We start from the raw sequence: 91949 nt of genomic DNA on the forward strand, positions 1-91949 counted from the left end.
TCCACTACCCCGACTACATCCACTACCCCGACTACATCCACTACCCCGACTACATCCACTACCCCGACTACATCCACTACCCCGACTACATCCACCACCTCGACTACATCCACTACCCCGACTACATCCACCACCTCGACTACATCCACCACCGCGCATCCAATGCCGGCCATTACCTCAAACTGTGGTCGCTCTCCATCCTCAAGCGTTTGAACTACTATATTGAAGACATCCAAATCGCCAAACGCGTGGAGGCGGGCAAATACGGCAAGTTTTTTATTGTTCCTCTGCAGGTATTCAACGACAGCCAAGTCCGTATCCATTGCGACTTTCCCAGCGTCCGCAGCTTCCTGCTCCATGTTTTGAGCTCATTCGCCGCGCACGCGCCTGCCGATACCAACATCATCATCAAGCATCATCCGATGGACCGCGGCTTTATCGACTACTGGCGCGACATTAAACGCTTTATCAAAGAACACCCCGAACTCAAAGGCCGCGTGACTTACGTCCATGATGTCCCCCTGCCCGCTTTCCTGCGCCATGGCCTCGGCATGGTCACCATCAACAGCACCAGCGGCCTGTCCGGCCTGATTCACAATATGCCTGTCAAAGTGCTCGGCCGTGCCTATTATGATATTCCCGGCATTACTGACCAAAATACCTTGGCAGAATTTTGGAATCATCCGACACCGCCTGATAAAGAGCTGTTCCATGCCTACCGAATGTACCACCTCAACGTGACCCAAATTAACGGTAACTTCTACAGTAAGGTCTTTTTTCCTCACAAAAACACATCCGACTCTTCCACACCGACAACCTGACTTAGTGAAGGAAAAGTTCAGGCCGTCTGAAAAACATTTCAGACGGCCTGAAGCAAACAATATCTTAGCTACTACCATGTAAATAAAACATAAAAACTGCATTTATCATTAACAATAAATTACAAAGACAGTATAATAACTGAGATGTCATAAAAGCATACCAACTCAAGCTGAGGCCTTAATAACACACAAAATATGGATGTACTCCCAGGCAAAACAATATAACAAGCCAAACATCCTAAAGATAAGCCAGCAAGGCAATACACTTTACAAAACTGTGGCGAGCAATATTTTTACAAAACCCTCAACCGGTATCGCCGCCCATATGCCGCAGCATCCGTCTTCCACTTTATATCCGCCCGCAAACCATGACCGCCGCTCCTGATATCCTCTACCGGCAAGCCGCCGCCCTTTTGGAACAATCCAATACCGCCCAAGCCCTGCCCCTGCTGCAACAGGCCGCAGAGCAGGGTTATACGGAAGCTGCTTTTGTATTGGGCAATCATCTGCTGCAAAATGGTCATCCGGAGCAGGCACTTCCATGGCTGGAAGCCGCCGCGGCCCAACGCCATCCTAAGGCACTCTTTACCCTGCTGCAACAACGCGAACACAACGGTACCCCAACAGGACAGCTTCTCAACGACTACGCCTGGCTGGGTGAGCAAGGTCATCTTGAAGCCCAATTAATCCTCATGCGTTACCACGCGCAGCGCAACAATCCACAATCCCTTTACTGGGCGGAGCTTGCTACCGCCCGATATGCCGCGCCTGCATATTACCATCTGGCACGCCATCACCAACGCCAAGGCGACATTGCGACAGCCATCGAACAATACGAAAAAGCGGCCGCGCTCGGCGTGACTGCCGCCTGCTGGCAACTCGGTCAAATCTACTTCTACGGCACAGGTGTCAGTCCAAACCACGGACAAGCCGAACATTATCTCGAACAAGCCGCGCAAGCCGGCCACATCGCCGCACAAACCCTGCTGGCCGACCTTCTTGCCACCCAACACAAACCTGAAGCCTTAGAATGGTATCGTCGTGCCGCCGATAAGGAACACGCGAAAGCACAGGCCAAGCTGGCCCAATACGCCCTGACCGGCGAACTTTCCGAACGCGACCCGTTCCAAGCGGCGCACTATGCCAAAGCCGCTGCCGAGAAAGACTATCCTGAAGCCCTAAAAATCATGGGCGACCTCTACCGCTACGGCCTCGGCATCAAAGCCGACAACCATATCGCGCATGATTACTACCACCGGGCCGCCGCGCTGGGTTCTGCCGCCGCCGCACAAAAACTCATCAGCGACGCCGCGCTGTACCATCCGCAACAATACGAACAAATCAAAACAGCCGCCCTGCAACAGCAACAAACCGAAACCATCTACCGTTTGGCGGAAGCACAAGCCCACGCCATCGGCCGTCCCGCCGACTACAATGCTGCGCGCAAGAATTACATGGAAGCTGCCGAGTTCCACCATAAAAACGCGGCGGCAGCCTTAGGCCGCATCTACCATTACGGCCTCGGTACAGCGCCAGACCCTCGGGCGGCTGCACACTGGTACGCCATCGCTGCCGAACAAAACCATCCTTCCGCCCAATACCACCTCGCCTGTTTTTACTATCACGGGCAAGGTGTCGGCTGTCATGTTCCGACCGCCTGCTACTGGCTGCAGGCCGCCATCAGCAACGGCCACACTTCGGCTGAATCTTTAACATCCCTATTAGAACAATGGCGCCGCGAAGCGCACCATACCATCGGGCAAAAGGCCGTCTGAAAAGATTTACACTCGCATTTTTTGACAATCTTTAACTATTCCCCTAATATTTGCCAGTTATTTTTCACGGACACGTCATTGTTTTCATTTCTTTCTGAAAACACCTTGTCCGCGCATCAATACCATGACACTCGGCGGATAACGCCAAGCGTTGAAACACACTACATCCGGAACAAAAACGGATGCTCGGAAAAACATTTCTAGGAGGTGAAACAACATGGAATGGGAATTCAACAGTTATTACACACTGATTGCCGCCACGCTCGTGTTGCTGGTTGGTAAATTTCTGGTTCAAAAAATCAAATTCTTAAGAGACTTCAATATTCCCGAGCCGGTCGCCGGCGGTTTGATTGCCGCTATCGTCCTGTTCGCCCTGCACGAAGCCTACGGTGTCAGCTTCAAATTTGAAAAACCGCTGCAAGATGCGTTCATGCTCATCTTCTTTACATCCATCGGTTTGAGCGCCGACTTCTCCCGTCTGAAAGCGGGCGGTTTGCCTTTGGTTATCTTTACCGCCGTGGTGGGTGCATTCATCATCGTCCAAAACTTCGTCGGTGTCGGCTTGGCGAGCGCATTGGGCTTGGATCCGCTGATTGGCCTGATTACCGGTTCGATTACCCTGACCGGCGGTCACGGTACTGCCGGTGCATGGGGTCCTGACTTTGAAAGCAAATTCGGCCTGACCGGCGCAACCGGCTTAGGTATGGCTTCTGCAACATTCGGCCTGGTATTCGGCGGTTTGATCGGTGGTCCTGTTGCACGCCGTCTGATCAACAAATTGGGCCGTAAACCTGTCGTCAAAACTGCCAAATCCGACGACAACGATGCTGCCGACGACATCTTCGAACAAGCACAGCGCACCCGCCTGATTACTGCCGAGTCTGCTGTCGAAACCTTGGCTATGTTTGCCGGCTGTTTGGCATTTGCCGAAATCGTGGATGGCTACGACAAAGCCTTCTTCGACTTGCCTAAATTCGTATGGTGTCTGTTTGCTGGTGTGGTCATCCGCAACGTCCTGACCGCAGCCTTCAAAGTCAATATGTTTGACCGCGCCATCGACGTCTTCGGCAATGCTTCCCTGTCACTCTTCCTTGCCATGGCTCTTCTGAATCTGAAACTGTGGGAGTTGACCGGTCTGGCAGGTCCTGTGACCATCATCTTGGCCGTACAAACCGTTGTGATGATTCTGTACGCCACTTTCGTTACCTACGTCTTCATGGGTCGCGATTACGACTCTGCCGTATTGGCAGCAGGCCACTGCGGCTTCGGTTTGGGTGCCACCCCGACCGCCGTTGCCAACATGCAGTCCCTGACCCAAACCTTCGGCCCGTCGCACAAAGCCTTCCTGATTGTACCTATGGTCGGCGCCTTCTTCGTTGACTTGCTCAACGCCGCCATCCTCTCCGGCTTTGTCAGCGTCATCAAAGGCTGATACGTCTAACATAGAAAAGCACTTGCCGCATTTACTTGCTGCAAGTGCTTTTGTTATGATAGGCACGTCAGGCCGTCTGAAAGGCCGTCATCTTCAGGAGTACCCATGTACAAAAAAACCGCTTCCGTATTGATTTTAAGCACGATTCTTCTTGCCGCATGCAGCAAAGAAGAGCCGAAAGCCGCGCTTGATTGCGCCCAACCGGCCACACTGCAAAACATCCGTACCACCATCGAAGACACCCTCAAACAACAAGCGCGCTCCTTTGCCCGCAATGACAACCGCCAATTCGTCGATGCCGACAAAATCATCGCCGCCGGCCTCGAATTAGAAACCCTGCTTGAAGACCCCAAAGAAACCGAAGACAACGGCAAAGCCATCTGCCGCGCCAACCTCAAAATCCGCATCCCCGACAACATCCTCAAAACGGCCATAGACAACAGCCCGCTGATTTACGGCAACACCCCGTTGTCCGACATGCTCGAACAAAAACTGATGGGCAGCAACCTGACTTTTGAAAATAACACGTTCAGCACCACCCTGCTCTACACCCCCGACAAAGACGGCAAACCGGTTCTCGAAGACAACACTCTGAGCACCACAGCCCAGACCCTTTCCGCCACCCTGTTGCCCTACGGCGTGAAAAGCATCGTCATGATAGACGGCAAACCAGTATCCAAAGAGCAGGCCATCAAGCTGCTGCAAAACCAAAATACGGAAGAGCCGCCGACTGTTGATCCACAAGACATCCTTGAAAACAACGCCGCCAGCCAAGCCGTCGGCTTGACCGATGATGACAACGATTCAGACTACGAAGTCCTGCGTCCTGACCGTGAAACTCCGCGCAACGAACCGCCCGGCCTCAGCCAAAGCGAACTCGACAACGCGCGCGCGCAAAACCGTCAGGCAGACGGCGAGATCAACGACCTCTGGGGCGGCATGGACAGCGATGTCAAACAACAAATCCTCGGCGAACAACGCGCCTGGATTCAAAGCAAAAAACTCAACTGCCAACAAGCCGCCGCCTCCGCAGACAGCGCCGCACAAGCAGAATACCTGCGCCTGCAGTGTGAAACCCGCATGACCCGCGAACGTACACAATACCTGCGCGGCTATTCCATCAACTAAAACCGATAAGGCCGTCTGAACATTCAGACGGCCCACAAGAAAGCACATCACATCATGCAATACCGAATCCACCGTGAAGGCGATGCCCAAAACACACCATCTTCAGCCTCCACACCCGTCGATAACTGGGAGCGCAACATCCTGCGCGAAGTCCTCCTCGCCGCCTACCAAGAACAGCGCCGCGCCCGCATTTGGCGCAATATCTGGCGCGGCATCGCCGTCCTCATCTTCCTCAGCCTGATCTTCGGCCTCGCGGAAGAAGAAGGAAAAACCACGAGCATCCACGCCCGCGGCGAACACACCGCCGTTATCGACCTGACCGGCGAAATCGGCAACGACATCGACGACCAAGTCCAAATCCTGCGCGACAGCATGGAAGCCGCCTACAACAACGGCAATGCCAAAGCCATCATCATCCGCGCCAACAGCCCCGGCGGTTCGCCTGTCGTGTCCAACACGGCCTTTAACGAAGTCCGCCGCCTCAAAGCCGAACACAAAGACATTCCTGTCTACCTCGTTGCCGAAGACATGTGCGCTTCCGGCTGCTACTACATTGCCGCCGCAGCCGACAAAATCTACGCCGACCCTTCCAGTATTGTCGGCAGCATCGGCGTGATCGGCGGCGGTTTCGACTTTACCGGCCTGATGGACAAAGCCGGTGTCAAACGCCGTCTGAAAACCGCCGGCAGCAACAAAGGTATGGGCGACCCTTTCACGCCTGAAACCCCGGCACAAACCCAAATTTGGGAAAGCATGTTGGGCGATATCCACCAAGAATTTATCAAAGCCGTCAAACTCGGCCGCGGTGCAAGGTTGAAAGACAAACAGTATCCCGATGTTTTCAGTGGACGCATCTACACCGGCAAAGAAGCCAAACAGGTCGGCCTGATTGACGACTTCGGCAGCATTTACAGCGTTGCCCGCGATGTTGTCAAAGCCCCCGAGCTGGTCAACTACACGCCGCAAGACGATTTCAGCAAAATGCTCAGCCGTCGCTTCGGTGCGGAAGTGAAGGCCAAAGTCAAAGAAACTTTGTCTGAAATTTGGTAAACCAAAAAACTAAAAGGCCGTCTGAAACCCAAAATATGGGGTTTCAGACGGCCTTTTTTATATGATTTTTAAAATAAAACGCTGATTATTGTCCAAACATCCATCGGCTTCATCAAATCGGCAGGCAGATGCTCCCTGATGATGCTGTTACAGGAACACATTACGCCTGCGAACGATTAAACCTTCACGCTTCAGACGGCCTGCTGCATATTGTGCGCCATATCAAGCGCGGCGCGGACGGCGGTAATCAGGCTGCCGGAATCGGCTTTGCCCGTGCCTGCCAAGTTCAAGGCCGTGCCATGATCGACGGAGGTGCGGATAAAGGGCAAGCCGAGGGTGATATTCACACCTTCGCCGAAACCGGCGTATTTGAGCACCGGCAGTCCTTGGTCGTGATACATGGCGAGGACGGCGTCGGCATCTTTGAGCAGGAAGGGTTGGAACACAGTATCGGCCGGATAAGGGCCGCGTGCGTCTATGCCTTCGGCCTGCAGGGCATGAAGCGCCGGAATAATGGTGTCGATTTCTTCGTGTCCCAAATGGCCGCCTTCGCCCGCGTGGGGATTGAGGCCGGTAACGAGGATGACCGGTTTGGCTATGCCGAACTTATGGCGCAGGTCGTGTTCAAGAATGCGGACAACCGACTTGATTAAAGGCTTTGTGATGGCGGCGGAAATATCTTTCAGCGGCAGATGAGTGGTGACCAATGCCACACGCAGGCCGCCGCCGGTCAACATCATGACGACCTGTTCGGTATGGCTTTTTTCGGCGAGGTATTCGGTATGGCCGCTGAAAAAGCCGTTGCCTGCGTGGGCATCGTTGATGATGCCTTTGTGCAGCGGCGCGGTAACCATACCGGTAAACAGGCCGTCTGAAATGCCTTGATACGCCGTATCCAGCAGCCGGAGGACATACGCGGCATTGGCAGGATTGAGCTCGCCCGCCCGACACGCGGCATCTAAAGGAATATGCAGGACTTCGAGTTCGCCCTTGGGCAACAGATCAGCCGCTTGGGCTTGGAAGTCGCGCAGGATGACGGATTTGCCGAGCTGTTCGGCCCTTTGCGCCAACAGGTTTTTGTCGCATAAAACAACGGGGCGGCAAGGAAAGTCGGCGAAAGCCAAATCGAGGCAGATGTCGGGGCCGATGCCGGCCGGTTCGCCGGATGTGATGGCGAGAATGGGAGCAGTCATGGTGTTTCTCGGTATGGTTTACAGTATTTAGACAACGTCAGGCAAAATGCCTGCCCTACTTTTTTCAGATTAACACAAATACAAAAAGGCCGTCTGAAAACAGTTTTTGCTTGGTCAAACTGTTTTCAGACGGCCTTGGCTGTTTATCATTTTACACTTAAGAACGGCGGCCAATCATGCGGTATAAAACGTCGTGGCCTTGAATGCGGTGGACGATAACCATGGCGATGTGGCCGGCGACAAGCGCGAAGAGCAGCCAACCGAGTTTGCCGTGCGCCATATTGCCGAGATTAGACATCCATTCGATTTTTTCAGGCGAACCCTGCATCACTTCGATACCGAATACTTTCAAAGGGCCGCGGCCGCCGCCATATTGGCGGATCATGCCGATAACGGGAACGGCAAGCATGAGGACGTAAAGGGCAAGGTGGCCTGCTTTGGCAGCAAAGCTGTCGGCGGCAGGACGTTTGGACGCATTGAGCAAAGCCCAAACAATGCGCACGGCAATCACCAACAGCGTGATGAAACCGATGGATTTATGCACGCCGAAGAGCGATTTGACCCATTCTTCGCCATCGTAGATGGTCCAAACGGTAATGGTGGAGAGGATGCCGATGAAACCGAGTACGGTCAGCCAGTGCAACGCGCGCGCGACAGCATCGTAGGTTTGTGGGCGTGTAGCGGTCATAATGTTTCCTTGTTTTTGATTTGTTTGGTTTTTTGAATCGGCGGCATTGTAACAAAAATGCTCAACCAATTATGTTGCCTTTTTGAAGAGATTTCGTAAATGTTTGGAAAATTTGAAGAAATGGCGGTTTTATCCGTAAGACTGCCCAGGCCGTCTGAAAACAAGGGCAGGAATACCACCTTCTATGCCGAACTCGGGCTAAAATAGGCGTTTTTATTCTCGGGTACGCATCGATGCAGGTTTGGATTCGGCGGTTTGCGCTGTTGCTTCTGCCTTTGGGTTTCTTGGCGGTCATGGTGGCCGCGCCTTTGCTGTCGCTGGCGTTTTACGACGGCGAAGGCGCTTGGGCGGAAGTGGTGGCTGATGACTATATGCGCCTGCGCTTGGGCTGGACGGTGGCGCAGGCGGTTTTGACCTGCGTCTTGGTCACGGCTTTGGGCGTGCCTGCGGCGTGGGTGCTGGCGCGGATGGACTTTGCCGGACGGCGCACGGTTTTACGCCTGCTGATGCTGCCTTTTGTGATGCCGACTTTGGTAGCAGGCATGGGCGTGCTGGCCTTGTTTGGCGCACACGGTATGCTGGCGGCAGGTTGGCAGGACACGCCGTGGCTGCTGATTTACGGCAACGTGTTTTTCAACCTGCCGGTTTTGGTGCGCTCGGCGTATCAGGGATTTGTGCGTGTGCCGCAGGCGCGGTTGCTGTCGGCACAATCTTTGGGCGCGGACGCGTGGCGGCGGTTTGTCTGGGTCGAATGGCCGGTGGTGCGCGCGTGGGTTGCCGGTGGTGCGTGTCTGGTATTTTTATATTGTTTTTCAGGCTTCGGGCTGGCCTTGCTGCTCGGCGGCGAACGTTTTGCAACAGTGGAAGTGGAAATCTACCGGCTGGTGGCGTATGAGTTGGACATGGCGCGTGCGTCGGTATTGGTGTGGCTGGTGCTGGCGGTTACGGCGGCGGCAGGCGGTTTGTATGCGTATTGGAGCAAACGCGTGGCTGTGGATAAGTCTGTCTCGCCTTTGCCTCCGCGTGCGCCGATATGGGCTTGGGAAAAATGGCTGACGGCAACGGTTTTGGCCATGTTGGCAGTGTGCTGTCTGCTGCCTTTGGCGGCGGTGTGGCTCAAGGCGGTATCGGCAGGCTCTTCGTGGGCAGTCTTGCTGGAAGCGCAAACGTGGGCGGCGGTGTGGAATACCGTCCGTTTCTCTGCGGCAGCCGTGGCGGCAGCAACGGTTTTGGGCGTGCTATATGCGGCAGCGGCACGGCAAATGGCGTGGTTGCGCGCGCTGATGTTTTTGCCGTTTATGGTGTCGCCCGTGTGCATCGCCTTCGGCGTTTTGCTGCTCTATCCGCAGTGGACGGCTTCGCTGTGGCTGCTGACGGCGACTTACGCGCTGTTGGCGTATCCGTTTGTGGCCAAAGACGTACTGGCCGCGTGGGATGGTTTGCCCAAAGATTACGTGGCGGCGGCGCGCACCATGGGCGCAAACGGTTTTCAGACGGCCTGTTATGTCACCGCACCTTTATTGAAACCGGCTTTGCGGCGCGGCCTGACTCTGGCTTCGGCAACGTGTATCGGCGAATTTGCAGCCACATTATTCCTGTCTCGCCCCGAATGGCAGACGCTGACCACTTTGATTTACGATTATCTCGGGCGCGCCGGTGCGGACAATTACGGACGGGCGATGGTGTTGACGGCGGTATTGACCGCTTTGGCTTTAACGGCATTTTTGCTGGTGGACGAAGCGGAAGGACAAAAGGCCGTCTGAACGTGATCGGCTCAAATTCCCCTCACATTCACTACACTATTGCCGCGCCTTGTATCGAAAATTGATTGAATCCGCTATATAATTTATTTTTAACCGCACTCAACACGACCTATCATGACCGACTTAGAAACCAAACGCCTTGAAACCCAGGCCATGCTGGACAATGCCGACTTGCTGTTTGACCAAAAACAATGCCGCGCGGCCTTGCAAAAAGTTGCCGACGACATCACCCGCGACTTGGGCGACAAATACCCCCTGCTCTTGCCTGTAATGGGCGGCGCGGTGGTGTTTACAGGGCAGCTGCTGCCGCTGTTGCGCTTTCCTTTGGACTTTGACTACGTCCACGTTTCCCGCTACGGTGACAAGCTCGCAGGCGGCGCGTTCAACTGGAAACGCATGCCCGACCCCGAGCAAATCAAAGGCCGTCATGTAGTCGTTTTGGACGACATTCTGGACGAAGGCCACACCATGGCCGCCATTCAGGAAAAACTGTTGGAAATGGGTGCGGCAAGCTGCCGTGCGGCCGTATTTGCCAACAAACTGATCGACAAAGAAAAACCGACCAAAGCCGATTATGTCGGTTTAGACGTGCCCAACCGCTACGTCTTCGGCTACGGTATGGATGCCGCCGGCTGTTGGCGCAACCTCGGCGAAATCTACGCCTTAAACAATAAATAAAACAAAGGCCGTCTGAAAAATCTTCAGACGGCCTCAACCCCATGCTAGGAACACATCATGATAGGTTTGTTAATCATTACACATGAAACCATAGGTGAAGCCTATCGCGGTTTGGCCGACCATTTCTTTCCCAACGGCTTCCCCGAAAATCTCCACATCCTCGGCGTACAGCCCGACGAGGATCAAAACGACATCATCAACAACGCCATCGCCGCGTTGCAGGAATTTCCCGACAACCGCGGCGTGCTGATCATGACCGACATCTTCGGCGCAACCCCGTGCAACGCCGCACGCCGGCTGGTGCGCGAAAACAAATCCGCCATCCTGACCGGCCTCAACGCCCCGATGATGATTAAAGCCATCCAATACTCATCACAAGCCGAAAACCTCTCCGACTTCACCGAAACCGTCAAAGAAGCCGCCATCCGGGGCATTTTCGCCATTACATCCGCACCTGAAGACCTGGTGTGCAAAGAACACGGCTAAGGCCGTCTGAAAACATTCACTTTACGAACATTACATTTAGGGGACATCCATGCTCAAACAAGAAATCGAAATCATCAACAAACTCGGCCTGCACGCGCGCGCTTCCAGCAAATTCACCCAAACCGCCTCCCAATTCCAAAGCGAAGTCTGGGTCACCAAAAACGGCAACCGCGTCAACGGTAAAAGCATCATGGGCCTGATGATGCTGGCCGCCGCCAAAGGTACCGTGATTGAACTGGAAACAGAAGGCGCAGACGAAGCCGCCGCCATGCAGGCATTGACCGACCTCATCAACGACTACTTCGGCGAGGGCGAATAATGAGCATCGTCCTACACGGTGTAGCCGCGGGCAAAGGCATTGCCATCGGCCACGCCCACCTCATCACGCGCGGCACAACGGAAGTCCCCCAATACGACATTGATCCTGACAAACTCGATGCCGAAGTTGCCCGTTTCGACAACGCCATCAAAGCCACGCGCAAAGAATTGGAACAGCTGCGCGGCGCGATTCCCGAAAACGCCCCGACCGAATTGGGCGCGTTCATCTCCCTACACCTGATGCTGCTGACCGACGTCACCCTCTCGCGCGAACCCATCGACATTTTGCGCGAGCAGAAAATCAACGCCGAATGGGCATTGAAACAACAAAGCGACAAACTCGCCGCCCAGTTCGACAGCATCGACGACGACTACCTGCGCGAACGCAAACAGGACATGCTCCAAGTCGTCCGCCGCATCCACAACAACCTTGTCGGCCAAAGCAACGAAATCAACCTCGCCGGCAACCTGTTTGACGACACCGTCCTCATCGCGCACGACCTCTCGCCTGCCGATACCGTATTGTTCAAAGAGCAGCACATTACCGCCTTCGTAACCGATGCCGGCGGTCCGACCAGCCACACCGCCATCTTGGGCCGCAGCCTCGACATCCCGTCCGTCATCGGCCTGCATAACGCCCGCAAACTCATTACCGAAAACGAAATCGTCATCGTCGACGGCATCAACGGCGTCCTCATCATCGATCCCGACGAAGTCGTCCTCAACGAATACCGCCGCCTCGCCCGCGAATACCGCAGCCACAAGCGCGAACTCAACAAAATCAAAAAAACCGCCGCCACCACGGCCGACGGCATCAACATTGAGTTGCTCGCCAACATCGAATCCGCCGAAGACATCAAAGCCCTGCACAACTTCGGCGCAGACGGCGTCGGCCTGTTCCGCAGCGAATTCCTCTACCTCAACCGCGACAACATGCCGACCGAAGACGAACAATACGAAGTCTATGCCGGCATCGTCAAAAAACTCAAAGGCAAAAACATCACCATCCGCACTGTCGATTTGGGCGTCGATAAAAATCCGCGCTGGTTCGGCCAAAACAGCACACCCAACGGCAGCCTCAACCCTGCACTCGGCCTGACCGGCATCCGCCTATGCCTCGCCGAGCCGGTCATGTTCCGCACCCAAATGCGCGCTATCCTCCGCGCCGCCGCACACGGCCCCGTGCGCATAATGTGGCCGATGATTACGTCCATTTCCGAAGTGCGCCAATGCCTTATCCATCTGGACACGGCCCAACGCCAGCTGACCGAACGCGGCGAAACCTTCGGCCCGGTCAGCATCGGCTGCATGATCGAAATCCCGTCCGCCGCCATGACCGTCGGCAGCATCCTCAAGCTCGTCGACTTCGTTTCCATCGGCACCAACGACCTGATTCAATACCTCCTGTCGGTCGACCGCGGCGACGACAGCGTCAGCCACCTCTACCAACCCGGCCACCCTGCCGTCCTCAAAACGCTGCAACACATCATCCGCACCGCCAACCGCATGGAAAAAGGCGTCTCCATCTGCGGCGAAATGGCCGGCGATACCGTCTTTACCCGCCTATTGCTCGGCATGGGCTTGCGCCGATTCTCCATGAACCCCAACAACCTGCTTTCGGTTAAAAACATCATCCTGCACAGCCACACCGGCCATCTTGAAAACGATGCTGCCAAAATCCTGCGCTGCGAAGACCCGGAAAAAGCCGAGAAACTGATTAAAATCCTCAACCAAAGCGAGCAGAACGAAGACAAGGCCGTCTGAAATTCGCAAAATATCCGAAACCGACACAAGGGCGTATTGAACACGCCCTTTTTATTTTTTCCCATTTTGGGTTGACACCCGATTCCCCTCAAGCCTTTCCTATTTCGCCATTTCAAAAACCAACCGAGACCTTTGCAATAACATAGGTTACTAAAATTTTATGCTCAATCTCATTTTCAAAATGCAAAACCTTTCTGATTTTTCCTATTTTTTGCTCAATATCAGGAAGGTTTTAGTCAATTGAATTTTTTTGGCGCATTTTTATGCGTCAAATTTCGTTAACAGACTATTTTTGCAAAGGTCTCCAACCTTTTTTACTTTTCCCAAACACCGCTTACAGGCCGTCTGAAAAATATAGGGCGCAAGTGAAATAAAACTTTTATGCCTACACTAAAGGCCGTCTGAACCCTGATTGCAAGGTTTCAGACGGCCTTGTTTTCAACCGAATACCTTTTATTTTGTTGCAATAAAAAACCCTTTACCTATCCATTTCAGCTACTGCCCACTATGGCTTTAGACACACCATATCATTCCTTTTCACTAAGTCTTCAGTACACCCAAGCCCTATATCAACACTATCCCTTCGTTTTAATGATGAAACTTTTTATTTCGAAATATGTCTACTCACTCGTTTCACTTGAAAAAAGATTCAATACCTTGTAAATTTATAAAAAGATAATGGTTATCATCATATTTTAAAGGAATAATCCATGAGATTTACGCAACTTTCTGCTTTGATTGCCGTCGCAGCTTTATCAGTCGGCTCCGTATCCGCTTTTGCCAAACCGGTTCAGCTGACCGATATCCTCGGCCGTAAGGTAACTGTCGACCTGCCTGCCAAGCGCGTGGTGTTGGGCTTCTACTACCAAGACTACATGGCCATCGGCGGCAAAACCGCGCTGGACAACGTCGTTGGTTTTTCCAAAGCAGTTTGGGCCGACTGGGCGCCGCCAAGCTGGGCGGCATTCAGCAAAGCCGTGCCTAAACTGAATCAGCTGACCGACGTGGGCGAAGTGGAAGTCGGCACGTTCTCGATTGAGAAAGTATTGGCGCTGAAACCCGATTTGCTGGTTTTGGCCGAATGGCAATACAAGGCTTTGGGTTCCGATCTCGACCGCATCAACAAAGCCGGCATCCCCATCGTCGTGTTGGATTACAACGCGCAAACAGTGGCCAAACACGTTCAATCGACCAAGCTCATCGGCACGCTGACCGGCCAGCAGCAAAAAGCCGACAAACTGGCGGCAGACTACAAACGCATCGCCGACACCATCCAGGCGCGCGTGAAAAAAGCCAACCGGCCCAAGCCTAAAGTCTATATCGAGTTCGGCAACAAAGGCCCTGCCGAACACAGCGTTACCTTCGGCAAGAGCATGTGGGGTTCGATGGCGACACTGGTCGGCGGCAACAATATCGCCGCTTCTTCGGTCGAATTCTACGGCCCGATCAATCCTGAAAAAGTCCTCGCCGCCAAACCCGACGTGATCGTGATTACCGGCCGCGAAACCGAATTGAAGAAAAACCCTGCCGCCATGGTGATGGGCTGGGGCATTCCAAAAGCCGAAGCGGAAAAACGCTTGGCAGGCTTTGCCAAACGCGCCGGCTGGGCCAACCTGCCTGCGATTAAAAACAACCGCCTCTATGCCGCCTACCACGCCAACTCGCGCACGCTGTCCGACAGCGCATCGATTCAGTTTATGGCCAAAGCGATTTATCCGCAGTTGTTTAAGGATTTCAACCCTGAAAAAACCTATTTGGACTTCTACCGCCAAAACCTGCCCGTCGTACCGAACGGCACATTCTACCTCTATCCGAAAGGACAATAAGGTAATTTAGATTTTCAGACGGCCTTTAAAATCGGAAGGCCGTCTGAAATTTTTGCGGAAGAAAAAGGCAAACCTGTTTCTCCCCTTTCACAACACTCTTTTTTAAAGGTTTGAAACATGAATGATTCGGTTGTCGCCGAGATTGTGAAAAACCAGCGCAAGTTGGAAGGCAAGCGTTGGTTGATTGTGTTGATGTTTTTAGTCATCGCGGCGGTCAGTTTCCTATTCGACATCGCCACCGGCCCTGCGATGACGGACACGCTGCCCGTCGGCGAAGTGGTCAATGTTTTGCTGGGCAAACCCGAAGTCGATGAAATGAACCGCCTGATTGTGATGGATTTGCGCCTGCCGATTGCGGTGATGGCGTTGGTGGTCGGCGCGGCTTTAGGTGTCGGCGGTGCGGAAATTCAAACGCTCTTGAACAACCCGATGGCCAGCCCTTATACGCTGGGCTTGGCTGCGGCGGCAGGTTTGGGCGCGTCGGCGGTGATTGCGTTCGGCGGTTTCGGGCTGCCTGAAACGGTCGCCGTCCCCATCGGTGCGTTTGTGATGACCATGCTGGCTTCGGGCATCTTGTTTCTGTTTGCCTCAGCGCGCCGCTTCAATTCGGCGATGTTGGTGTTGGTGGGGATTGCGCTGTTGTTCCTGTTTCAGTCGATTTTGTCGCTGATTCAATTTATCGCCGCGCCTGAGATTTCGCAGCAGATTCTGTTTTGGCTGTTCGGCAGCCTGACCAAGGCGACTTGGGAAACAGTCATCGTTACGGCGGCGGTTACGGCGGTATGCGTGTTTCTGCTTTCGCGCGATGTGTGGAAGCTGACTGCGCTGCGCTTGGGCGAAGAACGCGCCGTCGGGCTGGGCATCAATCTGCAATTTTTGCGTCTGAAAACGCTGGTGTTGGTGGCGGTAATGACGGCAACGGCCATCAGTTTTGTCGGCGTCATCGGCTTTATCGGACTGGTTGCGCCGCATGTGGCGCGGATTCTTTTGGGCGAAGACCAACGTTTCTTCCTGCCCGGCGCGATGCTGGCAGGGGCGGCGTTTCTGTCGGTGGCCAGCGTGTTGTCCAAGGTGATTATCCCCGGCGCGCTGTTTCCGGTGGGGATTGTTACGTCGTTTGTCGGCGTGCCGTTCTTCTTCTGGATTGTATTAACGAAACGATAGGCCGTCTGAAATGTTGAAACTTGAAAACGTACACATCCGGCGCGGCGATTATGTGGTCGCCGACAATATCGATTTGACGCTGGAACAAGGCAAAGTCTATTCCGTGCTCGGCCCGAACGGCACGGGCAAATCCTCGCTGATGAAAACGATTTTCGGCGAAGTCGCGCACAAAGGCACCATCCGCTACGGCGACGAAGTGTTGAGCAAAATCCACCTGCAAAGCTGGCGCAAACGCATAGGCTATATGCCGCAGGACACCGCCGCCGAAGCCTCGCTGACCGCGCTGGAAGTCGTGTTGCTCGGCCGCATGGACGCGCTGCACATGCACGTCGGCGACGAACTGCTGCACGAAGCCGCAAGTATCATGGCGGAGCTGGGTATCGGCCATCTGGCGCACCGCGACGTCATGCGGCTTTCCGGCGGACAGCGGCAGCTCGTGATGTTTGCCCAAGTCATGCTGCGCCGCCCCGAAATCCTGATGCTGGACGAACCGGTCAGCGCGCTGGATATGCACCATCAGCTCAATCTTTTGGAGCGCGTGGTGCAATACACGCACGAACACAATCTGGTTACGCTGATGGTGTTGCACGATTTGAGCCTCGCCGCGCAGTTTTCAGACGGCGTGATTCTGCTTGGTGAAGGCAAAGTACAGGCGCAGGGCGCGCCGCAGGACGTGTTGCAGGCGGACATGATAGGCAGGCTGTATAAAGTGGACATCGAGCTTTTGTACGACAGCAAAGGCCTGCCCGTTATCCGCCCGATGCGGCAATCCTAGCTGGGAATCTGCCACCAAGAAACCAGCCCCAGCAATCATTTTATACTCTTCACAAAAAGGACTTTCTCCATGAAAAAAACCCTCTTCCTCCTGATGCTGACCGCGTCCCTTAGCGCATACGCCGCCAACCACGAAGTCAAAATGCTCGACAACGGCAAAGACGGCAGCATGGTGTTCGAGCCCGGCTACGTCAACGCCAAAGTCGGCGACACTGTTACCTTCAAAGCCGCCAACAGCGGCCACTGGGTGCAAAGCAAAGCCCTGCCCGACGGCGTTGCCGACTTCCTCTCTGAAGACGGCAAAGACTTCACGCTCAAGCTCGACAAAGAAGGCGTGTATGTCTATACCTGCCCGCCGCACCGCATGATGAACATGAGCGGTGTGATTCAGGTCGGCAAACCGGTGAACAAAGCCAAAGCACAAGCCGTTGTCGATGAAATGGAAAACCGCGCCATGCAAAGCAAAGGCCGTCTGAAAAAATATATGGCGCAAGTGAAGTAAACGCGTTTATGCCTGCATTAAAGGCCGTCTGAAACCTTTCAGACGGCCTGTTTCCTTTGCGTAAAACACGCATCAAAGCTATATCTTCCGTTTCAGTTTCCGATAAAATAGGCCTATTCCGACATAAGACCCGTAAGCATGATACGCCGCCTTTACGCCACGCTGTGGCACCTCGCCCCCTTCCTGATCCGCCGCCACCTGCGCCGCCGCGCCCTCAAATCCCCAGCCTATCTCGAGCATTGGGACGAGCGTTTCGGGCAGGCGTATCCCAATCCCGTACAACGCCCGATTTGGATACACGCCGTATCCGTCGGCGAAACGCGTGCGGCCGAACCCTTAGTCCAGGCATTGCGCCGCCATTTTCCCGACTCGCCGTTTTTGATTACCCAAATGACACCGACCGGCCGCGCCACCGCGCAATCCCTGTTCCCCGATGCGCAATGCCGTTACCTGCCCTACGACAAATCCGAATGGGTCGCCCGATTTTTAGCCGAACACCGCCCCATCTGTGGCATTTTGATGGAAACCGAAATCTGGCCCAACCTGATGCAGGGTTGCAAAGAAGCAGGCATTCCCCTCTTTTTGGCCAACGCACGCCTCTCTGAAAAATCCCAACGCGGCTACCTCAAAATCCGCAAGCTGGTCGAGCCTGCCATGCAGACTCTCTCCGGCTGCTTTGCCCAAACCGCCGCCGATGCCGAACGCCTGCACCTCATCGGCGCGTCCAATGTCCACGTCTGCGGCAACACCAAATACGACATCGCGCCCCCCGACGACTCGCGCCCGCTTGCCGTCGCCTTTAAAGAACGCATCGGCGCACGCCCCGTCGTCGTCTGCGCCAGCACGCGCGTGTACAAAGGCACAGACGAAGCCGAGCTGCTCCTCAAAGCATGGCAGGGCTACCGCGGCAATGCCTTGCTGGTCATCGTACCGCGCCACCCTGAAAACTTTCAGACGGCCTACGATACTGCCAAATCGCTTGGCTATACCGTCCAAAAACGCAGCGACGGACAACCCGTTTCCCCCGATACACAAGTTTGGATAGGCGACAGCATGGGCGAACTTGCCGCCTACTACCTCAGCGCAGACATTGCCTTCGTCGGCGGCAGCCTCGTTGATGCCGGCTGCCAAAACATCATCGAACCCATCTCCTGCCACGTCCCCACCCTCTTCGGCTACTCCAACTACAACTTCGCCCAAGCCTGCAAAGGCGCAGTCGAAGCCAAAGCCGCCGTCCGCGTCGAAACCGCCGAAGCCTGGTACAGAACCACGCGCCAATACCTCGACGACGAAACGCTGCGCCAACAGCTGATCAGCCACACTGAGCAATTCATTTCGCAACACCAAGGCGCCAGTGCCAAAATTGCCAAAGCGATTGCAGATTGTTTGAATCAGCGTTAAGAGATAAAAAGGCCGTCTGAAACCAAAGTTTCAGACGGCCTTTTCTCAACCTACAAACTTAGCGTCCTGCTTTCAACACGCGACGTGCAAACACGAACATACCGAAAACAAAAAACGCCAAGCCCAGCCATTTGGCGGCCGTATCCCAGTTTTCCAAGTTCAGGGCCAAAGGCGCATCCGAACCGCCGTTGGTTACGGAGAAGGCAATGATAAACGCCATAATCACACCGATCAGGCTCTCGCCGACAATCAAACCGGCAGAGAACAGCGTACCGATACGTTCCGCATTTTTCAGACGGCCTTCACGGTTTTCTTGACGGCTGGCGATGACGGATTTCAACACCGCCGCCAATACCGCGCCGATCACAATCGGCATATTCACAGACGGCGGCAAGTAAATGCCCATGCCCACGGCCAATACCGGCAAAGCACGCTTGCCGCCGGAAGATTTGCGCAATGTGAAATCGACCGCAATCAACGCCACGCCGATGGCCACGCCGGTGAAAATATAATCCCATTGCAGATTGTGTGAGAAAATACCTTGGGCGATGGTGGCCATCAAAGTTGCCTGAGGCGCGGCAAGGGCTTGGGCCGCATCCATGCCTTCACGCGGCATCGCGCCGGTAAAGCCGTAGGCTTCATACAAAAGCTCCAACACAGGCGAAATCACCAATGCACCGACAACGCAGCCGATAATCAGCGCAACCTGCTGTTTCCAAGGCGTCGCTTTTACCAGATAACCCGTTTTCAAATCCTGCAGGTTGTCATTGGAAATTGAAGCCACACAGATCACAGATGCGCCGCAAAACAACGTCAACGCCAGCAGGAATTTGCGGTTTGCCTCATCCGCCATCAAGCCGCCGGATTCGCCGACCAGCAGCAACACCAGCGAAATGATAACGATAGAGACGATGCCCACACCCGAAATCGGGCTGGAAGACGAACCGACCAAACCGGCCATATAACCGCAAGCCGCGGCCACTAAAAAGCCGATAATCGAAGCCAGCAGCGTACATACGACCACCAACAGCCAAGCCAAACCGCCGGAAATATGCGAGTCGCCGATAAAGTGGAAGAAGGACACGCCCAACACCAGCATCATCGCCAACACCCAGGCAATCATCGCCTTAGGCGACAAATCCTGTTCCGTGCGCTCGGTCATCTGCGCGCCGCCGAAATTACGGAAAGACAGGCGCATACCCTCGACCATCGGTTTCATCAAAGTCAACAGCGTCCAAATCGCCGCAATACCGATCGTACCCGCGCCGATAAAACGGACTTTTTCCTTCCACAAAGACATCGCAAAAGGAATCATCTCCATATCGGCAGGTTGCGGAATATGCGCCGACAGATAAGGCACGGCCACGCCCCAGGCAATCGAAATACCCAGCAAAATCGCGATACCGCCGGTCAGGCCGACCAAATAACCCGCGCCCAGCAAGGCCAAAGAAAAGCCCATCGGCACTTGGAACACCGACGCGCCGCCTTTAAACCAAAAGCTCGCGCTGTCCGCCACCACGCGCAAACCGCTTGCGCAGAAGCTCATCAAACCCGCCAGAGCGCCGCCCGACACCAATTCCTTGATACCGCTGCCGCCTTCCTGTTGGTCCGCATCATGGTCGCCGACCTTTAAAATCTCGGCCGCTGCCACACCTTCCGGATAAGGCAAATCGCTCTTCACCACCATTGCATAACGCAAAGGCACAGTGAAAATCACGCCCAAAATACCGCCGGACATACACAGCAGCGTTGTCTGCCAAAACGGGAAGCCCGCCCAATAACCGGCCATCAGCAAACCCGGCAGAATAAAAATAATACTGGAGAGCGTACCCGCGGCCGAAGCCTGAGTCTGCACCATATTATTTTCCAGAATATTGCTGCCTTTAAAAAACTTCAAAACCGCCATCGAAATCACCGCAGCCGGAATCGAAGACGCAAAAGTCAGGCCCACCTTCAAGCCCAAATACACATTGGATGCCGTAAAAATCACCGTAATCAACGCGCCGAGTATCATCCCCCGCAGCGTCAGTTCACGGAAGCTCGCATAAGGATCAACCGCCTGTTTCATAAAAAATCTTCCTGTATCAGGTAAACAATCAAAACTTTTCAGACGGCCTTTTGATACATCCATCAGGCCGTCTGAAAAGCCTCTCTTTTACCATTTTAATGAACTATCCGACTACACGCAAAAGCCCTATTTATTTTCATTTGACGCCAAACAATAAAATCATATCGATACAGACGTTTGGGGCAGTTTGACGGTTTCAGGTAGAATAACGCCAAATTCATCAACCGTTCAGAAAGCCGCCGCCATGTATTCACTCGTCCGCCCTATCCTGTTCCGTTTCGATGCAGAAAAGGCCCATCATTTCACGCTCAACAGTTTGCGTTCTATCGAAAAACTCGGCCTGCTGCCCAAAGTAGACAGCCACACCCGGCCAACCGAGCTGATGGGTTTGCAGCTGCCCAATCCGGTCGGCTTGGCGGCGGGTTTGGACAAAAACGGCGAGTGCATCGATGCGTTTGCCGCTTTGGGTTTCGGCTTTGTCGAAATCGGCACGGTAACGCCCAAGCCGCAGCCGGGCAATCCGCAGCCGCGCCTTTTCCGCGTTCCCGAACACCAAGGCATCATTAACCGCATGGGTTTCAACAACCACGGCATCGACGCAATGATCCGCAACATTGAAAACAGCCGTTTTAAAGGCATTTTGGGCATCAACATCGGCAAAAATGCCGTTACGCCGATTGAAAATGCGGCCGACGATTATCTGATTTGCTTGGAAAAAGCCTACGCCCACGCAAGCTACATCACGGTCAATATTTCCTCCCCCAATACGAAAAACCTGCGCGCCTTGCAGGGCGGCGACGAATTGAGCGCATTGTTGGAGGCCTTGAAAAACAAACAGGCGCAACTGGCAGCCGCGCATGGCAAATATGTGCCTCTGGCGGTCAAAATCGCGCCGGATTTGGACGAAGCGCAAATCGACGACATCGCCCATGTGGTCAAATCTGTGGAAATGGACGGCATCATCGCCACCAACACAACCATCGACAAATCAAGCTTGGACAGCCATCCGCTCGCAGGCGAACAAGGCGGCTTGAGCGGCTTGCCCGTTCGCGAGAAAAGCAATCAGGTGTTGAAACTTTTGGCGGAACGCATTGACGGCAAGCTGCCGATTATCGGCGTCGGCGGCGTCATGAACGGCGCGGACGCGGCAGAAAAAATCCGCTTGGGTGCCAGTGCGGTTCAGGTGTACAGCGGTTTGATTTATCGCGGCCCTGAGTTGATTAAAGAGTGTTTGGCTGCGTTGAAATGATACTTTCCTAAAAAACAAGGCCGTCTGAAATCTTTCAGACGGCCTTTTGCTATGCTTTCATTCTTCAAACAGATTGCCTTGTGCCAATAAGGTTTTGACCGGTGCGAAATCGCGGCGGTGTTCCGGCAATACGCCGTATTGTTTCAATGCGGCCAAATGTTGCGCCGTGCCGTAGCCTTTGTGGCGGTCAAACCCGTATTGCGGATAGCGTTTCGCCAATTCATACATTTCTGCATCACGCGCGGTTTTGGCCAAAACCGAAGCGGCGGAGATTTCAATAATTTTGCTGTCGCCTTTGACCACGGCCTCTGCAGGGACATTCAAATCTTTCGGCACACGGTTGCCGTCTATCCATACTTTGTCAGGCACGACCGACAACCCCTCGACTGCGCGCTTCATCGCGGCCATGGTTGCGTGCAGGATGTTCAGTTGCAGGATTTCGTCGGGATCGGCAAAGGCAATGCTCCATGCAACCGCCTGTTCCTTAATCATCTGCGCCAACATATCGCGCTTTTTTTCGCTCAGTTTTTTTGAGTCGGTCAAACCCGGCAGGTCAAAATGTTCCGGCAAAATCACTGCCGCCGCAAATACGCTGCCGACCAAAGGGCCGCGCCCCGCTTCGTCCACGCCTGCGCTTAAAACCGTCGCCATTTCTTCACCGCCTGTCTGATTCAAAGCCGCCATTATATCCGCTTGCGGCAGATAAAATCCGCAATAGGACAAGCCGTTTGGGAGCAGTTCAAATTTCATCTGCTTTACCAATCAGTTATAATTTACATCCCCACATACCCATACGTCTTACAACATGCCTGCCCAATCCGAACGCCTCCATTTTTCCGAACGCTGGCTCAACGCCTACGAACGCTACCGCTATCGCCGCCATATCCACGCCTTCCGCCTCGGCTTGGCAATCGTGTTTTCCACCCTGTTGGCCAAAGTCTTCCACCTGCAACACGGCGAGTGGATCGGCATGACCGTCTTTGTCGTCCTCGGCATGCTGCAATTCCAAGGCGCGATTTACTCCAAAGCAGTCGAACGCATGCTCGGCACGGCCATCGGTTTGGGCGTCGGTTTGGCCGTTTTATGGTTGAACCAGCATTATTTGCAAGACGGCGTTTTCTTCTATCTGATTATCGGCGCCGCCAGCGCAGTGGCCGGTTGGTCTGCGGTCGGCAAAAACGGCTATGTCGCCATGCTTGCCGGTTTGACCATGTGCATGCTCATCGGCGACAGCAGCCACCACTGGCTCGACAGCGGTCTGATGCGCGCCATGAACGTTTTGATTGGTGCCGCCATCGCCATTGCCGCCGCCAAACTCCTGCCCCTGCGCTCCACACTCATGTGGCGCTTCATGCTTGCCGACAACCTCACCGACTGCGCCAAAATGATTGCCGAAATCAGCAACGGCAAACGCATGACGCGCGAGCGTTTGGAACAAAACATGATTAAAATGCGCCAAATCAACGCCCGCATGGTCAAAAGCCGCAGCCATCTGGCCGCCACATCCGGCGAAAGCCACATCAGCAACAATATGATGGAAGCCATGCAGCATGCCCATCGCAAAATCGTCAACACCACCGAGCTGCTCCTGACCACCGCTGCCAAACTGCGCGCGCCCACGCTCAACGAAAGCGAAATCCGCCTGCTCGACCGCCACTTCAACCAACTCCAACGCGAGCTGCGCCTGACCGTCCGTCTCATCAAAGGCCACTACGCCCGCCGCATCCGAATCGATACTTCGCTCAATGCCGAACTAAGCAAACCGGCCGCCCGCCTGCATTACGACTGGCAAGGCTTCCTCTGGCTCAGCACCAATATGCGTAACGAAATCGCCGCATTGGTGATTCTGTTGCAACGTTCGCGCAATAAATGGTTGGACAAAAAAGAATTGCAGCGCCTGAAAGAACACCTGCGCAACGACAACAAGCCCAAATCGGAAGAGGCCGTCTGAAAAAGGCCTGTCGTATTTTTACCCAAACCCCGCCGCAAGACAGCAAAAGGCCGTCTGAAACCCAATGGTTCAGACGGCCTTTCCATCAATTCATCCGCAATAAATGCCGCATAAAGCAAAATCCCCTGCGATTGCAGGGGATTTTTATATTTGGTTGCGGGAGCAGGATTCGAACCTACGACCTTCGGGTTATGAGCCCGACGAGCTACCATGCTGCTCCATCCCGCGTCAGAAGTTGTAACTATACAGAAAGGCGGAATTGCTGTCAAGCGTTTTTGACAGAAAATATCCAAACGTTGCTTTACAAAAAACCGGCCGCGTGGTTTAATTTTCGTTAATAAAGAAACAGGGGTGCTGCTTTCAAACCGAGCGGCTGAGAAATACCCTTTACACCCGAACAGGATAATACCTGCGTGGGGAGTTTCGGCAAATGTGATTTTAGACGGTCGATTGAAGATATCCGCAAGGCCGTCTGAAAAAAAGCAATGCTCCTGTTTCCATTTCATAACCGAGAAACAGGAGCAATTTTTATGACTACCGCTAAAAAAACCGGCGATGAGGCGCGCCGTCTTTCCGACTTGAGTGAAGACATCGGCATCCGCTTCCAATATCCCAACTCCGACCGCGTCTATATCCCAGGCAGCCGCGCCGACATCCGCGTGCCTTTGCGCGAAATCCGTCAGGACGACACCTACACGGCGCAAGGCACGGAAGCCAATCCGCCGATTCCGGTGTACGACACCAGCGGCGCATACGGCGATCCGGCGGCACACATCGACTTGAAACAAGGGTTGCCGCACGTCCGCACTGCATGGCTGGACGAACGCAGCGACACCGAAATCCTGCCCAAGCTCTCCAGCGAATACGGCACCGAACGCGCGCACGATCCGAAGACCGCCCATCTGCGCTTCAACCAAATCACCCGCCCGCGCCGCGCCAAAGCAGGCCGCAACGTAACCCAGCTCCACTACGCCCGCCAAGGCATCATCACGCCGGAAATGGAGTTTGCCGCCATACGCGAACGCATGAAGCTAGACGAGCTTTTCAGACGGCCCGAATACGCCAAACTCTTGAAACAACACGCAGGGCAAAGTTTCGGCGCGAACATCCCGACTCATCCCGACCAAATCACGCCCGAATTCGTGCGCCGAGAAATCGCCGCCGGACGCGCGATTATCCCCGCCAACATCAACCATCCCGAACTCGAACCGATGATTATCGGCCGCAACTTCCGCGTCAAAATCAACGGCAACTTGGGCAATTCCGCCGTTACCTCCAGCCTGACCGAAGAAGTCGAAAAAATGGTGTGGTCGCTGCGTTGGGGCGCAGACACGATTATGGATTTGTCCACCGGCGCGCACATCCACGAAACGCGCGAATGGATTATCCGCAACGCGCCCGTCCCCATCGGCACTGTACCCATCTATCAGGCTTTGGAAAAAACCGGCGGCATTGCCGAAGATTTGACTTGGGATTTGGTGCGCGATACCTTAATCGAGCAGGCGGAACAAGGCGTAGACTATTTCACCCTGCACGCAGGCGTATTGCTGCGCTATGTGCCGATGACCGCCAACCGCCTCACCGGCATCGTATCGCGCGGCGGCTCCATCATGGCGAAATGGTGTCTCGCCCACCATCGGGAAAACTTCCTCTACACGCATTTCGACGAAATTTGCGAAATCATGAAAGCCTACGACGTATCGTTCAGCCTCGGCGACGGCCTGCGCCCCGGCTGCATTGCCGATGCCAACGACGAATCCCAATTCGCCGAATTGCACACCTTGGGCGAATTGACCGCCAAAGCGTGGGAACACGACGTCCAAGTCATGATCGAAGGCCCCGGCCATGTGCCGTTGCAACGCGTCAAAGAAAACATGACCGAAGAGTTGCAACACTGCTTTGAAGCGCCTTTCTACACCCTCGGCCCGCTCGTTACCGACATCGCCCCCGGCTACGACCACATCACCTCGGGCATAGGCGCGACCAATATCGGCTGGTACGGCACAGCCATGCTCTGCTACGTGACCCCGAAAGAGCATCTCGGCCTGCCCGACAAAGAAGACGTACGTACCGGCATCATCACCTACAAACTCGCTGCCCACGCCGCCGACCTCGCCAAAGGCTGGCCGGGTGCACAATTACGCGACAACGCCCTGAGCAAGGCGCGTTTCGAGTTCCGCTGGCGCGACCAATTCCGCTTAAGCCTCGACCCCGAACGCGCCGAGAGCTTCCACGACGAAACCCTGCCTGCCGAAGGCGCGAAAATCGCCCACTTCTGCTCGATGTGCGGCCCAAAATTCTGCTCGATGAAAATCACGCAGGAAGTACGCGACTACGCCGACAAGCAAAAAGCCCAGCGGCAAGGCATGGAGGAAAAAGCGATTGAGTTCGTCAAAAAAGGAGCGAAGCTTTACAGCTAAAACATAAAACAAGAAAAGGCCGTCTGAAAATGTTTCAGACGGCCTTTTTAGCAAATAGTCTTGAAGCCAAGCACATACGCCCTGCGGCTGCTTATTTTTCTACCCTGCGGAAATGGTGCGGACGGAAGCCGAGCGCGGCGAGGGAAACGAAGTAGAGGCCGCCGCCCAAGGCAATCAGGACGCAGAGTTGGCCTGCTTTTTTAAAGCCGCCGACGTGTACCCATTCAAACGGCAGATAAGATTGCGCCAGCCACAAACCGCCGCCCATGACGACCAAAGAGATGGCCATTTTGACCAAAAACGCAGCCCAACCTTTGCCGGGGCGGTAAATGCTGTGTTTGCGCAAAAGGAAAAACAGCAAGCCTGCATTCAGACACGCGCCTAAACCGATAGCGAGGGACAGGCCGACGTGTTTGAGCGGCGAAATGAAGGCGAGGTTCATCAACTGCGTGCAAATCAGCGTGAAAATAGCGACTTTAACGGGGGTTTTGATGTTTTGACGCGCGTAGAAGCCGGGCGCCAACACTTTAATCATAATCAGACCGATCAAGCCGAAGGAATAGGCAATCAGCGCATATTGGGTCATTTGCGCATCATGCAACGTAAATTCACGGTACATGAACAAGGTCGTAACCAGAGGGAAAGACAACACGGCAAGGCCGACGGCGGCAGGCAGGGTCAGCAGCATGCACAGGCGCAAACCCCAGTCGAGCAGGCCGGAAAACTGCTCGGTATCCTGACTGGCGGCGTGTTTGGACAAGGTGGGCAATAAGATTGTACCGAGTGCTACGCCCAAAACACCGGTCGGCAATTCCATCAGTCGGTCGGCGTAATACATCCATGACACGCTGCCGGACTGCAAAAATGAGGCAAAAATGGTGTTGATAACCAAGGAAATCTGCGCCACGCTCACGCCCAAAATAGCCGGGGCCATCTGTTTCATTACGCGGTTGACCGCTGCGTCTTTAAAGCTGAGTTTGGGCATTTTCAAGAAGCCCAATTTTGCTAACCAAGGCAGTTGGAACACCAGCTGCAACACGCCGCCGACAAATACCGCCCACGCCAAAGCCATAACAGGCGGATCAAAATACGGTACGAAAAACAGGGAAAAGACGATAAAGGAGATGTTCAAAAAAGTCGGCGTAAAGGCGGGAATGCCGAATTTATGATAGGAGTTGAGTATTGAGCCGACAAAAGACGACAAGGAAATCAAAAAGATATAAGGAAATGTCACCCGCAGCAGATCGATGGAGAGCTGAAACTTATTGGCTTCTTTGGCAAAACCGGGCGCAGAAACATAAATCACCCACGGCGCGGCAAGTATACCCAGCGCGGTAACGATGACCAGCACAAACGACAACATACCGGCCACATGGCGCACAAACGCCTGCGTGGCTTCGGGTGAGCGGGTTTCTTTGTATTCCGCCAAAATCGGTACAAAGGCTTGGGCAAATGCGCCTTCTGCAAACACGCGCCGCAGCAGGTTGGGCAGTTTGAACGCGACAAAAAACGCATCCGTCGCCATGCCTGCACCAAACGCACGGGCAATAATCGTATCGCGCACAAAGCCCAAAATGCGCGACACCATCGTCAGGCTGCCAACCTTGGCCAAGGCTCCCAATAAATTCATGTATTTTCCTTAATTGTCTTTCAGGCCGTCTGAAAATCCGGCTTCTTCCAATACTGCCGCCGCCGCCAATGCCGCCGTATCTTTCTTCAACAGCAGATGCAAGGCGTGGAAATCCTGTTCCAATGCGGCCACTGCCTCAGGGCGGTCATACCAGTCTGCAACGGCCTGCGCCAGTTTTTCAGGGACGGCATCGTGTTGCAGCAGCTCGGGAACGGCGGCTTTACCCAACAGAATATTGGGCAAACCGACATGCGGCACTTTGATTTTGTTTTTCACATACGCATAAGTCAGCGGCGAAATTTTGTAGCTGATGACCATAGGCCGCTTGCACAAGGCCACTTCCAAAGTCGCCGTACCACTGGTGACCAATACCACGTCGGCAGCGGTGCAAACCGTATCCGACTGCTTGTCGGTCAACGTAATGGGAAGGGCGGCGAACTCAGGCTGCGCCAAAATTTCGGTAATGCGTTTGCGCGTTGCGGCCGTCGCCACAGGCAGCAAAAACTGTGCCTGCGGATAACGTTTCAGCAGCAATAAGGCCGTCTGAAAAAACACCGCCGCCATGTAATCGATTTCGCTCACGCGGCTGCCGGGCAATATCGCAAACACGGGCACGTCCGCAGGCACGCCCAGCTTCTGCCGTGCCGCCGCCCTATCCGCTTCCACGGGCATGGTTTGCGCCATTGGATGGCCGACAAATTCGGCCTTGCCGCCGGCATCGATATAAAGCTGAGGCTCCATCGGAAACAGGCACAACACGCGGTTGACCTGATGTACGATTTTATTGACCCGTTCGCGCCGCCACGCCCAAACCGACGGGCTGACGTAATGAATGGTATGAATGCCTGCCTGCTTGAGTTTTTCCGCCACGCCGAGATTAAAGTCCGGCGCATCGATGCCGATAAACACATCCGGCTTGAGGCGGATTAAATCGTTCACCAGCCCTTTGCGAATTCTCAAAATTTGCGGCAGGCGTTTGATGACCTCAACAAAACCGCGTACCGCCAGCTTTTCCTGATCGTACAAACTCTCGAAACCCTCCGCCTTCATGCGCTCGCCGCCGATGCCGGTAAACCGCGCATTCGGGCAACGCGCCTTAATGGCACGGATTAAGTGTGCGCCGAGCAAGTCGCCGGAAGCTTCGCCGACGCTGATGGCGATAAGGGGGGAAGGATTGGAATTCATGTGTTGAGGTTTAAAAGCTAAAAGATTTTGGGCAGACATTTGCCCGCCCGTTTTCAGACGGCATCGGCGGCAAACAGACAGGAAACCTGCCCTACTGCGCGGATTTTTGCAATCCAAAGGCCGTCTGAAAAAGTTTCAGACGGCCTTCAATCCATCCATCAACGGATAATGCCGCGTGTGGATTGTGCAAAAAAGTCTTTAAATACCGCCAATTCGCTTTGGGTTTCGGCACGTTTCAGAATGTCTGCCTTGGCCTCTTCAAACGGAATGCCGCGATGGTAAATGGTTTTATACGCATCTTTGACGGAGGCAATTTGTTCGGCAGTGAAACCGTTGCGGCGCATACCTTCGCTGTTGAGGCCGGCCGGTTCGGCGCGGTAGCCTGCAGCCATGAAGTACGGCGGTACGTCTTTGTGTACGCCGGCGGCAAACGCGGTCATGGCGTAGTCGCCGATTTGGCAGAACTGGAACACCAGCGTGTAGCCGCCCAAGACGACGTAGTCGCCGATGGTAACGTGGCCTGCGAGTGAGGCGTTGTTGGCGAAGATGGTATGGTTGCCGACCACGCAGTCATGGGCGAGGTGGCAGTAGGCCATAATCCAGTTGTCGTCGCCGATACGGGTTTCGCCGATACCGGTAACCGTGCCGAGGTTGAACGTCGTAAATTCGCGAATGGTGTTGCCGTTGCCGATAATCAGCTTGGTCGGCTCATCGCGGTATTTTTTGTCCTGCGGAATTTCGCCGAGGCTGGCAAATTGGAAAATGCGGTTGTTTTCACCGATGGTCGTATGGCCGTTGATGACGACGTGCGGGCCGATTTCGGTATTCGCACCGATTTGCACATTGGGGCCGATGATGCTGTATGGGCCGACTTTGACGCTGGAGTCGAGTTCGGCTTTAGGGTCGATGACGGCGGTCGGATGGATAAGGGTCATGCTGTCTCCTTGCTGTCTGATACAGGTATTGCCTGCAAGATGCCGTCTGAACGTTCAGACGGCCTGTCCCATTCTTACACCACGCGTTTGGCGCACATAATCACGGCTTCAACGGCAACTTGGCCGTCGACTTTGGCAACGGCGTTGAATTTGCCGATACCGCGTTTGTTGGTCAGCAGCTCGACTTCAAAAACCAGTTGGTCGCCGGGGATGACTTGGCGTTTGAAACGGGCATCGTCGATACCGGCGAAGAAGAAGAATTCGTTTTCTTTGCGGCCGCCTTCGCTGAGGATGGCCAGTGTGCCGCACGCTTGCGCCATGGCTTCGATAATCAACACGCCAGGCATCACGGGCAGGTCGGGAAAGTGGCCTTGGAACTGCGGCTCGTTCATGGTGACGTTTTTAATCGCAGTCAGGGTTTTCATCGGTTCGAACGCAGTAATGCGGTCGAGTTGCAAAAACGGATAACGGTGTGGGATAAGTTTTTGAATGTCTTTGGCTTCGATCGGGAGTTGTACGTCCATGATGTTCGTCTTTCCTTATTTGTATTGGGTTTAAACGTATTCGGATGCGGGGCGCGGACTGTTTGCGCCGCCTTTAGGCTTCGTCGCTGTCGGCAAGCTGTTTTTCCAGCGTTTTGAGGCGTTTGTTCATTTCGCTCAAACGGTGGATATAAACGGCATTGCGCGCCCAGTCTTTGTAGCCCGACATCGGGAAAATACCGGCCAGATGCTGGCCGCTTTCGGTAATGCTGTGGGTAACTGATGTACCGCCGCCGATGGTGGTTTTATCGGCGATTTCGATGTGTCCGACCGTGCCGACGCCGCCGCCGATAATGCAATAATTGCCGATGGTGACGCTGCCGGAAATACCGGTTTTGGCGGCGATAACGGTGTGCGAACCGATTTTGCAGTTGTGGCCGATTTGGACTTGGTTGTCGATTTTGGTGCCGTTGCCGACGGTCGTGTCGCTCATTGCGCCACGGTCGATATTGGTGTTCGAACCGATTTCCACATCATCGCCCAGCGTGACTGCGCCGGTTTGCGGGATTTTAAACCATGAATCGCCGGCGAAGGCCAAGCCGAAACCGTCTGCGCCGATGACTGCGCCGCTGTGGATTTCGACACGGTTGCCCAAAGTGCAGCCGTAATAGATGACGGAGTTGGGATGCAGCACGACTTCATCGCCCAACGTGCAATCGTGTTGAACAACGGCATTGGCCAAAATACGACAGCCTTCGCCCAATACGGCATTCGCGCCGATATAGGCATTCGCGCCGATTTCGCAGCTTGCCGGCACTTTGGCGCTGGCCTCAACAACGGCAGTCGGATGTACACCGCCCTGTGCTTTGACAATCGGCGAGAACAATCGTGCCACTTTGGCAAAATAAAGATAAGGGTCGGCAGCCACAATCAGGTTGCGGCCTGCAAATTCATCTGCGGCTTTCGGCGACACAATCACTGCGCCTGCCTGGCTGTCGTGTACTTCGGCTTTGTATTTCGGATTGGCCAAAAAGCTGATGTGTTCCGCCTGAGCCTGATCCAACGGACGGACGGCGGTAATGGCGATGTCTTCGCCTTTCCATTCGCCGCCGAGTTGGGAAACGATTTGGGACAGGGTGTATGCTTGTGAAGTCATGATAATCTGCCGTCAAGATGTCAGGCCGTCTGAAAGATGCCGGTTTGGGTTTCAGACGGCCTTAGGTTTGTCTGTATATCACATTCGCTGCCGAGCAGAGTCAGTGAGCATTTAGGGCTTTGATAACGCTGTCGGTAATGTCGTAACGGCCGTTGACGTAAATCACGTCCTGCAAGATGAAGTCGTAACCTTCGCGCTTGGCTAAATCGACGATGACGCGGTTGGCATTTTGCTGGAGCGCGGCGAATTCTTCATTGCGGCGCAGATTGTAGTCTTCTGCCAACTCGGCCTGCTGCTTGCGGAATTTCTGTACCAGATTGCGCCACTTTTGGGTTTCCGCTTCCCTTTGGCTGTCGCTGAGCTTGTCGCCGCTCAGTTTTCGCTCCAAAGCCTCGCCTTCCTGTTGCAACTTTTGCAAGGCGGTTTGACGGCTTTTGAACTCTTTTTCCAAAGTCATCTGAATGCTTTGCGCCTGCTTGGATTCCTGATAAACGCGCTCGGTATTGATAAAACCGATTTTCTGCACGCCATCCGCCGCCGCTTGCGGCAACAGCACGAAACCCGGCAGGGCTACGGTGAGGACACGGAGGGTGTCGGCTATTTTACTCATGATAAAAATCCTTGCTTGAAAACAAACGGGCGGTTTGCAATAAGCTTGCCGCCAATCTGCCATGAGGCCGTCTGAAACGGACAAACCCGGTTTCAGACGGCCTAAACATCATCAGAATGTCGTACCGAGTTGGAATTGGAAGCGTTGGATTTCGTCGCCTTCTTTTTTCTTAATCGGATAAGCATAACTGAACTTCATCGGACCCAGCGGAGAGAGCCAGGTCACGGCAGCACCGGCAGAGTAACGCAATTCGTTTTTGAATGTCGATTTGTGCGTTGTGCCTACGCCATACACGTTTTGGAGCGCGCCGTTGGTGTAATAAGAATTGCTGCTGCTGTCGTTGTAGGTTTTGCCGTCCCACACGCTGCCCGCATCGGCAAACAGGCTCAGACGGACGGTACGCGAATCTTTAATACCCGGCATCGGGAAGAGCAACTCTGCGGAAACGTTGGCTTTTTTGTTACCGCCGTAGCTGATTTTCTCGCCGTATTCGTCATAGACTTTCGGGCCCAGCGTACCGCTTTCAAAGCCGCGGACGGAGCCTAAACCGCCGCCGTAGAAGTTCTCAAAGAACGGCATTGTTTTGGTTTTGCCGTAGCCGTTGCCATAACCGACTTCGCCACCCAGCATCAGCGTGAAATCTTTGCTCAACGGGAAGAACCAAGTTTGGTTGTGGGTCAGGGTGTAGTATTGCAGGTCGCTGCCCGGCAAAGCGATTTCGCCGTTTACGCCGGTCAGGTAACCGCGGGTCGGCCACAAGGCATTGTCGGTTTTGTTGCGGCCCCAGCCGATGGTACCTTTGTACAACCAGCCTTTGAAGTTACCCACGCCACTGCCGTCGCCTTTACCGTATTGATTGATAAAGTCGGCATAGCGTTTAGGCGCGCCTTTGTAGGTGTTAACAGTCAGACGCTCTGCGGCCAAACCGAAGTTTACACGGTCATATTCGGTAACCGGAATACCGATACGCAAACCGCCGCCGAAAGTCGTGGTTTTATATTGTTTCGCGCTGGAAGAAGCTTTACGCGGGTCGTAAGACTTGCCGTAAAGGTCGTAGCCCAAGCTTACGCCGTCAGGTGTGAAATATGGGTCGGTAAACGACAATGAGCCGTTTACTGTGGTTTTACTGCGGGAAGCGCGCAGGGCAACGGATTTACCCGTACCGAACAGGTTGTCTTGAGCCACGCCGGCAGACATCACCAAACCGGTATCCTGAACCCAACCTGCGCTCAAGTCGAGCGAGCCGGTAGAACGTTCGGTCAGGCTCATGTTCAGGTCAACTTGGTCAGGCGTATTGGCCACAGGAGCCGCATCAAATTGAACGTTGTCGAAGTAGCCCAACAACTCAACGCGCTCTTTAGAACGTTGCAGTTTGGCAGAATCGTAAGGCGCCGATTCCATTTGGCGCAACTCGCGGCGGATGACTTCGTCACGGGTTTTGTTGTTGCCGGTAATGTTGATTTCGTTTACATAGATTTTGCGGCCCGGTTGAACGGTCAGTACAAAATCAACGGTATGCGTTTCGGCATTTGGAATAGGTTGGACATTGATTTCGCTGAATGCGTAACCTGCCTGACCCATGCGGTTTTGAATGGCTTCGAGCGAATTGGACATTTGCGCGCGCTCGTACCATTTGCCCGGCTTCATGGTCAGCAGTTTTTCCAAATCTTCTTTCGGCACTTCCAGCGTATCGCCTTCGATGCGTACATTGCCCCAGCGGAAGCGGTCGCCTTCGCTGACAGTTACTTTAATGGTTTGCTTGGTTTTGTCTTCGTTGGTTTGGATATCGGTATCCAAAATACGGAAGTTGAAGTAGCCGTTGTTTTGGTAGTAATTGGTGATTTTTTCCATGTCCTGAGCAAATTTTTGCTCATTGAACTGGTTGCTCTTAGTGATCCAAGTCCACATGCCGCCTTCGCTCAGGGACATTTGCTTCATCAGACGGCGGTCGGAATAAACTTCGTTGCCTTCAAATGAAATATCGGTAATCTTGGTAGATTTGCCCTCTTCGATGGCAATATCGATAGACACGCGGTTGCGGGCGAGTTTGGTTACAGTCGGCGTGATTTGGACAGACTGTTTGCCGCGGCTCAAATACTCTTCTTTCAAACCGGCAACGGCTTGGTTCAGCGTTGCTTGGTTGAAGTATTGGGATTGCGCCAAACCGAAGGCTTCAAGGTTTTTCTTGATGGCATCGTTTTGCAGCATTTTCGCGCCGGTAATATTGAGCGAGCTGATGGTCGGACGCTCAATCATGGTCAGCAGGACTTGATTGTCCATGGTTTCGACGCGTACGTCGTCAAAGAAACCGGTTGCGTAGAGTTTTTTAATGATTTCTTCACTGCGCGCATCATTGAAATTATCACCGACTTTAACGGGTAGGTAGTTGAAGACGGTACTTGGCTCGGTGCGTTGCAGGCCTTCGACGCGGATGTCCTGAATGGTAAAGTCAGCCAATGCCAGCGGGGACAGGCTCAATACCATTAAAGCGGAAGCAATCTGGTTCAGTTTCATAAATTATCCAAACAAACGGTTGATGTCATTAAAGAAAGCCACAGCCATCATCAAAAGCATGGCTGCCAGTCCGAAGCGCAGGCCGGCTGCCTGTATGCGCTCGCTCAAAGGCTTTCCGCGTATCCATTCGGCGGTATAGAAAACCAGATGTCCTCCGTCTAAAACGGGCACGGGCAAAAGGTTCAACACGCCTAAGCTGATGCTGACCAAGGCCAGAAATTCAAGGTAGCTCTGCAATCCGAGTTTGGCGGATTGTCCGGCGACATCGGCAATGGTCAGGGGGCCGGAAATATGGTTCAAAGAGGCATTGCCTGTAACCAGTTTTCCAAAAAATTTGAGGGTCGTCCACGAATAGTTGACGGTTTTGTTCCAACCCAATTCAAAGGCTTGGGCAACGGAAGGCGTATAACGGTAGCGGATGGTTTTATCCCACTCTTTATCCGCCTGGGCAGCAAGCCCTGCTCTACCCACCAGCACGCCTGCCGACTGCTCGACGCTGTCCGGCCGGATAGCGGTCACCAGTATTTTACCGTCGCGCTCGTAAGTCAGTTCGATTCGTTTGCCGGGGCTGGCGCGGAAGAGTTCCGTCCATGCCTGCCAGCTTTCGATGGGCTTCCCATCGGCGGTCAGCAGTTTGTCGTTTTCCTTCAAACCTGCTTTTTCGGCCGGACTATCAGCCAAGACTTTGCCGATGCGGTTAGTAATTCTAAAAGGCAAAAGGCCGATGTTGCCTTGGTTTTTCGCAACTTTACCTGCTTCAGGCGTACCGGCGGCATCAATTATGCGGACGGCTTGGGCATTTGAGGCCGTCTGAACGGCGACTTTTACAGGACCGGCTTCAAGGTTCAACACCATCTCGGTTTGCGCATCGCTCCAGTCTTTTACGGCGATTCCGTTGACCGATACAATCTTATCGCCTGCCTGAAAACCTGCTTTGGCGGCAATACTGGCAGGCTCGACCATGCCGACATAGGGGCGCAACTCGGTTACGCCGAAGGAAAAGCTCAAACCGTAAAGCAAAACGGCCAAAATCAAATTGGTCAAAGGGCCGGCGGCAACAATGGCGATGCGCTTGGCCGGATGCTGCTTGTCAAAGGCATACGGCAAATCTGCCTCCGCCACCTCGCCTTCGCGCGTATCGACCATTTTAACGTAACCGCCCAGCGGAATCGGGGCAAGACACCACTCGGTATCGCCGCGTTTTCGGGTGAAAAAGGGCTTACCGAAGCCGACGGAAAAGCGCACGACTTTAACGCCGCACCAGCGGGCAACAATATAGTGTCCGAACTCATGCAGGCTGACCAAAATCAGAATGGCGACGATAAAGGCTAAAAAGGTTTGCAAAAAAAATCCCCTGGGTGGAATGTGATAATCAACGGATAAGGCCGTCTGAAAACCGATTATAAAGGCAGTTGTTCCATTTTGTCTGCCTAAATGCCAAGCGGTTGGCGTTTCAGACGGCCTGTCATTGAAGCTTTATTGTTTGCCGATAAAGGCTTCTGCCTGTCTGCGTGTTTGCGCGTCTTGCGCCAGCAGGCCTTCGATATCGTGACGGCCGTCTGAAAAATCTTGGGCAAGGCAGTGGGCAACGACTTGGGCAATATCGGTAAACTTGATGCGTTTATCCAAGAAAGCGGCCACGGCAACTTCGTTGGCGGCGTTCAACACGCAAGGCGCGGCGCCACCTGCATTCATGGCCTGATAGGCAAGTTTCAGACATGGGAAACGGTCAAAATCAGGCTTTTGGAAGGTCAAAGCGGACAACGCGCCGAAATCCAACTCGCCCACGCCGGAATCGATGCGTTCGGGCAGACCCAAACAATAAGCAATCGGCGTACGCATATCGGGATTACCCAACTGCGCCAATACCGAACCATCGCGATAACGCACCATGCTGTGTATCACGGATTGCGGATGGATGACGACTTCCAGTTTTTCCGGCGGACAGTTAAACAGCCAATGCGCCTCAATCAACTCCAAGCCCTTATTCATCATTGATGCAGAATCAACGGAAATTTTTCGCCCCATACTCCAATTCGGATGCTTGACCGCCTGCTCGGGCGTAATGCTGTCAAATGTACTTAAATCGGTGTTAAGGAACGGGCCGCCCGATGCGGTCAGGATAATCGAATTGATACCGTGCTCATTCAGACGGCCTGTGTAATCCCTTGGCAATACTTGGAAGATGGCGTTGTGTTCGCTGTCAATCGGCAAGACGGCGGCGCCGTTTTGACGGGCGGTTTCCATGAACAATGCGCCGGAAACCACCAACGTTTCTTTGTTGGCCAGATAAATGGTTTTGCCCTTTTGAGCGGCGGCCAAAGCCGACGGCAAACCGGCCGCGCCGACAATGGCACACATCACGCCGCTGACTTCATCGGCCGAAGCCACATCAATCAGGGCTTGAGCACCATATAAAACCTGCGTATCGATGCCTTCTTGTTTGAGTTTCTTTTCCAGCTCGGCCGCATGGTCGGCATCGCCGACAACGGCATATTCCGGACGGAACTGTTTGCATTGCGCCGCCAGCTTGTCCACCTGCCTATGCCCTGCCAGCGCGAACACGCGGAATTTTTCGGGATGGCGGGAAATAACGTCCAAAGTGCTTTCGCCTATGCTGCCGGTACTGCCTAATATGGTCAGAACTTGTTGTGTCATGGTGTGTTCTTTGTGTGCTGTGCAAACGGTATTCATTGTGTTTGAAATAGATTTCTTTGCCGTTTCCAATTTTCAGACGGCCTTTTGCCTACCGGTTAAACAGGCCGTCTGAAAGAATTACTCAATGCCGTATTCGATGGTAACAACCAGTCGGACTTGTTTGCCGACGGTGCTTTTATCGTAAGAACCGCCGTATTCGTCGTCCTCACTGCTGCCGGTGTCGGCATAGATGTTGAACGAGCCTTGCGAAGCAGAACGCATGGCGCCCACTTTGCCGCCGCCGGTTTTGGCAAACTCGGCCGCTCGTTTCTGCGCATCCTCAGTCGCCTGCGTGATCAAATCGCGTTTGATGGTTTCCAAATTGCCCAGCAAATATTGCGGATTGTCGAAGCGGATGAATTCGTTTTGCGCACGGAAATTCAAAATGGCGCGCTGGGCGGCCTGGATTTTGTCCAGTTTTTTGGTGTTGACCACAATATTGAGGTCGCCGTCGTAGCCGTTGGGCGTGCGGGTTACGTTGCCCAGTTCGTCGCGGGTTTCATTGAAAACGCGCGACACTTCAGGCAGGCCCACTTTCATTTCAGCCGCCGTAAAGCCTTGCTCGCCCAAAAACTTAGACAGCTTTTTGCGTCTTGCCGTCAGCAAATCCAAAACTTCCTGATAGCTCTCGCCGTGCGCGTTCACGCCCGTATTCCACGTAGCGCTGTCGGATTGGAAGTTTTTCTCCGCCAAACCTTTTACAGTAATCGTCCCCGGTTGGCGCAGATTCTTAAACTGCACGCCCAAAATAAACGCCGCAGCCATCAATCCCAGTGCCAACAATACGCCCAAAATCGATAAAGATGAAATCTGTTTTTGTTCGGACATAATCAGCTCCCTCAACAACGTGAGACAGGCGGTTTAAAACAAATATACGAAAGCGGCATAAATGCTGATAACGGCAATCAGGCTGTCCACACGGTCGAACACGCCGCCGTGTCCCGGCAACAGATTGCTGCTGTCTTTGATACCGGCCGCACGTTTGAGCCAGCTTTCCAGCAAATCGCCGCACACGCTAACCACGGTCAGAATCAAGCCGATCAAAATCGTTTTGAACCAACCGGCTTCAAAAGTCAGCCAACCGGCTTTCCATACGATGGTCATGTACACGGCAACGCACAATGCGCCGCCGATCGCACCCTCCCAGCTTTTACCCGGACTGATGGTCGGCGCAATTTTGCGCTTGCCAAACGACTTGCCGCAGAAATACGCGCCAATATCGGCCACCCACACCAAGCCCATAATCGCCAATAAAGACAGCGCGTCTTCAGGCTGAGGGCGCAGGTAAACCAGTGCGAACCAAAACGGCATCACCAACAACCAACCGACAGTGTAAGCCTGCCAGCCGCCGTTTAACTTCCATTTCGCTTTCAGCCACCAAGGCATGACAATCAGCCAAAACGCCAATACGACACACCAAACCAAATCAGGCAGCTGCCAACCGCCGGCATAGGCAATCACGCCGAACACCAGCGTTGACGCTAAATAATGATTGATTTTCAGCTTGTCCAAGCCGCTCATGCGGGCATATTCCCACAAAACCAACATAGCAATCAGGCCACAAAACGCCGCCCACAACCACATAGGTGCATAAAACAGCATGACCAGCATCAGCGGCAAGAGCCACAGCGCCGTTAAAATCCGTTGTTTCAACATAATTCTCAACCCCGTTGCTGCTCAAGCGGCAGCTGTTCGGAAGTCCGCCCGAAGCGGCGCTCCCGTTTTTGGAACGAAACAATCGCCTCGTTCAGCGATTTCTCATTAAAATCAGGCCACAGCGTATCCGTAAAATACAATTCCGCGTACGCCATCTGCCACAGCAGGAAATTACTGATGCGCGTCTCGCCGCCGGTTCGGATAAACAAATCCGGCTCGGGTGCATCGCCCAACATCAAATAGCGCGACAACGCCTCTTCCGTAATCTCGGTTGCACCCTCGGCAATCAACTGATTTGCCGCCTGCAAAATATCCCAGCGGCCGCCATAATCGGCGGCAATGCTCAAAGTCAAGCCGGCATTGTTTGCCGTCAACGCCTCTGCCGCCTCAATCCCCTTCAGGATTTCAGCATTAAACCGCTCACGGCTGCCGATGACTTTCAAGCGCATATTGTTATCGTGCAAACGGCGCACCTGCTTTTGCAAAGCCTGCAAAAACAGCCCCATCAGAAAAGAAACCTCTTCCTCGGGGCGTCGCCAGTTTTCAGTCGAAAAAGCAAACACGGTCAAATACTGCACACCCAGCTCAGCACAATGCTTCACCATGTTCTCCAGCGCATCCAAACCGCGCTTATGCCCCATCACACGGGGAAGAAAACGCTTCTTTGCCCAACGTCCGTTGCCGTCCATAATCACGGCAATATGTCGGGGGATGGCAGAGTGTTCCAAAATCGTCTGCGTACTGCTTTTCATGTCTGCCTTTCAGGGAACAAACCGTCCAAAGGCCGTCTGAACGGTTTGCACACAGGATTAAATCGCCATCAAATCTTCTTCTTTGGCAGCCAAGAGCTTGTCTGCCTCAGCAATATATTTGTCGGTCAACTTCTGAACCGCTTCCTCGCCTCGGCGGGCTTCATCTTCAGAAATTTCTTTGTCTTTCAACAATTTTTTGATGTGGTCGTTTGCATCACGGCGCACATTGCGGATAGACACACGGCCCTCTTCCGCTTCGCCGCGTACTACTTTGATCAAATCTTTACGGCGTTCCTCAGTCAACATAGGCATTGGAACACGGATCAAATCACCGACAGAAGCAGGGTTCAGGCCCAAGTTGGAATCACGAATCGCTTTCTCGACTTTTGCAGCCATATTGCTCTCGAACGGTTTCACACCGATCGTACGCGCATCCAAAAGCGTTACGTTTGCCACTTGGCTCACAGGCACCATGCTGCCCCAGTATTCCACTTCCACTTGGTCGAGCAGGCCGGTATGCGCACGGCCGGTACGCACTTTAGCCAAATTGTCTTTCAATACTTCCAGAGAACGCTGCATTTTGCCTTCAGCTGTCTTTTGAATATCATTAATCATCTTATACTTTCAATTTCATAGGAATAAAACAGGATTAACCGAGAATAGTACCGTTAAACCGCCACCACGACAAGGCTTTACGCCCCAACAGCCTTGTTTTCTAACCGATATTTAACATCAAACAAAATAAAGGCCGTCTGAAAATCTTTCAGACGGCCTTTTCCTAATTCAAATCCTACTCTCTATTCCGTTCATTCCAAAAGTAACGCCATACAAAGCATGGAAAAGCAAAAATCAGGTAGAGGCAGACAACGGTCGCGTAAAACTCCCAATCTTGGGCATGCACGGCACCAGCTCGCGATTCGAGGATATAGGCGAGGATCGAGGTAAGAAGGAAGCCTGCCAGCAACTCGATCAAGTGATGGCCGATATGTTTGCGTTTCAGGGCGATGATGCCGAAGAATTTGGTGGTAATAAATGGTGCGTTGGCAAAGATAAGTGCCAACAGCAAAAGAATGTACATGGATGCGGTCATGATGGTCTTTCGGTTTTCAGACGGCCTATATGTGATTTTAACATGTTAAATGGGCATTCTTGCCCATCATTATCCGTGGAATATTCAATATCTTGATGATACCTGCTTGATGATTGTTCAAAGGCTTGAGGCCGTCTGAACTTTGGGTATATTTCATCCGAATGCGAATCCTAACAAAAACGGCGGCTTTGGAACAGCCGCCGTTGGTTTTGTTTGAAGCTTACAGGGTATTTTCCAATGCTTTGGCACACCAGTCGATAACGGTTTGCGGCATGATACCCCACAGGAGCAGCAAGAAGGCATTGACCGTCAGAACAAATTTAGCGGCATAGTTACTGCCGACCGGCTGGTCATGATCAGGCGCATCGAAGTAGATGACTTTGACCACGCGCAGGTAGTAGAAGGCGCCAATCAGCGACATGATGACGGCAAATACGGACAACCAAACATGGCCTTGTTTCAAGAGTGCCATAATCACGCCGAATTTGGCGTAAAAACCCATCAGCGGCGGAATACCCGCCATGGAGAACATAGACAGCAACATCAGGAAGGCAAACCATGCATGGCGTTGGTTAAGGCCTGCGAGGTCTTTGATATTTTCACATTCAATGTCTTTGGTGGACAATACCATCAAAACACCGAAGCTGACTGCCGCCATCAAAGCATAGGTAATGGCGTAATACAAACCTGCAGTAAAGCCGACTGCGCCTGCCATAAACGCCAACAGGATAAAGCCCATGTGCGATACAGTGGAATAGGCAAGCATACGTTTGATATTGGTTTGCATGATGGCGGCAAGGTTACCGACCACCAAAGAAGCAACGGCAAGAATGGCCAACATCGGCGCCCAGTCTGAATGTATGGTACCCATGCCAGTAACAAGGATACGGAACGCAAAGACAACGGCGGCGATTTTCGGAGCCGTACCCACAAAGGCGGTAACAGAGGTCGGCGCACCATCGTACACATCGGGCACCCACATATGGAATGGAACCGCACCCAATTTAAATGCAATGGCAACTACAATAAACACCATACCCAATTTCAACAGCCACTCGTTGGCCTGCTCATTGAAAGCAGAAGCCAAGACGGAAGCAAAATCAAGAGAACCGGTGGCGCCGTAAACCATAGAAATACCATAGAGTAGCAAACCGGAGGCCAACGCGCCCAATACGAAGTATTTCAGCGCGGCCTCGGCAGAACGACCGGAATCGCGGCGTAGGGCAATCATGGCATATAGCGATAAAGACAACAATTCCAAACCGATATACGCAGTCAAGAAATGTGCCGAGCTGACCATGACGCTCATACCCAACAGGGCAAACAGCGACAGGGTGTAAAACTCGCCTTTAAAGATTTGGCGGTCTTGGTTGTACGGTTTACTGTAAATAAACAAACCAAACGTCAGCGCATACAGTACCAGTTTTGCCAAACGGGACATGCCGTCTGCAATATACATACCGTGAAAGGCATCGATACTGCCCTGCTCCCATACCGCCAATTGGGTAATGGCCACGACAATGACCGTTCCCAAACTCATCAGATGGGTCAGATAGCGGTTTTTATCGCAAATCCACAAGTCTGCCAGCAATACGACACCCAATAGCGCAAGCAGCACGATTTCGGGCATGGCGGGCATTAAATTCAAATCAGACCAGTTCATTTACACACCTCAAATCTTGCTTTGTGCCACATGGGCAATCAAATCGTTTGCCGCTTGATGCACCACTTCGATAAACGCTTGCGGATACAGACCCATGCCCAAAACAGCAACCGCCAAAATCGCCAAAATCGCAAATTCGCGGCAATTGATGTCTTTCATTTCGGCAACGTGCGGATTGTGGATCGCACCAAAAATAACGCGTTTATACATCCACAGGGTATAAGACGCACCGTAAATCAGGGTCATAGCAGCCAACGCGCCTACCCAGAAATTCACTTTAACCGCACCCATAATCACCATAAACTCGCCCACGAAGCCGGAAGTCGCAGGCAGACCGGCATTGGCCATACCGAACAACATCATAAACGCCGCAAACTTAGGCATCACATTGACCACGCCGCCATAGTCAGCAATATTGCGGGTATGCAGGCGGTCGTACATCACGCCGATACACATAAACATCGCGGCAGACACGAAACCGTGGGAAATCATTTGAATGATTGCGCCTTTCAATGCCCAGTCATTCAGCTGGCCGTTCACAAACAGGAACATGCCCAAAGTGACAAAACCCATATGACTGATGGAAGAGTACGCCACTAGTTTTTTCATATCGGTTTGCACCAAAGCCACCATACCGATATAAATTACGGCAATCAGGCTCAATACGATGATCACAGGGGCAAAATAGCGTGCCGCATCCGGCATAATCGGCAGGATGAAGCGCAAGAAACCATACGCACCCAGTTTCAGCGTAATTGCCGCCAACACCATCGAACCGCCGGTCGGCGCTTCAACGTGGGCATCCGGCAACCAAGTGTGCACAGGGAACATCGGCACTTTTACGGCGAATGACAGGAAGAACGCTATAAACAAAAGCTGTTGTACGCCCAACGGAATCTGTTTGATGTTTTGGAAATCGACAATAGAGAAGCTGCCTGTTTGATAGTACAGGTAAACCATGGCAACCAGCATCAAGAGCGAACCCATCAGCGTATAGAGGAACAGCTTGACCGAAGCATAGACGCGGCGCGGGCCGCCCCATACACCGATAATCAGGTACAGCGGAATCAGCATACCCTCGAAGAACACATAAAACAGAATTGCATCCTGCGCAGCAAACGCGCCGTTAATCAAACCCGACATCATCAGGAATGCCGCCATATACTGCGCCGGACGTTTCTGAATGACTTCCCAACCGGCCAATACCACCAACAGCGTAATAAACGCATTCAAGATGATAAAGAGCACTGAAATACCATCTACACCCAATGCGTAGTTGATTTTCAGAAGCGGAATCCACTCGTGGAACTCGGTAAACTGATAGCCGCCGCTCAAACGGTCGAAACCGGTAAACAGGGGCAGCGTTACCAAGAAACCGGCAAGCGCACCCATGAAGGCAAGCACACGCGCCAGCGGCGCACGGCTGTCTTTACCGGTCGCCAAAACCAGCACACCTGCGGCGATGGGTATCCATATTGCCAAGCTGAGTAGGTAGTTGGAAAACATAGTGGTTAACCTGTGGTTAAAATAAAAATGTGTTTATGTGGATATTTCTTCGTTTCAGACGGCCTGAAGGTTTAAGACCGTCTGAAACCTTATTCTTATCGGAACAATCCCCAGAAGGTCATGCCGAGCAGTACCAATACGCCGAATACCATAGCAGCGGCGTAGGTGTAGATAAAGCCGGTTTGGGCTTTACGCACTTGCGCAGCAATCGCGCCGACCAGTTTGGCGGAGCCGTTGACAATACCGTTGTCGATAATGGCGGTATCGCCGACTTTCCAGAAGAAGGTACCCAATGCGCGCGTGCCTTTAGCGAAGACGTTGAAATACAGGGCGTCGAGGTAGTATTTGTTTTCAAACAAAACGTAAATCGGACGGAACGCCTGTGCAATTTTCGCTGGCAGGTGCGGCAGTTTGACGTACAGGAGCCATGCGCTTAAGACACCTGCGATAGCAAGGTAGAGTACAGGCGAATGCAGGCTGTGTGACACCATTGCCAATGCGCCGTGGAACTCTTCCTTCATGATGTGCATGGTCGGATGCGCGTCGGCATTGACAAAGATTACGTCTTTAAAGAAATCGCCGTAAAGCATAGGCTCAATGGCAACGTAGCCGATGATAACGGACGGAATGGCCAGCAGAATCAAAGGCAGGGTAACAACCAACGGGCTTTCGTGCGGATTGTCGTTTTTGCCCAAGCCGTGATGCTCTTCGCCATGATGATCGTCATGATGCTCAGGCAGGTTGCGCCATTTCTCTTCACCGTGGAACACCATAAAGTATTGGCGGAACGCGTAGAACGCAGTAACAAACACACTGGCAAGGACCGCAAAATAGGCAAAGCCACTGCCCGGCAGGGTGCTGTATTTCGCCGCTTCGATAATCGAATCTTTGGAATAGAAGCCGGAGAAGAACGGCGTACCGATCAGCGACAAGTTACCGATCAGCATGGTCAGCCAAGTAATCGGCATGTATTTTTTCAGGTTGCCCATGTGGCGCATATCTTGGTCATGGTGCATACCGATAATCGCGCTACCTGCAGCCAAGAACAGCAAGGCTTTAAAGAAAGCGTGAGTCATCACATGGAACATCGCCACGGAATAGGCGGACGCGCCCAGAGCCACGGTCATGTAGCCCAGTTGCGACAGGGTAGAATACGCAACCACACGTTTGATGTCGTTTTGAATCACGCCCAAGAAACCCATAAACAGGGCAGTAATCGCACCGATTACCATGATGACAGACAGCGCAGTGCTGCTCATCTCATAAATCGGCGACATACGCGATACCATGAACAGACCGGCGGTAACCATGGTTGCGGCGTGAATCAACGCGGAAATCGGTGTCGGGCCTTCCATCGAATCAGGCAGCCAAACGTGTAGCGGGAATTGCGCTGATTTACCCATCGCACCCACAAACAACAGCAAACAGGTTACGGTAATCAAAGACCATTCCACACCGGGGAACAGTTGAATGGTGGCCGTCTGAACATTAGGCAGATAAGCGAATACATCTTGATAGCGCAGGCTGCCGCCGAAATAGGCAAGCACCAAGCCGATACCGAGCAAAAAGCCGAAGTCGCCGACACGGTTAACCAAAAAGGCTTTCAGGTTGGCAAAAATCGCGCTCGGACGTTTGAAATAGAAACCGATCAAGAGATACGACACCAAGCCCACAGCTTCCCAACCGAAAAAGAGCTGGATGAAGTTGTTGCTCATAATCAGCATCAACATGCTGAAAGTAAATAAAGAAATGTAGCTGAAGAAGCGTTGGTAGCCGACTTTTTCATCGTGCATATAGCCGATGGTGTAGATATGTACCATCAGCGATACGCCGGTGACCACGACCATCATCATCGCCGTCATCGTATCGACCAAGAAGCCGACGGAAAAATCCAAACCGCCCATCGTCAGCCAGGTATAGACATTCTCGTCAAACTTGGCGCGGCTGCCGTCGATAAAGCCCCACAGCACATAAGCCGACAACACGGCGGACACCGCCACGCCGAGTATCGTAACCGTATGCGCGCCGGCACGTCCGATTTTATTGCCGAACAAACCCGCAATCAGCGAGCCTGCCAAAGGCACGAGGGCAATGATGAGATATAAAGTCATGTCGTTCATTTTGGATGAACCTTTTTGATTTAAAAATCTATGTTTGTTTTGTCGGTCGGATTCCCTAATCCGACCAATCTACTTTGTCTTGGTTTTCAGACGACCTCACGCCATAAGGCAGGTTGTCCAACCTTAAATTTTTTTCCTTACAGGCTTCAGATTTTCAGCCAAACCGTGCAACAGCATTCAAATCCGATAAAGCTGCCTGTCTTGGCAACGCGCCCTAATCGCTTTAGTGATGATGTCGCGTGGATCTGCCAATTTGAAACCGTTCCTATCTAAGTCCAAGCGGTCTAGGTCAGTCAGCATTATTGTATCCAAAACCACGCCTGTTTCAGGTCTACGGTATTCCACCGCAATGCCTTGACAGCCCCTTGTATGAACTTGATACACAGAGCGTATCCATGTGTATTTCACCTTACCCGCCCCACAGCCGTGTATGCAATAAGACAAACCGTCTTCGTCCAAACGTATGAATTCCCGATCTCTGCCCGTATTGCGGCGCGAATTTTGCCACATCTTCCATCCGGCAATCCCGATACCCGCACACAAAACCGACAATAAGCCAAACAGCCAGCCCAACCGCCCAGCCCATGCAAACGCAAACCACACCAGCCAAATCGACAGGAAAAATGGGACAGCAACCCAGCACAAAACTAAAAGCGAACGCGGCTTAAACACCCATTGCTCGATATTCGCTTGATCGGTTTGTTCAGACGGCATCCGCCCTACCCTTTCAACTCGTCCAAATCGGCAACATTAATCGTTTGTCGGTTGCGATACACCAGCACCATAATCGCCAAACCGATGGCGGATTCGGCAGCAGCAACGGTCAGTACGAAGAATACGAAAATCTGTCCGGCGGTATCGCCTAGATGTTGCGAAAAGGCGATAAAGTTGAAGTTCACCGCCAAGAGCATCAGCTCGATGGACATCAGCAATACCAGCACGTTTTTGCGGTTCATAAAGATACCCATTGCGCTGATACCGAACAGGAGCGCACCCAATACCAAATAATGCGTCAAGGTAATCATGCTTTGCCCTCCCCTTCCGGCTTGAGGCCGTCTGAAACTTCGCTTTCTTCGGCAGATTCGACTTGCGGTTTGACCGCTTCCATTTTCACCAGACGCATACGGCCTTGATCGGCGCGTACTTTAACTTGGTCGGCAGGATCCATGCGTTTCGGATTAACCGTTTTACGGTGAACCAGAGCAATCGCGGCTACCATACCCAACAGCAGCAATACCGCCGCCAATTCAAACGGCAACAGATAGTCGGTATAAATACGGCTGCCCAAATCGCGGATATTGTTGTAATCGGCCGGAATGTCTTTCATCAGGCCAAATGCGGCAAGGTCGGTTTTCGGGTTGACCAAAATCAGGATCAGGGTAACCGCCAACAATGTGCCAACCACACCGGCAACAGGCGCATGACGCCAGAAACCGGCGCGCATTTCCTCAATGTCGATGTTCAACATCATTACAACGAACAAGAACAACACCATCACGGCGCCGACGTAAACCACCACCAGCGTCACGCCCAAGAATTCGGCCTGCATCAGCATCCAAAGCATCGCGCTCACGCAGAAGGTCAGCACCAGATGCAAAGCGGCGTGAACAGGGTTTTTAGCGGTGACGGTACGAACCGCACCGTACAAAACGATAGCGGCAAGAATATAGAACAGAATCGCAGAAAAAGTCATTCGTCTGCTCCTTAACGATACGGCGCGTCAGCGGCTTTGCGTTTGGCGATTTCAGCTTCGTATTTGTCGCCAATGGCCAAAAGAATCGGCTTGGTCATGTGCAAGTCGCCTTTTTTCTCGCCGTGGTATTCAAAAATATGGGTTTCTACAATCGCATCGGTCGGGCAGGCCTCTTCGCAGAAACCGCAGAAGATACACTTGGTCAGGTCGATGTCGTAACGCTTGGTGCGGCGGGTGCCGTCTTCGCGTTCTTCCGATTCAATGTTAATCGCCATTGCTGGACAAACTGCCTCGCACAATTTACACGCAATACAGCGCTCTTCGCCGTTCGGATAACGGCGTTGCGCGTGCAGGCCGCGGAAACGCACGGATTGCGGCGTTTTTTCTTCGGGGAAGTAAATCGTGTCTTTGCGGGCGAAGAAGTTTTTGAGCGTTACGCCCATGCCTTTCACCAATTCGCCCAGCAGGAAGGTTTTTACTAAATTAGCCATTTTCGGATGCTCTTTTCGGATTGTTCTGTTTACAGGCCGTCTGAAAGCGGTTTTTTTAACCTGCCGCGCCCACCATTTCTAAAAACTCGGCTTCGGTCAGCTTCGGGGTATCGTTGGCCAAGTCATAATACGGAGCTTTGCAATCAATAAAGATTTGTGAGGTAGTTTCAAAGCCCGCGTTGTCGGCAAACAGCCCGGCGTTGATGTAATAATCGTTGCCAACCTGCACAAACAGGTGTGTGCCGCAGTGTTTGCAAAAACAGCGTTGCGCCCATTCGGACGACTGATAATGCGCGATGTGCTCGCTGCCTGTGATTTCGGGCGACCGGGCGGCCAAAGTAAAAGACGCGCCGCTGCCCCATGTGCGGCATTTCCCGCAATGGCAGGCGTGGAGTTCGCGGTTTTCGGCGGTTTCCAGTGATACTGCGCCGCACAGGCATTGAGCTTTCATCGGTTTCTCTCGGTTTGAAACGGTTAAAAATTTGGGGTTCAGGCTACCTGAAAACTTTCAGACGGCCTCCCTGCCCTATTTCCACAAATTCAGCGGTGAAATCATCCACACACCCAAAACCACGATGTAGGCGAAGCCGATCGGAATCAGCACTTTCCAGCCCAAACGCATGATTTGGTCGTAACGGTAGCGTGGGAAAGTTGCACGGATCCACAGATACCAGTACAGAACCGCCGCCATTTTCACAAACATCCAGAATGCGGAAGGCGTACCGATAAAGCCCCAGCTTTGCGGGAACGGAGACAACCAGCCGCCGAGGAACATCAGCGATGTCAGAGCGGCAATCAGAATCATGAAAATGTATTCGGCAAGGAAGAACAGCGCGAATGCGAAGCCGGAATATTCGACGTGGTGTCCGGCAACGATTTCGGACTCGCCCTCTGCTACGTCAAACGGTGCGCGGTTGGTTTCGGCAACGGCGGAAATCAGATAGACGATGAAGATTGGGAAGAGCGGCAGCCAGTTCCACGAGAACACGGAACCGCCCGCGATGCCTTTTGCCTGTGCGGCAACGATGTCGGAGAAGTTCATGCTGCCCGATACCATCACGACGCACACCAGCGCGGCACTCATGGCAATCTCGTAGGAAATGCTTTGTGCGGAAGCGCGCATTGCGCCCAAGAACGAATATTTGGAGTTGGAAGCCCAGCCCGCGATGATCACGCCATAAACCGACAGCGAGGTAATCATCAGGATGTACAAAAGGCCGATATTGATGTTGGTCAACACCCATTCTTCGTTGAACGGAATCACTGCCCACGCCGCGAAAGACGGGGCAAGCGACATAATCGGGCCGATGTAGAACAGGGCTTTGTTTGACAGCTTCGGACGGGTTACCTCTTTAAACAAGAGTTTAAACACGTCGGCAAACGGCTGAATCAGACCCCACGGGCCGGTTACGTTCGGGCCGACGCGAAGCTGCATAAAGCCGATGACTTTACGCTCGAAATACGTCAGGTAGGCAACGGTCAGAATCAGCGGAATCAGGATAATCACGATTTTGACGATGACGGATACCACCAAACCTACGGTGATACCCAAATCGCCCAGACCGAGCGTTGCGGCAAAGAGGTTTTGGAACCATTCTTGCATGATCAAGCTCCCGCCAGTTCAATAGTGTCCATCAACGCACCCAGCGCGGCATTTTCGGTATGCAGCGGCAGATGCACCACGTTTTCAGGCAAACCGGCATCGGCTTTGACAGCAACCGATACGCTTGCGCCGTTTTGTTTGGCGATAGCAGTTTGTCCGTCTTGCAGGCCTAAGCGCGCCAAAGTGTTCGGATTCACACGCGCGGCAGGCACGGCGGCATGGCTGGTTTCTTGCAACGGTGCGGAACGGCGCACGATAGAATCAGTGTGATAAATACCGACGCCGCCGACACGGACGAGACGATCTGAGGCCGTCTGAACGCCCTCCTCTGTCCATGTGCTGCGGTTGTCCAGTTTAGACGGCAGGCTTTCTGCATCCAGCGCATCTTTCAGAATCGCAGCGGTATCGTGGTATTCAAAACCTTTCAGGTCAAACAGGTTGCCCAATACGCGCAACACTTTCCACATCGGACGCGAATCGCCGAAGCCTTGTACCACGCCGTGGAAAGATTGCAGACGGCCTTCCATATTGATGAAGCTGCCTGATGTTTCGGTAAACGGCGCAATCGGCAACAATACGTCGCACACGTCCAGCAGCGTTTCGCTGACAAACGGTGTAAACGCCATCACGCTTTTCGCCTGTTTCAACGCGGCTACGGCTTTTGTACCGTCCGCCGTATCAATTTCCGGCTCGACGTTGAGCAGCAAGACTGCCTGTTTCGGTGCGCTTGCCATTTCGGCAACGCTCTCGCCAGAGTTCACACCTAATACGTCCGCACCAACGCTGTTGGCGGCTTGTGGCAAAATGCCCAGCACTGCGCCGGTCGCGTCTGCCAGCTCTTGCGCGGCGGCATAAATGGCGGCGTAATCAGGATGGTTTTGCACTTCCGCGCCCAAAATAACCGCTGCTTTTTCAGCGTTTTTCAGGCTGGCGGTAACGGCATGTTCCGCATTGGCAGACAGTTTTTTCAGACGGCCTGCCCACTCGTCGGGATGTGCGGCTTCCTGAGACAGGAGCAGCATAAACAATTCTTCTTTACTGCTGGCCAATACGCTCAAGGCCATACGGTCTTTGGCGGCGCGGCGCAGGCGGGCAGTCAGGAGCGGCTGTTCTTTGCGCAAGTTCGCGCCGACTACCAATACGGAATCGTTGTCAGCCAAAGATTCGATACTTTGTCCCAACCATTGCGCACCTTTAAGGCCGTCTGAAAGACGTTTGTCTTGTTGGCGCAAACGGGTGGCAAAGTTTTTAACACCCAAGCCGTCGGCGAGTTTTTTCGCCAGATACAGCTCTTCAACCGTATTCATCGGATTGGCCCAAACGCCAACTTGGTTTTGGTTGCCGTCTTTGGCGATACATTCAATCGCGCTGCGGACATATTCCAACGCGGTTTTCCAATCCACGTCCATCCACTCGCCGCCCTGTTTGATTTTCGGGTTTTTCAGACGGCTTTCGTGATACAGGCCTTCGTAGGCAAAACGGTCGCGGTCGGACAGCCAGCATTCGTTAATCGCTTCATTTTCCAACGGCAATACGCGGCGGACGGTATGGTCTTTGGTTTGTACAATCAGATTGCTGCCCAAAGCATCATGGGCGGAAACGGATTTGCGGCGGTTTAGCTCCCAAGTACGCGCGTTGAAGCGGAACGGTTTGCTGGTCAATGCGCCGACAGGACACAAATCGATGACGTTGCCTGACAATTCGGTTTCCACCGCTTTGCCGATAAAAGGCATGATCTCGGAATGTTCGCCGCGGTTGGCCATAGCGATTTCTTGCACGCCGGCGATTTCTTCAGTGAAACGAACGCAACGGGTACAGTGGATACAACGGCTCATTTCCTCGGCGGAAACCAAAGGCCCCATGTCCTTGCCGACGACGGAACGTTTTTCTTCAGTATAACGGCTGGTGGTTTTGCCGTAGCCCATCGCCAAATCCTGCAACTGGCATTCGCCGCCTTGGTCGCAGGTCGGACAGTCAAGCGGATGGTTGATGAGCAAGAACTCCATCACGCCTTCTTGAGCCTCTCGGGCTTTTGCCGAATGCGTACGCACAATCATGCCGTCTGTAACCGGCGTGGCACAGGCGGGCAGGGGTTTGGGGGCTTTTTCCACGTCCACCAAACACATACGGCAGTTGGCGGCGATGGAAAGTTTTTTGTGGTAACAGAAATGCGGGATATAAGTACCGAGCTTGTGCGCGGCTTCAATCACCGTCGCGCCCTGCTCCACAGATACCTGTTTGCCGTCGATTTCGATTTGTAACATGGTTCGTTCCTAGTTACGTGTATTTAATAAATAATTCTTTTAGAGGCCGTCTGAAAAACTTAGCACCACTTATTCGGTTTCATCGGTCCGCCGTGTTCGATGTAATGCACAAACTCATCACGGAAATGCTTGGTAAAGCTGCGGACAGGGAAGACGGCGGCATCGGCAAGGGCGCAGATGGTGCGGCCTGCCATTTGGTTACCGACAGAATCCAGCAAATCCAAGTCTTCCATGCGGCCTTTGCCTTCTACGATGCGGTGGACGATGCGGTAAAGCCAGCCCGTACCTTCACGACAAGGCGTACATTGGCCGCAAGACTCGTCGTAGTAGAAGTAGCTCAGGCGCTCAAGGGCTTTCACCATGCACACGTCTTCGTCCATGACGATAATCGCGCCGGAACCCAGCATCGAGCCGGCTTTGGAAATCGAGTCATAGTCCATATTGGTCTGCATCATGATATCGGCAGGCAAAACTGGCGCGGACGAACCGCCGGGAATAACGGCCTTGAGTTTTTTACCGCCGCGCATACCGCCCGCCATTTTCAGGACTTCGGCAAACGGTGTACCCAATGGCACTTCATAGTTGCCCGGACGCTCGACATGACCGGAAATACAGAACAATTTGGTACCGCCTGCATTCGGAATACCTTTATCGGCAAATGCCTGTCCGCCGTCACGGATAATGAAGGGGACGGAGGAGAACGTTTCGGTATTGTTGATGGTGGTCGGTTTGCCGTACAGGCCGAACGAAGCAGGGAATGGCGGCTTAAAGCGCGGCTGGCCTTTTTTGCCTTCCAGCGATTCGAGCAATGCGGTTTCTTCGCCGCAAATATATGCGCCGTAGCCGTGGTGGGCGAAGAGTTCAAATTCAAAATCCGAACCCAAAATATTTTTACCCAAAAAGCCTGCGGCACGCGCCTGCTCCAAAGCGGCTTCAAAACGTTGGTAGCCTTCGAAAATTTCGCCGTGGATGTAGTTGTAGCCGGCTTTCGCACCCATCGCGTAACCGGCAATAATCATGCCTTCAATCAGGGCATGAGGATTGAACATGATGATGTCGCGGTCTTTAAATGTACCCGGCTCGCCTTCGTCGGTGTTACAAACCACATATTTTTCGCCCGGGAAGGAACGGGGCATAAAGCTCCATTTTAAACCGGTCGGGAAACCCGCACCGCCACGACCGCGCAAGCCAGAGGTTTTGACTTCGTCAATCACATCGGTTTGCGAGATGTTTTCGGACAGGATTTTACGCAGGGCGGTATAACCGCCACGTTTGACGTATTCGTCCAATGTCCAGCAATCGGGATTGGCGGTATCCACTTGGTCAAAAATCACGCCTGATTGGTAAATAGCCATTTTTGGTGTGCCTGTTCGTTTTCGTATAAGTTGCAGCCGTTGTTTCAGACGGCCTAATATACTTTTGTATATCGATTACATGCCGACTAAATAAAAATATTGGTTTATAAAATTGATATTTCAGACGACCTTGTGTTTCGTTTTCATGGTTGTAGACCTAGCCTGCTTTGCTGAAGTATTACCATCCACCGCATTTATCTTCACATGGAATACCATCACCATCACCATCCATTTTGGTATCAGAACAATTCTGTAAAAACCATTTGGCCTCTTCGCATGACACCATCTGAGAACAATATTGCCTGCCATCACAACGATATTTATTACTATTGCTTTTTTTAGCTTGTATCGCAGCTGGATCATTAAGCTCTACTGGTGCATTAGTTTGTTTAGGGACTAATTTTGCTGCAGCGAATTGATATATCTGATAACCAATTAACCCGAAAAGTGCCAACCCTACCAATTTCGTCAATATGGAAGACGACGTATCTAAGGCAAAAAATGATTTTTTCTTTGCCCTCGAACGATGGTTATGATTCCGCTTAAAATCTCTTGCCTCACGACTCAAGTAACGAATCTGTTTAGCAACGTTTTTTCCTTTTCCGTTAGAAGATACTTCAAAGCCAACCACCTCATTAAGTTCAGGACGTGGACTTCTTTGGAAAAAGTCAGAAATATGGCAGAAAATTTCTTGTTTACTACCATCTATCCGTATAAAACCATAACCTTTTTCATCATCCCACTTAACAATTATCCCTTTCATTAACCGCTTCCCTTTTTATTGTTACTTTTAAATCACAATTTAAAATTTCGGAATAACTAGTAAGTTTGATTACAAACCTAATATGTTCGACGATCTATTCTAATTCTGCTAATTTTTTCTCAATCGCCTCTTCAGTCATAAAGCTGCACATGCTGTGGTTGTTGACCAGCATGACCGGTGCGTCGCCACATGCGCCCATGCATTCGCCTTCGACAAGGGTAAACTTGCCGTCGGGCGTGGTTTCGCCGTAGCCGATACCGAGTTTTTGTTTGAGGTATTCGCCGGTAGCCATACCGCCGCGCAGGGCGCAGGGCAGGTTGGTACAAACGGTCAGTTTGTATTTGCCGACAGGCTCAAGGTCGTACATATTGTAGAAAGTAGCGACTTCGTAGGCTTGTGCAGGCGAGATGCCGATATAGTCTGCGACAAAGGCGATGGTCTCGGGAGCGAGCCAGCCTTTTTCGGTCTGGGCAATACGCAATGCGCCCATAATAGCGGATCGGCGTTGGTCGGCAGGATATTTTGCCAACTCAATATCAATTTGTTTTAAGGATTCTGCGGATAACATTATCGGTCAACCTCCCCGAATACGATGTCCTGCGTACCGATAATGGCAACAACGTCGGCCAGCATGTGGCCTTTTGCCATTTCGTCCATGCCTTGCAGATGGGCGAAGCCGGGTGCGCGGATTTTCAGGCGGTAGGGTTTGTTCGCGCCGTCTGAAATGATGTAAACGCCGAACTCGCCTTTCGGGTGTTCGACAGCGGTGTAAGTCTCGCCCTCGGGAACGTGCATCCCTTCGGTAAAGAGTTTGAAATGGTGAATCAGGTCTTCCATACCTGTTTTCATTTCGGTGCGCTTGGGCGGGGCGAATTTGTGGTTTGTGGTAATGACCGGGCCGGGATTGACGCGCAGCCAGTCGGCACATTGTTTGATGATGCGTACGGATTGGCGCATTTCCTCCATGCGGCAGAGGTAGCGGTCGTAACAGTCGCCGTTGACGCCGACGGGAATATCGAAATCCATTTGGTCGTACACTTCATACGGCTGTTTCTTACGTACGTCCCATTCCACGCCCGAACCGCGCAGCATCACGCCGGTAAAGCCTTTTTGCATGGCGCGCTCGGGGGAGACGACGCCGATGCCGACGGTACGTTGTTTCCAGATGCGGTTGTCGGTCAGGAGGGTTTCGAGTGTGTCGATGTTTTTCGGGAAGCGTTCGCAGAAGGCGTCGATGAAGTCGAGCATGGTGCCTTCGCGGGATTCGTTGAGCTGCTTCAATACTTTGGCGTTGCGGAATTTGCTGCTCTCGTATTTGGGCATGAAGTCGGGCAGGTCGCGGTAAACGCCGCCGGGACGGAAGTAGGCGGCATGCATACGCGCGCCGGAAACGGCTTCGTACAAGTCCATCAGCTCTTCGCGATCGCGGAAAGCGTAGAGGATGGCAGTCATCGCACCGATGTCGAAGGCGTGCGAACCGATGCCCATCAAGTGATTGAGGATACGCGTTACTTCGGCGAACATCACGCGGATGTATTGGGCGCGGATAGGCACATCAATTCCGGCGAGTTTTTCTACCGCCAAGCAATACGCCTGCTCGTTGACCATCATGGAAACGTAGTCCAACCTGTCCATATAAGGCAGGGCTTGCAGATAGGTTTTGGTTTCCGCCAGTTTTTCGGTGCCTCGGTGCAAGAGGCCGATATGCGGATCGGCACGGACGATTTGTTCGCCATCCAATTCCAAAATCATACGCAATACGCCGTGCGCCGCAGGGTGTTGCGGGCCGAAGTTGATGGTGTAGTTTCTTAATTTATTGGCCACCGTAGTTCTCCTCACGGACGATACGCGGCGTGATTTCGCGCGGCTCGATGGTAACAGGTTGGTAAATCACGCGTTTTTGCTCTTCGTCGTAACGCATTTCGACATAACCGGAAATCGGGAAGTCTTTGCGGAACGGATGTCCGACGAAACCGTAATCGGTCAGGATGCGGCGCAAGTCCGGGTGGTTGTTGAACATGATGCCGTACATATCGAAGGCTTCGCGTTCGTACCAATCCGCGCTGTTGTAAATATCGACTACGGATTCGACTACGGGAAAGTCGTCGTCTGAAACCCAAACGCGTACGCGGATGCGTTGATTATTTTTAACGGAAAGCAACTGACTGACGACGGCAAAGCGTTTGCCCTGCCATACTTCGTTTTTGTAAGTGCTGTAATCGACACCGCACAAGTCGACCAGAAGCTCGAAATGCAACTCTTCATGGTCGCGCAATGCGGTCATGACTGAAATATAGTGTTCGGGCAGACACTCGACGGTAATCTCGCCCAAAGCTGAAATGACTTTGCTTGCCTGATCGCCAAGCACGCCGACAACGGTCTCATATAAGTTTTGAATGCTTGCCATATCGTCCTCTCCTTACTCGTCACGCGCGATGGTGGAAGTGCGCTTGATTTTTTGTTGGAGCTGAATCAGGCCGTAAATCAAGGCTTCCGCAGTCGGCGGACAACCCGGCACATAAACGTCTACCGGCACGACGCGGTCGGCACCGCGCACAACGGAATAAGAGTAGTGATAATAGCCGCCGCCGTTGGCACACGAGCCCATAGACAACACCCAGCGCGGCTCGGCGAGCTGGTCGTATACGCGGCGCAGGGCTGGCGCCATTTTGTTGGTCAGCGTACCTGCCACAATCATCAGGTCGGCCTGACGTGGGGACGGACGGAAAATGATGCCGAAACGGTCAAGGTCATAACGCGCCATACCCGCATGCATCATTTCCACGGCGCAGCAGGCCAAGCCGAAAGTAACCGGCCACAATGAACCGGTACGCATATAGTTCAACACCGTATCCGCGCTGGTGGTGATGAAACCTTTTTTCAAAACGCCTTCTATTCCCATTCCAGCGCACCTTTTTTCCATTCGTAAATAAAGCCTACCGTCAGAACGACGATAAACACCAGCATAGACCAAAAGCCGTACGCGCCCAAATCTTTGAACACAACTGCCCACGGCAACATGAACGCGACCTCCAAATCAAACAGGATGAAGAGGATGGCGACGAGGTAATAGCGCACGTCGAACTTCATCCTTGCGTTTTCAAAGGCTTCAAAACCGCATTCGTAAGCCGCGTCTTTTTCGGCATAGTGACGTTTCGGGCCTAAAATTGTGCCGAGCAGAATAAACAGCACACCGGCCGCAAGGCCGACGAGGATGAATACGAGGACGGGAAAATAACTGGCCAACATGGTCGTACCTAACTGGTTGACAGACAAATCTTAAAAATTAGGTTACCATTTTATCGAATTTCAAAAGCCATTTAAAGGTAAATATCAGCAAATCAGTAAAAAAACCCTAATAAATTCAATAAAGTTATGAGAACAATTCTTATTCTTATTTAATATTTCCAAATTTTAATTTCAGTTTAATCATGTATCATTTAATTTGGATTTTCTGCCTGTCCGATTTACTTCAAAAATCTGGAAAACCACCCTTTTCCAAACCTCAATAAAAACATCAGGCCGTCTGAAAACTGATTCTTTTTCAGACGGCCTGTGTACATCACATTATTTTAAATAGAAAAATCAATCGACACCTTTGAGCATGCGGTTCAATACTGGGGTGAGTACCAGCAGGATACCGCAGGTTACTGCGCCGATGGTGGCCAGCATCCAGTAGAAATCCAATGGCGACTGAGCATTGTAGTAGTCTTTAAACAACACTCCGCCCAAGGTAAAGCCAATGGACAATGCTAAGAAATTCAACGCAACCATTTGTGTTTTAAACATGCTCGGTGCGATTTTGGTGGAAAACGACAGCGAAATCGGCGACAGCATCAACTCGCCTATCGTAATTGCCAGCAACATCAGCATAAACACGATAATCGGCATCGGGGTCTCGGATGAAATATACGGAATGAAACACAAATAAGAGGCGCCGGTTACCAACATGGCCAGTGCAAACTTCAACGGTGTTTTAGGTTGGCGTTTGCCCATTTTCGTCCACACCGTGGCCATCACGCCGGAAAAGAGAACCACCCACATGGCCTGTATCGAATCTTTCCATGAAACAGGCACGGTAAAGCCGAAGAAAGTACGGTCAACCGTTTCGTCAAAATAAACCGTTGCAACGGTGTACACCTGAAACCAAACCGCCCAGAACATACAAATAGTCAAAAACAGCGGAATATAGGCCATGATGTAACGTTTATTGGCTGCCTCAACCTGGCTGCTGCCCAGCAGGCGTGCAAAATAAGCGATAACGGTGATAATGACCACGCCCAAAAGCCAGCGTGAAAAGTTCTCAAGATTGAGCGCGCCGGAAGCAATCACGCTGCTCAACACCAAAACCAGCAACACGCCGACAGCTATAGCAGTCTGTATCTTTTCAGGACGCAACGGATTCGGAGCCGGCGTATGCGGCAGGTTTTTACGGCCGCGCGAATACCACAGCAGGCCAAATGCCATACCGACGGCCGCTGCGCCGAAACCGTAATGGAAACCCATTCTGTCTTGCAAAATACCGGTCAACAAAGGGCCTAAGAAACCGCCAATATTGATGGAAATATAGAAAATGGAGAAACCGGCATCACGCAATTCTCGCAGGTCGTCCCGTTCATACAAAGAACCGACCATCGAACCGGCAGACGATTTCACGCCGCCGCTGCCCAGCGCGATAAACACCAAGCCCAACAGCAATCCCATCAAGCCCGGCACAATCGCCAATAAAATATGGCCGATCATTACGACAATGCCGGCGATAAACAGGGTACGCTCCGCGCCCCAAATGCGGTCGGCTAACCATGCGCCGAGAATGGTGGACAGGTAAACGCTGCCACCGTATGCGCCAACGATACCGCCGGCCAAAGCCTTATCCATACCCAAACCGCCTTGATTCGCGGTGTAATACAGATAAATCAGCAGGATGCCCTGCATACCGTAGAAGGAAAAACGCTCCCACAGCTCAATATGGAATAGGGTGGATAATTGCAAAGGATGGCCGAAGAAAGTTTTCTCGGCAGAAGACAGCTTTTGACCGGACATTTAATAAGTTCTCCTAATATATCGGACAGGATCAGGCTTCAGACGGCCTATTGCACCTACCAATCATTTTTATAGAAACTATATATTACCGCCAATCTTTGCATTTGCAAAACATTAAAAAGCATATTTTTACAGAAAGATTAATATTCGCATTTAAAAAAGAACTCAATACCCACATAACAAGCATATCGTGGCCATCCCCGTCATGCCCTACATATTCAAAAACCCGTTAATTTTTAGTGTATTTTTCATGTAACCGAAAACGGATATATTTACTGCGTTCAGTATTCCATTTAGGCTGATAAGACTTTAGCTTATGCAAATAGATAAAACCTTTTGCCTGCTGGAAATATAAATCATCAAAGTTGGGTGTAATTACTGCCATATTCAACAATAAACAGGCCGTCTGAAAGATTTCAGACGGCCTGTTTATCTCTTACGGTTTACACACCTTGTTTCAGGCTGGCTTCGATGAAGCCGTCCAAGTCGCCGTCCAATACGGCTTTGGTGTTGCCGACTTCGTAGCCTGTACGCAGGTCTTTAATGCGTGAGGAATCCAAAACGTATGAGCGGATTTGGCTGCCCCAACCCACATCGGACTTGCCTTCTTCCAACGCCTGCTTCTCTTCGTTGCGTTTGCGCATTTCCAATTCGTACAGTTTGGATTTCAACATTTCCATCGCGGCGGCTTTGTTGGCGTGTTGCGAACGGTCGTTTTGACATTGCACCACAATCCCGGTCGGCTCGTGGGTAATACGCACGGCGGAGTCGGTTTTGTTAATGTGCTGACCGCCTGCACCGGATGCGCGGTAAGTGTCGATACGCAAATCGGCAGGGTTGATTTCAATTTCGATGGAGTCGTCGATTTCGGGATAAACAAACACGGATGAGAACGACGTATGGCGTTTGTTGTTGGAGTCAAACGGTGAGTAGCGCACCAAGCGGTGGACGCCGGTTTCGGTACGCAGCAAGCCGTAGGCGTATTCGCCTTCCACGCGGATGGTGGCGCGGTTGATGCCCGCGATTTCGCCGTTGTCTTCTTCAAGGATTTCGATTTTGAAGCCTTTGCGCTCGGCGTAGCGGCTGTACATGCGGAACAGCATACCTGCCCAGTCTTCGGCTTCGGTACCGCCTGCGCCTGCGGTGATGTCGATAAAGCAGTTGTTCGGGTCGGCTGGCTGGTTGAACATTCGTTTGAATTCGAGGTCGGCCATTTGTTTTTCCAAACCGGCCACGTCTTCCTGCACGGCGGCGAAACCTTCTTCATCGTTTTCTTCGACGGCCATTTCGATCAACATACGGTTGTCTTCGATGCCTGTGGCGATGTTGTCGAGGGTTACCACGATGCCTTCGAGGATTTTGCGCTCTTTGCCGATTTCTTGGGCGCGTTTGGGGTCGTTCCACAGTTCCGGGTCTTCGGAGAGGCCGACGACTTCTTCAAGGCGGTCTTTTTTGCCTTGGTAGTCCATATAGACGCGGATGTCTTCGCTGCGCTTCTCCAGGTCGTTTAGGGTGTTGTTAAGCTGGTTGATTACTTCGGCTTCCATGATTCTTGTGTTCTTTCAAAATTTTAGGGGCGTATTGTAAGGGATTTGCCTGTTTTTTTCCATGACCGGGTCGTCTGAAAATGTGCGGTTCGGGTTTTCAGACGGCCTCGGTTTTGAATTTTTCCATCCAAAGCCGCCAGTCGTTGTCTATCGGCGCTTGCACGGTCATCCGGCTGCCGTTTTCTATGCTTTGAAAACTGAGGCTTCGCGCGTGCAACATTAAGCGTTGCGTGCCGATATGTTCGGCAACGGCATGGTTTTGGCGCAAATCGCCGTAGTTGGTGTCGCCGACGATGGGGTGGAAAATGTGTTTCATATGGCGGCGGAGTTGGTGTTTGCGGCCGGTGTGCGGCGTGAGTTCGGCCCACGAATAACGCGAGGTCGGATAACGCAGGGCGGATTGGAACGGCAACTCGGTTTGCGCCAGACAACGGTAGGCGGTTTGTGCTTCCTGCAATGTGGCTTCGGTCTGCGCTTCGGCGATTTTGTCGGGCATATATTTGAGGGCGTAATCAATCAGGCCGTCTGAAGGCAGATGACCGCGAACAATCGCCCAATACGTTTTTTCGATGGTTTTGTTTTCAAACTGCTGCGTCAATAACCGTGCGGCTTCCGTATCGAGGGCAAACAGCAAGACGCCGGAAGTCGGGCGGTCGAGGCGGTGGACGGGATAGACGTGCTGCCCGATTTGGTCGCGCAGGGTCTGCACGGCAAAACGGGTTTCGTGTTTGTCTAACCAGCTTCGGTGCACCAGCATTCCGGCAGGTTTGTTGACGGCAACGGTGCGACTGTCGCGGTGGATAATATCAAGCATGGCAAAGCAGTAAAAATAAAAGCAGATATTGTAACGGGCTTTTGAAAATGTGGCAGGCACACTTGCCGCCGAAACCCAACTTTCAGACGGCCCGCCCCTTTCGGGTTACAATACTGTACATAAAAACACAAAGGAAAAGCCGTGAGCCTGCTCAAAAAACTGCCCAAACCCATGCTGCCCGACGAAACACGCCGCGATATTCAGGCGCGCGAGTCGTATCATGTATTGAAGATTATTTCCGAATTTGTCGAAGCCGGCGAAGAATTGCGCGCCATTCAGCCAGCCGTCAGCATTTACGGCAGCGCGCGCACGCCTGAAAACCATCCCGACTACGAGTTTACATTACGCTTGGCACGCAAACTGTCGGATGCCGGATTTTCCGTCATTTCCGGCGGCGGACCGGGCATTATGGAAGCGGCCAACAAAGGCGCGTTTGCAGGCGCAAGCCCGGCGGTGGGGCTGAATATCGTGTTGCCGCACGAGCAAAAAGCCAATCCGTATCAGGATTTGTCGATTAAATTCCAACACTTCTTCCCGCGCAAAGTCATGTTCGTCAAACACGCCGTGGCGTATGTCGTTATGCCTGGCGGTTTCGGCACATTGGACGAATTGTTTGAAAGCCTGACCTTGGTGCAAACCGGCAAAACGCCCGACCGCCCGATTATCTTAGTGGGCAAAGCATTTTGGGCAGGGTTGTTGGACTGGATACGCGAGCAGTTGTTGGGTAGAAACCTGATTTTGGAAGAGGATTTGAACCTGATCCGCGTCATCGACGACGAAGACGAAATTATCGAAGAAATCTTCGCCCATTACGAAAACCGCTTGGAAGACTTGTCCGAACACCAAAATGCTTGGTCGCTGGGGCTGTAAAAAACTAAGGTTTCAACTGAAAAAGCGGTTATCCCAGCTGCCCTTTGCTTCATTAATAAAGGCCGTCTGAAAATGTTTTCAGACGGCCTTTTATCTTCTTTCAAAGCGTTTAATTGTTTTCCCACTCGACATGCTCACTCAAGAAGCCGCCGCTTTGGTGTGCCCAAAGTTTGGCGTACAGGCCTTGTTTCTTGAGCAACTCGGTGTGGCTGCCTTCTTCGATAATGCGGCCTTTGTCCAAGACGATGAGACGGTCCATCGCGGCGATGGTGGAGAGGCGGTGGGCGATGGCAATCACGGTTTTGCCTTCCATCATTTTGTCGAGGCTTTCTTGGATGGCGGCTTCGACTTCGGAGTCGAGCGCGCTGGTGGCTTCGTCAAGCAACAGAATCGGCGCGTCTTTGAGCATAACGCGGGCGATGGCGATGCGTTGGCGCTGGCCGCCGGAAAGTTTCACGCCGCGTTCGCCAACGTGTGCATCATAGCCGCGTCGGCCTTTGGCATCGCTTAAGTTAGGAATAAAACCGGTGGCCTCGGCGCGTTCGGCGGCAGAAATCATTTCGGCTTCGGTCGCATCGGGACGGCCGTAGATAATGTTGTCGCGGACGGAGCGGTGCAGCAGGGAGGTATCTTGCGTTACCAAACCGATTTGGGCGCGCAGACTTTCTTGGGTAACGCTGTCCACGTTTTGGCCGTCGATCGAAATCGTGCCGCTTTGCGGTTCGTAAAAACGCAGGAGCAGGTTGACGATGGTGGATTTACCCGCGCCGCTGCGGCCGATCAAGCCGACTTTTTCGCCGGGTTTGATGTTCAGATTAAAGCCGTTGAGGAGCGGTTTGCCTGCTTCGTAGGAGAAATCGACGTGATCAAACTTGATTTCGCCTCGGGTGACTTTCAGCGGCAGGGCTTGCGGCTTGTCGAGGATGGTGTGTGGTTTGGACAGGGTGGCCATGCCGTCGTTGACGGTACCGATGTTTTCAAACAATCGGGCAGACTCCCACATGATGTATTGCGACAAACCGTTCACACGCAATGCCATGGCCGTGGCGGTGGCGACTGCGCCTACGCCGACTTGGCCGTGATACCAAAGCCAAATACCCAAGGCGGTCGTGCCGACGGTCAGCGAGCTGTTGACGATAAAGCTGCAGGTGTACAGCAGCGTTGCCAAACGCATTTGGGCATGGACGGTTACCATAAACTCTTCCATCGACTGCTTGGCATAAGCGGCCTCGCGTGCGCCGTGGGAGAAGAGTTTGACGGTGGCGATATTGGAATAGGCGTCGGTAATGCGGCCGGTCATCAGCGAGCGCGCATCGGCTTGACGTGCAGCGGTTTTGCCGAGTTTGGGAATCAGGAAGCGCATAATCATCGCGAATCCAATCATCCAGCAGATAAACGGCACGATAAGCCAGGCATCGAATGAGGACAGAATCACGCCGGAAGTGATGAAGTACACCAGCACATACACAACCATATCGGCGACGGTCATCACGACATCGCGCAGCGCCAGCGCGGTTTGCATCACTTTGGCGGACACGCGTCCTGCAAATTCGTCCTGATAAAAGCCCAGGCTTTGACCCAGCATCAGGCGGTGGAAATTCCAGCGCAGGCGCATGGGGAACACGCCTTGCAGGGTTTGCAGGCGCACATTGGAAGCGAAAAAGGTCCAAACGGCAAAAAATGCCACCATGGCCATCATGCCGATTAATGCATGGCCTTTTTCGACAAACAGCGTTTGCGGCGTATAAGTGCCGAGCCAGTCGACTACCTTACCCATAAATTGGAACATCAAGGCTTCCATGATGCCGACGCCGACCGTAAACACGGCCAACACGGCAATCCATTTGCGCACGCCTTCAATGTTGCTCCAAATAAACCGCCACAACCCTTTTTCTGGCGTTTTCGGAGCGGCTTCGGGATAAGGGTCGATGCGGGACTCGAACCATGAGAATATTTTTTTAATCATTGTTTTTGCAAATGTGATAAGACGGTCAGGCCGTCTGAAAGAGGTGTTCAAATACATTCAAGACTGTATTTTACGGGAAAAATCCGACTGATGACAGCGTATACCGTCAGTCCGATCAAACCAATCTATCGGCTTAACCATCTAAAAATCCCTTTGATTGGCATAAAACAAAGGCCGTCTGAAACTTTTCAGACGGCCTTTGCTGGATTTAGGTTAACCCTAAAATCACTCTTTACGTTGACGGCCCAAATCGGCAGCGGCAGTAAACAAAACGTCGGTGGAAGAGTTCAACGCAGTTTCTGCAGAGTCTTGAATCACGCCGATGATGAAGCCGACAGCAACCACCTGCATGGCCACATCGTTATCGATACCGAACAGGCTGCACGCCAAAGGAATCAGCAGCAATGAGCCACCGGCCACACCGGATGCACCGCACGCGCTGACGGTGGCCACCAGGCTCAGCAGCAGGGCAGTGGCGAAGTCAACCGTAATGCCTTGCGTGTGCGCCGCAGCCATCGCCAAAACGGTAATGGTGATTGCCGCACCGGCCATATTGATGGTTGCACCCAATGGAATGGAGATAGAGTAAGTGTCTTCGTGCAGGCCCAGTTTTTTCGCCAATGCCATGTTCACAGGGATGTTGGCGGCGGAAGAACGGGTGAAGAAGGCATACACGCCGCTTTCGCGCAGGCAGGTAAACACCAGCGGGAAAGGATTGCTGCGGATTTGCGTCCACACAATAATCGGGTTGACCACCAAAGCGATAAACAGCATACAGCCGAGCAATACGGCCAACAGCTGCATATAGCCGGCAAGCGCTTCAAAACCGGTTTCCGCAATAGTAGAAGACACCAAGCCGAAAATACCCAGCGGCGCAAAACGGATAATCCACTTCACAACCGTCGAAACGGTATCGGCCAAGTCGGCCGCCACTTGGCGGGTCGTATCCGAACCGTGATGGCGCAAAGCCGCGCCCAATACCAAAGCCCAAGCCAAAATGCCGATATAGTTGGCATTGGCCAGCGCGTTAATCGGGTTGGCCACCAAATTCATCAGCAGCGTTTTCAGCACTTCGACAATGCCGGAAGGCGGCGCAACGGATACATCGCCGGCCGTACGCAGAATCAGCGTGGTCGGGAATGCCATACTGGCAATGACTGCCACCACAGCCGCAGCAAACGTACCGAAAATATACAAAATCAAAATCGGTTTGATGTGAGCCTGATTGCCTTTTTGGTGTTGCGCAATGGCGGCAGTCACCAAAACAAATACCAAAATCGGCGCGATAGCCTTAAGCGCACCGACAAACAGGCTGCCCAGCAGTCCTGCGCTGATACCGACTTGCGGCGAAACTGCACCCACAATAATACCTAAAACCAAGCCGATGGCGATTTGCGCCACCAGGCTGACGCGATTGAGCGCGTTCAAAATCGGATTGCCACTTGCCATATCCGTTCCTTCAATTTAAAGATATGTTAAAAAAGTCTTACATTCTAAAATAAAAAATCATTTGTCGGCGAGGTTTTCATGCACACCTCACAAAAACGGCATTAAAGTTTAACATTTATGACACAATTGGCACTTTATGCCAAAAATACAGTCAAATCTGCTCAAACCCTACTCTTAGAATATACCCATACCGTTGCTTTATTCTCTATATCTTGCTTTCAGACGGCCCGAAATCTGCGCCATAAGGCCGAATACAAAGGCAACTTCACCAGTAAAAATACAAAAACATAAATATTACAATCAGATAGAAACAAACCAAAATCCGCCCTTTAAGTCGCATTTGACAACGTTATCGCGCTAAATTTCCGTTTATAACCATAGCCTGAAACCTTGCAGAAATAATGTTAAAATCCCCAAACTGAAGAATTGTCGCTGTCGAACACACATCATGACCAAACTGACCTACCCTGTTTTATTTGCATCATTGGCGCTCGCCTACGGACACGCGTTGGCAGTAGATACTTCCGTTCCCAAAGCGGAAGACTACGAGGCTGTTCCCGAATCCGAAATGCCCAAGCAGCCCAAAGACGACCAAACAGGCAAACTCAAGCCCAAATTCCCCGTCAAAATCGACACCCAAGACAGCGAAGTCAAAGAAATGCTTGAAGAATACCTGCCGCTGATTACCCAGCAGCAGGATGAGGAGCTGGACAAAGAGCAGGTCGGCTTCCTCGCCGAAGAGGCGCCCGACAACGTCAAAACCATGCTCCGGACCAAAGGCTACTTCAACAGCAACGTCAGTATTCAAGACCACGGCGAGAGCTACACCGTCAACGTCACCCCCGGCCCGCGCACCAAAGTCGACAACGTCAGCGTGGCCATCCTCGGCGACGTATTGAATGACGACAACTTGGCCGAGTACTACCAAAATGCGATGGAAAACTGGCAGCAGCCCGTCGGCGAAAACTTCGACCAAGACGGCTGGAATGCGAGTAAAACCTCCGTCCTCAGCGCGGTAACACGCAAAAAATATCCATTGGCGAAACTCACCACCACCCAGGCCACCATCAATCCCAATACCCAGAAGGCCGACTTAAACGTCATCGTGGAGAGCAACCGCCCGATTTACTTCGGCGAGTTCCAAATCACCGGCACGCGCCGCTACCCTGAAAGCGTGGTTTCCGGCATGGCGCGCTTCCAACCCGGTTCGCCTTACGACTTAGACAAAATCCTCGACCTGCAACAGGCGCTCGAACAAAACGGCCACTATTCCGGCGCGTCCGTACAAGCCGACTTCGACCAACTGCAAGGCGACCGCGTTCCCGTCAAAATCAACGTGACCGAAGTCAAACGCCACAAACTGGAAACCGGTATCCGCTACGACTCCGAATACGGAATCGGCGGCCGCATCGCCTACGACTATTACAACCTCTTCAACAAAGGCTACATCGGTTCGGTCGTTTGGGACATGGACAAATACGAAACCACGCTGGCCGCCGGTATCAGCCAGCCGCGCAACAACCGCGGCAACTACTGGACCAGCAACGTTTCCTACAACCGCTCGACCACGCAAAACCTTGAAAAACGCGCCCTGACCAGCGGTATTTGGTATGTCCGCGACCGCAACAATATCGATGCCCGCTTCGGCCTCGAATTTATTACCGAAGACCGTAAAGTCCCCGACACCAGCTACGATTTGGGCCGAAGCCATGCCACCATGCTGACCGCCTCATGGAAACGGCAAAGCATCGAAACCGAGCTGCATCCTCAAAACGGCTACTACCTCGACGGCAAAATCGGCACGACTTTGGGCAAACTCCTCTCCTCCACCCAAATGGCACGCGCTACAGCACGCGCAGGCTATTTCTTCACGCCTGAAAACAAAAAACTCGGTACATTCATCGTACGCGGACAGGCAGGCTACGTTTATGCCCGCGAAGGCGAAGAAGTACCGTCCAGCCTGATGTTCCGCACCGGCGGCGCGACTTCCGTACGTGGTTACGAACTCGACAGCATCGGCTTGGCAGGCCCCAACGGCTCCGTCCTGCCGCAACGCGCCTTGGTGGTCGGCAGCCTCGAATATCAATTCCCGGTTACCAAAAGCTTCTCCGGCGCCATCTTCCACGATGTCGGCGATGCGACAAGCAACTTCAAACACATGACCTTAAAACACGGTACCGGCTTGGGTGTGCGCTGGTTCAGCCCGGTTGCGCCGTTCTCCTTCGACATTGCCTACGGCCATCACGACAAGAAAATCCGCTGGCACATCAGCTTAGGCACAAGGTTTTAACAAACATACACCATCCATTCTTTCAGATGGCCTCAGCCATTCCAGGCCGTCTGAACAACAGACAAACAGAAAAATATCATGACCGATACTGCAAACACTTCCACGCCGTCTGAACAACAGCCCGCCCCGCCAAAGCGCAAAAAACGCCTGTTACGCGGCTTTGTCCTGTCCGCCTTGAGCGTATTGACCGTTTCTGCCGGCGCAATCGGCTGGCTGGTCGGTACGGAATCGGGTTTGCATTTCGGTTTGTACAAGATCCCGTCATGGTTCGGCGTCAAAATCTCTTCGGACACACTGAAAGGCACGCTGATTGAAGGTTTTGAAGGCGACAAATGGTTGATTGAAACAGAAGGTGCGGATGTCAAAATCAGCAGCTTCCGCTTTGATTGGAAACCGTCCGAGCTGTTCCGTCCGTCTTTGCACATTACCGAAGTCGTGGCCGGCGACATCGCCATTGTGACCAAGCGCACGCCGCCCAAAGAAGAAGAGCCTTCAAAAGGCCTGCCTGACAGCATAGACCTGCCCGTTACCGCCTATCTCGACCGTTTGGAAACCGGCAAAATCAGCGTAGGCAAGCGTTTTGACAAGCAGAGCGTCTATCTCGACCATCTGCACGCAGCCTATCATTACGACAAAAAAGAACACCGCCTCCACATCAAAACCGCCGACACGCCCTGGAGCAGCTCGACAGGCGCGGTGGTGCTCGGTTTGAACAAACCCTACGTCCTCAATACCGCCATCTACACCAAAGGCCAGCTTGAGGGCGAAACCATACACGGCACGGTGCGCCTGTGGGGCAGCCTGCAAGACGTGTACACCGACCTACTGCTCGACGGCGACAATGTTCATTTGTCTGCCAAATCCACCATCCACCCATTCGCCGACAGCCTCAACGAAACCGTCGGCGAAATCCTGGTTAAAGGTTCCAACATCAATCCGCAGGCCTTCCTGCCCACCCTGCCCAAAGCGCGCCTGAATTTCGACGCCACCACCATTCCGTCCTTTACCGACGGCGTTGCGTTGGAAGGCTCGATTGACTTGGAAAACGACCAAGCCGGTTTTGCCGATGAAAACCATATCCCCGTCAAACGCATCCTCGGCGAATTCATCGTCGACGATAAAGGCACGGTCAAAATCGAAGACATCGGCGTCGGCCTGCTCAAAGACGGCAGCATCGATGTATCCGGCTCTATCGATACCGCCCAAGACCAACTCAAACTCGCACTGGGCATCAACAATACCGGCGCAGACGACTTTGTCCGTCAAAACATCGCAGGCCGTCTGAACGGCAGTATCGACGTCAAAGGCGAAACCTCCTCCCCCGTCGTCAACTGGAATCTCGACAGCGGATTCGCGCGTACAGACGGCATGCTGTTTTTCCAAACCGACAAACAGCTCGGCCAGCGCACACTCAAGCTCGACAAAGTCCGCCTGGTTCCGCAAAACGGCGGCGAACTCAACGCCAAAGGCTCGCTCGAACTCTTCAAAGACCGCAAACTGCAGCTGGACATCGTCAGCAAAGCCTTCAACCCTGCGCGCATCGATCCGCAGCTTCCGCAAGGCAGCGTCAACGGCAACATCAACTTGACCGGCATACTGGCGCAAGAGAAATTCGCCGGTAAAATGCAGTTCGCACCGAGTACGCTCAACGGCGTTCCGCTCAGCGGCAAAGCCGACGTCGCCTATGAAAACAAACACCTCTCGCGCGCCCTGACCGACCTGACCCTCGGCAGCAACATCGTCAAAACTAACGGCAGCTTTGGCAAAAAAGGCGACCGCCTCAACCTCAACATTACCGCCCCCGATTTGTCGCGTTTCGGCTTCGGCTTGGGCGGCCTGCTCAACGCGCGCGGCTACATCTCCGGCAGTTTTTCAGACGGTCTCAAAACCCTTGAAGCCGATTTGAACGGCGAAGCGCGCAACTTCAAAGTCGCCGATACCGTCAACATCCGTACCCTCGACTTCAAGCTTAAAGGTTCGCCCGACACCAACCGTCCGTTGAGTGCCGATATTAAAGGCGAACACATCGCCGTCTCCGGCGGCGCGGCCATGATTGACAACGTCAACCTGCTCATCAGCGGCACAGGTTCGCACCACCACATCCGCGGCAACAGCAGCATGGCGGTGGACAACAAACGCTACAAGCTCGACCTCGACGCCACCGGCGGCCTCAACAAAGACCAAACCCAATGGAAAGGCACGGTAGACACGCTCGACATCAACGGCGCGTTCAACCTCAAACTGCAAAACCGCCTCAACCTCGAAGCCGGCAGCGAACGCGTTTCCCTCAGCAGCGCGCGCTGGGCGGCCATGGGCGGCAACCTCAACCTGCAAAATTTCGTTTGGGACAAGAAAGCCGGCATTACCAGTAAAGGCAGCGCACAAAATCTGCACATTACCGAATTACACAACTTCTACACTCCGCCTATCGAACACAACCTCGTCTTGGGCGGCGACTGGGATTTGGCGTACAGTCAAAACGCGCGCGGCTTTCTCAACATCAACCGTCAAAGCGGCGACATCATCCTGCCGAGCAAAGACCCGAAAAACAAACAGCCTTTGGGGCTTTCCGCACTCGCCCTGCGTACCCGTTTCCAAAACGGCCGCATCGACAGCACGCTGGAAGGCAACACCCGCTTCGGCAAAGTTGACGGCACGCTCGGCATCGCCCAGCAGTTCGGCAACAACATCAACAACGCCCCTGTCAGCGGCAAAGTCAATATCAGCATTCCCGATTTGGGCTCGCTCAAATCCTTTATGCCGGCGACAGCCCAAGGCATTGCAGGCCGTCTGAACGCGACCGCCACCATCGGCGGCCGACTCGGTTCGCCTACCGTCAACAGCAACCTCGACCTCCAAACCAATTACGGCCGTGCCGACGGTACTGTCAACATCGGTCAGGGTACCAGCTTCGACACCGCCCCCCTGAGCGGCAAACTCAACCTGAACGTTGCCAACCTCGAAGTCTTCCGCAACTTCCTGCCCGTCGGCCAAACCCTCAAAGGCCGTCTGAACGCCGCCGTCAACTTGGCAGGCCGTCTGAACGATCCGCAACTGAGCGGCCTGATTAATGGCGACAACCTCTATTACCGCCATCAAACCCAAGGCCTGATTCTCGACAACGGCGTATTGCGTTCGCGCCTGCAGGGTCAAAAATGGGTGATCGACAGCCTCAAATTCCACCGTAGCGGCACGATTGAGCTCAAAGGCGCGGTCAACCTTGCCAATGCCAACCCCGATGTCGACGTAGACATCGTCTTCGACAAATACCGCACCCTCTCGCGGCCAAACCGCCAACTGCAGCTCTCCGGCGCGGCCAAAGTCCTCTACAATCCGGAAAAAGGCGTATCGCTCAACGGCACGCTCAACACCGACTACGGCAGGTTTGGTTCGCAAAAATCCTCCATGCCGACCCTCGATGACGACGTGGTTGTACTGGGCGAAACCAAAAAAGAAGCAACGGCCACCACGCCGATTAATCTGAACCTTGTCTTGAACATCAACGACAATGTCCGCTTTGTCGGCTACGGCGCAGACGTTACCATCGGCGGCAAACTGACCATCACGTCCCGCCCCGGCGAAGCCGTCCAAGGCGTCGGTACCGTGCGCGTTGTCAAAGGCCGCTACAAAGCCTACGGCCAAGACCTCGACATCACCAAAGGTGCGGTTTCCTTCGTCGGCCCGCTGACCGATCCGAACCTTAACATCCGTGCCGAACGCCGTCTCTCCCCGGTCGGCGCAGGTGTCGAAGTTCTCGGCAGCCTCAACAATCCGCGCGTGACCTTGGTTGCGAAGGAAGCCATGAGTGAAAAAGACAAACTCTCCTGGCTCATCCTCAACCGTGCCAGCAGCGGCAGCGACGGTGACAACGCCACGCTCTCTGCGGCCGCCAGCGCGCTGCTTGCCGGCCAAGTCAACGACCGCATCGGCCTCGTGGATGATTTGGGCTTTACCAGCAAACGCAGCCGCAACGCTCAAACCGGCGAGCTCAATCCTGCCGAACAAGTCCTGACCGTCGGCAAACAGCTCACCAACAACCTCTACGCAGGTTACGAATACGGCATCTCCAGCGCCGAACAATCCGTCAAACTCGTGTACCAACTGACCCGCGCCATCCAAGCCGTTGCCCGCATCGGCACGCGCTCGTCCGGCGGCGAGTTGAAATACACCATCCGCTTTGACAACTGGTTCGGCAAAGACGAACCCGAGCCGGAAGAACAACACTAAAAGCCGTGAAAAAGGCCGTCTGAGATTCATCTTTCAGACGGCCTTTATCTTGTTCTACCGTATCAAAATCCGCAGCCATGCCTCAAAAAACAAAGGCCAACGGCGCAAGTTTGAAAATAAATGCAGCTAAAAAAGTGAGCGGCCAGCCACGGCTTATTCCAAGTTAGCGATAAATAAGCAGATACAAAAAGGCCGTCTGAAACTGACAGGGGCAGGTTTCAGACGGCTTTTTTGAATCATCGAAACATCTTATGCATGGCATTGCTGATTAATTCGAGCTGTTTCTTATATTCGCGGCAACGGGGGCAGAGAGACAGGTGCACAGCGAGGGCAATGCGGTTAAAAAGACTGAGGCGTACTTGGTCTTGCTGTTTGGAAATCAGATCGGTTATTTTGCGGCATTTTTTCATGGCGTTTTCCTGTCAGGCATGGGAGAACCATTTGATTTGCAGGCACTGGCGCAAGGTTTCGCGCGCGCGGTGCATGATGGTGTGATAGTTGGCATGGCTGATGCCGCATTGCTCGCGGATTTCATCGCTTGAAAAACCGAGAATTTCTTTCATAGTAAACACGCGGGCGGTGTTTTCCGGCAGATGGTAGAGGCAGGTCTGTAAAACTTGGTAGAACTCTTTATTGTTCAAACTGGCTTCGGGCGAGTCCCAACCCTGAGGCTGTCCTTCGTCCGTCCAATGACCGTCGGCGGCAAAATGTCCTTCAAAGGCTTCATCCAAGGCTTCCTCGTCGCGCGTGACGAAAACTTGGCGTTGCCGCCCGATTTGGCGCAGGCAGTCGGTAATTTTGTTTTTTAAGATTGCAAACAGCCAGCTGCTCACTTGGGCGCCGCCTTTGAAACCCTCGGCCGCACGGTAAGCGGAAAGCATGGTTTCCTGTACGAGGTCTTCCGCCAAATCGGGGCGGTCGGGCAGCTGGATCTGGGCAAAGCGCAGCAGCAGTTTGCGGGATTCGGCAAGCTCGGCATCGGTCAGTTCGGGTAGGGCCATAATGTATCAGTATGAAATGAATGATCAATATGCTTCTGATTTTACGCTGATACGGCAAGAGCATGCGATTGAATCTATAAACGATTTCAGTAGTATTTTTGTTTTACCGAAACCGACTGCGCCCGTTTCAGACGGCTTTGATTTATGCTGCAACCAAAATGCCCTGTTCCAGCCATTCTGTCCATTTTTGCCTTAATGCGTCCTGCCAAGTGTTTTCAGACGGCATGAACTCTGCCAGCATGGTTTGCAGGCCGTTTAGGGAAGTGGGCGTCTCTGCCAGCGTTTCCAGCAATAAGGCGTCGAAATCGTTGAGCGTTTGATACATCACGTCGTCTTCCTTATCGCGCCACACCAAAACGGCAGTTTCCGCCTCCTGCAATTCGTCCGTCACATCATACTGATAACGGCGCACAAAGGCGGCGGAAGAAAGGGTGTACGCTAAATCGTCTGAATCTGTATGGACTGCTTGGCTGTCGATTTGAGCGGTTTCGGCGAGCAGCTGAGTGTGTTCAAAGTCCATCAATGCCAAGAGGTCGTCTGAAAGCGGCAGACTTTGGCAATATTGGAGGAACTCGCCGGGGATTTCTTGAAAATAGGGCGTTTGGGCGCGCGCGTCACGGACGAAACCTTCTTTCAGACGGCCCCATTCTTCGCTGTCAAAGTATTGCAGCGTTTCGGTATAACAGCGGTCGATAAAGCTGTGAATATTGTTGCGTATCAGGCGGATATAGACGTTCAGACGCTCTTGCGGCAATCCGTCTTCGGCTTTGCCTTCGCGTATGGCTTGGGCAAAGCGGTGTTGATATTGGGCGGAGGTTTCAGGCTGCACGGCGGTATTCCTTTCCGGCACGCATTTGATAGTCGGCGATTTTAGCGACTTCGGCTTCGAGTTCGGCAAAAGGCGGGAAATTGAAATCGCGTTCCAACAGGGTGGGCGGAATCGTCGGCAGTTTGGCATAGGCCAGTTCGAGTAAATCCCAAACGGTCGGCAAAACCGCCGCGCCATGCGTATCAATCAACAATTCCGGCGTTTCGACGTCATGTCCGGCAATGTGGATATAGCACACGCGCTCTGCGTCCACATTTTCTAAAAAGGCTTCGGGCGACAACAGGCCGTGATTGACGGCGTTGACGTAAATATTGTTCACATCCAAATGAATGCCGCAGTCGGCTTCACGGGCAACCGCGTTGAGGAACTCGACTTCGTTCATCTCGGCAAGCGGAGAATGCAGGTAGTAGGAGGTGTTTTCCACGGCGATGCGGCAGCCCAAACGGTCTTGCACTTCGCGGATACGGCGCGCGGTATGTTTCACCATCTCATCAGTGAAAGGCAGCGGCAACAAATCGTAAAGATGACCGCCGTCGTGGCAATAGCTCAAATGGTCGGAGAAAAACGTGCAGTCATAACGGCGCATCATTTCTTTGATTCCGTCTATCAAGGCAGTATCCAGCGGTGCTTGTCCGCCCAACGACATGGATAATCCGTGCAACGCCAGCGGCAGCCGTTCCGCCACGCGGTCAAACTGTTTGCGCGCCCTGCCGCCCATTTTCAGCCAGTTTTCGGGGGCGGCTTCGATAAAGCGTATCGGGCTGTCGTCTGAAAGCGAGAGGAAGTCTTCCGCCAAGTCGCGGCGGTAGCCCAAGCCTGCGTGTTGAATCATGGTGATGTCCTGTTATGATGCCGTATGAACGACAAAGTCGCATTTTTGTTTATAAAATGCGACTTTGTTAAAGGTATGTTGCAGGATTATTTAGAACCGCATTTACCTTCGCCGCATTTACCTTCTACTACTTTGGCAGCTTTAGCTTTAGATGCTTTGCCTTTTTTAGCGTGGGCTTTTTCCACGGTTGAACCGCATTTGCCTTCGCCACATTTGCCTTCGCTTGCTTTAGAAACAGCGCTTGCACCGCATGAACCTTCACCGGCTTTAACCGCACCGCAAGAGCCTTGAGCAGATTTTTGAACACCTGCTTTGCTGCTGAACGGTTTATCAGCGGCAACAACGCCGGCAGCCAGAGACAGGGACAGTGCACCGGCCAAAGCAGCAGCTACATTTTTTTTCATTTTAACTTCCTTTTTAAAATACGAGTTTAAATAAATCAAGGGATAATATCGGGCATTTAAAGTCGGCCCGCGACCATTAATCCTTAAAGATAATCCTTAAAGAAAATGCTTGATACGGCAACAGCGTTTCTTCAGCAGGGCATCCAAAGACAGACGGCCTGCGCCCTGCAATAGGACAGGAAATAAAACCACCAAATAAATCAGTGCTATTTTATAACCGTTGTCGCACACATTGTAACCCAAGCCGGCATGTACCGCAGACCATGCGACAGCCGTTACGACCATCAATCCCAGCGCGGACAGCCGCGTTGCCAAGCCGACGATGAGCAGCGCAGGCAAAACCAGTTCCGCCCACATGGCCAAATTCCAGTTGACCGTATCCGACAACAAATTGAACGGAAAGGGAAATTGACTGTTTATTTCTGCAAACCAGTTTTCCCCGTTCCATTTTTCCAAACCGGACTCAAGAAATTCATACGCGGCAAAAAGCCTGAGCGTCAACAAACCGAAAGCAGCCTGCCAAGAGGGGTTGGATGAGGTGTTCATTTATTTTCCTAATCAATGTGTGTTGAATGGGATGGGACGAAAAATCAATCGGCACCATCCCATATTTCATGCCTGTTTAGACGCGGCAGCTTTAAAAAACTGACGAAATAAATAAAGTTATTTTCTTATTCATTGTTTTATAAAGATTAAAAATTCAAAAGGCCGTCTGAAACACCATGCTTGATTGGGTTTCAGACGGCCTTTAATGATGAACGCGGTCAATCAATCCGCTTGTTTACACAATTCGACAATTTCTGCGCCGTATTTGTCGATTTTCTCCTCATTCATGCCGTGGATTTCCGCCAACTCCGCCAAATCTTGCGGCCGTCGGGCGGCAATCGCGCGCAGGGTAACTTTGCTGCATATCTGATAGGCTTCGAGGCCTTCATGGCGGGCAGTATCGATGTTCCACTGAAGCAGGCAGCGCATCAATCGGCGTTTGCGTTTGTCCTCTTCACTCAGGCCGTCTGAAAACGGGCGGCAGATGTTTAAAATGCCCTCGCCGTATTGCTCTATACGTTTTTCGCCGAGCTTATACACACCTAAAAGGTCGATGGGTTCGGCAGGCGTATTGGTCAACAAATCATCCATGCTTTCGTTGGAGAATACCGTACCCAGCGTTACTTGATCGGCACTTGCCTGCTGCTCGCGCCAAGTTTCCAAAGCCCGTTTTAAGGCCTGTTCGCGCTCGCTCAAGCTGTGGATAACTTGTGCGCTGTCTGTGGAAACCGTACCGGCTTCAGCCGTTTCGCAAACGTCGAGTATCTCCAAACCGAATTTATTGATTTTCGCCTCACCCAAGCCGTAGATTTGATGTAAATCTTCCAACCTTCGGGGCATTTTTTCGACAATATCGCGCAGGGTTTTGTCGCCGCAAACCACATAGGCCGGCACTTCCTCTGCCCGGGCGCGTTGTTGCCGCCATTGACGCAATGCCTGCCACAAACGCTCTTCGCGCTCGGTACGCAACCAATCGTCTTTCGGTTTTTGGGTAGCCGTTTTTTCGCGGCGCAGTGGACGCAACATAACTTCGGTTTCGCCCTTGAGGACTTTTTTTGCCGCTTCGGTCAGCTGCAGGGCTTGATGTTGCTCGACATTGACGGTGAGATAGCCCAAGCTGATGCACTGGCGGATAACGCTGCGCCATTCTTTGTCAGTCTGTTCGCTGCCAATGCCGAATGTGGATAACTTGTCATGGCCGTTGCGCTGTATCCAATCGTCGCTTTTGCCGCGCAAAAGGTTGGTGATGTAACCAGCGGCAAAACGTTGTCCGGCGCGGTACACGCAGCTGAGTAATTTTTGCACCAACACCGTACCGTCAAACCGCACGGGCGGATGCAGGCAGTTGTCGCAATGGCCGCAGGGTTCGGATTCTTCGCCGAAATGTTTGAGCAGCAGTACGCGGCGGCAGGCGGCGGTTTCGCAGACGGAAAGCATGGCATCGAGTTTTTGCATTTCGATTTGCTTTTGCACTTCGTCGCTGTTGCCTTCGGCAATCCGTTCTCGCAGCAACACCCAATCGTTCAAGCCGTAACACAGCCAGCTCACGGCAGGCAGCCCGTCCCGGCCGGCGCGTCCCGATTCCTGATAGAAATGTTCGACACTCTGGGGCATATCGAGATGGGCGACAAAGCGCACGTCGGGTTTGTCTATGCCCATGCCGAACGCCACGGTCGCCACCACGATAATATTGTCTTCATGCGTAAAGCGGCGTTGGTTTTCCTCGCGCACGTCCATGCTCAAACCGGCATGATACGGAATCGCCTCCAAGCCGTTTTCACACAAAAACTGCGCCACATCCTCGACTTTTTTGCGGCTCAAACAATACACAATGCCGCTTTGCCCATGCATCTGCTTGCGGATGAAATCCAACAATTGTTTTTTGCCATTATTTTTTTCGATAACCTGATAATAAATATTCGGACGGTCAAAGCTGGAGATAAATTCGGGCGCATTGTCCAAGTGCAGATAATGCTTGATGTCGGCGCGCGTGGCCGCATCGGCGGTAGCGGTCAGGGCGATGCGCGGGACGTTCGGATAGCGTTCGGCAAGCATGCCGAGCTGTTGATATTCGGGGCGGAAATCGTGTCCCCATTGGCTGACGCAATGCGCCTCATCAATAGCAAACAGGCTGACGGTTTGTTGGTCGAGAAAACGCAAAAAGCGGTCGGTAACCAAGCGTTCCGGTGCGACATAAAGCAGTTTCAGACGGCCTTGGGCAAGCTTGTCGGCAATATCGCGCGCCTCATCTGCCGATGTGCTGCTGTTGACTGCCGCCGCTTCAATCCCGGCCACATGCAGGCTGGCTACTTGGTCGTTCATCAGCGCAATCAGCGGCGATACGACAACCGCCACGCCTTCGCACATCAGCGCCGGAATCTGGTAACACAAAGACTTGCCCCCGCCCGTCGGCATCAGCACCATCAAACTCTCGCCACCGGCCAAAGCATTGACGATAGCCTCCTGCTTGCCACGAAATTCGGGATAACCGAATACTTCGTGCAAAATCTGTTTGGCGGTCGGCTGAGGCATAATGGTTCCGTAGAATAGGGGAAAGCGTTATTTTAACGGTTTTGCACCCGCGTATGTGCGGAACATTTTGCCACCGCTTTTTCAGACGGCCTGAAATTCAAATCTATTCAATTTATTTAAGTTTAAATAAAGATTTATTTTATTTTGAATGAAATATACAAAGGCCGTCTGAAATCCTAATCTTCGGATTTCAGACGGCCTTTCAAAAATAAAATCTTTAGGCTTTTTTGACGAACTCAGATTTCAAGTTCATCGCGCTGCCATCGATTTTGCAACCGATATTGTGGTCGCCCTCTTGTAAGCGGATGCCTTTGACTTTGGTGCCTTGCTTGATAACCATAGAGCTGCCTTTGACTTTCAAATCTTTAATCAAGACAACCGTATCGCCATCTTGCAAGACTGCGCCGTTGGCATCTTTGACTTCCAAGGCATCATCGCTTGCAGCCGCAGCATCGGCCTCGTTCCACTCATGGGCGCACTCAGGGCAAACGTATTGAGTGCCGTCTTCGTAAGTGTATTCCGAGTGGCATTTCGGGCAGGGGGGTAGGGACATGAGGTTTCCTTATAAATATGATAAAAGAAGCGTAAAACGCAAATAATACAATGTCTAAATTATTGATTCGCCTTGCTGCCGCCTACGCCGTAAACGGCATTCCAAGCCGCGTCCAACATCTGGCCGGCTTGTTGCAGCTTGGCATTTTGCTGCTCTTTCTGAGCCAAGGCCGTCTGAATTTCGCCTTTCAAACGGTCAATATCGGATTGTGCGGCCTGTAAACGGCGCTGCGCGCTTTCCAAATCGCTTTGCAGGGAAATGATTTTGCTGTCGTTGCTGTTTTGCTCATGCAAAGCGGCACGGTAAACCGATTGGACGGACAGCAAACGGTCTTCCGCCTCACCGGCATACGCGGCGGCGGCAGATAGCATCATCAGGGCAAGTAAGGTTTTTTTCATGGGTTTTCCTTTAAAGTTGTTGATTTGTAAAGTAAAGTGCAGAGCCGATTTTTCAGCCGCCAAGTTTACATAATATGCTTGTTGGTCTTTGTTCTTGACGGCTTATTTTATCCAATCCGGACATTCAGGCTGCCGATAAAAGTTAATTCAATCAACTGTTGTGGCAGGCAGGCGGCTATTATTTTCTCATATTCTCCGCCTTATTCCATTATTTTCTGGTTTTATTATAAAAGGCCGTCTGAAAAATTTTCAGACGGCCTTTTTGAGTTTCACAATGATGGCTCTGCCTCTCGTCAAAAAGCTTTCCTGTATTTTTTAAATTACAGTCATATTTAAATATGTAAATATGATTTATTTATTGTAAAATTTACCCTTTAGTCATGCCGGAGCATATGGTGTTGCGGCTGTCTGCATCTTTTTAATTCTTCTTTCATGAGAACCCTATGATGAAAAGCAACCGTCTCGCCTATGCCGTTTTGGCAGCCCTACTATCTATCCAAACCCTACCGGCTTCTGCAGCCAACGCTGATACCGCTTCTGCCGTTGAGGCATCCGGGCAAGAAGCGCAACAAGCCTCAGACTCTATCGCAAACTACGTTGACGACCAGATCGTCCAAGGCCCAGCAACCGTTGATTTGGGCAATCAGGCCAAACTGAAACTGCCTGCAAAAATGGTCTTTGTGAAAAAAAATCGCGCCAATGCCATGATGAGGGAAGCAGGCAACGCCACAGACCCCAACCGCTACGGCCTGATTCTCCCCGAGTCGGAAAACGAGGACGGTGATACTAATTGGATGGTAGACCTAACCTTTACCGATTCCGGCTATATCAAAGACGATGATGCCAAAGAATGGGATGTTGAGGCCATGCTCGAGCAACTGAAAGAAGGCACCGAGGAACAAAATAAAGAGCGTGCCTCCCGCAACCTGCCGGAATTGGAAACACGCGGCTGGGTAGAAAAACCGCAATATGATGCAAAGACCCATCGTCTGATTTGGTCGATTGACGTTCTGAATAAAAACGAACCCGATCCCAATCCTGCCATCAACTACAATACTTTCCAGCTGGGACGCGAAGGCTATATTGAATTGACTATGATCACCGATTTGAAAAGCATAGATCAATACAAACCTATTGTGCAAGAATTGTTGGGTAATATCGAATTCAATGAAGGCAAGCGCTACAGTGATTTCAATGCCGCAACCGACAAAGTGGCTGAATACGGACTGGCTGCCTTGGTTGGCGGTATCGCTGCAAAAAAACTGGGATTATTAGCTTTGGTCGGCGCATTACTGGCTAAATTCGGCAAACTGATTATTTTCGGTGCTGTTGCAGCAGGCGCATTGTTTAAAGGCCTGTGGCGCAAAAAAGATAAAAATAAACTGAACGAAGAAGAATAAATAAATCCTGTTCAAAATAAAAAGGCCGTCTGAAACATTTCAGACGGCCTTTTATCATTCATGCCTTACGAACGGATCCGTTTCAACACTTCTTCTTTGCCGATTAATGCCAATACGGCATCGACGCTTGGGGTTTTTGCCGTACCGCAGACAGCGAGGCGCAGGGGCATACCGAGTTTGCCCATTTTGATGCCTTCTTCGTCGCAGAAAGGTTTGAAGAGATCGTGGATGGCTTCGGCGTTCCAGTCTTCCAGCCCTTCGAGGCGTTCGGCAAAGCGCAGCATACGGGCGGCGGCTTCGTCGTCCCAGTGCTTCTGCACGTCTGCTTCGGCCGGCGTTTGTTTGACGTAGAAGTAGAGGCACTCGTCGGCAAGTGTGTTCAGGTCTTGGGCGCGGTCTTTGACCAATGCCAACACGTCTTCCAAAGCAGGCTTGCTTGTTTCATGGATATCGCGCAGGGCGAGGCGCGGTTTCACCATTTCGGCCAGTTTTTCGTTGGCGGTGATTTTGATGTGTTCGCCGTTAATCCAGTAGAGTTTCTTCAAGTCCATACGGCTTGGGGATGGGGAAACGTCTTTCAAATCAAACCATTCGATGAATTGTTCCATCGTGAAGAATTCATCATCGCCGTGCGCCCAGCCCAAGCGTGCTAGATAGTTGAGCATGGCTTCGGGCAGGATGCCCATTGCGCCGAAATCGGTAATGGCAACGGTATCGCCGCTGCGTTTGGAGATTTTTTTGCCTTGTTCGTTGAGAATCATCGGCAGGTGGCCGTATTCGGGCAGGTTTGCGCCGATGGCTTTTAAGATGTTGATTTGTTTCGGGGTGTTGTTCACATGATCGTCGCCGCGGATAACGTGGGTAACGCCCATGTCGTAGTCGTCCACGACAACGCAGAAGTTGTAGGTCGGCGTGCCGTCGGCGCGGGCGATAATCAGGTCGTCAAGCGCTTCGTTGGGAATGGAGATTTCGCCTTTGACCAAGTCCGTCCATTTGGTGACGCCGTCCAAAGGTGTTTTGAAACGGACAACGGGTTGCACGTCGGCAGGGATTTCTGGCAGGGTTTTGCCTTCTTCCGGACGCCAGCGGCGGTCGTAAGTCGCCGTGCCTTCTTTTTCGGCTTTCTCGCGCATGGCTTCCAGCTCTTCTTTGCTGCAATAGCAGTAGTAGGCATGGCCTTTTTCTAAAAGTTCGGCGATGACTTCTTTATAGCGGTCGAAACGGCGGGTTTGGTACACGACGTTGTCGGCGTTGTCGTAGTTCAGGCCGACCCATTTCATGCCGTCGAGGATGATGTTGACGGACTCGGCGGTAGAACGCGCCAAGTCGGTGTCTTCGATACGCAATAAGAATTCGCCTTTATGATGGCGGGCAAACGCCCATGAGAACAGGGCGGTGCGTACGCCGCCGATGTGCAGGTAGCCGGTTGGGCTGGGGGCGAAACGGGTTGTGACGGTCATGATGGCTCCAAAGTCTTTGAAAACAGGTATTTTACTTTTTCGGCAAGGTTTAAACAATGTACGGCCGTCTGAAAATAATATCGGCGCAGAAGGACCGTCTGGAAACTTTTCTCCTGAAAACAAATCAAATATAATGATAATTATTTTTTTTAAAGGATCCGCTCATGAACAAACGCGCTTTATTTGCCGCCCTCGCCCTCCTGCCCCTTTTTGCCCAAGCCGAAATCAAAACTATCAAAGACGTATTGGGACGCGAAGTCAAAGTCGATGTCCCTGTCAAACGCGCGGTTTTGGCGTTTTACTATCCCGACTATATCGCGGTAACGGGCGCGGACAAATTTAAAAACGTCATCGGAATTTCGCGTGAGTTTTGGGAGAAATTCAATCCCGGCAGCTGGGCGATGTTCAAACAGAAGCTGCCTACGCTGCAAAACATTGCGGACATCGGCAACATCAGCACCGGCACGTTTTCACTGGAGAAAACGCTCGCGCTCAAGCCGGACGTATTGATTCTGGCCGACTGGCAGTATAAGGCCGTCGCCACCCACCTGCCGCGCATTGAAGCGGCAGGCATACCCGTCGTCGTGGTCGATTTCAACGCCGAAACCGTCGCGCGGCACACGCGCAGTGCGGAAATTTTCGGCGAACTCAACGGTACGCAGGCGCGCGCCCAAAAAATTGCCGCCGAATACGCCCGAGGCATTGCCGACATCCAAAAACGCGTCGCGCGCGCCAAGCAGTCCAAACCGAAAATCTATATCGAGTTCGGCGACAAAGGCCCGTCCGAATACAGCTACACCTTCGGCAAAGATATGTGGGGCGCGATTGCCGACACAGCAGGCGGCAACAATATCGCCGCGCCTTACGTTAAAAACTGGGGACCGATAAACCCTGAAAAATTCCTGACGGCCAAACCCGACGTCATCGTCATTTCGGGGACGGAAAACGGCCATAAAGACAAGCCTGGCATTATGGCGATGGGCATAGGCATCAGCCAGGCCGATGCGCAACGCCGCCTGGCCGGATTTGTCAAACGCAAAGGCTGGGCAGACATTCCTGCCGTCAAAAACAAACGCGTTTACGGCATCTACCACACCGCCTCCCGCTCGCTCACCGATTTGGCCAGTGCGCAATTTATCGCCAAAACCCTGTATCCGCAGCAGTTTGCCGACATAGACCCAAACAAGACCTATCTGGACTTCTACCGCAAATACCTGCCCGTCGTGCCGGACGGTACGTTTTACATCCGATTGAAATAGCGGCTGCAAAAATCATAGGCTCAGGCCGTCTGAATATGTATGCTATACTAATAAGGCTTTATTATGTATAATTATTATTCTTTTTATTTAATGTATTGGACAAGATATGACTGAACAAAACCAAATCGGCCATCAACAGGCTCCGATTGTAAGCGTCAAAGAATGGTTGATAACAAACTTGATTTTGATGATTCCGCTGGTCAATATAGTTATGATGCTTGTATGGGCATTCAGCTCAAACACCAATCCGAATAAAGCTAATTATTTCAAGGCTTCCTTGATTCTGTTTGCCATCGTAATGGCAATTTATCTGGTACTGGCTGTAGTCTTTTTTGGCAGTGTAGCTGCAAATCAATATCAATAAGTAAGCATACATTTAGGCCGTCTGAAACCTAAAAGGATTCAGACGGCCTTTTATTCCCATCAGCTCAACCACCTATCCAATTCCAAACCGCATCGCTCCATTTGCCGATACGGTAGAGAAACAAAGAATAGCTCTCCTGCATCAGGAACTTGGCTTTCTTGCTGCACTCATCAAAGCGCGTGGTCGGTGTGGCGGAGAACTGCGCGTCTGACAAGCCTAAATCGGCGGCCATTTCTTCGGCGCGCGCCAAATGATACGGGTCGCTGACAACGATAATGCTGCCGACTCCGTTGGCGTGCATGATGGGGACGATATTGCGCAGGTTTTCGTAAGTGTTGCGCGACGTGTTTTCAAACAGGATATTGTGCGCCGGTATGCCCTGCTTGAGCGCGTATCGGCGCCCCACTTCGGCTTCGGTCATGAATCCTTTTTTGGGCGTACCGCCGGTGAAAATGATTTTGCCGACCCGATGGCTTTGGTAGAGCGTGATGGCGTGGTTGATGCGCTCACGGAACACCGGCGACGGGCGTTTGTCCCACGCCGCCGCACCCAACACTACCGCCGCATCGGCATGAGCGTCCTTCGGCAAGGTTTGCAAACCTGTCCGGTAAATCTGCCATGTGCCACTCAAAAAAATACCGCACACCAACAAAACGCTCAAAGCAAGGCCGCGAAATAGGTAGTATCGCAAGCCATTGCGGCTTTTAAGCAGGGAAATCATCTTCAGACGGCCTTATCCAACCCCGTCAGCCGAGTAGGGCGGCAATGTTTTCCAACGGACGGCCGATGGCTGCGCGCGTAGGCGTTACCAAAACGGGACGCTCAAGCAGGGCAGGGTGTTCGGCGATTGCCTGAAGCAGGGCGGCATTGTCCAAATCGGGATTGTCCAAACCCAATTCTTTGTACAAATCGTCTTTCGTGCGCATCATGCCGCGCACCGACTCGATGCCGAGTTTGGCAAACATATCCTGCAAAGTCGCCAAATCGGGCGCGGTATCCAGATATTTGACTACGTCGGCGGCAACGCCTTTTTCTTCGAGCAAAGCCAGCGCGGCACGCGATTTGCTGCAACGCGGGTTGTGATAAAGTGTGAATTCAGACGGCATGAAAGTCTCCGTATTATTGCAAAATCATTCAATGATTGCGGTTATTATCGTCTGCAACTGATTTTTACTCAAACTTTTTACCTGATATCTTGATGTGAATCGGTAGGCATGCCCACCAAACCGTTTTACAATAAACACAATTTCGATTGGCAACCTCAAGGATACAACCATGAAAGCCTTAACCGCCCTTCTCTTGTCCGCCACCGTTTTTACCGCTGCGCCGGCCTTTGCCGCCGACGAAACGGCAGGTTGGCAGGACAACAAACCGCAAAGCCTGGAGTCGCTCAAAGCCCCCGTGCGCGTGGTCAACCTTTGGGCAACCTGGTGCGGCCCCTGCCGTAAAGAAATGCCCGCCATGTCCGCATGGTACAAAGCGCAGAAAAAAGGCAGCGTCGATATGGTCGGCATCGCGCTGGATACAACCGACAACATCGGCAAGTTCCTGAAACAAACGCCGGTCAGCTACCCGATTTGGCGTTACACCGGCGCCAACAGCCGCAACTTCATGAAAGCCCACGGCAACAACGTCGGCGTACTGCCCTTCACAGTCGTCGAAGCGCCGAAATGCGGCTACAAACAAACCATCACCGGCGAAGTCAACGAAAAAAGCCTGACCGCCGCCGTGAATTTGGCCAAAACCAAATGTAAATAAAACAGCGGATAGGTGCTTCACCTACGCTGATACCGAGGCCGTCTGAAACCCAATCGTTCAGACGGCCTTTATTTCAAACCATATTGCTTTGTGTTGCAAACCGGCAGTGTCTCCGCCGGCAGAACCGGGGTTTCACTATCAAAAAGCAGCCGAAATATTTATAATCTGTGAATATCCCCATTTTTTCAGACGGCATGTTGCCCTATCGATGACGCCGGCCGTCTGAATCCCTATTTTCAGGAAAACCCATGATCCGTTTCGAACAAGTTTCCAAAACCTATCCCGGCGGTTTCGAAGCCCTGAAAAATGTCAGTTTCCAGATTAACAAAGGTGAGATGATTTTTATCGCCGGCCATTCGGGCTCGGGCAAATCCACCATTTTGAAGCTGATTTCAGGCATTACCAAGCCTACCAAAGGCAAGGTTTGGTTCAATAATCAAGACCTCGGCACCTTGAGCGACAATCAGATCGGCTTTATGCGCCAACATATCGGCATTGTCTTCCAAGACCACAAAATCCTCTACGACCGCAATGTCTTGCAAAACGTTATCCTGCCTTTGCGGATTAGCGGCTACCAGCCGCGCAAAGCGGAAGAGCGCGCGCGTATTGCGATTGAGAAAGTCGGCTTGAAAGGCCGCGAAAACGATATGCCCATCACTTTGTCCGGTGGCGAACAACAGCGCTTGTGCATCGCGCGCGCAGTGGTTCACCAACCCAGCCTGCTGATTGCCGACGAGCCGTCCGCCAGCCTCGACCGCGCCTATGCGCTGGATATTATGGAATTGTTCAAAACCTTCCATGAAGCAGGCACGACCGTGATTGTTGCGGCGCACGATGAAACGCTGATGGCAGATTACGGCCACCGCGTCTTGCGCCTGCAGAAAGGACGCCTCGCATGAGCATGATTCATTACATCTCGCTACACGTCGAATCAGCGCGCGCCGCGCTCAAAGAGCTTCTACGCCAACCCATCGGCACGCTGCTGACCCTGCTCATGCTTGCCGTTGCCATGACCTTGCCGCTGTTTATGTATTTGGGCATCCAAAGCGGACAAAGCGTATTGGGCAAACTCAACGAATCGCCGCAAATTACGGTTTATATGGACACCGATGCGGCAAGTTCTGATGCCGATACGGTGAAAAACCTGCTCCAACGCGACAGCCGTATCGATAAAGTCCGCTTTATCAGCAAGCAGGAAGGTTTGGAAGAATTGCAGACCAATCTCGACCAAAACCTCGTTTCCATGCTCGATGGCAACCCGTTGCCCGATGTCTTTATCGTTACGCCCGACCCTGCCACTTCTCCGGATCAGATGCAGGCCATCTATAAAGACATTACCAAACTGCCGCGCGTCGAATCGGCAACCATGGATACCGAATGGGTACAAACCCTTTATCGTATTAATGAATTTATCCGCAAGATTTTATGGTTCCTCTCGCTGACTTTGGGCATGGCCTTTGTCTTGGTGGCACACAACACCATCCGCCTGCAAATCCTCAGCCGCAAAGAAGAGTTGGAAATCACCAAGCTGTTGGGGGCGCCCGCTTCCTTCATCCGCCGTCCTTTCCTTTATCAGGCAATGTGGCAGAGTATTTTCTCCGCCGCCGTCAGCTTGGGCTTGTCGGCTTGGCTTTTGGCCGAAGTACGGCCGCTGGTGGACGCAATTTTCAAACCCTACGGCCTGAACATCGGCTGGCGTTTCTTCACATTTAGCGAAGTGTCGCTGGTATTCGGCTTCGTCATCGCGCTGGGCGTATTCGGCGCATGGCTGGCCACCACGCAACACCTCTTAGGCTTCAAAGCCAAAAAATAAGCCTTGGCAAACAGGCCGTCTGAACCATTCAGACGGCCTGAAATCTTATCCTTTCGCAACTTAAACAAACCTTGTGAAAATTTAATACTGCCAAATCTAACAGCAAGGGCATAATCCCTTATAATTGATGGTTTATTATTCATCTCATTTCATTTGTGCGGCATAAGCCGTGCAGACAAATAACGAAAGACATCCTGTGGACAAACTCAAAATCTCTGCCAATGGCCCCCTCAACGGCGAAATCATCGTATCCGGCGCAAAAAACGCCGCCCTGCCGCTGATGTGTGCCGGCCTGCTGACTTCCGGCACTTTACGCTTGAAAAACGTACCCATGCTCGCCGACGTCAAAACCACCCAAAAACTGCTGCAAGGCATGGGCGCACGCGTTTTGACCGACAACATCTCCGAATTTGAAATCAACGGCGGCACCGTCAACAACACCTGCGCACCTTACGAGCTGGTAAAAACCATGCGCGCATCCATCTTGGTTTTGGGCCCGACCCTTGCCCGCTTCGGCGAAGCCCAAGTCAGCCTGCCCGGCGGCTGCGCCATCGGTTCGCGCCCGGTTGACCAACACCTCAAAGGCCTCGAAACCATGGGTGCGGAAATCACCATCGAACACGGTTACGTCAAAGCCAAAGGTCGTCTGAAAGGCACGCGCGTTACCATGGATGTCGTGACCGTAGGCGGCACTGAAAACCTGCTGATGGCGGCCACGCTTGCCGAAGGCACCACCATCCTCGAAAACTGCGCCATCGAGCCCGAAGTCGTCGATTTGGCCGAATGCCTCGTTAAAATGGGCGCAAAAATCAGCGGCATCGGTACAGCAACCATGACCATCGAAGGCGTAAAAGAGCTGCACGGCTGCGAACACAGCGTCGTTCCCGACCGTATCGAAGCCGGTACCTTCCTCTGCGCCGTCGCCATGACCGGCGGCAAAGTCGTCCTGCGCAATGCCGCACCGAAAACCATGGAAGTCGTATTGGACAAACTGAGCGAAGCCGGAGCCATCATCGAAGCCGGCGACAACTGGATTTCCATCGACATGCAACAACGCCCAAAAGCCGTGGACATCCGCACCGTCGTCCACCCAGGCTTCCCAACCGACATGCAGGCGCAGTTTATGGCCATGAACGCCATTGCCGAAGGCAGCAGCCGCGTGGTGGAAACCATTTTTGAAAACCGCTTCATGCACGTTCCCGAACTCAACCGCATGGGCGCAGACATCACCACCGAAGGCAACACCGCCTACATCAAAGGCGTGGAAAAACTCTCCGGCGCCGTCGTGATGGCAACCGACCTGCGCGCCTCCGCCAGCCTCGTCATGGCCGGTTTGGTCGCAGATGGCGAAACCATCGTCGAACGCATCTACCACCTAGACCGCGGCTATGAATACATCGAGAAAAAACTCGGCGGCGTAGGCGCAAAAATCGAACGCGTACGCGGTTAATCCCATACGCAGCCGATAAATAAAAGGCCGTCTGAAACACCGGCAATCGGGTTTCAGACGGCCTTTACGTATTGTTTTGCGGTATAATTCCCGACATCTTTATCCATTGTTTTTAAAAGCACAAACCATGACACGCAAAATCCTTGTCACTTCCGCGCTGCCGTATGCCAACGGCAGCATCCACCTCGGCCATATGGTCGAACACATCCAAACCGACGTTTGGGTACGCTTCCAAAAACTGCGCGGCCACGAATGCTACTACTGCTGCGCCGACGACACCCACGGCACGCCCGTGATGCTTGCCGCGCAAAAACAAGGCATTGCGCCTGAAGACATGATTGCCAAAGTCCGCGAAGAGCACCTCGCCGACTTTACCGGTTTCAACATCGGCTACGACAATTATTACAGCACCCATTCCCCTGAAAACAAACAGTTTTCCCAAGACATTTACCGCGCGCTGAAAGCCAACGGCAAGATTGAGAGCCGCGTCATCGAGCAGCTTTTCGACCCCGAAAAACAAATGTTCCTGCCCGACCGCTTTGTCAAAGGCGAATGCCCGAAATGCCACGCCCAAGACCAATACGGCGACAACTGCGAAGTCTGCGGCACGACCTATTCCCCGACCGAACTGATTAACCCGTATTCCGCCGTTTCTGGTGCAAAACCCGAATTGCGCGAATCCGAACACTTCTTCTTCAAACTGGGCGAATGCGCCGACTTCCTCAAAGCATGGACTTCCGGCAACAATCCGCACGACGGCAAGCCCCATCTGCAACCCGAAGCCCTCAACAAAATGAAAGAATGGCTGGGCGAAGGCGAAGAAACCACGCTGTCCGACTGGGACATCTCCCGCGACGCGCCGTATTTCGGTTTCGAAATCCCCGACGCGCCGGGCAAATATTTCTACGTTTGGCTGGATGCGCCCGTCGGCTACATGGCCTCGTTTAAAAACCTGTGCGACCGCATCGGCGTCGATTTCGACGAATACTTCAAAGCCGACAGCCAAACCGAGATGTACCACTTCATCGGCAAAGACATCCTCTATTTCCACGCCCTGTTCTGGCCCGCCATGCTGCATTTCTCCGGCCACCGCGCCCCGACCGGCGTGTACGCACACGGCTTTTTGACCGTCGACGGACAAAAAATGTCCAAATCGCGCGGCACCTTCATCACCGCCAAATCCTATCTGGAACAAGGCCTGAACCCCGAGTGGATGCGCTACTACATCGCCGCCAAACTCAACAGCAAAATCGAAGACATCGATTTGAACCTGCAAGACTTCATCAGCCGCGTCAACAGCGACCTCGTCGGCAAATACGTCAACATCGCCGCCCGCGCATCAGGTTTCATCGCCAAACGCTTTGAAGGCCGTCTGAAAGATGTTGCCGACAGCGAATTGCTGGCAAAACTGACTGCGCAAAGCGAAGCCATTGCCGAATGCTACGAAAGCCGCGAATACGCCAAAGCCCTGCGCGACATCATGGCCTTGGCAGACATTGTCAACGAATACGTTGATGCCAACAAACCGTGGGAACTGGCGAAACAAGAAGGCCAAGAGGAACGCCTGCACGAAGTATGCAGCGAGCTCATCAACGCCTTTACCATGTTGACCGCCTACCTCGCCCCCGTATTGCCGAAAGTGGCCGAAAATGCCGCCAAATTCCTGAATTTAGAAGCCATCACTTGGGCAAATACACGCGAAACCTTGGGCGAACACGCCATCAACAAATACGAACATTTAATGCAACGAGTGGAGCAAAAACAAGTGGACGATTTAATCGAAGCCAACAAACAAAGCATCGCCTCCGCAGCCGCGCCTGCCGCCGAAGAAAGCAAATACGAAAAAGTCGCCGAACAAGCGAGCTTTGACGACTTTATGAAAATCGACATGCGCGTCGCCAAAGTATTGAACTGCGAAGCCGTTGAAGGCAGCACCAAACTCCTAAAATTCGACCTCGATTTCGGTTTTGAAAAACGCATCATCTTCTCCGGCATCGCCGCATCTTATCCCAACCCCGCCGAATTGAACGGCCGCATGGTCATCGCCGTCGCCAACTTCGCCCCGCGCAAAATGGCAAAATTCGGCGTATCCGAAGGCATGATCCTTTCAGCCGCCACGGCAGAGGGCAAACTGAAGCTCCTCGACGTTGACGCAGGCGCGCAACCCGGGGATAAAGTGGGCTAAGCCTTAGCCAAACCATAAGGAGAAACCATGTTAAACCTTTCCGCTCCGGTACTTAAAGAAATTGAGTTGCTTAATGATGCAGGCTTATCGGTTGGCGCTATTATTACAGTGTTGCGTCTGAAGTTTCCGGTAGAACTCCATGATCGGGGGGACAAACAAATTGAAGAAGCCGTTCTTCTCATGATCAATCCGCCACGAAAAGCACCTTCTCTTTCCCGCTAAGGCAGCAATGCCGGTTGAAAGGTAAATTTGGTTATTCTTTAAAAGGGTAAGCGGATTAAATGGTTGATCTTACCTTTGCATGAGAGTGAGACAGACTAGCATCTCATCGGATTATCTGGTT

Annotated in this window: 81 protein-coding genes, 1 tRNA gene and 1 riboswitch; of the genes, 30 read left to right on the plus strand and 52 right to left on the minus strand. The window is 52.6% G+C overall.

Annotation, left to right across the window (positions count from 1 at the left end; all coding sequences use genetic code 11):
- The 5 genes from ACTHSW_RS01365 to ACTHSW_RS01385 form a co-directional block, all read left to right on the plus strand.
- Window positions 1-821: capsular polysaccharide export protein, LipB/KpsS family (locus ACTHSW_RS01365; RefSeq protein ID WP_440373745.1), on the plus strand; the 821-nt coding region annotated here is incomplete at its 5' end.
- Window positions 822-1189: 368 nt separating this feature from the next.
- Window positions 1190-2596: a tetratricopeptide repeat protein gene (locus ACTHSW_RS01370; protein WP_070461098.1), complete on the plus strand. Its 1407-nt coding sequence runs from the start codon at window positions 1190-1192 to the stop codon at window positions 2594-2596.
- 217 nt (window positions 2597-2813) lie between these two features.
- A complete protein-coding gene (gene gltS / locus ACTHSW_RS01375) occupies window positions 2814-4028 on the plus strand; it encodes a sodium/glutamate symporter (RefSeq protein ID WP_070461095.1) in 1215 nt (404 codons plus the stop codon).
- A gap of 105 nt (window positions 4029-4133) precedes the next feature.
- Window positions 4134-5156, plus strand: coding sequence for a lysozyme inhibitor LprI family protein (locus tag ACTHSW_RS01380; protein WP_070461092.1), 1023 nt, complete (start codon window positions 4134-4136; stop codon window positions 5154-5156).
- Between the two features lie 54 nt (window positions 5157-5210).
- Window positions 5211-6206 carry a S49 family peptidase gene (locus ACTHSW_RS01385; RefSeq protein ID WP_070461090.1) on the plus strand — a complete coding sequence of 332 codons (996 nt, stop codon included), beginning with the start codon at window positions 5211-5213 and terminating at the stop codon, window positions 6204-6206.
- Window positions 6207-6397: 191 nt separating this feature from the next.
- On the opposite strand, the gene pdxA is transcribed toward ACTHSW_RS01385, so the two are convergent.
- Window positions 6398-7399: a 4-hydroxythreonine-4-phosphate dehydrogenase PdxA gene (pdxA, locus tag ACTHSW_RS01390; protein ID WP_070461088.1), complete on the minus strand. Its 1002-nt coding sequence runs from the start codon at window positions 7397-7399 to the stop codon at window positions 6398-6400.
- 157 nt (window positions 7400-7556) lie between these two features.
- Entirely contained in the window at window positions 7557-8087 is a 531-nt protein-coding gene (locus ACTHSW_RS01395; RefSeq protein ID WP_083290050.1) for a cytochrome b, read from the minus strand.
- A gap of 233 nt (window positions 8088-8320) precedes the next feature.
- On the opposite strand from ACTHSW_RS01395, the gene ACTHSW_RS01400 reads away from it, so the two are divergent.
- The 10 genes from ACTHSW_RS01400 to waaA all read left to right on the plus strand — a co-directional run bounded on the left by ACTHSW_RS01400 (window position 8321) and on the right by waaA (window position 18763).
- Entirely contained in the window at window positions 8321-9850 is a 1530-nt protein-coding gene (locus tag ACTHSW_RS01400; RefSeq protein WP_107768641.1) for an ABC transporter permease, read from the plus strand.
- A gap of 114 nt (window positions 9851-9964) precedes the next feature.
- The gene (locus ACTHSW_RS01405) at window positions 9965-10528 is read left to right on the plus strand and encodes a hypoxanthine-guanine phosphoribosyltransferase (RefSeq protein WP_107811094.1); all 564 of its coding nucleotides are present in this window, start codon (window positions 9965-9967) and stop codon (window positions 10526-10528) included.
- A 57-nt stretch (window positions 10529-10585) separates the two neighbouring features.
- Window positions 10586-11014: a PTS sugar transporter subunit IIA gene (locus tag ACTHSW_RS01410; protein ID WP_049344952.1), complete on the plus strand. Its 429-nt coding sequence runs from the start codon at window positions 10586-10588 to the stop codon at window positions 11012-11014.
- A 49-nt stretch (window positions 11015-11063) separates the two neighbouring features.
- Window positions 11064-11333, plus strand: a complete 270-nt coding sequence (locus ACTHSW_RS01415) for an HPr family phosphocarrier protein (protein WP_003683718.1) — start codon at window positions 11064-11066, stop codon at window positions 11331-11333.
- Window positions 11333-13096, plus strand: coding sequence for a phosphoenolpyruvate--protein phosphotransferase (gene ptsP, locus ACTHSW_RS01420; protein ID WP_070461078.1), 1764 nt, complete (start codon window positions 11333-11335; stop codon window positions 13094-13096). Before ACTHSW_RS01415 ends, ptsP begins: the two co-directional genes overlap by 1 nt.
- 710 nt (window positions 13097-13806) lie before the next feature.
- Window positions 13807-14922 carry an ABC transporter substrate-binding protein gene (locus tag ACTHSW_RS01425; RefSeq protein WP_107811093.1) on the plus strand — a complete coding sequence of 372 codons (1116 nt, stop codon included), beginning with the start codon at window positions 13807-13809 and terminating at the stop codon, window positions 14920-14922.
- Between the two features lie 117 nt (window positions 14923-15039).
- On the plus strand, window positions 15040-16086 hold the full coding sequence (locus ACTHSW_RS01430; protein WP_049332949.1) for a FecCD family ABC transporter permease: 1047 nt from the start codon (window positions 15040-15042) through the stop codon (window positions 16084-16086).
- Window positions 16087-16096: 10 nt separating this feature from the next.
- Window positions 16097-16861 carry an ABC transporter ATP-binding protein gene (locus ACTHSW_RS01435; RefSeq protein WP_004519103.1) on the plus strand — a complete coding sequence of 255 codons (765 nt, stop codon included), beginning with the start codon at window positions 16097-16099 and terminating at the stop codon, window positions 16859-16861.
- Window positions 16862-16930: 69 nt separating this feature from the next.
- The gene (locus tag ACTHSW_RS01440) at window positions 16931-17362 is read left to right on the plus strand and encodes a plastocyanin/azurin family copper-binding protein (RefSeq protein WP_070584383.1); all 432 of its coding nucleotides are present in this window, start codon (window positions 16931-16933) and stop codon (window positions 17360-17362) included.
- Window positions 17363-17500: 138 nt separating this feature from the next.
- Window positions 17501-18763: a lipid IV(A) 3-deoxy-D-manno-octulosonic acid transferase gene (waaA, locus tag ACTHSW_RS01445; RefSeq protein WP_107768635.1), complete on the plus strand. Its 1263-nt coding sequence runs from the start codon at window positions 17501-17503 to the stop codon at window positions 18761-18763.
- 58 nt (window positions 18764-18821) lie between these two features.
- Here waaA and ACTHSW_RS01450 read toward each other — a convergent pair whose 3' ends face one another.
- The gene (locus tag ACTHSW_RS01450) at window positions 18822-20831 is read right to left on the minus strand and encodes an OPT family oligopeptide transporter (protein WP_107811092.1); all 2010 of its coding nucleotides are present in this window, start codon (window positions 20829-20831) and stop codon (window positions 18822-18824) included.
- Window positions 20832-21075: 244 nt separating this feature from the next.
- Here ACTHSW_RS01450 and ACTHSW_RS01455 point away from each other — a divergent pair, with 244 nt between their 5' ends.
- Window positions 21076-22080: a quinone-dependent dihydroorotate dehydrogenase gene (locus ACTHSW_RS01455; protein ID WP_070461070.1), complete on the plus strand. Its 1005-nt coding sequence runs from the start codon at window positions 21076-21078 to the stop codon at window positions 22078-22080.
- Between the two features lie 57 nt (window positions 22081-22137).
- Here the strand turns inward: ACTHSW_RS01455 and rnhB are convergent, their stop codons facing one another.
- Window positions 22138-22731 carry a ribonuclease HII gene (gene rnhB / locus ACTHSW_RS01460; RefSeq protein WP_063068644.1) on the minus strand — a complete coding sequence of 198 codons (594 nt, stop codon included), beginning with the start codon at window positions 22729-22731 and terminating at the stop codon, window positions 22138-22140.
- A gap of 154 nt (window positions 22732-22885) precedes the next feature.
- Between rnhB and ACTHSW_RS01465 the strand changes: the two genes are divergently transcribed.
- Window positions 22886-24031, plus strand: coding sequence for an FUSC family protein (locus ACTHSW_RS01465; protein WP_049323643.1), 1146 nt, complete (start codon window positions 22886-22888; stop codon window positions 24029-24031).
- A 151-nt stretch (window positions 24032-24182) separates the two neighbouring features.
- Here the strand turns inward: ACTHSW_RS01465 and ACTHSW_RS01470 are convergent.
- Window positions 24183-24259 (minus strand) — tRNA-Met (locus ACTHSW_RS01470).
- A 109-nt stretch (window positions 24260-24368) separates the two neighbouring features.
- Window positions 24369-24468: riboswitch (TPP riboswitch) on the plus strand.
- Window positions 24469-24561: 93 nt separating this feature from the next.
- Between ACTHSW_RS01470 and thiC the strand changes: the two genes are divergently transcribed.
- Window positions 24562-26451, plus strand: a complete 1890-nt coding sequence (gene thiC / locus ACTHSW_RS01475) for a phosphomethylpyrimidine synthase ThiC (RefSeq protein ID WP_070461068.1) — start codon at window positions 24562-24564, stop codon at window positions 26449-26451.
- Between the two features lie 91 nt (window positions 26452-26542).
- On the opposite strand, the gene murJ is transcribed toward thiC, so the two are convergent.
- The 34 genes from murJ to truC form a co-directional block, all read right to left on the minus strand.
- Window positions 26543-28081, minus strand: a complete 1539-nt coding sequence (gene murJ / locus ACTHSW_RS01480) for a murein biosynthesis integral membrane protein MurJ (RefSeq protein WP_070461066.1) — start codon at window positions 28079-28081, stop codon at window positions 26543-26545.
- A gap of 9 nt (window positions 28082-28090) precedes the next feature.
- Window positions 28091-29266, minus strand: a complete 1176-nt coding sequence (lpxB, locus tag ACTHSW_RS01485; RefSeq protein ID WP_107792311.1) for a lipid-A-disaccharide synthase — start codon at window positions 29264-29266, stop codon at window positions 28091-28093.
- A 158-nt stretch (window positions 29267-29424) separates the two neighbouring features.
- Window positions 29425-30201 carry an acyl-ACP--UDP-N-acetylglucosamine O-acyltransferase gene (gene lpxA / locus ACTHSW_RS01490; protein ID WP_107723875.1) on the minus strand — a complete coding sequence of 259 codons (777 nt, stop codon included), beginning with the start codon at window positions 30199-30201 and terminating at the stop codon, window positions 29425-29427.
- Between the two features lie 74 nt (window positions 30202-30275).
- Window positions 30276-30725 carry a 3-hydroxyacyl-ACP dehydratase FabZ gene (fabZ, locus tag ACTHSW_RS01495; protein WP_003681704.1) on the minus strand — a complete coding sequence of 150 codons (450 nt, stop codon included), beginning with the start codon at window positions 30723-30725 and terminating at the stop codon, window positions 30276-30278.
- A 73-nt stretch (window positions 30726-30798) separates the two neighbouring features.
- Window positions 30799-31839, minus strand: a complete 1041-nt coding sequence (gene lpxD, locus ACTHSW_RS01500) for a UDP-3-O-(3-hydroxymyristoyl)glucosamine N-acyltransferase (RefSeq protein ID WP_049328731.1) — start codon at window positions 31837-31839, stop codon at window positions 30799-30801.
- A gap of 100 nt (window positions 31840-31939) precedes the next feature.
- On the minus strand, window positions 31940-32449 hold the full coding sequence (locus tag ACTHSW_RS01505) for an OmpH family outer membrane protein (protein ID WP_070624925.1): 510 nt from the start codon (window positions 32447-32449) through the stop codon (window positions 31940-31942).
- A gap of 111 nt (window positions 32450-32560) precedes the next feature.
- Window positions 32561-34963: an outer membrane protein assembly factor BamA gene (gene bamA / locus ACTHSW_RS01510; protein WP_440373746.1), complete on the minus strand. Its 2403-nt coding sequence runs from the start codon at window positions 34961-34963 to the stop codon at window positions 32561-32563.
- Between the two features lie 3 nt (window positions 34964-34966).
- Complete coding sequence (gene rseP, locus ACTHSW_RS01515; protein WP_070461057.1) at window positions 34967-36307, minus strand: RIP metalloprotease RseP; 1341 nt, start codon at window positions 36305-36307, stop codon at window positions 34967-34969.
- A 132-nt stretch (window positions 36308-36439) separates the two neighbouring features.
- Entirely contained in the window at window positions 36440-37621 is a 1182-nt protein-coding gene (ispC, locus tag ACTHSW_RS01520; protein ID WP_070461110.1) for a 1-deoxy-D-xylulose-5-phosphate reductoisomerase, read from the minus strand.
- A gap of 117 nt (window positions 37622-37738) precedes the next feature.
- Window positions 37739-38488 carry an SIMPL domain-containing protein gene (locus tag ACTHSW_RS01525; RefSeq protein ID WP_003747899.1) on the minus strand — a complete coding sequence of 250 codons (750 nt, stop codon included), beginning with the start codon at window positions 38486-38488 and terminating at the stop codon, window positions 37739-37741.
- 33 nt (window positions 38489-38521) lie between these two features.
- A complete protein-coding gene (locus ACTHSW_RS01530) occupies window positions 38522-39316 on the minus strand; it encodes a phosphatidate cytidylyltransferase (protein WP_070461055.1) in 795 nt (264 codons plus the stop codon).
- A gap of 5 nt (window positions 39317-39321) precedes the next feature.
- Window positions 39322-40068: an isoprenyl transferase gene (locus ACTHSW_RS01535; RefSeq protein ID WP_107768627.1), complete on the minus strand. Its 747-nt coding sequence runs from the start codon at window positions 40066-40068 to the stop codon at window positions 39322-39324.
- A gap of 57 nt (window positions 40069-40125) precedes the next feature.
- On the minus strand, window positions 40126-40683 hold the full coding sequence (gene frr / locus ACTHSW_RS01540; RefSeq protein ID WP_003686718.1) for a ribosome recycling factor: 558 nt from the start codon (window positions 40681-40683) through the stop codon (window positions 40126-40128).
- Between the two features lie 175 nt (window positions 40684-40858).
- Window positions 40859-41158: a DUF2818 family protein gene (locus ACTHSW_RS01545; RefSeq protein ID WP_107768626.1), complete on the minus strand. Its 300-nt coding sequence runs from the start codon at window positions 41156-41158 to the stop codon at window positions 40859-40861.
- A gap of 220 nt (window positions 41159-41378) precedes the next feature.
- Window positions 41379-42821, minus strand: coding sequence for an NADH-quinone oxidoreductase subunit NuoN (nuoN, locus tag ACTHSW_RS01550; protein WP_107792270.1), 1443 nt, complete (start codon window positions 42819-42821; stop codon window positions 41379-41381).
- 9 nt (window positions 42822-42830) lie between these two features.
- Window positions 42831-44327, minus strand: a complete 1497-nt coding sequence (locus ACTHSW_RS01555; RefSeq protein ID WP_107792271.1) for an NADH-quinone oxidoreductase subunit M — start codon at window positions 44325-44327, stop codon at window positions 42831-42833.
- Window positions 44328-44422: 95 nt separating this feature from the next.
- Window positions 44423-46447 carry an NADH-quinone oxidoreductase subunit L gene (gene nuoL / locus ACTHSW_RS01560; RefSeq protein WP_070606423.1) on the minus strand — a complete coding sequence of 675 codons (2025 nt, stop codon included), beginning with the start codon at window positions 46445-46447 and terminating at the stop codon, window positions 44423-44425.
- Window positions 46448-46624: 177 nt separating this feature from the next.
- The gene (locus ACTHSW_RS01565; RefSeq protein ID WP_070606426.1) at window positions 46625-47161 is read right to left on the minus strand and encodes a hypothetical protein; all 537 of its coding nucleotides are present in this window, start codon (window positions 47159-47161) and stop codon (window positions 46625-46627) included.
- 5 nt (window positions 47162-47166) lie between these two features.
- Window positions 47167-47472 (minus strand): NADH-quinone oxidoreductase subunit NuoK, encoded by a 306-nt coding sequence (gene nuoK / locus ACTHSW_RS01570; RefSeq protein ID WP_002215628.1) that lies wholly within the window; start codon window positions 47470-47472, stop codon window positions 47167-47169.
- Entirely contained in the window at window positions 47469-48140 is a 672-nt protein-coding gene (locus ACTHSW_RS01575) for an NADH-quinone oxidoreductase subunit J (RefSeq protein WP_070606428.1), read from the minus strand. The genes nuoK and ACTHSW_RS01575 overlap by 4 nt, the downstream gene beginning before the upstream one ends.
- A gap of 11 nt (window positions 48141-48151) precedes the next feature.
- On the minus strand, window positions 48152-48631 hold the full coding sequence (nuoI, locus tag ACTHSW_RS01580; protein ID WP_002216341.1) for an NADH-quinone oxidoreductase subunit NuoI: 480 nt from the start codon (window positions 48629-48631) through the stop codon (window positions 48152-48154).
- A gap of 55 nt (window positions 48632-48686) precedes the next feature.
- On the minus strand, window positions 48687-49082 hold the full coding sequence (locus ACTHSW_RS01585; protein ID WP_003676990.1) for a GFA family protein: 396 nt from the start codon (window positions 49080-49082) through the stop codon (window positions 48687-48689).
- Between the two features lie 75 nt (window positions 49083-49157).
- Window positions 49158-50234 (minus strand): NADH-quinone oxidoreductase subunit NuoH, encoded by a 1077-nt coding sequence (gene nuoH, locus ACTHSW_RS01590; RefSeq protein ID WP_002228932.1) that lies wholly within the window; start codon window positions 50232-50234, stop codon window positions 49158-49160.
- 2 nt (window positions 50235-50236) lie between these two features.
- Window positions 50237-52498 (minus strand): NADH-quinone oxidoreductase subunit NuoG, encoded by a 2262-nt coding sequence (gene nuoG, locus ACTHSW_RS01595; RefSeq protein ID WP_070461037.1) that lies wholly within the window; start codon window positions 52496-52498, stop codon window positions 50237-50239.
- A 59-nt stretch (window positions 52499-52557) separates the two neighbouring features.
- Window positions 52558-53853, minus strand: coding sequence for an NADH-quinone oxidoreductase subunit NuoF (gene nuoF, locus ACTHSW_RS01600; RefSeq protein ID WP_003686543.1), 1296 nt, complete (start codon window positions 53851-53853; stop codon window positions 52558-52560).
- Between the two features lie 178 nt (window positions 53854-54031).
- Window positions 54032-54616, minus strand: a complete 585-nt coding sequence (locus ACTHSW_RS01605; protein ID WP_070461036.1) for an excalibur calcium-binding domain-containing protein — start codon at window positions 54614-54616, stop codon at window positions 54032-54034.
- 94 nt (window positions 54617-54710) lie between these two features.
- Window positions 54711-55184 (minus strand): NADH-quinone oxidoreductase subunit NuoE, encoded by a 474-nt coding sequence (gene nuoE / locus ACTHSW_RS01610; protein ID WP_004467713.1) that lies wholly within the window; start codon window positions 55182-55184, stop codon window positions 54711-54713.
- Complete coding sequence (gene nuoD, locus ACTHSW_RS01615) at window positions 55184-56440, minus strand: NADH dehydrogenase (quinone) subunit D (RefSeq protein ID WP_009310869.1); 1257 nt, start codon at window positions 56438-56440, stop codon at window positions 55184-55186. Before nuoD ends, nuoE begins: the two co-directional genes overlap by 1 nt.
- Window positions 56430-57023 carry an NADH-quinone oxidoreductase subunit C gene (locus ACTHSW_RS01620; protein ID WP_002216335.1) on the minus strand — a complete coding sequence of 198 codons (594 nt, stop codon included), beginning with the start codon at window positions 57021-57023 and terminating at the stop codon, window positions 56430-56432. Before ACTHSW_RS01620 ends, nuoD begins: the two co-directional genes overlap by 11 nt.
- Window positions 57024-57035: 12 nt before the next feature.
- Entirely contained in the window at window positions 57036-57518 is a 483-nt protein-coding gene (locus tag ACTHSW_RS01625) for a NuoB/complex I 20 kDa subunit family protein (RefSeq protein ID WP_002215610.1), read from the minus strand.
- Complete coding sequence (locus ACTHSW_RS01630; RefSeq protein ID WP_003686600.1) at window positions 57509-57865, minus strand: NADH-quinone oxidoreductase subunit A; 357 nt, start codon at window positions 57863-57865, stop codon at window positions 57509-57511. Before ACTHSW_RS01630 ends, ACTHSW_RS01625 begins: the two co-directional genes overlap by 10 nt.
- A 336-nt stretch (window positions 57866-58201) precedes the next feature.
- Complete coding sequence (locus tag ACTHSW_RS01635) at window positions 58202-59659, minus strand: oligopeptide:H+ symporter (RefSeq protein WP_107811081.1); 1458 nt, start codon at window positions 59657-59659, stop codon at window positions 58202-58204.
- Window positions 59660-60102: 443 nt separating this feature from the next.
- The gene (gene prfB, locus ACTHSW_RS01640; protein ID WP_070461035.1) at window positions 60103-61206 is read right to left on the minus strand and encodes a peptide chain release factor 2; all 1104 of its coding nucleotides are present in this window, start codon (window positions 61204-61206) and stop codon (window positions 60103-60105) included.
- A 97-nt stretch (window positions 61207-61303) separates the two neighbouring features.
- Window positions 61304-62020: a tRNA pseudouridine(65) synthase TruC gene (gene truC / locus ACTHSW_RS01645; RefSeq protein ID WP_070461109.1), complete on the minus strand. Its 717-nt coding sequence runs from the start codon at window positions 62018-62020 to the stop codon at window positions 61304-61306.
- 141 nt (window positions 62021-62161) lie between these two features.
- Here truC and ACTHSW_RS01650 point away from each other — a divergent pair, with 141 nt between their 5' ends.
- Window positions 62162-62890, plus strand: a complete 729-nt coding sequence (locus ACTHSW_RS01650) for a TIGR00730 family Rossman fold protein (protein ID WP_003686578.1) — start codon at window positions 62162-62164, stop codon at window positions 62888-62890.
- Window positions 62891-62999: 109 nt separating this feature from the next.
- Here the strand turns inward: ACTHSW_RS01650 and ACTHSW_RS01655 are convergent, their stop codons facing one another.
- Both ACTHSW_RS01655 and sstT read right to left on the minus strand, forming a co-directional pair.
- The gene (locus ACTHSW_RS01655; protein WP_070461033.1) at window positions 63000-64856 is read right to left on the minus strand and encodes an ABC transporter ATP-binding protein; all 1857 of its coding nucleotides are present in this window, start codon (window positions 64854-64856) and stop codon (window positions 63000-63002) included.
- A 225-nt stretch (window positions 64857-65081) separates the two neighbouring features.
- Complete coding sequence (gene sstT, locus ACTHSW_RS01660; RefSeq protein ID WP_070461031.1) at window positions 65082-66305, minus strand: serine/threonine transporter SstT; 1224 nt, start codon at window positions 66303-66305, stop codon at window positions 65082-65084.
- Window positions 66306-66753: 448 nt separating this feature from the next.
- Here sstT and ACTHSW_RS01665 point away from each other — a divergent pair, with 448 nt between their 5' ends.
- Together ACTHSW_RS01665 and ACTHSW_RS01670 are read left to right on the plus strand one after the other, a co-directional pair.
- Window positions 66754-68595, plus strand: a complete 1842-nt coding sequence (locus ACTHSW_RS01665) for an autotransporter assembly complex protein TamA (RefSeq protein WP_070461028.1) — start codon at window positions 66754-66756, stop codon at window positions 68593-68595.
- Window positions 68596-68673: 78 nt separating this feature from the next.
- A complete protein-coding gene (locus ACTHSW_RS01670) occupies window positions 68674-72822 on the plus strand; it encodes a translocation/assembly module TamB domain-containing protein (protein WP_070461026.1) in 4149 nt (1382 codons plus the stop codon).
- 422 nt (window positions 72823-73244) lie between these two features.
- Here the strand turns inward: ACTHSW_RS01670 and ACTHSW_RS01675 are convergent, their stop codons facing one another.
- The 8 genes from ACTHSW_RS01675 to ACTHSW_RS01710 form a co-directional block, all read right to left on the minus strand.
- The gene (locus ACTHSW_RS01675) at window positions 73245-73823 is read right to left on the minus strand and encodes a sigma-70 family RNA polymerase sigma factor (protein WP_070461023.1); all 579 of its coding nucleotides are present in this window, start codon (window positions 73821-73823) and stop codon (window positions 73245-73247) included.
- A gap of 142 nt (window positions 73824-73965) precedes the next feature.
- On the minus strand, window positions 73966-74652 hold the full coding sequence (locus ACTHSW_RS01680) for an HvfC family RiPP maturation protein (protein ID WP_070461020.1): 687 nt from the start codon (window positions 74650-74652) through the stop codon (window positions 73966-73968).
- Window positions 74642-75484: an HvfB family MNIO-type RiPP peptide maturase gene (locus ACTHSW_RS01685; protein ID WP_070461018.1), complete on the minus strand. Its 843-nt coding sequence runs from the start codon at window positions 75482-75484 to the stop codon at window positions 74642-74644. The genes ACTHSW_RS01680 and ACTHSW_RS01685 overlap by 11 nt, the downstream gene beginning before the upstream one ends.
- 86 nt (window positions 75485-75570) lie before the next feature.
- On the minus strand, window positions 75571-75888 hold the full coding sequence (locus ACTHSW_RS01690; RefSeq protein WP_070461015.1) for an HvfA family oxazolone/thioamide-modified RiPP metallophore: 318 nt from the start codon (window positions 75886-75888) through the stop codon (window positions 75571-75573).
- Between the two features lie 96 nt (window positions 75889-75984).
- Window positions 75985-76434, minus strand: a complete 450-nt coding sequence (locus tag ACTHSW_RS01695; RefSeq protein ID WP_004519155.1) for an HvfX family Cu-binding RiPP maturation protein — start codon at window positions 76432-76434, stop codon at window positions 75985-75987.
- A gap of 222 nt (window positions 76435-76656) precedes the next feature.
- Window positions 76657-78966 carry a DNA helicase RecQ gene (recQ, locus tag ACTHSW_RS01700; RefSeq protein WP_070461013.1) on the minus strand — a complete coding sequence of 770 codons (2310 nt, stop codon included), beginning with the start codon at window positions 78964-78966 and terminating at the stop codon, window positions 76657-76659.
- 217 nt (window positions 78967-79183) lie between these two features.
- Window positions 79184-79519, minus strand: coding sequence for a zinc ribbon domain-containing protein YjdM (locus ACTHSW_RS01705; protein WP_070461010.1), 336 nt, complete (start codon window positions 79517-79519; stop codon window positions 79184-79186).
- 59 nt (window positions 79520-79578) lie between these two features.
- On the minus strand, window positions 79579-79917 hold the full coding sequence (locus ACTHSW_RS01710) for a hypothetical protein (RefSeq protein WP_004519158.1): 339 nt from the start codon (window positions 79915-79917) through the stop codon (window positions 79579-79581).
- A 443-nt stretch (window positions 79918-80360) separates the two neighbouring features.
- On the opposite strand from ACTHSW_RS01710, the gene ACTHSW_RS01715 reads away from it, so the two are divergent.
- Window positions 80361-81317: a DUF2167 domain-containing protein gene (locus ACTHSW_RS01715; protein ID WP_107792279.1), complete on the plus strand. Its 957-nt coding sequence runs from the start codon at window positions 80361-80363 to the stop codon at window positions 81315-81317.
- 65 nt (window positions 81318-81382) lie between these two features.
- Here ACTHSW_RS01715 and gltX read toward each other — a convergent pair whose 3' ends face one another.
- Entirely contained in the window at window positions 81383-82777 is a 1395-nt protein-coding gene (gene gltX, locus ACTHSW_RS01720; RefSeq protein ID WP_107811080.1) for a glutamate--tRNA ligase, read from the minus strand.
- Window positions 82778-82941: 164 nt separating this feature from the next.
- Between gltX and ACTHSW_RS01725 the strand changes: the two genes are divergently transcribed.
- Both ACTHSW_RS01725 and ACTHSW_RS01730 read left to right on the plus strand, forming a co-directional pair.
- Window positions 82942-84036 carry an ABC transporter substrate-binding protein gene (locus tag ACTHSW_RS01725; RefSeq protein WP_070646467.1) on the plus strand — a complete coding sequence of 365 codons (1095 nt, stop codon included), beginning with the start codon at window positions 82942-82944 and terminating at the stop codon, window positions 84034-84036.
- Between the two features lie 106 nt (window positions 84037-84142).
- The gene (locus ACTHSW_RS01730; RefSeq protein WP_049344932.1) at window positions 84143-84400 is read left to right on the plus strand and encodes a hypothetical protein; all 258 of its coding nucleotides are present in this window, start codon (window positions 84143-84145) and stop codon (window positions 84398-84400) included.
- Window positions 84401-84464: 64 nt separating this feature from the next.
- Here the strand turns inward: ACTHSW_RS01730 and ACTHSW_RS01735 are convergent, their stop codons facing one another.
- On the minus strand, window positions 84465-85121 hold the full coding sequence (locus ACTHSW_RS01735; protein WP_440373747.1) for a YdcF family protein: 657 nt from the start codon (window positions 85119-85121) through the stop codon (window positions 84465-84467).
- 25 nt (window positions 85122-85146) lie between these two features.
- Entirely contained in the window at window positions 85147-85506 is a 360-nt protein-coding gene (gene arsC, locus ACTHSW_RS01740; protein WP_004519164.1) for an arsenate reductase (glutaredoxin), read from the minus strand.
- Window positions 85507-85675: 169 nt separating this feature from the next.
- On the opposite strand from arsC, the gene ACTHSW_RS01745 reads away from it, so the two are divergent.
- From ACTHSW_RS01745 to ACTHSW_RS01770, 6 genes are all read left to right on the plus strand, one after another.
- Window positions 85676-86158: a TlpA disulfide reductase family protein gene (locus ACTHSW_RS01745; RefSeq protein WP_049349226.1), complete on the plus strand. Its 483-nt coding sequence runs from the start codon at window positions 85676-85678 to the stop codon at window positions 86156-86158.
- Between the two features lie 248 nt (window positions 86159-86406).
- Window positions 86407-87057: a cell division ATP-binding protein FtsE gene (gene ftsE, locus ACTHSW_RS01750; RefSeq protein WP_003681151.1), complete on the plus strand. Its 651-nt coding sequence runs from the start codon at window positions 86407-86409 to the stop codon at window positions 87055-87057.
- Entirely contained in the window at window positions 87054-87971 is a 918-nt protein-coding gene (ftsX, locus tag ACTHSW_RS01755; protein WP_003747810.1) for a permease-like cell division protein FtsX, read from the plus strand. Before ftsE ends, ftsX begins: the two co-directional genes overlap by 4 nt.
- A 196-nt stretch (window positions 87972-88167) precedes the next feature.
- Entirely contained in the window at window positions 88168-89421 is a 1254-nt protein-coding gene (gene murA, locus ACTHSW_RS01760) for a UDP-N-acetylglucosamine 1-carboxyvinyltransferase (protein WP_070460995.1), read from the plus strand.
- Window positions 89422-89548: 127 nt separating this feature from the next.
- Window positions 89549-91606 (plus strand): methionine--tRNA ligase, encoded by a 2058-nt coding sequence (gene metG / locus ACTHSW_RS01765; RefSeq protein WP_070460993.1) that lies wholly within the window; start codon window positions 89549-89551, stop codon window positions 91604-91606.
- Window positions 91607-91633: 27 nt separating this feature from the next.
- Window positions 91634-91828: a virulence regulator gene (locus ACTHSW_RS01770; protein WP_070460991.1), complete on the plus strand. Its 195-nt coding sequence runs from the start codon at window positions 91634-91636 to the stop codon at window positions 91826-91828.
- Window positions 91829-91949: the final 121 nt, after the last annotated feature.

This window comes from Neisseria sp. P0008.S004 (assembly GCF_051962755.1).
Taxonomy (GTDB): Bacteria; Pseudomonadota; Gammaproteobacteria; order Burkholderiales; family Neisseriaceae; genus Neisseria; species Neisseria subflava_A.

What these genes read in the sequence shown, in the direction of transcription:
- ACTHSW_RS01370 (WP_070461098.1), top strand. Translation starts at nt 1,190, where the DNA reads ATGACCGCCGCTCCTGATATCCTCTACCGGCAAGCCGCCGCCCTTTTG.
- gltS (WP_070461095.1), top strand. Translation starts at nt 2,814, where the DNA reads ATGGAATGGGAATTCAACAGTTATTACACACTGATTGCCGCCACGCTC.
- ACTHSW_RS01380 (WP_070461092.1), top strand. Translation starts at nt 4,134, where the DNA reads ATGTACAAAAAAACCGCTTCCGTATTGATTTTAAGCACGATTCTTCTT.
- ACTHSW_RS01385 (WP_070461090.1), top strand. Translation starts at nt 5,211, where the DNA reads ATGCAATACCGAATCCACCGTGAAGGCGATGCCCAAAACACACCATCT.
- pdxA (WP_070461088.1), bottom strand. Translation starts at nt 7,399, where the DNA reads ATGACTGCTCCCATTCTCGCCATCACATCCGGCGAACCGGCCGGCATC.
- ACTHSW_RS01395 (WP_083290050.1), bottom strand. Translation starts at nt 8,087, where the DNA reads ATGACCGCTACACGCCCACAAACCTACGATGCTGTCGCGCGCGCGTTG.
- ACTHSW_RS01400 (WP_107768641.1), top strand. Translation starts at nt 8,321, where the DNA reads ATGCAGGTTTGGATTCGGCGGTTTGCGCTGTTGCTTCTGCCTTTGGGT.
- ACTHSW_RS01405 (WP_107811094.1), top strand. Translation starts at nt 9,965, where the DNA reads ATGACCGACTTAGAAACCAAACGCCTTGAAACCCAGGCCATGCTGGAC.
- ACTHSW_RS01410 (WP_049344952.1), top strand. Translation starts at nt 10,586, where the DNA reads ATGATAGGTTTGTTAATCATTACACATGAAACCATAGGTGAAGCCTAT.
- ACTHSW_RS01415 (WP_003683718.1), top strand. Translation starts at nt 11,064, where the DNA reads ATGCTCAAACAAGAAATCGAAATCATCAACAAACTCGGCCTGCACGCG.
- ptsP (WP_070461078.1), top strand. Translation starts at nt 11,333, where the DNA reads ATGAGCATCGTCCTACACGGTGTAGCCGCGGGCAAAGGCATTGCCATC.
- ACTHSW_RS01425 (WP_107811093.1), top strand. Translation starts at nt 13,807, where the DNA reads ATGAGATTTACGCAACTTTCTGCTTTGATTGCCGTCGCAGCTTTATCA.
- ACTHSW_RS01430 (WP_049332949.1), top strand. Translation starts at nt 15,040, where the DNA reads ATGAATGATTCGGTTGTCGCCGAGATTGTGAAAAACCAGCGCAAGTTG.
- ACTHSW_RS01435 (WP_004519103.1), top strand. Translation starts at nt 16,097, where the DNA reads ATGTTGAAACTTGAAAACGTACACATCCGGCGCGGCGATTATGTGGTC.
- ACTHSW_RS01440 (WP_070584383.1), top strand. Translation starts at nt 16,931, where the DNA reads ATGAAAAAAACCCTCTTCCTCCTGATGCTGACCGCGTCCCTTAGCGCA.
- waaA (WP_107768635.1), top strand. Translation starts at nt 17,501, where the DNA reads ATGATACGCCGCCTTTACGCCACGCTGTGGCACCTCGCCCCCTTCCTG.
- ACTHSW_RS01450 (WP_107811092.1), bottom strand. Translation starts at nt 20,831, where the DNA reads ATGAAACAGGCGGTTGATCCTTATGCGAGCTTCCGTGAACTGACGCTG.
- ACTHSW_RS01455 (WP_070461070.1), top strand. Translation starts at nt 21,076, where the DNA reads ATGTATTCACTCGTCCGCCCTATCCTGTTCCGTTTCGATGCAGAAAAG.
- rnhB (WP_063068644.1), bottom strand. Translation starts at nt 22,731, where the DNA reads ATGGCGACGGTTTTAAGCGCAGGCGTGGACGAAGCGGGGCGCGGCCCT.
- ACTHSW_RS01465 (WP_049323643.1), top strand. Translation starts at nt 22,886, where the DNA reads ATGCCTGCCCAATCCGAACGCCTCCATTTTTCCGAACGCTGGCTCAAC.
- thiC (WP_070461068.1), top strand. Translation starts at nt 24,562, where the DNA reads ATGACTACCGCTAAAAAAACCGGCGATGAGGCGCGCCGTCTTTCCGAC.
- murJ (WP_070461066.1), bottom strand. Translation starts at nt 28,081, where the DNA reads ATGAATTTATTGGGAGCCTTGGCCAAGGTTGGCAGCCTGACGATGGTG.
- lpxB (WP_107792311.1), bottom strand. Translation starts at nt 29,266, where the DNA reads ATGAATTCCAATCCTTCCCCCCTTATCGCCATCAGCGTCGGCGAAGCT.
- lpxA (WP_107723875.1), bottom strand. Translation starts at nt 30,201, where the DNA reads ATGACCCTTATCCATCCGACCGCCGTCATCGACCCTAAAGCCGAACTC.
- fabZ (WP_003681704.1), bottom strand. Translation starts at nt 30,725, where the DNA reads ATGGACGTACAACTCCCGATCGAAGCCAAAGACATTCAAAAACTTATC.
- lpxD (WP_049328731.1), bottom strand. Translation starts at nt 31,839, where the DNA reads ATGACTTCACAAGCATACACCCTGTCCCAAATCGTTTCCCAACTCGGC.
- ACTHSW_RS01505 (WP_070624925.1), bottom strand. Translation starts at nt 32,449, where the DNA reads ATGAGTAAAATAGCCGACACCCTCCGTGTCCTCACCGTAGCCCTGCCG.
- bamA (WP_440373746.1), bottom strand. Translation starts at nt 34,963, where the DNA reads ATGAAACTGAACCAGATTGCTTCCGCTTTAATGGTATTGAGCCTGTCC.
- ispC (WP_070461110.1), bottom strand. Translation starts at nt 37,621, where the DNA reads ATGACACAACAAGTTCTGACCATATTAGGCAGTACCGGCAGCATAGGC.
- ACTHSW_RS01525 (WP_003747899.1), bottom strand. Translation starts at nt 38,488, where the DNA reads ATGTCCGAACAAAAACAGATTTCATCTTTATCGATTTTGGGCGTATTG.
- ACTHSW_RS01530 (WP_070461055.1), bottom strand. Translation starts at nt 39,316, where the DNA reads ATGTTGAAACAACGGATTTTAACGGCGCTGTGGCTCTTGCCGCTGATG.
- ACTHSW_RS01535 (WP_107768627.1), bottom strand. Translation starts at nt 40,068, where the DNA reads ATGAAAAGCAGTACGCAGACGATTTTGGAACACTCTGCCATCCCCCGA.
- frr (WP_003686718.1), bottom strand. Translation starts at nt 40,683, where the DNA reads ATGATTAATGATATTCAAAAGACAGCTGAAGGCAAAATGCAGCGTTCT.
- ACTHSW_RS01545 (WP_107768626.1), bottom strand. Translation starts at nt 41,158, where the DNA reads ATGACCGCATCCATGTACATTCTTTTGCTGTTGGCACTTATCTTTGCC.
- nuoN (WP_107792270.1), bottom strand. Translation starts at nt 42,821, where the DNA reads ATGAACTGGTCTGATTTGAATTTAATGCCCGCCATGCCCGAAATCGTG.
- ACTHSW_RS01555 (WP_107792271.1), bottom strand. Translation starts at nt 44,327, where the DNA reads ATGTTTTCCAACTACCTACTCAGCTTGGCAATATGGATACCCATCGCC.
- nuoL (WP_070606423.1), bottom strand. Translation starts at nt 46,447, where the DNA reads ATGAACGACATGACTTTATATCTCATCATTGCCCTCGTGCCTTTGGCA.
- ACTHSW_RS01565 (WP_070606426.1), bottom strand. Translation starts at nt 47,161, where the DNA reads ATGCCGTCTGAACAAACCGATCAAGCGAATATCGAGCAATGGGTGTTT.
- nuoK (WP_002215628.1), bottom strand. Translation starts at nt 47,472, where the DNA reads ATGATTACCTTGACGCATTATTTGGTATTGGGTGCGCTCCTGTTCGGT.
- ACTHSW_RS01575 (WP_070606428.1), bottom strand. Translation starts at nt 48,140, where the DNA reads ATGACTTTTTCTGCGATTCTGTTCTATATTCTTGCCGCTATCGTTTTG.
- nuoI (WP_002216341.1), bottom strand. Translation starts at nt 48,631, where the DNA reads ATGGCTAATTTAGTAAAAACCTTCCTGCTGGGCGAATTGGTGAAAGGC.
- ACTHSW_RS01585 (WP_003676990.1), bottom strand. Translation starts at nt 49,082, where the DNA reads ATGAAAGCTCAATGCCTGTGCGGCGCAGTATCACTGGAAACCGCCGAA.
- nuoH (WP_002228932.1), bottom strand. Translation starts at nt 50,234, where the DNA reads ATGCAAGAATGGTTCCAAAACCTCTTTGCCGCAACGCTCGGTCTGGGC.
- nuoG (WP_070461037.1), bottom strand. Translation starts at nt 52,498, where the DNA reads ATGTTACAAATCGAAATCGACGGCAAACAGGTATCTGTGGAGCAGGGC.
- nuoF (WP_003686543.1), bottom strand. Translation starts at nt 53,853, where the DNA reads ATGGCTATTTACCAATCAGGCGTGATTTTTGACCAAGTGGATACCGCC.
- ACTHSW_RS01605 (WP_070461036.1), bottom strand. Translation starts at nt 54,616, where the DNA reads ATGAAAGGGATAATTGTTAAGTGGGATGATGAAAAAGGTTATGGTTTT.
- nuoE (WP_004467713.1), bottom strand. Translation starts at nt 55,184, where the DNA reads ATGTTATCCGCAGAATCCTTAAAACAAATTGATATTGAGTTGGCAAAA.
- ACTHSW_RS01620 (WP_002216335.1), bottom strand. Translation starts at nt 57,023, where the DNA reads ATGGCAAGCATTCAAAACTTATATGAGACCGTTGTCGGCGTGCTTGGC.
- ACTHSW_RS01625 (WP_002215610.1), bottom strand. Translation starts at nt 57,518, where the DNA reads ATGGGAATAGAAGGCGTTTTGAAAAAAGGTTTCATCACCACCAGCGCG.
- ACTHSW_RS01630 (WP_003686600.1), bottom strand. Translation starts at nt 57,865, where the DNA reads ATGTTGGCCAGTTATTTTCCCGTCCTCGTATTCATCCTCGTCGGCCTT.
- ACTHSW_RS01635 (WP_107811081.1), bottom strand. Translation starts at nt 59,659, where the DNA reads ATGTCCGGTCAAAAGCTGTCTTCTGCCGAGAAAACTTTCTTCGGCCAT.
- prfB (WP_070461035.1), bottom strand. Translation starts at nt 61,206, where the DNA reads ATGGAAGCCGAAGTAATCAACCAGCTTAACAACACCCTAAACGACCTG.
- truC (WP_070461109.1), bottom strand. Translation starts at nt 62,020, where the DNA reads ATGCTTGATATTATCCACCGCGACAGTCGCACCGTTGCCGTCAACAAA.
- ACTHSW_RS01655 (WP_070461033.1), bottom strand. Translation starts at nt 64,856, where the DNA reads ATGATTAAAAAAATATTCTCATGGTTCGAGTCCCGCATCGACCCTTAT.
- sstT (WP_070461031.1), bottom strand. Translation starts at nt 66,305, where the DNA reads ATGGCAAGTGGCAATCCGATTTTGAACGCGCTCAATCGCGTCAGCCTG.
- ACTHSW_RS01665 (WP_070461028.1), top strand. Translation starts at nt 66,754, where the DNA reads ATGACCAAACTGACCTACCCTGTTTTATTTGCATCATTGGCGCTCGCC.
- ACTHSW_RS01670 (WP_070461026.1), top strand. Translation starts at nt 68,674, where the DNA reads ATGACCGATACTGCAAACACTTCCACGCCGTCTGAACAACAGCCCGCC.
- ACTHSW_RS01675 (WP_070461023.1), bottom strand. Translation starts at nt 73,823, where the DNA reads ATGGCCCTACCCGAACTGACCGATGCCGAGCTTGCCGAATCCCGCAAA.
- ACTHSW_RS01685 (WP_070461018.1), bottom strand. Translation starts at nt 75,484, where the DNA reads ATGATTCAACACGCAGGCTTGGGCTACCGCCGCGACTTGGCGGAAGAC.
- ACTHSW_RS01690 (WP_070461015.1), bottom strand. Translation starts at nt 75,888, where the DNA reads ATGAAAAAAAATGTAGCTGCTGCTTTGGCCGGTGCACTGTCCCTGTCT.
- ACTHSW_RS01695 (WP_004519155.1), bottom strand. Translation starts at nt 76,434, where the DNA reads ATGAACACCTCATCCAACCCCTCTTGGCAGGCTGCTTTCGGTTTGTTG.
- recQ (WP_070461013.1), bottom strand. Translation starts at nt 78,966, where the DNA reads ATGCCTCAGCCGACCGCCAAACAGATTTTGCACGAAGTATTCGGTTAT.
- ACTHSW_RS01705 (WP_070461010.1), bottom strand. Translation starts at nt 79,519, where the DNA reads ATGTCCCTACCCCCCTGCCCGAAATGCCACTCGGAATACACTTACGAA.
- ACTHSW_RS01710 (WP_004519158.1), bottom strand. Translation starts at nt 79,917, where the DNA reads ATGAAAAAAACCTTACTTGCCCTGATGATGCTATCTGCCGCCGCCGCG.
- ACTHSW_RS01715 (WP_107792279.1), top strand. Translation starts at nt 80,361, where the DNA reads ATGATGAAAAGCAACCGTCTCGCCTATGCCGTTTTGGCAGCCCTACTA.
- gltX (WP_107811080.1), bottom strand. Translation starts at nt 82,777, where the DNA reads ATGACCGTCACAACCCGTTTCGCCCCCAGCCCAACCGGCTACCTGCAC.
- ACTHSW_RS01725 (WP_070646467.1), top strand. Translation starts at nt 82,942, where the DNA reads ATGAACAAACGCGCTTTATTTGCCGCCCTCGCCCTCCTGCCCCTTTTT.
- ACTHSW_RS01730 (WP_049344932.1), top strand. Translation starts at nt 84,143, where the DNA reads ATGACTGAACAAAACCAAATCGGCCATCAACAGGCTCCGATTGTAAGC.
- ACTHSW_RS01735 (WP_440373747.1), bottom strand. Translation starts at nt 85,121, where the DNA reads ATGATTTCCCTGCTTAAAAGCCGCAATGGCTTGCGATACTACCTATTT.
- arsC (WP_004519164.1), bottom strand. Translation starts at nt 85,506, where the DNA reads ATGCCGTCTGAATTCACACTTTATCACAACCCGCGTTGCAGCAAATCG.
- ACTHSW_RS01745 (WP_049349226.1), top strand. Translation starts at nt 85,676, where the DNA reads ATGAAAGCCTTAACCGCCCTTCTCTTGTCCGCCACCGTTTTTACCGCT.
- ftsE (WP_003681151.1), top strand. Translation starts at nt 86,407, where the DNA reads ATGATCCGTTTCGAACAAGTTTCCAAAACCTATCCCGGCGGTTTCGAA.
- ftsX (WP_003747810.1), top strand. Translation starts at nt 87,054, where the DNA reads ATGAGCATGATTCATTACATCTCGCTACACGTCGAATCAGCGCGCGCC.
- metG (WP_070460993.1), top strand. Translation starts at nt 89,549, where the DNA reads ATGACACGCAAAATCCTTGTCACTTCCGCGCTGCCGTATGCCAACGGC.
- ACTHSW_RS01770 (WP_070460991.1), top strand. Translation starts at nt 91,634, where the DNA reads ATGTTAAACCTTTCCGCTCCGGTACTTAAAGAAATTGAGTTGCTTAAT.